Genomic DNA, 115,343 nt, shown 5'->3' with positions numbered 1-115,343 from the left:
ACCGAAATCGAAGTGTTGAACGCAGCCAAAACACCTCCATTCTTCATCGAAGATGGCGTTGAGGTAGATGAATCCCTGCGTTTGAAATATCGTTACCTGGACCTGCGTCGTCCGGAAATGTTCGAAACATTAAAACTGCGTTCCAAAGCGTCTAAAGTGTTCCGTGATTATCTGGACGGAGAAGAGTTCGTTGAGGTAGAAACACCAATCTTGACCAAGAGCTCGCCGGAAGGTGCGCGTGACTATCTCGTACCAAGCCGTGTGCATGAAGGTGAATTTTTCGCTCTTCCACAATCCCCACAAATCTACAAACAATTGTTGATGGTTGGTGGACTTGAGCGTTACTACCAAATCGCACGTTGTTTCCGTGATGAGGACTTGCGTGCAGACCGTCAACCGGAATTCACTCAAGTCGACATCGAGACGTCCTTCTTGCAACAAGATGACCTGTTGCCGATGATGGAAAAATTGATGGCGAAATTGCTGCGTGAAACGAAAGGCATTGAGCTGGAGCTGCCTTTCCAACGGATTACGTATGCTGATGCGATGGGTAAATACGGTTCCGACAAACCGGATCTGCGTTTTGGCATGGAACTGGTGGAAATGAACGATATCGTAGCAAACAGCGGTGTGAAAGTATTTGCTTCAGTCATTGAAAAAGGCGGAGAAGTGAAAGTACTGAACGCCAAAGGCTGTGGTACATGGAGCCGTAAAGAGATCGATGACCTCGGACCATTCGCTGCCCGTTACGGTGCCAAAGGTCTCGCCTGGATTCAAGTGAAAGACGGCGAGTTCAAAGGGCCAATCGTGAAGTTCTTTACGCCGGAAGAGATTGAAGCTGTTAAAGAACGTACAGGCGCTGAAGAAGGCGACTTGTTGCTCTTCTCCGCTGACACGAAAAAAGTGGTTGCTGATGTTCTCGGTGCTCTGCGTCTGAAAATCGGACGTCAACTCGGTCTGATCGATGACAGCAAATTCAAGTTTGCTTGGGTTGTGGACTTCCCGCTGCTCGGCTATGATGAAGAAGCGAAACGTTATGTGGCGGAACACCATCCGTTCACACGTCCAAAAGACGAAGATGTACATCTATTCGACACAGATCCGGGTGCAATCCGCGCTCAAGCCTATGACCTTGTACTGAACGGTTATGAAGTTGGTGGCGGTTCGATGCGTATCTACAAGCGTGATGTACAAGAAAAAATGTTTGCTGCGCTCGGACTTACGCCAGAAGTGGCTAATGATAAATTCGGTTATTTGCTCGAAGCATTCGAATATGGTACACCACCACATGGCGGTATCGCCTTTGGTCTGGACCGTCTCGTGATGTTGCTGGCAGGACGCACAAATCTGCGTGAAACCATTGCTTTCCCGAAAACGGCAAGTGCAACTGATCTGTTGATGAATGCACCATCCGAAGTAGATGGATCTCAACTCGAACAACTTCACATCCGTGTAGCCCGTAAACCTGTCGCGGAAAAGAAATAAAGGAGGCATCGATTTTCAATGCTCCATCAATTTTCAAGAACAGAGCTTGCGATTGGACCAGAAGGTCTGAATACGCTCAGAAATAGCACGGTAGCCGTACTTGGCATCGGCGGTGTGGGCGGGATTGCTGTAGAAGCACTTGCCCGCAGCGGCGTTGGCCGGATCATCCTGATTGACAAAGATGTAGTGGATATCACGAACATCAACCGGCAAATTCATGCACTTACCACGACAGTAGGTCAGAAAAAAGCCGACTTGATGGTAGAACGTGTGAAATTGATCAATCCGGAATGTGACGCCATTGCGCTGAACATGTTTTATACCGAGGAAACGTATGAGGAATTGTTCAAGTACGATCTGGATTATGTACTGGATGCTTCCGATACGATTATCTACAAAATACATCTCATTAAAGAGTGTCTTAAACGCAAAATTCCGATCATCTCCAGCATGGGCGCTGCGAACAAAATGGACCCGACGAAATTCCAGGTTGCGGATATTTCGAAAACGTCCATGGACCCGATTGCCCGTGTAGTGCGCACCAAGTTGCGCAAAGACGGCATCAAAAAGGGCGTGAAGGTAGTATTCTCCACCGAGGAGCCATTGAAGCCACGTGCAGACGTGACGCAAAAGATCGTTCCAGAGAATGCGCCGGAGATTCGCAAAGCGAAACAGCCGCCGGCAAGTAACGCTTTTGTCCCGCCTGTAGCTGGTCTGATTATGGTCAGTGTTGCAGTGAAAGATCTGCTTGAAAATGCGGAGAAGTCAGAGGCTTAAGCAAACAATAGATCATATCAATTGACATTGTATAAGATCAACCGATGAAGCGCGGGTGCGATGAGCACCTGCGTTTTTTGGTGCCGATATGTCAGGATTACGTCATGTACTTCACTTTGAAAACGGTGTATGATATGTTTTGCTGCGCGAAATGATGATACATATATAATGGTTTGCAGCATATAGGCTCAACTTAACTTTTTATACTAGAACGGAGAGGACAGAAAAAAGCTGGAGAAGCGAAGTGTTCGCCTATAAGCTTTCTGAAAGAAAGCTACATCGGAAGCATACGCTATCACCGGATTTTCCCTTTAGATAAGGGAATGCAAAAAATCTGGGGATAACAGCGATCGGAAGGTTGTTCTGTCATCGGAGTGGCAAGTGTAAACATTCTTTAGTTGAATTTATAAAAAGTGAGAGGGGAACAGAACAAATGAAACACGGGTGGTTGTCCAGACAACTGGGCATGGAACCAGAAGATCAGTGGAAGAAGGAAATTGTGGCTGGCGCCATATCCTATTTTGCGGTCGTTTATATTGTGATGGTGAATGCCAAGATTCTTTCCGATGCGGGGATGCCGTTGCAGGCGGCCATGGTAGGTACATTGCTCACATCCATTGTAGGATGTTTACTGATGGCTTTTGGGGGTAAATCACCGATTGTTGTAGTGCCCGGCATGGGAATTAACGCATTTTTCACATACACGCTTGTGCACTCGATGAAACTGACTTGGCAGGAAGCACTGGCTGTAGTGGCTGTAACTGGTGCTTTGTTTGCTGTCGTTGCCTTTACGTCGTTATATAAAATGATCAGCGAAGCGATTCCAAAAAATCTGCAGCATGGCATCACGGTTGGAATTGGATTGTTTCTAACCTTTATCGGATTGCAAAAGAGCAGCATTGTGATTGCTCATCAGACAACCTTTGTTGCCATCGGGCACTTCAATGATCCCAATGTCATTACGGCATGTGTAACACTTGTGCTCGCCGTTATTTTATTTATTCGAAATGTGCAAGGCGGTTTGCTCATCAGCATTTTAATTGGGACAGGACTTGCTTATGTGCTCGGAGCGGTACATCCCGGTGAAGCGGTATCTGCCATAGAAGCACTGCGGCAATATGGCGGTCTGTTTGGTGAATTATCTCTGATGAAACTGGCGGATATTGCATTCTGGATTGCTGTTTTTCTGCTGTTATTAATAGTTGTGTTTGAAAATATCGGGCTCATCACCGCGCAAACGAATATGATTGGTCGTCCGGAACGTTTCAAGGGCAGTCTGCGTGCACTGTCGGTTAGCACGGTGCTGGCTGGTATCTTGGGTAGCAGTCCGCCGGTAGCGGCAGCGGAGACTACAGCGGGCATCGCGGCAGGTGGCCGTACGGGTTTGACTCCGCTGGTAACAGCTGTACTGTTCGGCGCGACCTTTTTCTTCATTCCGCTGCTCGGGTATATTCCCGACAGTGCGATTGCCCCTATTTTGATCATCATCGGTGGTTTGATGGTACAGGGTGTCAGAGATATGGATTTCAGCGATTTTACCGAAGCATTTCCGGCGTTTCTGATCATGGTCATGATTCCTTTTACATATAGCATTGTGGATGGAATGGCCTTTGGCTTTATCGCGTACCCGCTGGCCAAACTGGCCGCTGGAAAAGGAAAAGAAGTGCCTGTCGTTATGTATGGCATTTCGATTCTGTTCCTGGCGAACTTTGTATTGCATGGTATTTTGTAAAACAAAAAGTGATGAGATAGAGAACGGGAGGAAGATGGATGGAAGAACAGGGAATGCAAGAACAGCAACAGCAACACTCGGAGTCGAATAAACCGAAAGTCGGAACAAAAGGATTCAAGGATTTTGTTAGACTGATTGCTTCCACAAATCCGCCAAAATTGATCCTGACCGTCGCCCTCATCTTGACATTGATTCAAACGACGGCTGGACTTATCGTTCCTTTGATGACCAAAGGTCTCATTGACGGACTGACGACATCAGCTCTAAATAAATCGGTGATTTTTCTGCTACTTGGGGCGTTTGTGATCCAAGCCATTGCTTCAGGAATTAGCATCTATATGTTGAATTATGCCGGGCAACGTGTCGTGGCGACGCTCCGCACCAAGCTGTGGAACAAGGTACTTTCCCTCCGTATGCCATACTTCGACCGCAATCGTACGGGGGATACAATGAGCCGCATCACCAATGACACCAGTCAGATTATGACATTAATTGCGGATTATCTCGTATCATTTGTTTCTAACATCGTTGCGGTAATCGGTGGGGTTGCACTGCTCTTTTATCTGGATTGGGTGATGTCACTCATCATTCTAAGCCTGGTGCCGCTGACCATGCTGATCTTGTTGCCTGTGGGCAGAAAAATGTACAAAATCTCCAAAAAACAGCAGGATGAGATGGCTGGACTGACGTCGGTGCTCAGTCAGGTGATTAGTGAAATTCGTTTGGTCAAAGCATATGGAACCGAGAAGCAGGAATCGGAGGCGGGAGATTCCCGCATTCGTAAAATGTTTGCTTTTGGATTACAGGAAGCACGCATTCTGGCGTTGATTGGCCCCTTGTTTACTTTTGTTATGACGGCTGTGCTCGTCGTTATTCTCGGTGTCGGAGGGATGCGGGTTGCTTCGGGGATATTGTCGCCGGGGGAACTGGTTGCGTTCATTCTGCTACTTTTCCAAGTTATAATGCCTATGGGACAGTTCACAACGCTGTATTCACGTTTGCAAAAAGTCGTAGGTGCTACCGAACGCATCCAGGCGATTCTTGCGGACGAGGAAGAACCGGATCATAACACAAAGCTGGCTCCCCAGGGCAATGAAACGATTGCGTTTCACGATGTGCATTTCTCTTATGTTACAGGCGAAGAAGTGTTGCATGGCATTAATCTAACGGTGCCTACTCGCAAAGTAACAGCCATTGTGGGTCCGAGCGGAAGTGGTAAGTCTACGCTGTTCTCCTTGCTGGAGCAGTTTTACTTGCCTGATTCGGGTCACATTTCGTATGGGGGAGAAGAGATAACAACGTATTCGCTCGCTTCCTGGCGTAGCAAAATTGGGTATGTATCACAAGAAAGTCCGCTGATGGCAGGTACGATTAAGGATAATATCACGTATGGTCTCAATCGTGAAGTAACGATGCATGAGATCAGAAGAGCCGCGGAGATGGCTTATTCGGCTGACTTTATCGACAAACTGCCACAAGGCTTTGACACTGAAGTGGGTGAACGCGGAATGAAGTTATCGGGGGGCCAGCGTCAACGGATCGCCATAGCCCGTGCGTTGCTGCGTAGCCCGGATATTCTGATGCTGGATGAAGCCACCTCCAGTCTGGACAGTACATCCGAGTACGAAGTTCAACAGGCGTTATCCAATCTGATGGAGGGCAGAACTACCATTGTCATTGCACATCGATTGTCCACTGTAGTGGATTCAGATCAGATTGTAGTATTAGAACATGGTCATGTGACTGGAACGGGAACTCACGCAGAATTAATCAACACACATCCCGTATATCGGGAGCTTGCACAAAAGCAATTTGTGGCACAGGATGGAGAAGGTAGTACAAGCAGCAATGGGGAAATACAAAACAAAGAGTAGCGCTCGACAAATAAAGGGATGAGGAATGAAGGATTTCTGCGATACCTGTGAAGGTACCATTCAGCAGAGTCCTTCTTTTTTTGGCAAGGACTTCATGGTTTGATTTGTTCATATGGAAAATGGATATGGCTTTCAGTTGCCCTTTGTGATATATTGGGTATCCTTTTGTATTGCGCGATCTACAGCGATGCAGAGCAAACATATATTCTTAGGAGGTAACTGAAACATGTCAGACAGCTTTCAAAGTGCCTATCAAGAAGAAGAGTACAGGTTAGCGCGAACGATGGAAGAAGTGGATCGTCAGCTTACACGGCTGCGGAACTTTCCGGTGTATACCGGTCACGATTTCACGGAACAAGTGCTGGAATCCGGACGTGAAGAACGCCGGAATGCCTTGTCCAAGAGCGCGCAACAACCCTATTTCGGACGCTTGGATTTCGAAGAGCAGGGCAGTGGTGAACGGAAACCGCTGTATATTGGCAAAATCGGCGTAGACCGCGAAGAGATCGGTGAGCACCCGCTTGTCATCGATTGGCGCGCTCCTGTCGCGAGCCTGTTTTACTCTTTTACCGGAGGAGAAGCCTCCGCAACGTATGAAGCCCCTGAAGGACTGATTGAAGGTCTGGTGTATCTGAAACGAAATGTGGTGATCCGTCAGCGCATACTGGAACGTGTGGCAGATACGTATAACCGGGATAGCGACCAACCTGCCGTATCCGATGAATTCCTTGTGTACCGTCTTGGTGAAAACAAGGACAATAAACTACGGGACATCGTATCCACGATCCAGGCCGAGCAGGATCAGATCATTCGGGCGGCGAGAAACACCGCATTGATTATTCAGGGGGTCGCCGGATCAGGGAAAACCACAGTGGCCCTGCATCGCCTTGCTTTTTTGCTGTATCAGTACAAGGAGCAGGTATCGGCGGAGAAAATGGTTATTTTTGCACCCAACCATATGTTCCTCGATTATATCTCGGATGTGTTGCCAGAGCTCGGTGTAGGAGACATTCAGCAGCAAACCTTTCCCGATTGGGCGATGAATCTGCTAGGGCTGGAAATGCCACTTGCAGATGCGTCAGAGACGTTGCAGACGTGGTTCGAAACCCCTGCTACTCGGCCTGAACTGAACGATGATGTCCCTGGACGTTACAAAGGCTCGATTCGTTTCATGGAACTGATCCGGGAGTGGTTGTCTGGGATGGAAGAAGCATCTGTGCCGGATGGTGATTTCAGTCCATGGGACGGTGCGGTGCTCAGTAAACAGGAGATCGATAACTGGTTTGGAACGGAGTACAAACATTATCCGTTGGCTAAACGTAAAGAGCGGGTCATGGCACGGGTTCACCGCTGGATCGAGATGGAATTGAAAAAGCCTATGCCAGAAACGGTGCGTAAAGAACATAAGAAAAAGGCAGCAACGCGGGAGAAATCCTATGCCAAAAAGTGGCCTGAATACAATCCGCTGACGTTGTACAAACAGCTGTTCAAGGCAGTGAAAGGCGGGGCTGTACCTGCTGAGCTAAGCAACTTGATACCCAAAGCAATCATGAAACAAACCGGTGCAGATTTGAAGAAAGATGTCATTCGAGAAGAGGACCTGCCGGCACTGGTCTATATCCATACGCTGGTGCATGATATTGAAGGAGCGGAGCGTTTTGACCACGTTGTCATTGACGAAGCCCAGGACTTCTCTCCGTTTCATGTTGCGCTGCTGGATCAGTTTGTGAAAGGACATTCCTTCACTATTTTGGGGGACTTGTCCCAAGGTATTCATGAGTACCGTGGTGTTCATGCGTGGGAAGAGATGAGTTCGTTGTTCCCGGAAGAACAAAATGCATATTTTGCCTTGACCCGAAGCTATCGTTCCACGATGGAGATTATTGATTATGCCAATACCATCCTGGAGCAGGGTGTGAAGAGTGGGATTACGGCGATTCCCGTGTTCCGGAGTGGGGATCCGGTGCGTACGCTTGCATACGGGAGTGAAGGACGGACGGGGAGTTTAGAGCGGGCACTGAAGATGCTTACCTCGAAAGATTATCGGACGGTGTCCATCCTGACGCGAACATTGCATGAAGCCGAAGAACTCCATCGTGAGCTTCAGGCGACGGGCTGGGATTTGAACCTGATTGACGGTGGTAAAAAGCAGTACAGCGGTGGACATTCGATTTTGCCTGTGTATCTGTCCAAAGGGCTTGAATTCGATGCAGTTATCGTCGCTGATGTTGATCAGGAGCACTATTATCCTGGCGCGGGTGATGCGAAGTTGCTCTATGTCGGCTGTACACGGGCTCTGCATGAATTGTGGTTATTCCACGACGGAAACATGCCGGCGTATGCCGCGGCAACGCATAATCCTGAAGGTGAACAGGTTACGATTCAAGGCTGGCCTGATGAGACTGTTTCATAGATAAATAGATCACACAGTACTAAGCTCTATAGATATAGAGGCATGACGCAGGTTGTTCTGCGTCATGCCTTTTTTGCTTAGGAAGATGAAGGCAGTATTCTTATCCTGAGGTTACAGAGGGAGATACGTCTTGTTTTTTCTTAGCTGAACGGCGGTTCACCAGATAGATGCCCACCCCGATTAGTACTCCTCCAGCCCCGACAAACCATTGAACCTCTTCATTCAACAAAATCCAGCTTGAAAGAACGCCGAAGAACGGTGCGAGAAACAGGTAGCTGCTGGTCTGGGCGGGATCACTGTTCTGTAACAGATAAAACCAGAGGGAAAACTGCATGATGGAACAAATCAGCGTTAGATATAACAACGATAGGAGGGAGACTGGAGTTATTGTAAAATGAGGCTGCTCCGTCCATACACTTAGCAGAAGCAATGCTACACCTCCGGCGAGCATTTGATAAGCGGTAAGCACGAAAGTGTCATAATCAACGCCCCAGCGCTTAATCAGGAGTGTGGATACGGCAAATGAAATTGCTCCGCCAAAACCGATCCAGGTCCCCGGGGTGAAGCTCATATGCCATCCAAAGGTAAACAAAATGCCGACAAACCCAACAATTACGCCAATCCACTGGCTTAATCGATATCTCAGGTTATATAGTAGCGCACTGAGAACAATGACGATCAATGGATTCGTAAATGTAATAATGGCCGATTCACCGGATGAAATCCAGTTCATGCTGTAATAGGCGCAACCCATCACCCCGGCGGATTGAAACAAACCGATGAGCATGATTTTATCCCAGGCTCGCCATCCCCTCGGTAAGGGGTGCTTACGCAGGGCTAGGGCCATCAAACCACCAGCAAGGATGTACCGCAAGCCCATCAATAGAAAAGGTGGTGCGTAACTGAGTCCTATTTTACCTACAGGAAAAGAAGTTCCCATAATGAGCGTTGTCACGATAATCAATACGACGTATTTGACTGGTTTTAAGGAAGCTGGTACGCGTTTCGCTCTAGCCGGATTATGAATTGTTGCGCTCATAATGTCTGTCCTCCATCGACAGTAATAAGTTGTCCTGTCATGGATCGCTGTTCAAGAGCAGCGCAGACCATGTGGGCGATGTCCTTTGGCTGAGCGATTTGCTGTAGTAACAATTGTCCACCGAGTTGGTGCATTCGTTCCTCATTGCCAGCCCACCAACGTGTGGAGACAGCTCCAGGAATGATGGCATTTACACGTATGAGCGGGGAGAGGGCATGGGCTAGAGATAAAGTCAGACCATGTACTGCTGCTTTGGATACGGCGTATGGAAGAGATGAACCCGAACCGGTGCTGCCGGCAATACTGCCCATATTTACAATGGCACCTCCACCGGCCTGCTTCATTCCTTGGGTTACGGCACGAGCACAATGAAACATACCTTTCACATTCACATCCATCAGTTCGTTCCAGATATCATCTGTGACAGCTTCCAGATCGCTGAGGGGGATATGATGGGTCATGCCCGCATTATTTACAAGGTCGGTGATGGGGCCATGGATTTCGGTTACTTTTGCGACCATTTGGCGAACCTCTTTATCATTTGCAATATTCCCCTGAATGGAAAATGCTTGCCCGCCTTGATTTAGGATATGCTGAACGGTTTCTTCTGCGGCCTGCTGTGATCGAGAATAGTTCAATACGACCCGTGCACCGCGTTCAGCCAGCAAGGTACTGACCGCGCGGCCTATACCTGTTCCTCCGCCTGTAATTAAAACCACTCTATTGGTCCAGTATGTCATTTCGAACACTCCTTCTTTTGTTTTCAACCATTGAATTTCGAACAACAGATGAATATGTCATCATTGTAGTACGCTCTGGCAAGAGAGTATAATGATTACAAATGAACTGGATATCATTTTGAATGATGTCAGAGCGGAGGCATGATGGAGAGCGGGGATCTTCGAATATTTCAATGTGTTGCACAGGAAGGAAATCTGACCAGAGCTGCAGCCAAGCTGGGGTACGTTCAATCCAACGTTACGGCACGCATCAGGCATCTGGAAGCTGAAGTAGGCACACCTTTATTTATCCGTCACAATCGGGGAATGACGTTGTCTCCAGCGGGAGAGACGTTATTAACTTACGCTGATAAAATCATTGGTCTGTTGAATGATGCATCCAAAGCGCTCCAGGCTACCAATACACCGTCTGGCCCTTTGCAAATTGGTTCCATACAGACAGCCGCGGCGGTAAGGTTGCCACGTCTTCTTGCAACATATTACAGCCAGTACCCGGAAGTTTCACTAGCGCTGGCTACAGGTCATTCACAAATGCTTATTGACCAGGTTATCGGGTATGAATTGGAAGGCGCATTTATTGGTTGTTCTTGCGACCATCCTGATATTAAATCTGTGGATGTATTTGATGAAGAACTTTTTGTTATATCGTCTCCAAGTCTGCCAGAGGAGGAACTGATCCGAAAGCCGATATTGGTTTACAGTATGGGGTGCTCTTACCGTAAAATTTTGGAGGACTGGATGCTTCTGAGTGGTGTTCACAGGCCTGTTATTATGGAATTTGGGACGCTCGAGGCGATTATCAGTGGCGTTGCCTCTGGAATGGGCATCTCTCTATTACCTGAAATCGTCATTCACCAGCAGATCAAAAGTGGTTTGCTGCGTAAATATGCTCTTCCGGTTGGCATGAACCGTATGATGACAAGATTTATTACTCGTAAGGATGCGTTTGTCAGCAGTGCGCTTGGGGCATTTATGGCGATGCTTCCGCAGGAATGATATGATAGCGAGTGGAGATTCATTTTAACATTTTGATCACGTTAATAACTGAATATCAGATTGGCAATCCGTTAAGGAAGTGATAAAACCATGGATTTATTTTCGTTTCAACAGGATACACAACCACAGGCCAGATTGCTTGCAGACCGCATGCGGCCCCAGCATCTGGATGAATATATTGGACAGGAACAGATCATCGGCCCTGGAAAACTTCTACGCCGGGCTATTGAGGCGGATCAGATCTCATCCATTCTACTATACGGCCCGCCAGGATGTGGTAAGACCACGCTTGCTCACATCATCTCGCAGCACACTCAAGGACAATTCGTGCGACTGAATGCTGTGGATGCCTCTGTGAAGGATGTACGAGAAGTCATTGAGCAGGCACAGACGAACAAACAGCTCTACGGAACCAAAACGATTCTCTTCCTCGATGAGGTACATCGTTTTAACAGTTCGCGTCAAGATGCACTGCTACCAGCGGTGGAGAAGGGCACGATCATTTTTATCGGGGCAACGACGGAAAACCCCTTCCATTATGTAAACGGAGCCTTGATGAGTCGATCCACCCTTTTTCAACTGGAATCCTTAAATAAGGAGCATTCCCTGATTGCGATGCGCAGAGCGCTAAGCGATGCGGATAAAGGCCTTGGGTTTATGGAACTGAAAGCCGATGATGAAGCGCTGGCACACATTGCTACGATGGCGAATGGTGATATTCGCCGTGCCCTGAATGCTCTGGAGCTTGCCGCTCTAACGACACCGCCTGAGCAGGATGGAACGGTTCACATCACGCTGGCTGTCGCGGAAGAGTCGATCCGTCGTCCCATTGTCAAGGCAGACGAGTCCACGCAGTATGACGTATTATCCGCTTTTCACAAAAGCATTCGTGGTTCGAGTGATGCGGCACTGTTCTGGTTTCTATATGCGGTGGAGAAACTGGGCATGGACCCCATGACGTTCATCCGGCGCCTGATTGCAGCAAGTAGTGAGGACATTGGGCTGGCGAATCCACAGGCGATGACCCAAGCCATTGGGGCGCTTGATGCGTACCGAAATAACGGCTGGCCGGAGGCCAAGCTAAATATTGCGCAAGCCATATTGTTTGCGGTGGAAAGTCCGAAGTCCAATGCGGTATATACTGCGATATCCAAAGCGATGAGCGCCATTGATGAGGTGAAGTCGGCCGAAGTACCGCTGCATTTGAGGGATACGCATTACTCAGGTGCTGCCAAGCTGGGACATGAAGGATACCAGTATCCTCATAACTACCCGGGACATTATGTGAAACAGGAGTATCTGCCAAAACAACTATCTCGAAGAGTTTTTTATGAGGCGACAGAGCAGGGGAATGAGTCGAAGATCAGGCTGAACCAACAGCGGCGCAGGGAGCTGTAGAGATGAAAGAGTTAGCATATATCGGAGCTGGCGGGTTTCTGGGCACATTAACCAGATACACCATTCAACTGATGCTCCCCTCGGCCAATACAGGTTTTCCATGGGCAGTGCTGTTGATCAATGCGATCGGCAGCCTGTTTTTGGGCTTTTTTTTTACTATCGCTATTCCTGAGAAAATAACACCACAGCTTCGCCTCGCCATTGGCACAGGATTTACTGGAGCCTTCACGACTTTTTCCACATTCACACTGGACTTCGTTCGTTTAACGGAGGGTGGAGAATGGTTGAAAGCAGCGGCTTATCTCCTTTTGAGTGTAGTGGCAGGACTGGTGCTCTGCGCCCTTGGTATCAAGATGGGCAAGCGAATGCTAAGTGTCCCCTCCAGAGAGGGTGATGCCTGATGATGATCTGGATTGGACTAGCAGGTGTGTTTGGCGCGTTGCTCCGTTACAGCCTGGGAAAATTCATCTCAGGTAGAGTGGGAACCGCCTTTCCCTGGGGAACGTGGGTAATTAATATCAGCGGTTCTATTATTTTGGGAATGTTGTACGGCGGGCATCAAGCAGGAAGTTTGCCAGACGTAATGTGGGTAGTATGGGGAACTGGCTTCTGCGGAGCGTACACCACGTTCTCTACCTTTGGGTATGAAACATTAACGTTAATGGGGCAACAGCGACAAGCCAGAGCCGTTATTTACGTGGTAAGTTCAGTGGTGGTGGGGATATTAGGTTGTCTGGCAGGAGTTTGGCTCACTGCATAAGTTAAATATTTAAATTTTTTTGCAAAAAAAGCAGGAAAAAAGCCATCCTTCATGGTATTACATGAAAGACGGCTTTTTTTGTAGGAATACAGGGAATTGACTTCACCACTCTCAAGTGATGAGTAAGTCCTGTTATTGCATCGCCGGTACAGGGACCTTCTGTACCTGATCAATCGTACCACCGCCAAGGCAAACCTCTCCGTCGTAGAAAACAACGGCTTGTCCTGGCGTAATCGCTTTTTGCTGTTGATCAAACTGTACATCCACACTGCCGTCCTTCTGCCAGGTCAATGTAACGCCTTGGTCCGGTTGACGATAACGGAACTTGGCTGTGCAGCGGAAAGGCACATTCGGTGTGCGCTCTGCACCTGCAATCCAGTTTACGCCTGTAGCCGTCAGACCTGTAGAGTACAAGCTGGCATGAGCGTCGCCCTGCACCACAAGCAATTGATTTTTCTCCAGGTTTTTATCGGCGACAAACCAAGGCTCGCCGTTGCCGGAACCGCCAATACCAAGTCCTTGACGTTGACCCAGCGTGTAATACATCAGACCGTCGTGACGGCCTTTGACTTCACCCGTTACGATATCAACCATGTCTCCGCCTTTGGCTGGAAGATAGTTGCTCAGGAACTCCTTGAAATTGCGTTCGCCGATAAAGCATACACCTGTGCTATCTTTTTTCTTGGCTGTGTACAGACCGGCAGCTTCAGCAATTTTGCGCACTTCCGGTTTAGGCAGGTGACCAATCGGGAACATGGCTTTGGAGAGCTGCTTTTGATTAAGAGCATTCAGGAAGTAAGTCTGATCTTTGTTGTTGTCCACACCGCGCAACAATTTGAACGTGCCGTCCTCTTCAATGAGGCGCGCATAATGGCCAGTAGCTACATAATCTGCGCCGAGATCCAGCGCTTTGTTCAGGAACTCACCGAATTTGATCTCACGATTACACATGACATCCGGGTTCGGCGTACGACCCGACTTATATTCATCAAGGAAATAGGTAAATACTTTATCAAAGTATTCTTTCTCGAAGTTGACAGTGTAGTACGGAATGCCGATCTGTTCGCACACCCGGCGCACATCCTCTGAATCTTCTTCAGCGGTGCAATGGCCGAACTCGTCCGTATCATCCCAGTTTTTCATGAAAATGCCGATGACATCGTAACCTTGCTCTTTCAGAAGCAATGCGGTAACCGATGAATCCACACCTCCGGACATGCCAACGACGACCCGTGTATTTTCATTTGCTTTGGACATCGTTATCACCATTTCTATATATAAATGTGTTTCGTTACTATTCTAGCATAACCCGACCGAACTTACGATACACCCGGCCAACTTTGGATAGTGTCCACTCCAGACGCACATTTTGCAATATCGTCAATCTTTCTTTTCCATAACGCATGCAGATATGTTAACATTACTTGAGGGTTATGATCGGAATACGGAGGATTAGATGTATTTTTTTGAAAATTGAAAGAGGTGACTCCTTTGAAAATATCGACAAAAGGCCGTTACGGCCTCACAATCATGATGGAGCTGGCCGCAAGAACCGGCGAAGGTCCAACATCTTTGAAAAGCATTGCTGAGCGCAACCAGCTCTCTGAACATTATCTGGAGCAACTGATTGCGCCACTGCGTAATGCTGGCCTTGTTAAGAGTATCCGCGGTGCATATGGCGGTTACATTCTGGCAGGTGATCCTGCAACGGTGACCGCAGGGGATGTCATTCGTGTACTGGAGGGACCGATCTCGCCAGTAGACTTTACGGAAGAAGATGACCCGGCTAAGCGTGATTTGTGGCTACGCATCCGTGATGGCATTGCAGAAGTGCTGGATTCAACAACGTTGAAAGACTTGATTACTTTTGAGGATCAGGAAAAGAAAGATTCGTACATGTTTTATATTTAGTTTCCTTATAGTGTTTCAATCAACGCCAGCAAAAAAACAACTTTACTGTTGATAGCAGTGAGGTTGTTTTTTTGTTCCGACTCCCGATTTTGATCAACATCTGATTGGGTTGCACCAATGTAGGCTGTTCCCTATATATTGTTGTAAAAAGGAGTTGACGGTGATGTTTAATTATGTTCCGACCTATTATTATCCAACTTTTCGGAAAACGGATTCCTTGCAGTGCACAACAGCTAGCGTAGATTTGAACAGGAAACTCAGATCACTATGGGAACAGCATGTGTTCTGGACGAGATTAACCGTGAATAGTATCGTTGATGGACTTGGTGACGTCCAACCTACAACCGCAAGACTGTTAAGAAATCCAAGTGATTTTGCTCAGGTACTTGCACCGATCTATGGGACTGCTATTGCCGGTCAATTTGAAAAACTGCTTAGAGAACATTTAACGATTGCCGCAGAACTTGTTACTGACTTGAAGTCAGGCAATAGTACAGCAGCAGCAGATGCCCAGAAACGTTGGTATGCCAATGCTGATGAAATTGCTACTTTTTTGGCGCAAATTAATCCATATTGGTCAAAAGTGGAATGGCAAAGGATGATGTATGAGCATTTACGTCTTCTTACGGAAGAGGTCGGCAGTCGCATTGCGAAAGATTACGTAAGGAATGTTGAATTAAGTGATTCTATTGAGCCACAGGCTTTGGGGATGGCTGATATGATGACAAGTGGAATTGTCCAACAATTTCCTTCCGTATTTCAATATTAACAAGACATATAGAACGTATAGGATCATCACCAATTCTGCGTGTGACTCATAACATTCATGAATGAAAATAGGTTACTTTAGTTGAAAAAAAGTGGTAGAATATAATATGCGCTCACGAAAGAATAGCGGCAATTAAATCTAAAGATGCGCTACATTTAGGAAGAAATTAAGGAATGAAGTTGATCATCTAGAAGATAACATAGAAGCCCCCGTAATGGGGGCTTTAGCCATGCCAACAGAGATCAAAGCCTGCCTTTAACAGTGTTAAGATCATAAAAACGAAATCCAATAACTAACGGGGTGATATCGATGAATCGTATATATTTAGATCACGCCGCATCGACACCTATGCATCCACGCGTCGCAGAAGCGATGATGAATGTGATGACAGGTCAATATGGTAATCCATCCAGCATTCATGCCTTTGGACGTGAAGCCAAACGCACGGTCAGTGGAGCAAGAGACAGTATCGCGGCATCTTTGGGATGTAAACCGGACGAGCTTGTATTTACAGGTGGCGGGACAGAGAGCGACAATCTGGCGATTTTTGGGGCGGTTGCTGCCAGAGCAGATCAAGGCAAACATGTGATTACGACGGAGATTGAACATCATGCTGTACTGCACTCATGTCAAGAACTTGAGCGGCAGGGATACGATGTGACCTATCTGTCTGTGGACGAGTCTGGGCGCATCAAGCTGGAGGAACTGCGTGAAGCCATCAGACCTGACACCGTGCTGATCACAATGATGTATGCCAACAACGAAGTAGGCACGATTCAGCCGATTCGTGAGGTTGGTGAACTCGCGCGTCAGCATGATATTTTATTTCATACAGATGCGGTTCAAGCACTGGGCAGCCAGCCGATTTCCTGTAGAGACTTGCCTGTAGATCTGATTAGCTTCTCTGCGCACAAGATTAACGGACCGCAGGGTGTGGGTGCACTGTATGTTAGACGTGGTGTAACATTGGAAGCCAGATCACATGGTGGCTTACAGGAACGACAACGTCGTGCAGGTACAGAGAACATTGCGGGGATTGCAGGTTTTGCAGAGGCGTTAAAGATCATTACCGAGAATGCAGAGGAGCACCTGCAGCATGCACTGGAATTAAAAAAAACATTGCTTGATCAGCTTGCCATTCATGTAGGGACAGAACATTTTCATGTCAACGGACATCATGATTATACGCTTCCCAATATTCTCAATATCAGCTTCCCCGAGGTATCTACTGAAACGATGCTGATGAATCTGGATATGGAGGGCATCGCTGTAGCAAGTGGTTCAGCTTGTACTTCTGGTTCCCTGGAAGTATCCCACGTACTCAAAGCGATGAACTTGCCAGAAGCATTTTTACAGTCTGCGATTCGATTTAGCTGGGGTTTGGGTAATACTACAAAAGAAATCATCACAACCGCCGAAAAAATTGGAACCATTCTTCAACGGCTACGTAATAAACCTTAAGGGGTTCTTTACACATGGAACAGAAGGAGGGAAGGAGTTCCATTTTCATCGGTTGAATAGTAGCGGTTTGATGATCGGCGTCTGATTGCCACTCATCAACTTTGGGCATACCTAGCAATAGCGCCGCGCCTATACAATGTGAAGAAGATGAGGGGGACCCAGCGATGAAGCTTCAGGAAATGATCGGACTTGCCGTTTTTGATGTTGAGGACGGGAAGCAGGTCGGTAAAATCCAGGATTTCATTGTGAATGATGATTGGGAGATTGAAGGCATTGAACTTGAGAATAAGGGCCTGTTTACCAATCATGTCAAAATGGTGCAATGGGAAGATATTGTTGCCTATGGCGAAGATGCCGTCATGATCCGTAATCAACAGGCTGTCCGCAAGACGGGGGCCGACGACATAAAATACACATACCTCCTTGGTCGTTCTAAATTGAAGGAGATGTCCGTGCTCACCGAAGAAGGTTTGCTGCTTGGACGTGTCTCTGATGTTTATTTTGACCAAGAGTTGGGAAATACAATAATAGGGATTGAAATTACGGACGGTTTTGTGTCCGATCTGATCGAGGGCCGTAAATGGCTGCCATGTACAAGTGATATGTCAATCGGAGAAAGTGCCATTATGGTACCGCCACTGAGTGAACAGCGCTTGGAAAATGCCATTCATTCTGTTAATGGATAGGTGAATGAATATGAAATGTCCAAATTGTAGTTCGAAAGATATCGGAAAAATTGGCTCCCATCAGTTTTATTGCTGGGGATGCTTTATTGAGTTAACGGTAAACGGTGAGAAAATGTCTGTGTATCAGGTGGAAGAGGACGGCACTTTAAGCTCTCTGGATGATTTGTTCTTCGGAGAAGAGTTGCCACAAGACTTCCCACATATTCACGCTTCTTCTTAATACGCGGTTTAACTTCCTCTATATGCGGTTTCATGACAATACATGTCATTTAATGATGTCGCAATCTGGCGGCAGATGGATATAGATGTAGTTACATAGTGGTCAGGAAGCATATGGTTGATTATATGAGGCACTGATTCATAAAATTCGCTTTCCTCTTTTTTAGAGGAGAGCGTTTTTTTGTTATGCAATGATGAACACAGAACATATTCTTATTCCCTTCCTCTTCTCATTTACCACATCTGCACGGAGTTAATAAAAATTCCCTCTCCTACATATACTGACTTTCAGAGCCAGTCCATATACTGAACTGTAGAGGCAGTCCAAAGGGGAGAATCGAAGTGGAGCAACTAACCAAAAATAAAATGTTTCGTTACGCGATCTGGCTCTTGCTCGGATTAATCATTCTATATTTTATCTGGCTGTTACGGCCGTTATTATTACATATCTATGGATTTTTGAAAACGGTACTGGCCCCATTCATCGTTGCACTGATCATATCTTATGTGCTTAATCCGATTGTGAGCATGCTTGGTGGACGCAAAGTTCCACGTTCCATTGCGGTTCTGTTAATCTATGCTTTTTTTCTGACCTGCATTGGAGTCATCTTAATGAATGTCATCCCTGTGCTGATTGAACAGCTGGAAGAGTTAAATGAACATATGCCGGAATTGTCCATGCGGGCGCAAAACCTGATGAACAATATGGATCACAAATTAATGCCGCCAAGCATACGCACAGGCATGAACAGCTGGTTTTTTCAGATGGAAGACCGACTTACGCAAGGAATCACCGTGCTAATGGACAATATCGGAGCGACGATTAATGTGCTGTTTAACGTATTTATTGTGCCGTTTCTGATTTTTTATATGTTAAAAGATTTTGATGTATTTGAACGCACAGTAGTGGCTTATCTGCCTCGTTCTCGCCGTAAAGCCATTGTTTCCGTGATGAAAGAGATCGACACCGCACTCGGCAATTATATCCGGGGACAATTTATCGTCTGTGTGATTGTGGGGATCTTTGCCTATATCGGATATATCGTGATCGATATGCCTTATGCTCTGCTTCTGGCAAGTATTGTGGCGGTATTCAACATCGTGCCGTATCTGGGTCCTTTTCTGGGGGCGGCACCTGCAGTGGTGATGGCTTCAACGGTTTCTTTCAAAATGGTACTACTGGTCATCGCGGTGAACACACTCTGCCAAGTGCTAGAGAGCAATGTAGTTTCCCCGCAGGTGGTTGGACGAACGCTACACTTGCATCCATTATCCATTATTTTTGCGCTTCTGGTCGGTGGAGAACTGGCGGGGATCGTCGGTCTGATTTTGGCAGTACCGGTCTTTGCCGTGTTGAAGGTCATCGTGCAACACTTCTTCGCCTATTACATCAAGCGGAGAACCGAGTGATCAAATGGCCGAGTGAGACAGGAAATCATCTGGAATCGCCTCAGAAGGCGCGTTGACACTGGGTAACTCTATCGATATAATGAGGGTGTATGTTTACTAAATTAAAATCGATGATGAAATGAAGTATGCCGAGGGTTCCTTTCCTCAGAGAAAAGACTTCTTCGAATTCAGACATGTTCTGAGTTCGCTGGCTGGGAGAGTCTTGAAAGTTGAAGCGGCAGAAAGCTGATTTCGGAGTGCAGGACAACCCTGCCGGGCGCGACCGTTACTCGCATGAACGAGGCGATTGTTCGTTTTATCCTTCCAATGACGGGAGATGAACCCTTTTTAATGACGGGAGTTGAATCCTTTCAATAAGGGAAGAAGAACAATAACCAGGGTGGTACCGCGATAACATCGTCCCTGATCATTCAGGGGCGTTTTTTGTGTTTATTTTATGGAAAACGTACAAACAATCTGTTAACCAACCGGGGCGATCTCGCTGCGGAACTTATAATTTGATGGGGGCAACCAGTATGAAAGCTAGTGAAATCCGATCCAAATGGATCCAGTTTTTTGCAAGTAAAGGTCACAAAATTGAACCAAGCGCGTCGCTTGTACCACACAACGATCCTTCCCTGTTGTGGATTAATGCAGGTATGGCACCGCTGAAACCTTACTTTGACGGACGGGAGAAGCCGGAGAACCCACGTCTTGCAAACTCACAAAAATGTATCCGTACCAACGATATCGAGAATGTCGGCAAAACGCGTCGTCACCATACGTTCTTTGAAATGCTCGGTAACTTCTCCATCGGTGATTACTTCAAGGAAGAAACAGTGACTTGGGCTTGGGAGTTCTTAACGAGCAAAGAGTGGATCGGATTCGATCCGGAACGTTTGTCTGTTACCGTATACCCGGAAGATGAAGAAGCCTTCAAGCTGTGGAATGAAAAAATCGGATTGCCAGCTGAACGCATCATCAAGTTAGACGAAAACTTCTGGGATATCGGCGAAGGCCCATGTGGACCTTGTACTGAAATCTTCTATGACCGTGGGGAAGCTTACGGCAACGATATGAACGATCCTGAAATGTACCCAGGTGGAGAGAACGAGCGTTATCTGGAAGTGTGGAACCTTGTATTCTCGCAATTTAACCATAACAAAGACGGTAGCTATACACCGCTACCGAACAAAAATATTGATACAGGTGCGGGTCTGGAGCGTTTTGCTTCCATTCTGCAAAATGTAGATTCCAACTTTGACACCGATCTGTTCCAACCGATGATTCAGAAAACGGCTGCACTGGCAGGCGTTAAATATAATGATAGCGTTGAGATTGATGTTGCGCTCAAAGTCATTGCCGATCATATCCGTACCGTGGCATTTGCTGTAGGTGATGGCGTATTGCCAAGCAATGAAGGCCGCGGATATGTCATTCGCCGTTTGCTGCGTCGTGCTGTTCGTTACGGTAAAGTATTGGGCCTGGATCGTCCGTTCCTGTATGAGCTAACAACGACTGTTGGTGAAGTGATGGGCATGTACTATCCTGAAGTGGTAGAGAAGCAAGAATTTATTGCCAAAGTGATCAAAACCGAGGAAGAACGTTTCCACGAAACGTTGTCAGACGGACTTTCCATTCTGGCAGATATCAGTGCTGCAGCCAAAGCCGAAGGACGTACAGTGATTAGCGGACCAGAAGCATTCAAACTATACGATACGTACGGATTCCCGTTTGACCTGACTGAGGATTATGCGTCTGAACATGGTCTGACCGTAGATCGTGAGGGCTTCGATGCATCCATGCAGGAGCAACGTGATCGTGCGCGTGCAGGGCGTCAAGAGAACGAAAGCATGAAGATTCAAGGTGGACCGCTGGCTGACCTGGAGGTTAAAAGCGAGTTTGTTGGATATACTGACCTTTTGACGGAAGCAAAAGTGGTAGCTATTGTTACCGGAGATGTTCTTGCAGACTCTGTAGGAGAAGGACAGACTGCTCAGGTTATTCTGGATCAAACTCCATTTTATGCAGAAAGTGGCGGTCAAGTCAGTGACCAAGGCCTGCTTCGCGGTGCAAGTGCTGTAGCAAAGGTTCAAGGTCTGTTCAAAGCTCCGCAAGGGCAGCATGTGCATGTGGTGACGATTGAGTCCGGTGAGCTTCGTGTGGGTGATGTTATTCAAGCAGAAGTGGATGCAACCAAACGCGGCGATATCATTAAAAACCATACGGCAACACACTTGCTGCACAAAGCATTAAAAGATGTGCTGGGTACGCATGTTAATCAGGCTGGTTCCTTGGTGGAACCGCAGCGTCTGCGTTTTGACTTCTCTCACTTCGGCAGCATTACGCCAGAAGAGTTGACAGAGATTGAACGTCAAGTGAATGAGCAGATCTGGAATCGTCTGAATGTAAACATTGAGTTGAAAGGAATCGATGAAGCGAAGGAAATGGGAGCTATGGCTCTTTTCGGCGAAAAATACGGAGATATCGTGCGCGTCGTGCAAATTGGAGATTACAGTTTGGAACTTTGTGGCGGCTGTCACGTAAATAATACTTCAGAGATTGGAATTTTCAAACTGGTCAGCGAAAGTGGAATCGGCTCCGGTGTACGCCGGATTGAAGCTGTGACAGGCCGTGGTGCATATTTGTATGTGGAAAGCCAGCTGGAACTGCTCAAACAGTCCGCAAACCTTCTTAAGGCGAATGTAGCGGATGTGCCGAAGCGGATTGAAGGTCTGAATCAACAACTGAAAGAAGCTGCGAGAGAGACTGAATCGCTGCAAAGCAAACTCAGCGCGATGGAAGCAGGACAGTTGACGGATCAAGTGGTACAAGCAGGTAATACCCAATTGCTGGCCGCTCGTGTAGATGCACCGAATATGGATGCACTTCGTACCGTCGCGGATGAGCTGAAAGTAAAACTGCCAGATGCCGTTCTTGTACTCGGTGCGCCGGCGGATGGCAAAGTGAATTTTGTAGTCGCAGTACCTGCTGAGCAGGTGAAACAAGGTCTGCATGCCGGTAAGATTGTGAAGGAAGTTGCTGCAGTATGCGGCGGCGGCGGCGGCGGACGTCCGGATATGGCTCAGGCCGGAGGCAAGGACGCAAGTAAGCTGGATGAAGCACTGAAACTGGCGATTTCCATCGTCAGCCAGTAAAGGACAAGCAAAAAACACAATTGCCTTATCCTTTGTGTACTTGTGGCAGTCAGAATATGTTATTATATAAACAGAAATCAATTCGGCAGGACATGGTCCCCATGTTCATGCAGGAGCGAGGTGTCATCAATGGACTCCATGGATAAGACGGTTAAATTTAATGTGAAAGGTGACGAACAGGAGGCATCTTCACAAGAGATTCTTCTCACGGTATATGACGCGCTGGTCGATAAAGAGTATAATCCCATTAACCAGATCGTTGGATATCTGATATCCGGCGACCCCGCGTATATTCCGCGTCACAACAACGCACGCAGTCTGGTCCGGAAAAAGGAGCGCGACGAGCTGATTGAAGAGCTTGTTCGTTCCTATCTGGCCAATCACCGGTAATATACGCCACTTCCGTTTGTCTGCAGCCGTGTAGGCAAACGGATAATGAACCGACAGAAGACAGACTGAAGTCTGCACAGACGAATGCATATCGTTCTGAACAGGCTCAGGATGGGAGAGCATGATGAAAAAATTAGGTTTGGACTATGGGGACCGCAGAATCGGAGTTGCTGTCAGTGACGCCTTCGGTTGGACTGCCCAGGGATTGGAAGTGCTTGAACGCCGCCGGGATGAAGGTGAGTTCACACGGATTGCTGAGTTGGTGCGTGAGCACGAGATCAGTGAAATCGTGGTTGGACTTCCCAAAAACATGAACGGCACCGTAGGACCGCGCGGTGAAATATGTATTGCTTTTGCCGAACGTCTGCGTGGCGAACTGAATTTACCTGTTCACCTTTGGGATGAACGGCTGACAACGATGGCAGCAGAACGTACGCTGATTGAAGCGGATGTCAGTCGCAAAAAACGCAAACAGGTCGTGGACAAAATGGCCGCTAGCCTGATTTTGCAAAATTATTTGGATGCCAATAGTACAAGGTGAGGGGGATCAACAATGGCTGAAGATCAACTGGGTATGGAAGAAGAAGCTGAGATCATTTACATTGCAGATGATGAGGGTAACGAAGAGGAATTCGAAGTCATCATGAAATTCGAAGTGGACGGTTCGGAGGCCAAGTATATGATGGTTGCTCCGGTTGAACCTGAAGATGGCGAGACGGATGTTTATGCATTCCGTTATGAAGAAGACGGCGATGATATCAAACTTTTTGTGATCCAAGATGATGCCGAGTGGGATATCGTCGAGGAGACCTTTAATACATTTCTTGCTGAAGATGAAGAGGAAGCGAACTAAATGACGGAATATAATCGCAAGGACCTGAAATGGACAGATTCGCTGCGTCTGGCATTCGGTGCTCATGTGGAGCTCGAGGAAGAGAACGGTAAATCACATCCGTATGAACTGCTCGCTGAGTTTGAGGTACATGGGCAGCAATACGCGGTGCTCCGCAGTTCATTGCGTCCGTATGACGAGGTTGAACTGCTACGAGTTGTTCCGGGCAGCGAAGACCAGATCATGCCGGAGTTAGTTACGATTGATGATGACGATGAGTGGGAGAGCATTTCAGAGCTATATGATGAATGTACACTCCCGATTGACGAAGATTAATCAGCTTCAAATTGAAAAAACCGGAAGGGCGGAGAAGTCCGCTCTTTTTGGTTGTGTAAAGGAGTTGTGTCTCTGTTGAAAGGCAAAGTCATAGGTATTCTGCTTCTAATACTATTAATTCTGGCCGGAGGGGCTGGCGGGTATGTATGGAGCATGATGCGTCCGGTACAAGCTTCTTCCGAGCCTGTTGTATTTGAAATCAAGAGCGGATCGGGCATTTCCAAAATTGCGGACCAACTGCAGCAAGAAGGATTGATTCGAAACAGTCTCGTTTTCAAAGGTTATTTAAAGTGGAATAAGCTGGGTAGTAATTTTATGGCTGGAAAATACGCCATGAATCCAGGTGTAACATACGATGAGATTATTCATAAACTGAGTAGCGGCGAGGTTGTACCCGAAGAAATGGTGAAGTTTACGATCCCGGAAGGGTATACCGTCTTGCAGACGGCAGGTAAGCTCGCTTACGAACATGTTGTTGATCGGGATGAATTCATCAAGCTGGCCAACGATCCCTCGGCCTTTGATGTGGATATCATCAAGGGAATTCCTGTGGATGAAGAACTTCGCTACGCATTGGAGGGGTATCTGTTCCCGGAAACGTACGAGTTGAAAAAGGGAAGTTCCACCCATGATGTTATGCAGAGAATGCTGGAAGAATTCGAGACCAAAATCAATTCTATACCGGATCTGGAAGCGAAGCTTCAGGAAAAGAAACTCTCCTTGCATGAATTGCTGACGATTGCGTCACTTGTGGAGAAGGAAGTTGTGGTGGATAAGGAACGTGCTCTGGTTGCAGGTGTAATCTACAATCGGATTAATAAGGATATGAAGTTGGAAATTGATGCAACTGTGCAGTATTTGCTCGATAGACCGAAGGAGCGACTGTTTTTCAAAGACCTGAAGGTACAGAGTCCGTACAATACTTACTTAAACAAGGGTCTACCACCTGGCCCGATTGCCAGTCCGAGTCTTGCTTCCATCAAGGCAGCGTTGAATCCGGAAGCTTCGGAATATCTGTTTTATGTGACGAAAAAGGATGGAACTTCAGGGCATCTGTTTGCCAAGACATACAAGGAACATCAGCAAAATATAGCCAAAAGTAAGGCTGCGCAATAAGCGGAGGGGATTAGATGAGTACTAAACATGAACTGCTCGTGACAGCAGCAAATGTATCAGAAGCAGAAGCATTGCTTCAAGCCGGAGCTGACGCTTTATTAATTGGAGATGATCGCTTTGGCATGCGTCTGCCAGGTAACTTTAGCCTGGAAGAAACTGCAGAAGTGGTGGCTATGGCTACCAAACACGAAGCTCGGGTTATTGTTTCTATGAACAACCTGATGTCGAATGAATTATTAAAAGAATTGCCTGACTATGTGCAAGCGTTAGGCCGAATTGGCGTGCACGCGGTCGAGTTCAATGATCCATCTGTACTGGCTGCGATCAAGGAACATGCACCGCATATTCATTTGCATTGGAACGCAGAGATGACGTCTACAAACTATGCAACGGCCAACTACTGGGGAACCAAGGGGGCCAGCCGCGTTGTTCTTGCCCGTGAGTTGAACATGGACGAAATCACGGAGATGGTTCCATTTTTAAAAGTGGAGGCGCAGGTGCAGGTTCATGGCATGACCAATATTTATCACTCCAAGCGCAGCCTGGTTCAGAGTTACATGGCTCATCAAGGACGTCCAGTGGAAGGGCATCTCGGCAAGGAACGCGGATTGTTCCTGATTGAAGCCGAGCGACGGGATGAGAAGTTTCCGATCTATGAGGACATCAATGGAACGCATATTATGAGTTCAGAGGACATCTGCATTCTTGAAGATCTTCATCTGATGATGGAAGCAGGTGTGCACAGTTTCAAGGTAGAGGGGATTTTGAAATCTCTTGCTTACAATGAAGCGGTTGTTCGTGCTTACCGTAAAGCAATAGATCTGTATGAAGCAGATGCAGATGCCTATGCATACGACGAAGAATGGTTACGTGAGGTTCGTGAGCTTCAGGACCCTGAACGGGAATTGTCATTTGGATTTTTCTATAAAGAACAAGTGTATTAATAGACGAGGTGAACAAGATGGAAACAGTGGCGGTCAAACGGAAGTTTTCCGGTAAACGTAACCGTCTGGATAAACCGGAGCTCTTGGCTCCGGCGGGAAATCTGGAAAAATTAAAATTTGCGATTCACTATGGGGCTGACGCCGTATATATCGGTGGACAGGCTTATGGACTTCGTTCGAATGCGGATAACTTCAGTTTTGAAGAAATGCGTGAAGGTGTGGAGTTTGCGAAAAAATATGGAGCCAAAGTATTCGTAGCAACGAATATCTATGCCCATAACGAAGATGTGGCAGGCATTGAAGCATACTTGCAGAACCTGTATGATGCAGGCATTTCTGCAGTTATTGTTGCCGATCCTGCCATCATTGAAGTCGCTTTGCGTGCAGTACCGGGCCTGGAAGTGCATCTTAGCACACAACAGTCCACATTGAACTGGCAAGCCGTGAAGTTCTGGAAGGACGAAGGACTGCCGCGGGTTGTGCTTGGCCGTGAGACAAGCTTTGAAGAGATTGAAGAGATCAAGGCGAATGTGGATATCGAGATTGAGGCCTTCATTCACGGAGCGATGTGTTCTTCCTATTCGGGCCGTTGTGTATTGTCCAATCACTTTACAGACCGTGACTCCAACCGTGGAGGCTGCTGTCAGTCTTGCCGCTGGAAGTATGATCTGTTCGAGGATGCGAGAGAAGATACGGTCTGGGTAAGCGAAGAGGAAATGCAGATGCAGGCTCCTGCTCCGTTTAAACTGGGAGATAATCAGTTACCTCTGTTCCAGGAACAGGATAATTCCTTTTCCATGGGCTCGAAGGATTTGTGCATGATCGGTCATATCCCGGAATTGATTGATGTGGGTGTGGACAGCTTCAAAATCGAAGGACGGATGAAGTCGATTCACTACGTTGCGACTGTTGTGAACGTATATCGTCAGGCCATTGACGCTTACATGGCTGATCCTGAAAATTATGTATTGAAACCGGAGTGGGTGGAAGAAATGAATAAGGCGGCGAATCGTCCGCTGAATACCGGTTTCTTCTACGACACCCCTGATCATGAAGATCATATCTATGAGCCGGAAGAGAAGGCAGTGCCTTACGACTTTGCTGGTCTGGTTATGGGTTATGATGAAGAAACAGGCATGGCGACCATTCAGCAGCGGAATCACTTTAAGCCGGGAAATGAAATCGAGTTCTTCGGCCCCAATGGTACTTTTTTCAAACAAGTGGTAGGAGAAATTCAGGATGAACAAGGCAATGTTCTGGATGCTGCCAGACATCCGTTGCAACTGGTGAAAATGAAAGTAGATCAGCCAGTTTCTTATTTTGATATGATGCGGAAAAAGAAGTAGGCTTATATTCCTAGTTTGGAACAAAATAATGTTAACGAATCGCAAATTTGTGTTATAAATTACAGAAATAGACCTCCGTATATCGGTAAATGGGGGTCTTTTTTTTATAGAAAAATAGGAAAAAAGTTGTAATATATTTCTGAGGGATTGGAGGGAAAGCAGGAAAGCTGTCGAATACTACATATTTATAGGGGAGAGATTGAAAAATCTAACAAGAAAATTACTGGCAGGTGATTGGGATGGTACAAAAGAAGGATAAAGACAGTGGGGAACACAGCACACAACCCGAGCAGGCTAAGCCTGATAAGACACAGAATGTAAAGAAAGTTAAACCGGTCAATATTAAAAAAGAAGGGATACATAAAAAGCCTTTCAAATTTGATCGAAGTAAGATCCGGTTTGATTGGATCAAAGTGGATTGGTTGAAGAAACAACTGAAGAATCGTGATTGGAAAGGGCTTGGAGGCAATTCATTCAAACAGATTAGAAAAGTGAATCCGGTCAAATCTGTAGGGGTTAAACTATTTTTAATCTTTTTTGCAGCCATTATGATTGTTGTTATTAGTTTGGGTCTATTATCCTATTCCAAGGCTAAAAATACGATCGAGGCTAATGCATCCAGAGCAAATCAGGAGACGATTGATCAAACCAAGCAGAAGCTGGATATCATTTTGGAGCGTTTTGTGGATACATCTACACAGATCTTCTTTGATCCAGAGATGCAGTCTTTGCTTCAGAAAATGTCGGACCCAAATCTGACGGCATATGATACGTTCGTCAATTCGAGTTCAATTAATAAACAGTTATCGAATGTAGCTTTTACAAACAAATCCATGGAAGCGATTTATTTGGTACCGACAGATGAATCTAAATCGGTTATGGGGACAGGGAACAGCAGTTCAACGATGGGAGGCGTGCGTCAGGAATCATGGTATGCGGACCTCATAGCACAGGGTGGATACCGCTGGCTCCCGACACAAGAGAAGACCGATGGCACAACACAGACTTTCCGAATTGCACGTTCGATGAAGAATCTGCAAGGTACAACACAGTCTTATGTACTGATTATTGAGTTGAAACTGGAAGTGCTGGAGGAGCAACTGAAATCACTGGATCTGGGTGCAGGATCGGTCATTCAATTGATTGCTCCGGATAACAAAGTCGTTGCTTCGTCTATGGCGGGGCGTGCAGGAAAAGAAACGGAACTAGCCTTTGTGAAAGATTTGAAAGAGCCCGCAGGAAGCACAAATACCGAATATGATATCGATGGCAAATCGACGAATATGCTGGCTGTATACAGTACGCTGGATTCATCTGCGTGGAAGATGGTCGGTATGGTTCCCACTTCAATGCTGGTTAAGGATGCCAAAGGCATCTTGACAATGACCTTGTGGATGGCACTTGCATTTGCAGCTCTGGCAGTGGTCATCGGTGTCTGGATGGTCCGTATGATTGCTCGTCCGCTCAGCGGATTGAAAGATCTGATGCAAGAGGGTGCAAAAGGAAATCTGAAAGTGCGCACTCCGTATAGTTCCCAAGATGAGATTGGACAGCTCTCCGCTGCATTTAATACGATGATGGAACAAATTACGAAGCTGGTCGAGCAGACCAATCGTTCCGCACAGGAAGTATTGGATACAGCTACAGAACTGAGCAATGCTTCAAAGAAAACAGCTGTATCTGCTTCTGAAATTGCTGTAGCTACTGAAGAAATTGCTGGTGGTGCAGGTAGTCTGGCAACGGAAGCGGAACGAGGCAATGAGTTGACAGATAATATCTCTCGTCAGATGGAAAGTGTGATTGCAGCCAATGAAGAGATGGGCAGTTCTGCCCGTCATGTGGAGAAATCCAGTCAAACAGGAACACAGCATCTGAATCAGTTGATGACCAAAACGCAGAAGACCGAAGAAATGATTGGAGCGTTGGTTAACAAAGTTGATTCGTTAAAAGAGAGCACATCTTCTGTATTAAAGGTGCTCGATGTTATGCAAAATATTACGAAGCAGACCAACATTTTGTCTCTGAATGCAACGATTGAAGCAGCGCGGGCTGGTGCTGCTGGCCGTGGTTTTATGGTCGTAGCGGATGAAGTGCGTCAACTCGCTGCACAGTCCAGACAGTCCATTGATATGGTTGGGGAGATTACCGACAAAATCATGTCAGAGATGAACGAAACGGTAAAAGCTCTGTCCGATGCATATCCTTTGTTTAAGGAACAGATGGATGCTGTAAAAGATACGAATGTGATCTTTGCTTCTGTACAGGAGCAGATGGGGGCTTTCGTGCAACGTCTGGGTATGGTTACAGGCTCCATTGGAGAGTTGAGCAAATCTCAAGCAACGTTGTCTGAAGCGATGAGCAATGTCAGCGCTGTTGCTGAAGAGTCCTCGGCAACTTCAGAGGAAGTAGCTTCCTTGAGCAGTGAACAGCAGAACATCAGTAATCAACTCGTCAGCCTCTCTGGCAAGCTGGAGAATGTATCAACTGAACTGAAAGAAACACTCTCACGTTTTACGGTGTAATCAGCAGACACAACAAGTTACAAATCACAAAAGAAACCTGCCTTTTCGAGGCAGGTTTCTTTTGTTTTCCGGATGATTCCAGACAGGACAGCGCATAATACACGAAAAAGGTGAGGGTGGAACAGGTGTGCAGTTGCAACTGGTGTGGAAACGTCGTATAGCCATAATAAGCGCCGGACTTACTATTCTCTTCGCAGTGTTGGTGCTGAGACTTGGATGGATTCAAATGGTTCAAGTGAACCGAATCATGCCAGGGTTTCAGCGAACCGTGCGGGAGATGTCGGTGCTACAACGTGAACAGGGTGTGATGCTGGATTCTGGCCGTGGGCAGTTTACGGATGTCCACGGGCGTCCATTAACAGGGAAGCTGCAATGGGGGCTTGTGCTTTATCCATCCAGTGGGGAAGGTAAGCATGATCCTAAGCTCAAACAACTTGCCTCTTTCCTTCATACAGATGTGAATCAGCTAAATAGGGAATGGCATAAAGAGAGAACGCCACATCTTTGGACTGGAGGCGGAGGCGGCTCAGAGCCTATTTTATTAACGGATGCTCAAGTTGTAAATGTACGGGACCTGCACCTCAAAGGGGCTGATGTGTATCCTGTTATGACGAGGTATTTCCCGAAGGCCAGTGGAAGCCAGTGGCTGGGTTATTTAAACGAACAGCCCAAAGATCATGGGAGATTTCACAGACATCAAGATGAAGTAAAACAGCCTTTTGCCATGAAATCTGGAGCAGCTGGACTGGAAAGGACGCTGGAACCGTTGCTAAGAGGTGTGGGACCTACGTTAATAACTCGTATGGTAACAGGGAGTGGGCAGGTCATTCCTGAGATGGGACCGCGCGTGATCGCACCTACGAATTCGCACTATCCATTAGTGGTGGAGACCACTGTTGATGCACGTATACAGCAAGGCATCGAAGAATTAACAGAAGCCTCCGGGTTACAGGAAGGCGCCATAGTGGTTCTTGATACTGCAAATGCAGATGTACGCGCAATGGTATCACGTCCCTTTTATCAACCGCAGCATGTCAATCCACAGCACTCCTCCTGGGGGAATCGAGCGATACAAGCGGCTGTACCAGGCTCTATTTTCAAAATCGTAACGGCTGCAGCAGCTCTGGAAAATCAGGTTGTTTCTCGTGGTGAGAAGTTCCACTGCGAAGGAGCTTATGGAAAATATGGACTAGCCTGTTGGAAAGAGCATGGACATGGTGAGTTGAATTTGGAAAAGGGATTCGCGGAGTCATGTAACATTGTGTTCGCTGAGACTGCACGTAGACTGCACATGGAGCAATTGGAACAAACCGCTGATCGTCTGGGGCTTGCACGTTCTGTCGGCTGGCAGGCACAACATATCGCGGGGATGCCGGTATTAAAACATTTTGATCATGAAGAACCGGGGCGTATTCGGACAGAAGCCGTGAAGTCTGCAGACGAAGGAGCCAAAATTCAGACAGCCATTGGACAGCGGGATGTTCTGGTGACTCCGCTACAAGCAGCAAACCTGATCGTGACATTGTTGCATGATGGAAAGGTAAATGCCCCCCGGCTTGTGCAACGAATCCGTTACGCGGATGGAGGTACGATGCTGGACATGCCTTTACATGCATCTCCTTCAGCAGAAGGACAGGTTTCTCCGACCACAGCTCATCTGCTGTTAAGCTGGATGAATACCGTAGTACGAGAGGGAACAGGAAAATCCCTGCAACACGCGAGATGGCATGTTGCAGGGAAGTCAGGGACAGCTCAGGTACAACAAAATGGGAAAGCCAAAAACAATCAATGGTTTATAGGATATGGGCCCGTAGAGAAGCCGAGATACGCGGTTGCTGTGTTGGTACAGAATGTCTCTCCAGTAGCTTCCCATCAGGCTACAGCTCTGTTTCGCAAAGTTATGGACTATCTGGCAGAGTGCTCGTGATTGGTTCACAGGAAAAGATCACGAGCATGTTATCTACTGATGTTCTGTTCTCTCTGAAATATCAGGGGCAGGAGAATCAACTACTAATGGTGACGATTCGAATTCGTCAGTGGGCAGATGAATCCATTTTTGCAGATAACCTTGCTGTAGTAGTTCTTTTAACAAGATCAGAAGCACAGGAGATAACACGACACCTGCGAGTCCGAAGACCGACAGGGAAATTAACATAAACGAAAGCATCAAATAAGCAGAGGAAACACCGATGGAATTCCCTGAAATTTTCGGTTCAAGCAGTTGTCTCGTCAGCATGGTCACAGCCAAAACCACAATCAAGCCAATGGCAAGCGTACTATTGCCCACTATAAACAAATAAACAATCCACGGAATAAATATCACTGGAACACCAAGCAGTGGCACCAGATCAAAGATGGCACAGACTGCTGCGATTGTAAAGGCATTGGAGGTTCCCAGAATCAGCAACCCCGCATATATCAATACAAAAGTAATAAGCATCATGATCAATTGTGCCTTCATATAGGAACGGATCGTTTTGAACACGTGAGTGCGCATAAATTCATTCGCTGTTTTTAATGTTTTGGGCGTTTTGGCACGAGCAAACTTACGCCAGGATTCAATCTCGATACTGAGGAAAAATGCGAGAATGATCGCGATCCCAAAGTTTGTAATGAAGGTAGAGAATGAGCTGAGAAAGCCGATGATGAACTGTGCTCCACTAGTGACCCACCGGGATAGTATCCCGGACAGTGTAGCGAAATATTCGTTTAATTTATCCAATATTCCGTCAGGAAGGGCATTGGACTTGTCCTGAATGAGCAAGACCAGATTCGTGAACTCACGTTGGATCATCTCAACATACACCGGGAAATTGAGCTGAAGATCGGAAATTTGTGAAATGATAAAAAAGCCTAGACCGAAAAAGGCAGCTACAATGAGCCCGAGAAACAATAACACTGATATGGCAGTTCCGGCTGTTTTGGGCAATCCTTTTCGGTGGAGGAATTTGGCTAATGGCTCAATCATCCAAAAGACAATAAATGAAAGAAAAACGGGTGCAGCGATATGATACAATTTACTAAAAGCAAACATGATCACATACACGGTTAACACGAGCAGAGCGATATCAAACACGGTGCGCCCGTACTTTTTATAAAGCGGCAACATGGGCATAGACTCCTTTACAGGCAGAAATTAGATTGTATTCATTGTACATGATAGTGGGGATTTGAGGAAACAGCATTTAATAAAAGAACTAACTATGATAAAATTAAAGGTGGTTTATTTTAGAAAGTGCCGTATGGCCGTAAATTAGCAGGAGAAGTGGGGAATCGACATCATGACAACGATGCTTCAGAGTATTTTACTGTGGTTATTGTATCTGTCCTCTTTTTATGCTTTTATTCCAAGTTTGATCAGCAGACTCTTCGGATTTCGTGTGTTCAGAAGGGGGAAAAGTGAGACACACTATGCCCTGACATTTGACGATGGGCCTGACCCTTTGTATACACCCCGGTTGCTTGAACTGTTACGCAAGTACAATGTAAAGGCAACTTTTTTTGTCGTGGGAGAACATGCGGCAAGTCATCCGGAGTTAATCAGACGTATGCATGAGGAAGGACACTTAATCGGAATTCATAATTATATTCACAAAACAAACTGGCTGATGCGTCCACGAACGGTTCGGGATCAGATCGATCGAACAGGTCAGATTATTCAAGAGATTACGGGTGAGAAAACCTGTTATTATCGTCCGCCATGGGGCATTATGAACCTGTTTGATTTTTTTAGTAAAAAAGATCGCAAGATCATTTTGTGGTCCGCCATGTTTGAGGACTGGAAATGTAGCGTAGGTACGGAGCAATTGAAAAAACGTATGCTGAACAAATTAAAGGGCGGGGAGGTTATGTTGCTCCATGATCGCGGCACAACCTTAGGAGCAGATGCACACGCGCCAGAGCAGATGCTTGAGGCGCTGGAGGCCTTATTGCAGGAGGCCGAGAGACGTGGTTTGGAAAGTGTTCGTGTGGACACGTTGATGAATGGTAGCTCAATAACCGAATTGTCGTCAGTGGTTGCACGGCAAGAAGTGGAACCCCGCTTGAAGCTGAAGCTGTGGAAACGTACCGTGGTTGCTTTGTGGTTAGGATGGGAAAAGCTGTTTCATTGGGCATACCATCTGCGAGCCGCGTCATCTAAAGATCCGATGCTCCATTTTCGTTCCCGTGTGTACCACGGTGCACGAGTTGAGATGGAACATGGTTATGTGATGCAGAATGGAGATCCGATTATAGAGCTACATTTTGACAATCAAACTTTATTCGAACTTGGTGTTACATCCCGTTCAACAATGCATCTAGCGATTCGTATGATCCGTACGATGGAACAACAACTGCCAGAACTGGCACAGATTGTTGCAGCCGATCCTGAATTACGTTCGGCAAAGGCACTTTATGGCGTGAGCATGATTAACCGTGGTCCTGAGAAATTTGGATTCACTGTGCAAGAGCTGGCACCAGGCCCGTTCAGCTTGGCCTCCAAGTTATATCTGAGGATGTTGCTTAGCGTTATTCATCCGGCAGGGCAAAAGCGCTTGAAACAGCGGACAGATCAATTGGTGCCTAAAATGATTGTGATGCCTGTTGAAGAACTGTTGAAACGTTATGGACAGCAACATCATACGGTCGCTTCAGGTGTAACTGAACAAGCAGAAGACGATTCCTTTGTTATAGAAAATGAGGTTTTAACGGAACAGAATTGATTTAATGGATGAGAACTGAATCTGCTGGTGATGTTTGTTGTAAACGGCTCTTTCTCAAATTTAATTATTCATTTGTTGAAAATAGAACTTTTTCTGAGGATATCGTTTGTACGTACTTCCAATCAAAAAAAAGGATGGGCTATGCCAGTGTGGCAGAGCTCATCCTTTTTGGTTTTATAAACTTGGTTCAGTACGTATGACTTCATCAAGCAAACTAGATTTTCAGTACGCCACCGTTGCTTGCATTGGTTACAAGCTTGGAGTAGCGAGCCAGCAAGCCGGTTTTGACTTTTGGTTCAAAACCTTTCCAGTTCGCACGACGAGCCTCGAATTCCTCATCGCTAATTTGCAACTCAATCGTCCGGTTGTTCAGGTCGAGTTCGATGATATCTCCTTCTTCAACAAAGGCAATTGGGCCGCCTTCCGCTGCTTCTGGAGAGATATGGCCGATACTGATTCCGCGGGATGCGCCGGAGAATCGTCCATCCGTGATCAGACCGACTTTGGCACCTAGTCCCATACCTACGATCTGGGAAGTTGGCGCAAGCATTTCAGGCATACCTGGTCCGCCTTTTGGTCCTTCATAACGAATAACCACGACATGTCCTTCTTTAACTTTCCCGTTAGCGATTCCTTCAAGTGCTTCTTCCTGAGAGTCGAAACAGATCGCAGGGCCTTTGTGGTATCCACCAACCGAAGCATCAACCGCACCAACTTTGATGATTGCACCCTGTGGTGCAAGGTTTCCGAACAATACAGCCAGTCCGCCTTTTTCGGAGTGCGGGTTATCAAGCTTGTGGATTACGTTTGTATCTTTGATTTCCTGGCCTTCCACGTTTTCACGGATGGTTTTACCTGTAACCGTAATACAGTCCGCGTGGATTGCGCCCGGTTTCTTGAGCAATTCATTCAGAACCGCACTTACGCCGCCTGCATTGTGAACATCTTCGATATGCAGGTCAGAAGCTGGTGCAAGTTTCGCCAGATGCGGAACGCGGTTAGCAACTTCATTAATACGTTCGATCGGATATTCAATGCCAGCTTCGTGAGCCAGAGCCAGTGTATGCAGTACAGTATTGGTAGAACCGCCCATCGCCATATCCAGAGCAAACGCATTGTCGATGGCTTCTACAGTTACGATATCGCGTGGTTTCAGATCCAGTTTGATCAGTTCCATCAACTGTTTCGCCGATTGTTTAACAAACTCACGACGTTCTGGAGCAACAGCCAGAATGGTTCCGTTACCCGGCATAGCCAGTCCCATCGCTTCTGCAAGACAGTTCATGGAGTTCGCGGTGAACATACCGGAGCATGATCCGCAAGTTGGACAACCGAACTGCTCAAGCTCAAGCAAGCTCTTGTCGTCGATTTTACCCGCCTGGAAAGCACCTACGCCTTCGAATACGGAAGTGAGGGAAAGAGCTTTACCGTTGCTGTCACGGCCTGCTTTCATCGGTCCACCGCTTACGAATACGGTAGGGATGTTGCAGCGGAGTGCGCCCATCATCATACCTGGTGTAATTTTGTCACAGTTCGGGATACAAACCATGCCGTCGAACCAGTGAGCAGATACAACCGTTTCTACGGAATCCGCAATGATGTCACGGCTTGGCAAGGAGTAACGCATACCGATGTGTCCCATCGCAATCCCGTCATCAACCCCGATGGTGTTGAATTCGAACGGAACGCCGCCGGCTTCACGAATGGCATCTTTAACAATTTTACCAAACTCCTGCAAGTGAACATGACCAGGTACGATATCGATGTACGAGTTACATACCGCGATAAACGGCTTGCCGAAATCCTCTTCTTTTACGCCCGCTGCACGGAGCAAACTCCGGTGTGGTGCGCGGTCAAACCCCTTTTTGATCATATCGGAACGCATTTTATTGGCTGACATGGTGTATTCCCCCCAAATATATAATATTGAGCAACATGAATGGAAAAATAAATGGCAGTACATCTGTCGTTTAATTTCATCCGTACTCTAAAAATTAAACCCGTGGGCTGGTGTCTGGCTCCCCGTAGTTTGTGAATTTCTTTGCTGCTTTAAACCCGTGAACACCCGGTTTTTCTATAGAGTCTATCACAACCATCGTCATATTTCTACAATCAATAGACATATAGAAAAGAAGCCACATTCCATTAACATGGAGTTTGGCTTCTGAATTAAGTTAAAGCGAGGTTCGCTTTGAATGGTATACTTCTTTTATAAGCTCAGTTAACTACTTCCGCCTTTGCGACCGATTTCGCGATAAAATTCCTTGCTATGGTTTTCGGAAGTAGCTTCGCCGCCCTTACGTCCGATTTCCTTGTAGAAATCTGCATCATGAGCGTCGGAAGTAGCTTCGCCACCTTTTTTACCAATCGTCTGGTAGAAGCTCCGGTCATGGTTTCTTGAAGTAGCTTTCCCGCCTAACCGTCCGGCTTCTTCTCTGCTCATCTTGCGTTCAGATGTCTGCCCTTGTGCCATTACAAATCACTCCTTACCATGATAAGTTGTTTTTTGCATCGTGTATGCTGAATTACCACAGTTTTTCCAGCATGAAACAACTTAAATGGAAACGGTTGGATAATAGGAGTGAGTTAAATCTCAAGCAGAACGTTTGAAAACACCATGTCGATGAATTGAAATCCGGGAGATGTCCGGCTCAATGAGTACTTTAAAGGTATGCCGTACAAGCGGGTGAGCCAGAGTAACCGAGAAGAGCACAGCAATACCAAGGATAACCGGGATGAAGAGTGCGCTACCCATATAACTGTAGATCCCTGACCAGATCGCAAGCCGTACAAGAAATCCGTGTAAAAGGAAGACGTACAATGTACGACGCCCCAGGTCTGTCAGTTTGGAGGTCAAGTTCGGAACCCAGGCAAGGAAAAGCGTAGCGGAGATGATCTCCAGCAGATACACGCCAAGCCGGAAAATCCCGGCATACCACTCCTGATGCCCCAATTCAGCATAAGTCTTGCTTCCAAACAGCCATCCTTGCGGAATGTTTAAATCGCCATATGCAATATAGACCAGCAGAGCAACAGATAGGATTCCGGCTACTCTACGGCCCCAGCCTGGGAGCAGGCGCGCACGGATGGCTGCACCATAGTCATATCCAATTACGAAGAATGGAAGAAATACAAAGGTGCGGCTGCAACTGAGCCAAAAACCGTCGACAGGCAAGTAACCGGCAATGACTCCCAGTGCGATTGAAGCAATCAACCGATATACAGGTTTCCAAGAGATGGTGAGACGGACAAGTAACCTCCAGCAGAAATGGCTGGCAAGGAACCATAGCAACAGGTACGGTGCAAAGAAGGATAAGCGCATATGTGGTGTATGAAACACGGTCGCATCCATCAATGCATATAACGTTTGGAACAGAAGATATTGTAGTGCAATCTGTTTCAGCACGTTGCGCCCCGAGGCACCCTGGATAGAAGGTTTGGCAAAATATCCGGTCACCCAAACGAACAGTGGCATATGAAACGTATAAATCCACAGAAACAATGCCTCTGCTCCGGCAAAGCGAGTAATGAGTGGTTCCAGTGCATTTCCCGCAAGTACGCACACAATTAACATAAAGCGAAGATTGTAAAAGAAAGATTCCTGATCATGTTGAATCAGTATCTGTTTTCTCATGATGTAGCCCCCTCGAAAACTTCATTAAAAGTTTATCTGCATTCGTTATATACATCTGTACTAAGGTTAATATGGATTCACTTTAATGATTGTGATTTAATTCACATTAGTAAACGTTATCTTTTCTCAAAGATGTGACAACAAAAAGAATGCTTCGGGATTGACAACGGTTGCATACGGGATGACAATGGTAGAAGAAGATGAGGTAGTCAATATTAAGGAGGAAGGCAATATGTCAACGAGTCCCTTTCAAAGCCCTGATATTATTACATTCGGGGAGAGCATGGGGTTGCTGACGGCCAGAGATACGAGAGGGCTTGAATATGCAGCTACACTGGACAAGACGTTCGGAGGTGCCGAAAGCAATCTGGCCATTGGCGTAGCACGCCTTGGACATACCAGCGGCTGGTTTGGACGGCTTGGCAACGATCCGATCGGTAACATGATTCTAAAAGCTATTCGCGGCGAAGGTGTAGATGTATCCCGGGCCAAATTAAGTGATCATGAACCTACAGGTCTGATGATTCGTGAGAACGCTTCCGGGAAAGCCTCGGTGCATTATTATAGGAAGTTATCCGCGGCGAGTGCGATGACACCGGATGATCTTGATCCGGAATATATTGCCGGGGCCAAGATTTTGCATGTCACAGGTATTACTGCAGCCATCAGCGATTCAGGACTTTCCACGGTTGAAGCCGCCATACATATTGCCAAGCAGGCGGGGGTGAAAGTGAGCTTCGATCCAAATCTGCGCCTCAAGCTATGGTCAGCAGAGAAGGCTCGCCCTGTGTTGCTGCGTTTGGCAGAACAGGCTGACTACTTTTTACCAGGTTTGGATGAGATGAAACTGTTATATAACGAAGAAAGCGATGAGAAGGTGCTTGAACGCTTAGCTGCCATGGATGCCGTGTGCATTGTTAAGGGTGGGCCTGATTTGACCTACGTACTTGCGGATGGTACCCTAACGGAAGTTCCGTACTTTAAAGCAGATCAGGTTCTTGATACTGTCGGAGCTGGAGACGGATTCTGTGCAGGTTTTTTAGCTGGTCTGTTAAAGGGATACACTCCGCAGGAAGCGACCCGACTTGGTAATTTGAACGGATCAATGGTTATTCAGGCCGTCGGGGATTGGGAAGCACTCCCGACATGGGCACAGGTCGAGGCCAAGTTGAATAATGTTGCTCACGTCGAGCGTTAAGTCGCGTTAAAATCAGGATGACTCATCTTCGTTCTTTAAAAATGTAAAGTTTGTATATACAACCACCACATGAACAAGGGAGAGAATGAAATGAAGAAGCTTCAACTGTTGCAAAAGATGACGGACAATGGTGTGGTGGCGGTTCTGCGCGCAGATTCAGCTGACCAGGTCATTGCTATGGCCGAGCAGGCAATCGCGGGTGGGATCAAGGTTATCGAAATTACGATGACCGTTCCGGGTGCGCTCAAAGCGATCGAAAAATTAAGCCGTGTGTATCATTGGAATACGCAAGATCCGGAGAAATTCGCGATTATTGGCGCAGGAACTGTGCTTGAGGCGCAAACGGCGAGAGCTGCGATTATGTCAGGTGCCGAGTTTGTCGTAGGACCATCTCTTAACCCTGAGACCGTTCAGATGTGTAATTTGTATCGTGTGCCGATCTTGCCGGGTGTCATGACCATTGCTGACGTGCAGCGTGCACTGGAGCTTGGCGTGGATATTATCAAGCTGTTCCCTGGCAACCTGTATGATCCATCCATTATCAAAACGATGAAAGGCCCTATGCCACAGGCGAACTTCATGCCAACAGGCGGTGTATCTTTGTCCAATCTTGGTGAGTGGATCAAAGGTGGAGCAGTAGCTGTCGGGATCGGCTCTGACCTGACGTCGGAAGCTGTAAAGACGGGAGATTTGAGTCATGTCCGCCGCAAAGCGGAACAATATATGGAAGCTTATCGCAAAGCCAAGGCTGAATAATGTTTCAAGATGGAAGGGAGCCTGCGACAAGCGGGCTCCCGCTTCCATAAGCCGCGGTAATTTGCGGAAGTGTAGAAAGGTGAATGATGTTGAGAAATCGTTATAATACGGGGCGCAAGAAGAGGGGCATTGGCAAGTTTCTGCTCGTACTTTTGGCGCTCATTGTTATTGGTTGCGGATATGTTGCATGGAAGTTGCTCACGCCTTACGGCCCACAGGAATCGGCGCAGGCTGCGATGGAAACAGCCGGCGGGGTTACCGTCAGTGAGCAGGAGAATTGGATCGATTTTAAGCCGGATAAACCTAAAGCAAATGGAAAAAGTGTGCTTTTCTATCCTGGCGGATTAGTTAAACCAGAAAGTTATGCTCCTCTTGCTCATGAGCTCGCTGCAGCTGGCCATCATACCATTATTGCTAAGATGCCGGTAAATTTGGCTGTAATCAAACCCGATCTGGCCGATGATATTTTGGCAGCATACCCTGAAGAGCAGTTCGTCATGGGTGGTCACTCGTTAGGTGGCTCCATGGCTGCACGATATGTAGTGGCACATCCAGATGCCCTTCACGGCATTTTTTTCCTGGCGTCCTATCCGGATGAAAAGGGAAGTGTGCAGAAGCTGGATATTCCGGCCTTATCCATTCTCGGCACGAATGATGGAGTTGTGAATATGACCAAGTATCAGGCTGGACGCATGTATTTGCCACCAGATACCGTGTATTACACCGTTGAAGGAGGGAACCACGCTCAGTTTGGTGACTATGGTCATCAGAAGGGTGACGGTGAGCCATCAATTAGTGAAGAGGATCAGTTGAAGCAGACGGTCAAAACGTTGTTATCTTGGTTAGATACCATCAAGTAGTCTAATTTTCAGCGGAGGTGAAGGTGAGTGGCTTTGCTACAGGTGCAGGGAGAGAAGATCCCCTGCAGGGCAATTCTGTTTGACAAAGATGGCACCTTGCTGGATTTTCTTCAATTATGGGGTCCTTGGGCCGAGAGTATGCTCGTGCAAATGCAAGCATGGATGCGAGAACGTGATGCCTCTTTTACCGTGGAACTCGAACATGTGCTGGGTACGGTTCACGATTCGGAAGGTCATCTCAGCGGCTACGATGTGCAAGGGCCGCTTGCCATTGCAACTGTAGATGAATGTAACGGCTGGCTGGCAGGTCAGCTCTATGCTACGGGTACGCCATGGAACGAAGCTATTACAACGATACGCCAGTTTTCAAGTATAGCGATGAAGTCTGTAAGAGAGCGGAAATCCGCTGAACCCATGCCTGGATTACTGGATTTACTACAACGTTGTAAGGAAGCAGGCATTCAGCTTGCAGTGGTGACTTCCGACAGTACATTAGCGGCTGAGACACATCTGGACTGGATGGGCATCCGTTCCTTTTTCAGTTCGATTGTAGGCTGTGACCGGGTAACGCGCGGCAAACCCGATGGTGAATCATTCCTGCTGGCTTGCCGGGAATTAGCGGTTGAGCCTCATGAGGCTGTAGTCATTGGAGACAGCAACGGTGATATGCAAATGGGCCGCCATGCAGGAGCAACATATACTTTGGGGTACTGTCTTCCATCGGACCAGAGTGCGCATTTGCATGATGCGGACGCCGTCATTCGTCATTATGATGAGTTAGGTATTGTGTTATAGATCCTGCGCTATGTTCGTATGTATAAGGAAATCAAAGGAGGAGAGAGGATGAACGCAACAGAGCAACTGGCTGCCTGGATTCAGGAAAGCTCACGCATTGTTTTTTTCGGAGGAGCCGGAACTTCAACGGAAAGCGGGATTCCCGACTTTCGCTCGGCTGCGGGACTGTACCAGACGGAGCAGCACTCCCCTTATCCTCCAGAGGAACTGTTAAGCCGACATTTTTTTGATCAGCACGCTGATATTTTTTATGACTTTTACCGGGGGAAAATGCTTCATCCCGATGCGGAACCGAATGGTTGTCATCGTTTACTTGCCAGGCTGGAGCAGAAAGGTAAACTTCACGCTGTCATTACGCAAAACATCGATGGTTTGCATCAAAAGGCAGGCAGCAGTCATGTGCTGGAGCTTCATGGTTCGGTTCATCGCAATGCTTGCATGGATTGCAAGCAGTTCTATTCGCTGCATGACATTATGCAATCGAAAGAGGTTGTACCTCGTTGCTCGTCATGCGGAGGTGTGGTCAAGCCAGATGTAGTTTTGTACGAAGAAGAACTGGATCAGGCAACGTTGTATCATGCCATCGACGCCCTGTCTTCAGCAGATTTATTGCTTGTAGGTGGGACTTCGTTGACGGTATATCCAGCAGCGCAATTAATTACGTATTTTCAGGGAAAACACACCGTTCTGCTCAATGCCACACCAACCGCTTACGATCATCGGGCAGACTTGTTGATTACAGAGCCGATTGGCGAGGTAATGAAGGGTGTAGAACAGCTTATTGGTTGATACAAAGTTGTGAACCAGCTTTTATTAAACGCATTGAACGGAATTATGGCATCCTCTGGCTAAGGCTTGGATACAGGATGCGCGAACCTGTGGAAAGAAGGGATTCATGATGGTCTATGTAGCTGCTGAAACACGCTATGAAACGATGAAATATAACCGCGTGGGACGTTCCGGCCTCAAGCTGCCAGCGATTTCACTTGGACTTTGGCATAATTTTGGTGGAATTAACAGTGTAGAGAATGGACGCAACATGATTACACGTGCATTTGATCTCGGCATTACACATTTTGATTTGGCTAACAATTATGGCCCACCTGCAGGTTCAGCAGAGCAACTGTTTGGGCAGGTGCTGGCTCAGGATCTGAAACCATACCGGGATGAACTGATTATCTCCACCAAAGCCGGATATTATATGTGGCCAGGACCTTATGGTGAGTGGGGTTCTCGCAAATACTTGATATCCAGTCTGAATCAGAGCCTTACACGAATGGGACTGGATTATGTGGATATATTTTATTCACACCGTTATGATCCAGATACGCCGCTGGAAGAAACAATGATGGCACTTGATCATATGGTTCGTTCCGGCAAGGCACTTTATGTTGGTATCTCCAATTATCCTGCAGAGCAAACGAGACAGGCGGCAGAGATCTTGAAAAGCTTAGGTACGCCATTGCTGATTCATCAACCAAGGTATTCCATGCTGGATCGCTGGATTGAAGATGGACTTCAGGATGTGCTGGACGAATACGGAGCAGGCAGTATTGCGTTCTGTCCATTGGAGCAAGGTGTACTTACGAACAAATATTTGAATGGCATTCCAGAAGATTCCCGTGCCAAAGGCCCTTCTGTATTTCTCAATGAAAATAATATCTCTCCCGAGACACTTCGTAAGGTACGTGCTCTGAATCAGATTGCGGCATCCCGTGGTCAGAGTCTTGCCCAGTTTGCACTGGCATGGGTACTGCGCAATGGAAGAGTCACGTCTGCGCTAATTGGCGCAAGCCGTCCGTCTCAGATTGAAGAGAACGTAGCTGCGCTTAGTCAGCTGGAGTTTTCCACGGAGGAACTGGAGCGGATTGAATCCATTTTGCGACCAGAGTCTACGAATAAAAACAAAGATTAGAACCTGTCCCATATTAGGGTAATGTTCAGAAATAAATCACACACAAAAAGTGCATCTTAGCCATAAAGGCAAGATGCACTTTTTTTATTTTGAGCGTAGCGGACGCGCAAGCAGTTTCTCCCGATAGAGAGTGGGGGCTTCGCCGTGGAAACGTTTGAATTGACGGGAAAAATACAGAGCATCAGGCATACCAACAGATGCAGATACCTGTTCAATGGACAAGTCTGGACGTTCCCGAAGCAATTGACGTGACTTGTCGATCCGCAGTTTCAACAAATAGGTCACAGGGGTGAGTCCGGTTTCCTGCTTGAAAATACGTGAAAGATATGCACGGTTATATCCCAGACTCTCCGACATTTGTTCAATGGATACGGGGTAAGCGTATTGAGTGGACATATATTGAATCATCTGTTTTACCGTCCGCCGAATGGAGGATTCTCCTGATGTTAATGTTTGCCCCTCGGAGAGATGGGTCTGGGCCTCGGCTAAAATCATGTACAGTGTACCGAGTGATGTATAATGGGCGCTTTCTTTTCGCTCGGCAAAAGCGTCCTGCATGACCGACAACCAGTTGGATATGTCACAGGCTGTACCGGCATGAAAAACCGATTTCTCGGGCCTAAACCCGGCCTGTTCGACGTGCCCGGCAGCTTCACTGCCTGTAAAGGCAATCCAGCGGTATTGCCACGGCTTCCGGTTATGGGACTGGTAGCTTACCAGTTGTCCCGGATGGATCAAAAAACAATCACCTGCGGCGAGATCGTAGGTGTGCAGCTCCGTACGGAACGTGCCGGCTCCTTTTTCTACATAATGCAAAAGATAATAATCATATAGCTTCGGTCCAAGTGCATGTCCAGGGAGAGTCTGGCTTGCACCAGCAAACAGGACATGAAGTGCCCCTCGGTTATCATAGGTGGGATTGGAGGCAACCGAATAACTAAGTGCTCCGCTTTTGCTTACGGCTGTTTCCTGTGAGGGTCTGGAGCTGGACGAACTGGATGAACCTGTTGTGTTATGGGATGTTTCTGCCGGATTTGTTTTGGAATCTTTCATGTGGAATCCTTCTTTCCGTTGATTAGAGCTTCAGTCGTTAGATTCATTATATGATTAAAGGTCACATTTATCCATATGAATCACACATGGTTTCATTTTAAGAGAGATCACTTCCTTGTATAATAACATTAAGAAAACCACAACAAAGAGGCGAGGTGCATCAGCTTTGAATGTAACTGATTTGCAACAAAAGTTTATTGAGAGGTACGGAGAAAGTGGAGCGGACATCCGTGTATTCCATGCCCCTGGGCGTGTGAATCTGATTGGTGAACATATCGACTACAACGGTGGTTATGTGCTCCCGGCCGCGCTTGAGTTTGGCACAACCTTGCTCATTCGTGAACGTACGGATAACGCATTACAGCTGGCTTCTACCAATATGGCTTACGAGGGGACTCTGGACAGAGCCTCCATTGGTCAGGAGAAAACGGGGGAGTGGACGGACTACCCGGTAGGCGTCATGGTACAGCTGCAAGGCAAAGGTGTGCAAGTGACGAGAGGGTATGATTTCCTCTACCACGGTGAAATACCAAATGGCGCAGGACTTTCCTCATCAGCATCTCTGGAGGTTCTCACCGGGTATGCGATTCAATCCATGGAAGGGGTACTCGACATTGACACCGTGGAACTTGCGCTTTTGTCCCAGAAAGCAGAGAATGAGTTTGTTGGTGTCAACTGCGGCATCATGGATCAGTTTGCTGTAGCCAACGGGGCGAAGGATCATGCGATTCTGCTGATGTGTGATACGCTGGAGTACGAGAAGGTGCCTTTCCGTACAGGTGCATACAAACTGATTATCGGTAACACAAACAAACGCCGTGGTTTGGTTGATTCGGCTTACAATGAGCGGCGCTCTCAATGCGAGCAGGCACTTGCCATTTTGAAGGAACAGCTGCCTGCACTGAATTACCTGGCTCAATTAAAGCCAGAGCAGTTTGACACCTTACAGGATCAGCTCAAGGATGAGAAAGTCAGACAGCGTGCCCAGCACGTTGTAGAAGAAAATGCACGAGTACTTGCATCCGTAGAAGCGCTGCAGAACAATGACTTGCAGACGTTTGGACAGTTGATGAATGCTTCACATGAATCGTTGCGTGATTTGTATGAAGTGAGCTGCAACGAGCTGGATGTCATGGTTGAGGAAGCGCAGCGAATTCCAGGAACACTGGGTGCACGTATGACGGGTGCAGGTTTTGGTGGATGTACGGTGTCTCTGGTACATGAGAATGATGTGGAACGTTTTGTGAGTGAAGTGGGTGCAGCATATGAAGCACGCACCGGTCTCAAAGGTGATTTCTATGTATGTGGTGTAGGCGAAGGTGTTAACGAACTCAAGGAGGCGAAGTAAAATGGCAATTTTGGTGACAGGTGGAGCAGGATATATTGGATCTCATACGGTGGCAGCATTGCTTGAACGTGGCGAAGAAGTCGTTGTACTGGATAACTTGCAAACAGGACATCGCGAGGCATTGCTTGGCGGTAAGTTGTATGAAGGTGATTTGCGTGACAAGGAAATCCTGACGAAACTGTTCGCGGAAAATTCAATTGATGCTGTCATTCACTTTGCGGCGAACTCGCTCGTCGGCGAGAGCATGAAAGAACCGGCTAAATACTACGATAATAACGTATTCGGCACACTTTGCCTGCTTGAAGCAATGAATGCAGCGAATGTACGTCGCATCGTCTTCTCATCTACAGCAGCAACTTATGGTGAGCCTGAGAAAGTGCCGATCGAAGAGAGCGACCGTACGGAGCCTACGAATGTATATGGTGAAACCAAATTGATGATGGAGCGCATGATGTCCTGGTTCGACAAAGTGCAGGACATCAAATACGTTTCCCTGCGTTACTTCAATGCAGCCGGTGCACACGAAAGTGGCAAAATCGGTGAAGATCACCAGCCGGAAAGTCACTTGATTCCGCTTGTATTGCAGACGGCACTGAAACAACGTTCACATATCGCTGTATTCGGAGATGACTATGCAACAGAGGATGGCACATGTGTCCGCGACTATATCCACGTTAGTGATCTGGCTGATGCGCATCTGCGTGCAGTGGATTATTTGCGCAAAGGGGAGAACAGCAACGTGTTCAACCTGGGTAACGGCACTGGATTCTCGGTAAAACAAGTGATCGAAACCGCTAAAAAAGTAACAGGCCTGGATATTCCGGTTGTTCAGGAACCACGTCGTGCAGGTGACCCGGCTGTGCTGGTGGCATCTTCTGCGAAAGCAAGATCCGTTCTGGGTTGGAACCCAAAATGGACAAATCTCGAAGATGTCATTCAAAGCGCATGGAACTGGCATCAATCACGCCCTGAAGGCTACGGAAAAAACTAGGAGGCGAACATCTTATGTCACAGACTCAACCTGGAGCAGAGGCCACAGAGCGTACACCCGAGCAGCAGGAAGCACTGCATGCCATTGAGCGTCTGGTCGAATTTGCCTTACAGAAAAAATTGATCGAGGAAGCGGACTATGATTACAGTCGCAACCTGCTGATGGAACAGTTCGGATTCTCGGAGCCTTATGCCGGTGAATTGCATGCTACAGTTCCTGATAGTCCACAGACCATGTTGGACACTCTCATTGACTATGGATATACGATTGGACTCATTCCTGAAAATAGCGATACCTTCCGTGACCTGCTGGATGCGAAAATTATGGGTCATCTGATGGCGCGCCCTTCAGAAGTTGTGCGTGCTTTCCGTGATAAGGAGAAAACGGAAGGTATCGAGGCGGCAACATCGCAATTTTATGACTTATCCATTAACTCGAACTACATCCGAATGGATCGCGTATCCAAGAACGTCTATTGGACGCAGGATACCGCTTATGGCGAGATGGAGATCACGATCAACCTTTCGAAGCCGGAGAAGAGTCCAAAGGAAATCGCTATGGCGAAATTGCTTCCACCTCCGGTATATCCGAAATGTCAGCTGTGTCGTGAAAATGTAGGTTATGCTGGTCGGGTGAATCACCCGGCCCGCCAGAATCTGCGTGTCATTCCGCTACAGCTTAACAATGAGCCGTGGTTGTTCCAATACTCGCCGTACGTGTACTACAATGAGCACTGCATTATTTTCCATCATGATCATGTGCCGATGAAACTGACGAAGGATACCTTGCGCAGACTGCTTGCCTTTGTTCAGGAATATCCGCATTACTTTATCGGCTCTAACGCCGATCTTCCAATCGTGGGCGGTTCCATTCTGACCCATGACCACTTCCAAGGTGGACGTCATACGTTTGCCATTCAAAACGCACAGCCAGAGGCGTTCTTCCGTCATGCGGATGCACCAGGGTTGACACTTAGCCTTGTCAAATGGCCGATGTCCGTGATGCGTCTGCATTCACATGATCCTGCGGAATTGCTAGAAGCGGGTAACGCGGTCTACGAAGCGTGGAAGGTGTATAGTGATTCGGCAGTGGAGATCGAAGCGTTCAGCGAATTAGACGGAGAGAAGGTACCTCACAATACGGTAACTCCGATTGTTCGCCGTAGTGCGGATGGCGGTTTTGAGATGGATCTCGTGTTGCGTAACAACCGTACAAATGACGAGCATCCGGAAGGGATTTTCCATCCACACCGTGAAATGCACCATTTGAAAAAAGAGAATATCGGCTTGATCGAAGTCATGGGACTGGCTATTTTGCCGGGACGCCTGAAGCAAGAGCTGGATGGCATTGCCGACATCTTGGCGGGTAATACACAGCTTGCAGAAGCTGCCCAGGCAGCGGATCACGAGCTGAACAAACATTTACCGTGGACAAAAGAGTTGAAGCAGGGGCATGGCTCCAGCTTGACGAAGGAAGAAGCGGTTACACTTGTACAACAGCAGGTAGGTTTGAAATTCTCCGAAATTCTGGAGCATGCAGGTGTGTACAAACATGATGAAGCTGGACGTCAAGCATTCCGTCGCTTCGTAAGTAGCATGGGCTATACCGAGTAGGAAGACCATTTGGCATCCGTTCAATTGTGAACGGGTGCTTTTTGGCATGGTTCGAGATGTATAATAGAGTAAGGAACGAAAGAAGAACAGTTAGAATGACCCACACTACATAAGGAAAAGGGGACGATTTATTTGGAAAAGCAGCCGCTTAATCTTCCATTTATCTCAGATGCCAAGGAACTTAAAAGCATGGTTGGAGAATCCAGCGAACGTGTGCGCAATAAAGTAATCCCGTTTGTGGATTCGCATGTTCAAAATTTTATCACGAAGTCACCCTTGTTCTTCTTGTCCACTTCGGATCAGGATGGAAAATGTGATGTATCACCGCGTGGGGATGAACCCGGCTTTGTTCGTGTATTTGATTCTTATAGACTGGTGTACCCGGAACGCCCAGGAAATCGTCGAATCGATTCCTTGTTGAACATTCTGTCAGATCCAGGAGTAGGAATGTTGTTTGTGATTCCGGGTTTGAATGAAGTGCTGCGTATCAATGGAACAGCTCGGATTACAAAGGATGAAGAATTCATCAAAAGAATGAACTGGGAAGGTAAAACGATTGGAGCAGCCGTCATTGTTGAAGTCGAGGAATGTTTCATTCATTGTCCGCGTGCTTTTCATCAGGCAGGATTATGGGACGCTGCAACATGGGCGAAATCCGAAGAGTTGCCATCCGTGAATGAACTTCTTCAAGCACATTTGAAGATCAACGGATTGAACTAAAGTGAGCAGCTATCGATTTGTTTTTCTATAAAAGGGGTACTATAATTGAGGTTGCACTAAAAACTAAACTCCATTGGAGGCGATTATAGATCATGAGATCTTTTCAATTTTATAACCCGACTCGTCTAATCTTCGGGAAAGGTCAGCTCGAAGCGTTGAAAACTGAGGTGCCGAAATACGGCAAACGGGTTCTGCTTGTATATGGCGGTGGAAGCATCAAACGTAGCGGACTGTATGATCAAGTGCTTGGTTTGCTTAAGGAAATCGGAGCAGAAGTAACGGAGCTCGCAGGTGTGGAGCCGAATCCGCGTCTATCCACTGTACATAAAGGCGTGGACTTGTGTAAAACGAACGGTATTGAGCTCATTCTGGCTGTTGGTGGCGGTAGTGTGCTTGATTGCGCCAAAGCGATTGCCGTTGGAGCCAAATATGATGGAGACATGTGGGACTTTGCACAGCGTAAAGCTGTTGCACAAGACGCGCTTCCACTCGGCACAGTGCTGACCATGGCGGCTACTGGTTCAGAGATGAACTCCGGTTCCGTAATCACAAACCAGGAAACACAAGAGAAACTGGGCTGGGGCAGTGCGCATTCTTTCCCTGCATTCTCCATTCTTGATCCCGTAAACACATACACGGTACCTAAGGACCAAACGGTATACGGTATGGTGGACATGATGTCTCACGTATTAGAGCATTATTTCCATCTGGATCCGAACACACCTGTTCAACTCGGCTTCTGTGAGACGATTCTGCGTACAGTTATGGATGCAGCACCTCGTTTGGTGGATGACCTGGAGAACTACGAACTTCGTGAGACGATTCTGTATTGCGGAACAATGGCACTTAATGGCGTGTTGAACATGGGACTTGCAGGAGACTGGGCAACGCACAATATTGAACATGCGGTATCAGCGGTCTACGACATCCCGCATGGTGGTGGACTTGCAATTCTGTTCCCGCACTGGATGAGACATAACCTTGATGTGAAGGTAGATCGTTTCAAACGTCTTGCGATCAACGTGTTTGACGTGAACCCTGAAGGTAAATCCGACAGACAGATTGCCGATGAAGGCATTGATGCACTCAGCAAGTTCTGGACATCCATTGGTGCACCAAACCGTTTGGCTGACTATGATATTGATGACAGTCAGATTGAGGTTATGGCGGATAAAGCGATGCTGTTCGGACCGTTCGGTAACTTTAAAAAGCTGCAACGTGAAGATGTGGTATCCATCTACAAAGCTTCGCTGTAAGTGAATTAAGAAGCTTGGCATGTAAGCTTAATATCCATTGGAATACTGATAATAAACGCAAGTCTCCTGTTGGAGGCTTGCGTTTTTTCATGTCTGGACTACTGTGAATCACTTCTGTGATTCCACACCGTGAATTGGCATGGGAGAGAGAAATGGAGCATTCCTGAATATTATGATGCTAATACCCATTAGCGGCTTCTCAATACAACTCAGGAAAGATTTTGAAACATTTTGCCTGGATGTACGTATTTATTTACATGTGGAATGCACAGTTGGGAGAAATTGCAGCGGAGAGGAGGAAGAGGGGATGGAAGCAATCTATTGGGGGTGTCTCATCGGAGGTGCCGTTTTTGCCATCGTGAGTCTGGTGCTAGGTGACTTGATTGACGGTTTGCTGGATGGTGCTTTCGAAATGCCTGGTGTTGATTTTTTTAAACCTGTTGTACTGGCGGGGTCCATCACTGCTTTTGGTGGAGCAGGCATACTACTGACGCGGTACAGCTCTCTTAGTGTGATGTCGAATCTGATCTTATCCCTGCTGATCGGTATTGCTGCAGCCATGCTGGTATTTTTCGCATATATCAAGCCGATGCGTAACAGTGACGTTTCAATTGGTTTCTCCATGAAGGAGTTAGCGGGCAAAATTGGTGAAATCACGATTCCGATACCGGCAAACGGATTTGGTGAAGTCATGATTCGTTTTGCATCTGGTAACACCATTCAGACAGCGACCAGCTTCGAACAGCTACCCATTGCGGCGGGGGCACGAGTGGTTGTCATCGATGTGGTGGACGGAGTATTGCGCGTATCCGAGTGGGAAGAAGATGTACTTAAGGATGTCTAGGTCAGTGAAATTTCCTAATAATGCGGGGAACTGACGGTAGCGGAATGATTTTTAATACTTACGATACAAGGGGAGAGATGTGAATGGGTAATCTGGATTGGGATGTATTGTTAATTCCTGTTGTGGTTGTTGGTGTAATTTTGATTCTGGGTTTAGCTTTCTGGGCGAGATACAAAACGGTCGGTCCCGACGAAGCGATGATTGTAACCGGTTCATTCCTGGGTAGCAAAAATATTTCGGAAGATGAGTCAGGACGTAAAATCAAAATCGTGCGCGGCGGCGGTGCGTTCATCCTGCCTGTGTTCCAGCAGTCTGAATTTATTTCGTTACTGTCACACAAGCTCGATGTCTCCACGCCTGAGGTCTACACAGAGCAGGGGGTTCCTGTTATTGCTGACGGGGTGGCGATCATCAAGGTCGGAAGCGCTGTAGAAGACGTTGCAACGGCTGCGGAGCAATTTATCGGCAAACCGGTTGACGCGCTGAGGGGAGAAGCCCAGGAAGTGCTGGAGGGGCATTTACGGGCCATTCTCGGTACGATGACGGTGGAAGAGGTATATCGGAACAGAGATCGTTTTGCTCAAGAGGTTCAAGGAGTGGCCGCACGGGATCTGAAAAAGATGGGTCTGCAGATCGTTTCCTTTACCATTAAGGATGTCCGTGATAAACAAGGGTACTTGGATGCACTCGGTAAACCAAGAATCGCAGCCGTGAAACGTGATGCTGAAATTGCCGAAGCGGAAGCGATGCGGGATGCACGGATTCAGAAGGCAAATGCCGAAGAACAAGGGCAGAAGGCCGAGTTGCTGCGTGATACCAACATTGCTGAGGCAGCCAAAGAGAAAGAATTGAAGGTCGCGGCCTTTAAACGTGATCAGGATACAGCCAAGGCGGAAGCGGATCAGGCGTATCATATCCATGAAGCACGCGCAAGACAAACGGTTGTAGAAGAGCAGATGAAAGTAGAACTCGTACGTAAAGAACGTGAGATTGACCTGCAGGAAAAAGAAATTACGGTGCGTGAGAAACAATACGATGCGGAAGTGAAGAAAAAAGCGGAAGCAGATCGTTATGCCGTTGAACAGGCTGCGGAAGCGGATAAAGCAAAACGGATGCGTGAAGCTGATGCAGTGCAGTACTCCATCGAAACTCAAGCCAAAGCAACAGCTGAGCAGAAACGACTTGAAGGTCAGGCCATTGCGGATGCAGAGCGTGCAAAAGGTACAGCCGATGCAGAAGTTATTCGTCTGCGTGGTCTTGCCGAAGCGGAAGCCAAAGAAAAATTGGCTGAGGCGTTCCAGAAGTTTGGCGAAGCTGCGGTACTCGATATCATTGTCAAAATGTTGCCTGAACTGGCTGGTAAAATCGCTGAGCCAATCTCCTCGATTGACAAGTTGACGGTAGTAGATACAGGTAAGGGCGAGGGTGCTGCACGTGTCAGCAACTACGTCACGGAACTGATGGCTACTGCACCTGAGATGTTGAAAAGTGTGTCAGGCATTGACGTGGAACAACTGATCAAAGGATTGACCAAATCGAAAACAGCTACACCAGTGGCTGTGCAATCGAGTGAATCAGTAAAACAGACGTCACCTATTATCGAGAGCATTGTAGAGCGTAGCAATAGTAAAGAGTAAGAAATGGCAGCTTAATTACATGGCTGGTCTATTGACCTTATGGCGAATTTTTGTTACTTTTTAAGCGAGACGTCCGGCGCGGTTTGCCCGCTCCGGATGTTTTTTTGATTTGGTTTGAAGATGTGTCAGACACATCCAAGATGGTGTGAAAAAAAGAGGTGCAAAAATGAGCAGCCTGCATGTAGATAAAGCACTAAATAATAATGTAATTATTGCACAGCATCCTGAACACGGCGAAGTTGTGGTCATCGGCAAGGGCATCGGCTTTAACCGGAAGCCGAGTGATGACATCCCACTGACGGCTGTGGAGAAGATGTTTATTTTGAAAAACCAGCAGGAGCAGGAGCAGTACAAGCAACTTCTTCCGCAGGTGGATGAGGCTTTAATTGAGATTATTAACGAAGTCATCACGTATATCGCAGAGCGTACGGACGTTCCGCTTAATGAACATATTCATATTGCGTTAACAGATCATATTTCTTTTGCCCTTAAACGCAAGGAGCAGGGAATAATCATCCAAAATCCTTTTTTATATGAGACAAGAGAGATCTATCCAGATGAGTATCGGATGGGGGAATATGCCGTTCGTTTAATTAAGGAAAAGATGGGCGTGGATCTCGGCCAAGATGAGATTGGTTTTGTGGCTCTGCATATCTATAGCGCGATGACGAACCAGAACATATCCCAAGTACGAGAGCATTCTCAATTAATTACGGATCTGGTAAACCTGGTTGCAGACCAACTCGACTATTCATTTGAAACGCAGTCTTTGGATTATTCCCGTCTGTTAACTCACCTTCGGTTTGCCCTGGAACGTGTACGCCGTGGAGATAAGGTGGAGGAACTGCATAAGCTGGATTCCTTGCTTAAATTAGAATACCCCGAAATGTACTCGCTTGCATGGAAACTCACGAAGGTGATGGAGAAACGACTAAAATTGCCTGTGTATCCGGCAGAAGTTGGGTATCTAACGATACATTTACAGCGACTGAATCAACGGAAAGAAGAAGAGAATAAGTGAAATCATGTCAGAAATTTTAGCAAAATTACGTTTTTTTCTGTAAAGGCTTGCAATGCGTTCGAAGTGGTGCTACAATGGTGACCGTAATCAAGCAACTGAATAAACATAAGCGACGTGTTACTGACTCGATCAGGCATGAGTTAATTAGAGTGTGATTGTTCTACCTTTTTAAGGGTATGCTATACCCCAAGGTAGGCGCAGTTCACTTTTATTAGTTCATGCCTTTTTTGTGTTCCATTGCTTGCATCACGACATACAGACTTAGACGAAAGGAAGAATACGACGCGATGTTTAAAAAGCTTTTTGGTGTATTGCAAAGAGTAGGTAAAGCTCTCATGTTGCCTGTAGCGATCTTGCCAGCCGCAGGTTTGCTGCTCGGAATTGGTAACATGCTGGTGAATCCGGATTTCCTGCAATATGTGACTGCGCTCGATACCCCGTGGGTTAACTCGATTGCAACTATAATGATGAACGCAGGTCAGATCGTATTTGATAATCTGGCATTGCTGTTTGCTGTCGGGGTAGCTGTTGGACTCGCTGGCGGTGAAGGTGTAGCAGGACTTGCAGCCATCATCGGTTACCTGGTGATGAATGTAACTCTGGGTTCTGCAGTAGGTGTTACGCCTGCCATGATTGGCAAAGTACCTGGTTATGCAAGTATCTTGGGTATTCCTACACTAAGCACAGGGGTGTTTGGAGGTATCATTATTGGTATCGCTGCAGCGCTGTGTTACAATCGGTTCTTCAAAATTGAACTGCCGTCTTACCTTGGATTCTTTGCGGGTAAACGATTTGTTCCTATTGTCACTTCAGTAGTTTCCCTGTTGTTAGGGTTACTGCTCGTGGTCATCTGGCCACCAATCCAGAACGGATTAAATGCCATTTCTCACTTCATGGTAGATACAAGCCCGACTTTGTCGGCCTTTATCTTCGGTGTTGTAGAACGGTCACTGATTCCGTTTGGTCTGCATCACATTTTCTACTCCCCATTCTGGTTTGAGTTCGGTGAATATGTGAACAAAGCCGGCGATGTTATTCGCGGGGACCAAAAGATTTTCTTCAGCCAGTTGCGCGATGGCGTTGAATTGACTGCGGGAACGTTCCAAGTTGGTAAATTCCCGTTCATGATGTTCGGTTTGCCAGCAGCGGCACTTGCGATGTACCATGAAGCAAGACCTGAGCATAAAAAATATGTTGCAGGGATCATGGGTTCAGCTGCGCTGACATCATTCCTGACAGGGATCACAGAACCACTCGAGTTCTCATTCCTGTTCGTAGCACCGATTTTGTTTGCAGTACACTGTATCTTTGCAGGTTTGTCTTTCATGACGATGCAATTGCTCGATGTCAAGATCGGGATGACCTTCTCAGGCGGTTTCATTGACTTCCTGATCTTTGGTATCATTCCAAACCGCACACCATGGTGGGATGTTATTATCGTCGGTTTGATCCTTGCCGTGATCTATTACTTCGGATTCCGATTGATCATTCGCAAGTTCAATCTCAAAACACCTGGACGTGAAGAGGCATCTGCGGAAACTGCATCCGGCGGTTCTTCAGGCTCCACGGACGATCTGCCTCACAATATCCTCGAAGCCTTTGGCGGGAAGGAAAACATTAAACATCTGGATGCATGTATTACTCGTTTGCGGATTGAAGTGAATGAGAAATCCAATGTACAAAAAGATCGTTTGAAACAATTGGGTGCATCTGGTGTGCTTGAAGTGGGTAATAATGTTCAAGCCATCTTCGGAACACGTTCCGATACGATCAAGTCCCAAATGCAAGATATCATTGCAGGGCGTACACCTGCACCAACTCCAGTTGCTGAAGTTAAACCAACTCCTGAAGAGGAGAAAGCACAAGGAGAACAAGGTGAACGCATTGTCACAGAGGATATCGTGATGCCAGTCAATGGTGAGCTGATGGATATTACCAATGTACCTGATCCAGTCTTTGCTGAGAAAATGACAGGTGACGGGTTCGCCATTTTGCCACATGACGGAACGATTACATCCCCTGTGTATGGTAAAGTATTTAATGTATTTCCAAGCAAACATGCCGTGGGCATCATGTCCGACGGCGGTAAGGAAGTGCTTGTACACATAGGTGTTAATACGGTGAAACTGAAAGGCCAAGGTTTCAACGTACTGGTTCAGGAAGGTGACCTGGTATCCGCAGGACAACCGATTATGGAAGTGGATCTGGAGTATGTCAAAGCGAACGCTCCTTCGATCATTTCTCCGGTGATATTCACCAACCTGCCAGAAGGTTCTACCGTCACTTTGAAGAAGAGTGGCGTGCTCAAAGTTGGCGATCAGCCGATCATTGAGATAAAATAAGAACTGTTCCAACGATGGCAAGCAAGTGTAAATATATGCAATGCCTAAACTAAACTACTGAAAGCGAGATGATTGTAATGCAACAAACATTCAGAATTACAGACGAAGATGGTATCCACGCACGTCCGGCAACTGCCCTGGTTAATACAGCAAACAAATTCAAAGGTGCTGAATCCTTTGCAGAAGCTAACGGCAAAAAAGTAACATTGAAATCCATTCTGGGCGTTCTTTCCCTCGGTCTGGAGCAAGGTGACACCATCAGCATCATCGTTGAAGGTGAAGGCGAAGCTGAAGCTCTTCAAGCTCTGACAGACGTTATGGTTAACGAAGGGTTGGGCGAAATTAATGCTTAATGTTTCCGGGATCGCGGCTTCGGCGGGTATTGCTATCGCCAAGGCGTTTATCTTGGAGCATCCTGACTACTCTGTAGAAAAACGCCAGATTAACGACGTTGACGCAGAGATTGCTAAACTTGACTCGGCGCTGGGTAAATCCCGCGCTGAGCTTGAGGCAATCAAAGAGCGTACTTTACAAGAGCTTGGCGAGAAAAAAGCGGAGATTTTTGCATCGCATTTGCTCATCCTGGATGACCCGGAACTGATTGATCCGGTGAAAGCGAAGATCGCTGATGACATGATCAATGCAGAATTCGCATTGAATGAAACAGCTTCCCAGTTCATCTCGATGTTCGAAAACATGAAGAGTGCATACTTGCAAGAGCGTGCTGCGGATATGCGTGACGTTACGAAGCGTGTGCTAAATCACTTGCTTGGTATCGACTTCATGAGCCCGGCTGAAATCAGTGAAGAAGTGATTGTGCTTGCAGAGGATTTAACACCTTCTGATACAGCTCAATTGAACCGCCAATACGTAAAAGGTTTTGCAACCAACATCGGTGGACGTACTTCTCACTCCGCTATCATGGCTCGTTCGCTTGAGATTCCGGCTGTGGTTGGAACGAAAGACATCTTGGCTCAAGCGAAACAAGGAGACTTGATCATTGTTGACGGTCTGGACGGTCAAGTTCTGGTTAACCCTACAGATGACGTCGTTGCTGAATACCGTGCCAAACAGGAACAGTATGATGCACAGCGTGCGGAGTGGAGAAAACTGCGTGACGAACCAACGGTTACGGTGGACAACGTTCATGTGGAACTGGCTGCAAACATCGGTACGCCGAACGATGTAACAGGTGTATTGGATAACGGCGGCGAGGCGGTAGGCTTGTATCGTACCGAGTTCTTGTACATGGGCAGAGACAAGCTTCCTTCCGAAGACATTCAGTACAATGCTTACAAAGCTGTACTTGAAAAAATGGAAGGCAAACCTGTTGTAGTTCGTACACTTGACATCGGTGGAGACAAAGAGCTTCCTTATCTGGATCTGCCAAAAGAAATGAATCCATTCCTCGGCTTCCGCGCAGTTCGTCTGTGTCTGGACCGTCTGGATATCTTCCGTACTCAATTGCGTGCATTACTGCGTGCAAGTGTACACGGAAACCTGCGTGTCATGTTCCCTATGATTGCAACACTGGGTGAATTCCGTGAAGCCAAAGCTGTCCTGCTCGAAGAGAAGGAAAAGCTGGTTGCTGAAGGGATCGCTGTTTCTGATAGCATTCAACTCGGGATCATGGTCGAAATTCCATCAACAGCTGTAATGGCGGACCAATTCGCCAAAGAAGTGGACTTCTTCAGTATCGGTACCAACGATCTGATTCAGTACACGATGGCTGCTGACCGGATGAACGAGCGTGTATCTTATCTTTACCAACCATACAACCCGGCTATTTTGCGTTTGGTCAAAATGGTTATCGATGCAGCGCATCGTGAAGGTAAATGGGCTGGCATGTGCGGTGAGATGGCAGGAGACGAAACAGCAATTCCATTGCTGCTTGGTCTTGGACTGGATGAGTTCAGCATGAGCGCAACTTCCATTCTGCCAGCGCGTAGCCAAATCACCAAATTGTCCCGTGCGGACATGCAGGAACTCGCTGCCAAAGCGTTGGAAATGCAAACTGCTGAACAAGTGGTTGAACTGGTTCAAAGCATTCAAGCGTAATTTTGCCGGAGTTTCCTCCGGATTTGAGGTTTCTTTTTCCGAATAAAGGGCTGCATTCATGTAGCGATATTGTCGGTGTCCACGATTTAGTGGGGGCCGGCTTTTTTTGCTTTTTTATCGTAGTGACAGGATAGCTGTTCTTACAAGTGGATAAAATAAAATCCCCTTATGGGAGTGAGAGAATATCTCATCACGCACAGGGGGACTCTGTCATTAAAGTAGACTGTGTAAAAAGTTTAACTTATTTAGCTACAAGCACAGTTTAATACAGGTTTGCGTGCTGCGGTCGTTTCATCCAGACGAGTTACCGGCGTGCCGTACGGAGCGTTGAGCACCAATTCCGGTGTTTCTTCGGCTTCCTTCGCAATACGGATCATTGTATCGATAAATCCGTCCAGCGTCTCTTTGCTCTCGGTTTCCGTTGGCTCAATCATAATGCACTCCTCGACATTAAGCGGGAAGTAGATGGTTGGCGGGTGATACCCAAAGTCCAGCAGGCGTTTGGCTACATCCAGTGTGCGTACACCATACTGCTTCAGGCCACGGCCTGACATGACAAATTCATGTTTGCACACGCCAGGATAAGGAATCTCGTAATGAGGTGCCAGGCGAGCCATCATATAATTGGCGTTCAGCACAGCACATTCGGACACACGGCGAAGCCCTTCTGGTCCATAAGTGCGAATATAAGCATAAGCACGAACAAGAATACCGAAGTTACCATAATAGGCTTTGACCCGACCGATCGATTGATCTCCTTCGTAATCCAGAGCGTACATGCCTTGATCATTTTGAACAACCATCGGTTTAGGTAAGAACGGGATCAGGCGGCTCTTCACACCGACAGGTCCGGCACCAGGTCCACCACCACCGTGAGGTGTACTCATCGTTTTATGCAAATTCAGATGCACCACATCAAAGCCCATATCTCCCGGACGTGTAATGCCCATGATGGCATTGGAGTTAGCTCCGTCATAATACAATAATCCGCCAGCTTCGTGTACGATGGACGCAATATCTTGAATATCCTTTTCAAACAAACCGAGCGTATTCGGATTCGTCAGCATGAGTGCTGCGGTATCTGAACCGACTGCTGCACGGAGAGCATCAAGATCGACCAAACCGTCCGTACGCGACGGGATTGTCACCGTTTCGAATCCAGCTACGGTTGCGCTGGCCGGGTTCGTGCCATGAGATGAATCGGGTACGATAACCTTGGTACGCAGTTCACCACGGCTTTCGTGATAAGCTCGAATCATCATAAGCCCGGTCCATTCCCCGTGTGCTCCGGCAGCAGGTTGCAGAGTTACGGCATCCATACCGGTCAGACCTGCAAGATCATTTTGTAAAGTATGGAGCAGTTCGAGAGCACCTTGAAGACTGGATTCATGCTGATACGGATGGATTTTGGCAAAGCCGTTGTAACGTGCTACATCTTCGTTGATCTTTGGATTGTATTTCATTGTACAGGAACCAAGTGGATAAAAGCCGTTATCTACCCCGAAGTTGCGGCGGGACAATGCCGTATAATGACGAATAACATCAACCTCGAATACTTCCGGCAACGCGGCCGCTTCCGAGCGCAGCATTTCCCGGGGAATCAACGTATCAGCATCCTGACGGGGAACATCACATTCCGGCAAGGAATAGGCCACACGTCCGGGACTGCTCAGTTCAAAAATCAGAGTTTGTTCGGGAGCAACGGATGGTGCGACTTGCGGACTGGTTGGGGTTCCTAATGCTTGCGAGTCCACTCCAGTCTGCTGATTGACTGACTGATGTAGGTTAGATGTTTCCGATGAAGCTCCCGCAATGGTTACTTTTGTGGTCGTTTCCTGAGTCACAGCGATCCCTCCAATACACGTGCGAATTCATCGATCTCTTCTTTGCTGCGTCGTTCGGTGACCGCAATGAGCATATGTCCTGCCAGTTCCGAATATTCACGTCCGAGTTCATAACCGCCGATGAAGCCTGCATCCAGCAGTTTCAGCTGAAGAGCATCCACATCGGTTTCTTCAGGGAGCTGGATGACGAACTCGTTAAACGTAGGAGCAGTAAAAGTAAGTCTCACTCCGGGAATAGCTGTTAACGTATTTCGTGCATAGTGACTCTTCTGCAAATTCAGATCAGCAACATCAATCATGCCTTGTCTTCCCATGGTAGACATATAGACAGAAGCACTAAGCGCTAATAACGCCTGATTTGAGCAGATGTTAGATGTCGCTTTTTCGCGGCGAATGTGTTGCTCGCGGGCTTGCAGCGTCAGCACGAAGCCTCGTTTGCCGTTGCGATCGGTCGTCTGGCCGACGATTCGACCAGGAATCCGGCGCATGTGAGCCTGGGACACGGCGAAGTATCCGCAAGTGGGTCCGCCGAGCGAAGCGGCGATTCCGAGGGGCTGCGCATCGCCTACGACGATGTCGGCCCTCAGCTTGCCTGGGGCTTCCAGCAAACCGAGCGACAGCGGGTTGGCGCTCACCACGAGCAGTCCTTTGTGCGTGTGCACAAGGTCGGCAGCCTGTTTTATATTTTCCACGGCACCAAAGAAGTTGGGGCTCTGAATCATAACCGCTGCGGTATCTTCCGAAATTGCCGTTTGCAGGGCATCCCAATCTGTAACCCCATCTTTATAACCAATCTCTACAATCTCCAGACTCAGGCCATGTGCGTACGCCTGCAATACTTGACGGGCTTCAGGGTGAACGGTGCGAGATACGATAAGCTGTTTACGACGGGTAGCTGCGGCGGCAAGATTGCCAGCTTCTGCAAAAGCCGTTGCACCATCATACATACTCGCGTTGGCTACCGCCATACCTGTCAGTTCACAAATATACGACTGAAATTCAAAGATAGCCTGCAATTCTCCTTGGCTGATCTCCGGCTGATAAGGGGTGTAGGCTGTATAGAACTCCGAACGGGAAATGACATGGTTGATGACCGAAGGGATGTGGTGGTCATAGATGCCTGCGCCGAGGAAGCTGGCGTGTGTTTCAAAGTTGGCATTGGAGCCAGCTTGTTTCGACATATGGCGAGTTAAGGCATATTCATCCAGTTTGGAGGACACAGGCAACTCGCCTTGGTAACGAATTTCCTGCGGGATATCTTTGAACAAATCTTCAAGAGTATCCACGCCGATCGTGGCCAGCATAGCGCTCTGGTCTTGTTCTGTCATGGGGATGTAGCGGTGCTTGCTCATGCTTGCTCAGCTCCTTGGGTAGGTGTCTTTGACGTACGTGTCCGTTTATGAAAAGGGGTCTTGACGACCTCGGCTTTTAGCTTTTTGCCACGAATCTCAATCTCCAGTGGTGTACCCAGTGCAGTATATTTGCTGTCAATCAGGGCAAGCCCCAGATTACGTTTCAAGGTCGGCGACTGTGTACCGGTTGTCACTTCACCAATCTGAACGCCATCCGCATAGATCGGGTAATGGGGCCGCGGTATGCCACGCTCCAGCACTTCGATACCGATCAGCTTGCGGGCAGGGCCGTCATTTTTTTGTTGCAACAAAGCTTCGTGTCCGATAAAAGACCCGGCGTTCAGTTTCACAAACATGCCCAGCCCTGCCTCCAGTGGAGAGATGGTTGGTGATAATTCCTGCCCGTATAAAGGCAACTTCGCTTCGAATCGCAGTGTATCACGTGCACCAAGTCCTGCTGGAACGAGGCCTACATCAGCACCGGCTTCCATCAGTCCGTTCCATACGAGGGCTGCCTGATCAGCTGCAACATACAGTTCAAAGCCATCTTCTCCGGTGTAACCGGTTCGTGATAGCAGCAGCTTTACTCCGCATACCTCGGCATGCTGCACGAAGCGGAACGGTTCGATGGAGCTTGCATCTATCTCTGAACCTGTAACCTTCGAGAGAATATCGACCGCTAAAGGGCCTTGTAGCGCAAGCAACGCCGTTTGCTCGGAATCATTGGTGATGTTCACCCCAGGTATAATGTGCTCCTGCAACCATGCCCAGTCTTTGTCGATATTGGAGGCATTGACGACCAGCATGTAGTGTTGCTCCGCGAGTTTATAGATGAGCAGATCATCCACTACACCGCCATCGGGATAACACATCAGTGTGTATTGTGCCTGACCTGGTACAGTTGCGGTCACGTCGTTGGTTGTCATGTTTTGCAAAAAGGCTTCTGCCTGTTCACCCGTTACGGTGAATTCGCCCATATGGGATACATCAAACAGCCCGGCGCGCTCGCGCACGGCTTCATGCTCTTTTTGAATACCGCTAAACTGCACGGGCAACTCCCAACCGCCAAAATCAATGCAACGTACACCTTCATATTGCGCGTATAGGGGGAAGAGTGGTGTTCTTAATAAATCAGACATCCAATCACCTCGTCATGGGCCGTAGTAGGCCAAGTATGAAAACACGTTCTGTGAGCCAGATCAATAATGCTTAAGTAATTTTGGTAATCGAGAGTTAACAGCCGACTGTTCTACATTTTTTCATTGGTTATGTTCAGTACGATTCTAGAACCTGCAATTCATTTTTTGGGAAAAAGGAAAAGGACAGGCCAAAGAACCGGCATGCCAAGTAGCACGCTGTATTCTTAGGCTCTGTCCCTTGTACCTGAGAGTTACCCCGCCGTTTATTCAGACAGGTTTCCCCTTGGGTGATCATAACGTCCGTATAGGACGATTAGATGCTCTCCAGAGTTGCGTCCTGTAAAAGTCCTTTTGCCTGAGAGATTCACCCCCGCTTGTCGGTGGTTTACTCCTTCGGCGCCGCCTCATGCACATCCCCAAACCGGGTGTACGGGCAATCTCTCCCTTTACATTCATCCGCGGTTCATACGTAGTCCAATTAACTTCAGTTGCTCTTCTCATTAAAACGTGAATACAGTCCTGATGTCAAGAACGATATCATTGAAATTGTGTAAAATACGAATATTTAATGTTTATACTATATTAATGTTCGGTTATTTTAAAAGAGTGCGCTTACTATTGTAATATTCACCATTATATGCAGAAAGAGTAGTGTAAGGTTACACACGAAGAGGTATCCAAATCTAAATAAATTGTGAGCTAACTTGACATTTGAATCTGAAATATCATACGCTATTGTCTGGGAAAAAGGTGAAGGTCAAAGAACGCATGCACTCATTAATGAAAAGCGAGGCGGATATCGATGAGCGAATTGAGAAATGATTTCCTGTACAGTAAAGAGCACGAATGGGTGCAAACCGTAGGGGAGGATACCGTACGTATTGGCATTACCGAGTTCGCGCAGCATCAGCTGGGTGACATTGTGTTTGTAGAATTGCCTGATCTTGAAGCCGGTGTAAAAGCAGAAGACAGTATCGGTACGATTGAATCCGTCAAAACGGTATCTGATCTGTTCTCACCTGTCAGCGGCACCATTGTTGCAGTGAATGAAGCTTTGCAGGATTCGCCAGAACTGGTCAATAGTTCTCCTTATGAAGAAGGCTGGATGATCGAAATCCGTGTCGATGGAGATGTAGCAGCTGCATTATCCACATTGCTGAAGGCGGATGCTTATCTTAAACATACTGAGGAATAGAATTCGACTGGATTGTCGAGTTGATTTGTACTTATTGACATATATATAATCTCGTTTGAATATAAAAAATCTTGTTCTTTAAACCTGTGTGAGCTATGGAGCTTACGCAGGTTTTTTGCTGTTTTTTTACGTATTTTGGAGTGACATAGCATCATGAATAAAAAAAATGCAAACGGACCAAGCTATTTTATTGCTTTGTATGTTGTATATGAATAAAGTCATAGGCAAGAAAAGCCTTGCGTATCAAAGGGTTGAGCATATATTCCTAATTAAGAGCGACTACATAATCCAATGTTGTCATCATTGTTCATGACGAAAGTACGCTTTCATTTGATTGAACAGGAAGGTTTTCTCGCTTAGGATTACAGCAGGGGATCAATGATACCCCTTTCATACGAAATAATGACTTGATTCAAGGAGGATAAACCAATGAGTAATTTGGATCAAACATCCAATTCCAAAGGTGGGTTACGTGTTGGTGTGCAACGCTTCGGACGATTTCTGAGCGGTATGGTCATGCCCAATATGGGAGCATTTATTGCTTGGGGATTAATTACAGCGATGTTTATTAAAACAGGATGGTTTCCGAATGCGACAATAGAGCAGCTTGTAGGGCCGATGATTACTTATTTGCTGCCGCTACTGATCGGTTACACCGGGGGTACGATGGTGCATGGCACACGTGGTGGTGTCGTCGGGGCGATTATGACCATCGGTGTCATTGTCGGAACGGATATTCCAATGTTCCTCGGGGCCATGATTGCGGGGCCTTTCGGTGCATGGGTGATCAAGAAGTTTGATAAATCCATTGAGGGCAAGATCAGAGCCGGTTTTGAGATGCTGGTCAACAATTTCTCGGCAGGAATTATCGGCGGTATTTTGGCGATCTTTGCTTTGCTCGGTATCGGGCCGGCAGTAGAGGCCATTAGCAAAGTGTTGTCTGCTGGCGTACAAGGTTTGATGAATCTGGGCTTATTGCCACTCGTCAATCTGATTATTGAACCGGGTAAAGTATTGTTCCTGAACAATGCCATTAACCACGGGATCTTAACGCCAATTGCAACAGATCAGGCAAGAGAATTAGGTAAATCCGTTCTTTACATGCTTGAGTCTAACCCGGGACCAGGACTAGGTATTTTGCTCGCTTACTGTTTCTTCGGTCGTGGAATGGCGAGATCTTCTGCACCTGGTGCGGTGGTCATTCATTTCTTCGGCGGGATTCATGAGATTTACTTCCCGTACATCCTGATGAGACCTATTTTGATTCTGGCAGCCATCGCCGGCGGTGTAGCGGGTACGTTAACGTTCATGCTAACTGGCGCGGGATTGGTTTCGGCACCATCACCAGGCAGTATCATTGCCTATTTCCTGTTGACGCCAAAAGGTGGATATATCCCAATGCTTGCCGGGGTTATCGTGGCAGCGGTGGTTTCCTTCCTGATTGCCTCTCTGTTACTCAAAACGGGTAAACAGAAGGAAGAGGATCTGGAAGAAGCCTCCAGTCGAATGAAAGATATGAAGAGCCAAGGCAATACAGCAAACGTAACCATCACAGCGGATAACCATGAAGCGAAAAGAGCAGCGGATATCGCAACTTCCGTTGCATCCAAGGCAAAAGCAGATGTGAAAAAGATTGTTTTCTCCTGCGATGCAGGTATGGGGTCGAGTGCAATGGGTGCTTCGATTCTGCGCAAAAAAATGAAAACCGAAGGAATTGACGTTGCTGTAACTAACACGGCGATCAGTGAAATTCCGCAAGACGCAGACGTTGTTATTACGCAAAAAACACTAACGGATCGTGCACGTTCGGTAGCACCTAATGCAGAGCATATATCCATTGACAACTTCCTAAAAAGCCCGGAATACGATGCGCTTGTTGAACGTTTGAAGTAAAAGGGAGCAGACTGCGAACCAGCTTCAAACAAGGGCAGCCGTTTTCCCAGAGCCGGAGGCTGAGATATGAGTATTACCAAAAGACAACGTGAAATCGTGGAATTCCTGTTGGAACATCCCCATGAAGTCACCGCGGGTGAAATTGCCGTTGAAGTAAAAGTGAGTACACGTACCGTGCATCGTGAGCTGCTGATGATTGAACAGTGGCTTGAACCACTCGGTATGCGCCTCGAAAAAAAGTCGGGAACCGGAATACGCATTGATTCCGGTTCAGATGACCTCAGTGCATTACGCCAGAAACTGGAGGGTAATGAATATGTAGAGTTTACGCCGGAAGAGCGTAAGCTCTTCATGCTTTGCATCCTGCTGGATGAAGCTGAGCCGGTCAAACTGCTTGCTCTCGCTTCCGATCTGAAAGTGACCGTTTCGACGGTCACCACCGATCTGGATGATCTGGAGTCACGCATTCGGCAGGCGGGTCTGAAGCTTGTTCGAAGGCGAGGCTACGGTGTCAAAATTACCGGAAGTGAAGCGATTCATCGCAGAGCCATTGCAGCGCTTGCTTTGGAAGTACTGGATGAGTCGGATCTCTTTGGTAGACAGCCTGAGCAAGGAGGCTCCATCGTTAATCAAAAGTTGCTCAGTATGATTGGTCACAGCGATGTACTTACCATTGAAAATGCATTGTGGCAACCGGATATCGAATGGCTTGAAAAGATACCTGAGCGGCAATACATGAAATTGCTCATTCAGTTATCGGCTGCTGTGGTTCGGATACGTAAAGGTTTTAACATAGAACGTTCTTCCTCAGGGATAAGAACGATTGCAGGCACTGGAACCGTGGCAGAGCAACATGAAGAGAGAGTGCCAGTTTTCATGGCTTCGCGCCTTTGCAGTGTTCTATCCTCACAGCTTGGAGTCGGCTTCTCGGATGAAGAGCAAGCTTATTTTCACCAATTGCTTACGGAGACAGAGCAACAGATCCATTCTTCACGACTGCTCCCGATCGATGATCTGATTCTGATGGACAGGGTGCATTCGCTTACGGACCAGATGCAACAAAGAACAGGTTATGCGTTTCATGAAGACCGCTTGCTACGTGAAGGTTTAATTGCACATATGGTACCGGTAATGGAGCGACTTGAAGGGCATCAGATGATACGTAATCCACTGCTGCAACAAATTCGCAAGGATTATGACACTCTTTTTGAACAGGTGAAAAGGTCTGTGTTACATGCATGGCCGGGAGCAGAAGTGCCGGATGAGGAGATCGGTTTTCTAGTCATGCACTTTGGTGCATCCATTGAACGGTTGCGAGCGTTGAAGCAGGAAATTCGGGCCATCGTTGTATGCAACAGTGGCATTGGCTCCTCGCGCATGTTATCCAGCCGGTTGTCGAAGGAATTTCCGGAGATCCAGATTATAGACAGTGTCTCTTGGTACGAAGCCGCACGAATGCCAACCGATGAGTATGATCTGGTGTTGTCTACGGTCGATTTACCGATGGAGGAAGATCAGTATTACAAGGTCAGTCCGCTATTGACAGCCGAAGAAAGCGAGAGCTTGCGACATTTTATCAAAACTACAACGTTACAGCGGCAACATCGCAAATCCCGCGACATGGGCAAGGAGACACCCACTCGTAGGATCTCCGATGCGGACGGAATGGAAGCAACGCTGCTTGAAATTGTACGCATTATCGGTAAGTTTCAGGTACATGCAATGGATAATGCGCATCTTGATTTTGCTCAAAGTGTGCTTGGGATGTGTAAGGTTGCACATCGCTCAGGCATATTGAAAGACCCGGGCGAGGTCGCCAAGTTGCTTGAGGTTCGCGAGTCGATGGGAAGTCAGAAGATTCCCGGGACGCAGCTGGCCCTTTTCCATACACGGAGTGAGAGTATCTACAAGCCGTCCATCAGTCTTTTTCAACTAGAGGAACCTCTGCTTCGAACAGTGGAGGACCCGGAAGGTGTCAGTCATGTATTACTGATGCTGGGGCCAAAGGAGTTGTCCAAAGAAAGTTTGGAGGTGCTCAGCGAGATTAGTGCACTGCTTCTGCAAGAAGAGATGATTACACTGCTGGGCAAAGGAAACAGGGATGAAATCATCCATTACCTTTCCCGTGAACTGGTTGGGTTCTATCGCAGTAAAAATGAAATTGGAGGTATTTAACATGAGTATGTTAACAAAAGACAAAGTCATCATGAACGCGACGGCTCAAGATAAATATGAAGCGATTCGTATGGCAGGACAGATTTTGAAGGATGCAGGTCATATCACTGCAGATTACATTGGCAAAATGATTGAGCGTGAAGAGATTGTATCCACTTATGTCGGCAATGGACTGGCTATTCCGCATGGTACAAAAGAATCCAAAACGTTCATTCTCTCGACCGGTATCTCGGTAATTCAGTTCCCGCAGGGGGTTGATTTTGGAGAGGAAAAAGCTTATATGGTCATTGGCATCGCTGCACAAGGCGGCGAACATATGGAAATTCTGACGAGCATTGCAGTAATCTGTGCCGAAGAAGAGAATATGGAAGCACTGCGTTATGCGAAAACTGCTGAGGAAGTAATCACCATTCTAGAAAGTGAAATGGAGCTATGAAGGCCCTCCACTTTGGCGCAGGTAACATCGGACGCGGATTTATTGGTTTGATTCTGTCCCGTGCCGGATATGAAGTGACGTTCTCGGATGTAAATCAGGAACTAGTGAATGCTCTTCGGAGGCGCGGGGAGTACACCGTAGAGCTTGCCAATGAAAGCAAAGATCAGGAGACCGTAACCGGAGTAAAAGCCATTGATGGACGGGAGTTGCAGACAGTTGCTAAGGCCGTGGCAGAAGCTGACCTGGTTACAACCGCAGTTGGTGTAGGCATACTAAAGCATATTGCACCAGGAATCGCAGAAGGTCTGGAGCAAAGAAGACGTGCAGGTTCTGTACAAAAGCCTTTGCATATTATCGCTTGTGAAAATGCCATCGGTGGAAGCGCTCAGCTGAAAGAGCATGTGTATGCTTTGCTGGATGAGCAAGCTCGCGGGTTTGCTGATGAATATGTTTACTTTCCCAATTCGGCCGTAGACCGGATTGTCCCCATCCAGAATCATGAAGACATGTTGCATGTTCAGGTGGAGCCTTTTTACGAGTGGGTAGTGGATCGCTCGCAAATGGCACCTGCATTCAAACCAATGGATGGTGTTGTTTATGTGCACGATCTGGAACCGTACATTGAGCGTAAGCTGTTTACTGTGAATACGGGACATTGCGTTGCGGCATATATCGGCTATGTGCACGGATATGATACCATTCAGAAGGCTATTGCCGATGAAAAGGTGAAATCCGTGGTATATGGAGCACTGCAGGAAACGGGTCAGGTGCTGGTGAAACGCTTTGGTTTCAACCCGGAAGAACATGAGCAGTATATTGTAAAAATTTTGGGGCGGTTTGTTAATCCTTATCTGACCGACGAGGTAACCCGTGTGGGGCGCTCGCCACTACGCAAGCTTTCCCCGAATGATCGTCTCGTTCGCCCGGCACTTCTGGCGTATGAAGAAGACATGCCAGTGACACATCTCGCCATGGGCATGGCGGCGGCCTGCAAGTTTGATGTGTCTGATGATCCCGAAGCGGTGGAGCTACAAAGCATGATCCGCGAAAAAGGCGTTGAAGCCGCATTATCGCACTATACTGGTATGGATGAGAATCATCCGGTACTGGTGGAGGCAGTGAAGCAGTACAAACAGATGTAATCGGTTTGTATAACAGTAATCGAAGTCTGGCATAGTGTATTGAAAGCTCAGCGTGGATCCACTAAGGCTGGGACGTTAGCAAGTTTATCTATCTGTTTATACAGAAATATAGATGGAATAGAGATACCAAACGTAATAACGAACTTAAGTCTCGAATATAAAGAAACCATCCCTTCAAATTCATGATACAGTTCCATTTGAGAGGGAATGGTTTCTTTTATTTTTCGATCCTAGTTAACAATCGGCTCTTCATATCGCTTTTAGCGAATAAGAGCTGGTTATAGCAAAATAGTTACTCATGCTCACGTACATAGTTCTCCAAACATTGCTGACAAATGCATGACTTGCCGCGTTTCTCGGCTGGAATGCGTTCAAACACACCTTCGGGGAAGGAAACATGGCCGCACCAACATTCCGAATGTGGTTTACCTTCAGCATAGGCACAAGCATTGCTTTCTCCGCAAAGTGGACATATCAGCGCATTGAGCGTTTTGCCAGGAGTGCTGTCCTGTTGATCAGACATGGCCTATCTCCCTCCTTTTTCATTGTTTTACAATCCGGGCAATGACCTTTTGTTGATTTCAGTATAACAAATACATTAGTTTTGCTCCCACCTTTTATAATCGTGACTTAATCCATCTGCGCTGCAAGTACCCGTATGAGAGTAACATATGCACAGGTTGATTTTTTAAATGCGTGGGCGTGCCTTCATTCTTCCGGTGGTAGCTCAATTTGTAATCCCTCTACATGCTTGCGCCCCATGAGTTTGCGTTTTTTGCGGTTTTCTTTGCTTTCCAGCACAATGTCGAGATCATAATCGGCTGGATACAACTCATCAGCAGAGATGTGCAGACGCAGACGTTTCTTATGAATTTTTAGTTTGCGGCCCCGAATCATGACCCCGATCTGTCCACGGTTATCCTCTTCTTCACTTACTATACCTGCCTGATCCAGATAGGCAACGTAGACGCGGTCTCCTTTACGAAAAGCACGTATTGGTGCTGGTGCCGAATTGGAGACGGGAGGCGCACCGTTTGGAGATATAGTCTTATTTGGGACGGTCGTATGTGCATTTTGCTCTATAGAATCAGTGTGTTCCATAGAGACAGGCAAGGTAGTGTGATGTTCACTATCTGTTTGTGATTGCGATTCTTTTGCAACATCTTGCATCATGTTCTTCGTGAGAGCTTCATCCACAACAGATTTGGAACGAGCGATGATATGCTGGGGCATGCCCAGCTTCAGCGCGATCGAATATGCATAGCTTTCACCGGCTTCTCCGATCCGAAGTCGATACAGAGGTTGGAGAGATGCGGTGTCAAACTCCATGCGTGCATTTTCAAATCCAGATGTGGCTGAGGCAAAATGCTTAATTTCCCCAAAGTGTGTTGTAGCTACCACGGTTGCTCCGCGGTGATGCAATTCCTCCAGCATAGCAATGGAAAGTCCTACACCTTCTCCTGGATCTGTACCTGATGCCATCTCGTCAATCAGTACAAGCGTGGAAGGATTCGCCTGCTCCAGAATGGTAATCATATTCCGAATATGCGCTGAGAATGTGCTGAGTGCCTGCTCAAGACTCTGTCCATCGCCAATATCCACTGCGATCTGTTCATACACGGCCATTTCACCTCTTTCATCCACAGGAACAAGCAGCCCAGATTGCACCATGAGAGTGAGCAACCCCATTGTTTTGAGAGCAACGGTTTTACCGCCTGTGTTCGGGCCTGTAATGATAAGGGACGAGTAAGTGTATCCGATGGAAAAATCAAGCGGGACCATGGACGGCCCCATCAAGGGGTGTCTCGCTCGTTGCAGTTTAACTTTACCGTTGCTATTAACGCGTACGGATTGACCATCTATAGCCGCCGCATATTTTGCTTTGGCAAACAGGAAGTCAAGCACGCCAACGGTTTCTGTATTCAGTGCAATTTCCCGGCTGTACGATTCGGCCAGGGAAGTCAAGTCTCCAAGGATTTTCATCTCTTCCCTGGACTCCTCGGCTTGCAGTGAAGAGAGTTCTATCTGCAGTCCTGACAGCTCGGCTGGTTCGATATATACGGTTTGGCCGCTACCCGATTCGTCGAGTACACTGCCTTTAACCTGTTTACGGAACTCTTTTTTAATGGGCAGTACGGTTTTTCCATTTCGCTGGCTCACGACCTGCTCCTGCATGATCGAACGGTGCTTGCTAACCAGTGAATCCAGCTTGCGCTTCATGCGTTCCTCATGCACGGTCATTTTCTTTCGAATCCGTAAGAGTTCCTTGCTCGCTTGATCCTGAATTCGACCGTTGTGGATACAGCGTTCGATTTCACTTCGTAAGGGTTCTATAAGCATCATAGATGATGCATAACGACTTACGATGGGAGCGATGCCGGATTTACTCTCCATATACTTCATCAGTTGTGTGCAGCTGTGTAGAAATTGCGCGAGATGACTGAAGTCGCGTTCACTGAACAGATATCCCGTGCCAAGCAGGTTGATAATCGTTTCCATCCCCTCCAGCGAAGGGATGGGCACGCTCGCCCCAAAACGGACAAGAGCTGTGGCCTCCGCAGCTTCGTCCAGACGCATCTGAATCAGATGCACATCGGTCATCGGTTTGAGTTCACGGGCATAACGTTTCCCCAGATAGGAAAGGGCGCAGTCAGCAATATTTTTTTGAATATGATGGAAGCCAAGAATGGTTAGGGTTTGTTCGTTTGAACTCTTGATATTTGCCGTCTTGCTAGCGTCATTATTGTTGGTATTGTTGTTCATGTGTAAATCTCTCCTTCATGTAAAATGTTTTTGTTGTGCTTATATAAATTGAGCTATTCATTTACACGGAAACGAAGAGGACAGAAAAGACCTGGAGAAGCGAAGCGTTCGCCTTTATCACCAGATTTTATCCTTTCTAAAAGGGGATCAAGAAAATCTGGGGATAACAGCGATTGGAAGGTTATTCTGTCATCGGAGTGCATGTGTGAATAATCTTTAGTTCAATTTATATAGTCAAAAATATTTCTCATGGAAAACACAAAAAGGGCGGAGAATGAACAAACGTCATTCTCCGCCCTGAACGTATGGGAAAGCAGAGTCCATAAAGAGAGTCTATACAAAAAAAATCCGCGCTGAACACAGCGCGGCAATAGACCCGGACATAGGCAATCCCGGAGGCGATGTTTGATTTCCGCTGTTCTTAACTAAGTACAGGGATCTGACGCATCATGAAACACACGTATGCCTTGACGGCAAAAGTGTCATGAAAAGCCAAACTCCTGAATATGAAACTTGATTAGTTAAGAACGCTCACCGACATCAAAATCTCTCCTTCGACCTGAGGAATATACATGTAATATAAACTGGAAATCACTTCAAGTCAACAAATCTGAATAAAGATGTGGACTTGATTATGATTGGGTTTTAAAATAACAATAGTAATTTAATCCAATGTAAGCGATTTTTTATAAAAGGGAGATGCTCTTCTTGCCTAAATATCTACTGCGTCTACTCTGCTTTACGATGATTCTTGGGGCATTGCCAGTCATTGTGATTGGTTCCGTCTCGTATACGATTGCCTCGCGTGATATCGAACAGAAAGTGCGCGAGAGTAATCTTCAGATACTACATCAGACTCAGATGCGAGTAGAACAAGTATTACGAAGTTTACAACTGTCCTCAATCCAGTATGTCAATTCACCTTTGGTGCTTCGTGCAATGAAGCAACCGCTGAATAGTAGCGAATTTCAAGAAATTCGCGATTTGACATCCGGTTTTAACAATCTTCAGGCGGTCACAAGTATTGATCAGGCTTACCTTGTAAATCTGGAACAGGACTGGGTCGTATCGATGCGTTCATTTGGTAAAATCAATGATTTCAGCATTCGAGACCGAATCGGAACTTATCTTACATACACCAACAGTTTGTTCTGGGTGACTCAGAATAAAAGTTCATCCAAAGAGAGTGTGCCTGTATCTGCTGGCATGGGTGAGGCTTTAACGGAACAGGCTCCTACCTTGATCTCTTCTGATAATGTAGTCAGCATGGTTTTTAAAATTCCGATGGTGCCCACAAATGTGAAACCGAAAGGGTTCCTTGTCATTGATATTGCGGATGCAGAGCTGAGCAGCTTTTTGAGCCGGAATCCGAATTCGGGTGATTTGTATGTTCTGGATAAAGACCAGAAATACTTTCTGAATGACACGAATTATGGAAATAAATACGATCTGCTCAACCAAGACATTCAGGAGAGGGTTCAGACAACGGGGGAAGCACAAGGTTTTTACAGCGCAGAAGTGGAGGGCAAACCCGTAGCCGTCAGCTACAGGCAGTCTCCGCTAAACAGCTGGTTATACGTATCGGTTGTTTCGCTTGGACAGATTACAGCCCAGTCACAAAAAATCGCAGTGGTGACCGGTGTGGCGACGTTAATCATGTTATTGGTGACAGGGCTTGTGGCCATCTACGGTAGCCGGCGTATGTACTCACCAATCTCTAGACTGTTGCAGTTTACAAAAGGGTTAGATTCTCCGCTCCCTCCAGCTGGACGCCGTCAGGATGAGTTTATTTATATTGAGGAACGCTTGTCTACCCTGTTCAGTTCGGAGAGAACGATGCGTGAGCAGATGAAGGGGCAACATGTGCATCTTCAGGAGTTTTTCATGACCAAGCTGCTGACAGGTAAAATATCGGAAGAAGATTTCAGATATCAGGGCGAATTGTATGATTTCCCGACCGGATGGTCACATCTGGGCGTGCTGATGCTTCAGATTGATACGCTTGAAGGCACGAGATATGAGGAGCAGGATCGGGATCTATTGCTATTTGCGGTCAATAATATGGTAGGTGAGTTGATTCCTTCCGAGATTCGGTTCACACCGGTCATGCTAGATGATGCGCAGGTTACCGTGCTTGCTTCTGAACTGAGTGATGAGATACAGCTGAAGGAATGGATGCACACACAGGCCGATTGGATTCGTGAACGGGTTGTAACCTATCTGAATCTGCCAGTAAGCATAGGTATTAGCCGGGCTTATTCCAGCATTGGAGATACGCCTAGAGCCTATCAAGAGAGCAAAGAAGCGTTGCAAGGCAGAGTCAGCTTGGGTAGCCGTATTATTTTACATTATGAGGACATCCAACCAAGAGGTCAGGTGGAAGCTGCGCTGTATACGCAGTTACGAATGATCGAAGATCAGTTGGCTTCAGCGATCAAACAGGGAGACGAAGAAAAAACAGATATCTATTTTACACAATATTTAGGATTACTGGCGGATAAAAAGCTGCATTTCAGCGAGTATCCAGTCATTATGGTGCAGTTATTGTCACGGGTATATCAACTTGTGCAAGAGCAGGGCGGGGATGTGGCAGAAGTGCTTGGTGAGAAAGCTTCCATGGCATACTTGCTGAAATTATCTACACTTGATGAGATGACGGGTTGGTTCCGTAAGCGTTTATTTCTGCCTGTGATTCGTTACTGGAAGGAACAAGAGGAGTCACAATATATGAATATCGCCCGCCGGATGATTCGACTGATCGAGGAACGGTATGATCGGGATTTATCGCTGGAGGCTTGTGCCGAGGAGTTGAACTTTCATCCGGTCTATCTAAGCCGGGTCTTCAAGAAGGAAGCGGGTGTTAATTTTACCGAATATCTAGCAGAGTACCGCATGGAAAAAGCCAAAACGTGGCTACAGACGACAGATTTAAAAATATCGGAAATCGCCGAAAAATTAAATTACACGAACCCGACAGCTTTTATCCGTACATTTCGCAAAATAACAGGAACAACTCCCGGCAAGTACCGGGAGCAGCAACGCTAGAGAACATGGCCTGCTCTGCCCCCATGGCAGGCAGGCTTTTGTCGTTCAATTTAACTTTCTTTTTGAGCCCATTCGCAGCTTATAAGCCATAGTTAAACCAGGAACATGCAGGTTGAAAGCAGTTCATTTCTAGTAGCGCCAGCCATTCTTAAGTGGTTAAAACCCTTGATACACAAGGAAAAACAAGAGGCTAAAACGAGATGATAGCCAGTGATTCGATTATCCGCCACAATGGAGACATGAATTCAGGAAGTGATCTTTTGTAATCGTTTCCAACGTGGGGAGGAAGACACTATGAAAGCCGAAACGGCTGCTCGAACAAGGCCCGCTACCCGCAGTGACAAAAACCTGCTCTGGAGGGACGTCATCAAAAACCGGTGGCTGTACATTATGCTGATTCCGGGAGTGCTTTACTTTGTTATCTTTAAATACATACCGATGTATGGGATTACGATGGCTTTTCAGGATTACACACCGTACAAAGGCATCCTGGGGAGTGATTGGGTAGGATTCAAACACTTCCAGCGTTTTTTTGGAGAACCGCAGTTCTGGACCTTATTTAGAAACACGTTTTTACTTGCGATTTATAATCTGGTTTTCTTTTTTCCATTACCTATTGTGCTTGCGCTCATGATGAATGAGGTTAGGCGGGAGCGGTTTAAACGCTTCGTGCAGACACTGGTTTACGTTCCACACTTTGTTTCCTGGGTTGTTGTGGTTGGTGTGTTCTACATGCTGTTCACGACTGAAGGCGGTGCAATCAATGAACTGCTCTACAACCTGACGGGACAAAAAATTGCCTTTCTGCTTGAACCAGGATGGTTCCGTACGATGATTGTAGGACAATCCATTTGGAAAGAAGTAGGCTGGGGCACAATTATCTTCCTGGCGGCACTCTCTGGCGTAGATACGCAGCTTTATGAGGCTGCTCGGATTGACGGTGCTAACCGCTGGCGTCAGACCTGGCACATTACGTTGCCAGCGATTCGGAGTACCATCATCATTTTGCTCATTTTGCGTCTGGGTCACTTCCTGGATACAGGCTTTGAACAGATCTTCCTGATGCTGACACCTACTAACCGTGACGTGGGCGAGGTATTTGATACCTACGTATACACGAAGGGGCTTACCCAGGCACAGTACAGTTATAGTGCTGCTGTCGGATTGTTTAAGTCGGTTGTCGGACTGGCGCTAGTGCTTGGTGCCAACACGTTAGCCAAAAAATTCGGGGAGGAAGGCGTCTATTAATGCAATATTGGCAGACGCTCTTCATCAGACAGGAGTGAACATTAGATGCAACAGGACAAAACATGGAGCAACCGGATCTTTGATTTTGTGAATCATGGCTTGCTGCTTTTGATTGGTATTGTGACCGTAATCCCGTTCATTTATATTTTGGCTGTGTCGTTTACCAGCCCGCATGAAGTGGCCAAAGGAGGATTTATTCTTTTTCCGAAAGAGTTCTCCTTGGCAGCTTACCGTTACATTTTTTCTACGGATACATTGATTCGAAGTCTCGGTGTATCGATCTATATCACCGTTGTGGGTACGCTAATCAACTTGCTGTTTACATCGCTTATGGCTTACCCGCTATCCAGAAAGTATTTGCGCGGACGCCAGCCGATTCTGCTGGGTGTACTCTTCACGATGCTGTTCAGTGGCGGTATGATTCCAACGTATTTCGTCGTTAAATCCCTGCATCTTACCGATACACTCTGGTCTTTGATGTTGCCAACGGCTATCAGTGCCTTCAACCTGATCGTACTCAAAAACTTCTTCCAAGCCATCCCGGATGAGCTGGAAGATGCGGCCAAAATCGATGGCTGTAACGATGTCAGCGTTTTGTTCCGCATTGTGCTACCACTCTCGATGCCAGCCATGGCTACCTTTTCACTCTTTTATGCCGTGGCACACTGGAACAGCTTCTTCAGTGCCGTCATCTATATCAACGACAGTGAGAAGTGGCCTGTACAAGTCTGGCTACGTGAAATTGTCATTTTGGCACAGAGTCGAATCGGAGATACGAGCATTGAAGAAACCGAAATTCAGCCGCTTACGATTCGCATGGCTGTTATCGTATTCTCTACCATTCCGATTATGCTGGTCTACCCATTCCTGCAAAAGCATTTTGCCAAGGGAGTGATGCTCGGTTCGGTAAAAGGCTGATTAGTGCAGTGTGTGGTGTGAAGCGTATTACTGAATTGTGAATACCAGTCTGTGACTGTATATCAAAAAGGGAGGTTTTCATGAATGAAGGCAACAAAAAAGAAAGCCGTAGCTGTTCTGAGTACACTGGCTCTGGTGACCGGTTTGCTGGCAGGATGCGGATCAGATGAAGGTCAGGCTGCCGAAGGCGGCGTACAGAATGTATCTATCGCTATTGCACAGGTGGGTGACGTGCCGAGCAAGGGCAACGATGTACAGAAAAAAATTGAGGAATATACCAAAACCAAACTGGACATCCAGTGGATACCGGCATCTGCGTACAATGACAAAATTAATGTCATGATCGCCTCCAGCGACATGCCGAAAATCGTAAAGGTGCAATATAACCCGACGGTAACGAATGCGATGCGAAATGACGTATTTTGGGAAGTCGGACCTTTACTCAATGATTACAAAAACCTTTCTGCCCAAAACGGACGTTTCTTTGACAACATCAAGGTTGAAGGAAAAATTTATGGCGTGCCGGTATTCTCCGATATTGCACGGGCAACTGTTATTTACCGCAAGGATTGGTTTGACAAGTTGAATCTGAAAGTACCAACAACACCGGATGAGTGGTATGAAACGATCAAGACGTTGTCTACTTCCGACCCGGATGGCGATGGACAGGCGAATACGTTTGGATTGATGTTGTTCAAAAAGTATAACGAAGATCAGTATTCTTTTACGACTCGTCTTGGTGTGAGCTTTGGCGCACCGAACAAATGGAAGGTTGAGAGTGATGGGAGCTTTACACCAGAATTCATGACACCGGAATATATGCAAGTGATGGATTTGTTGAAACGTTTGTATGAAGAGAAATTGTTGAACCAGGACTTCGCTGTATTTGATTCAACGGAAGCGGAGAAAAAGTATGATTCCGGTGTTGTCGGCATGCGTGTAGGTGTGGCACAGAATGGTAAGAGCCAGCAGGAACGTCTGTCAAAAAATAATCCGGACGGTGTTGTAGATATTGCCGGTCTGTTAGGGCCAAATGGTGACCGTGTAGCTGGACAGACAGGTAACTCGGGTATTCTGGCTTTCCCGAAAGCAACGGTAAAATCGGAAGAGGAACTGAAAAACTTGCTCTCCTTCCTGGATAAATTGATGGATCCAGAGATGGCAACGCTGCTAATGCGTGGTCTGGAAGGCAAACATTACACCAAAGTCGGAGACAACGAAGTGGAAATGAGTGATTTCGATGCTTTCCAGCGTGAAGTGAAGCCATATCGGGATAATTTCCCTTATGTTGATGGTTACAATGTACCTAAACTGAAGGACACCGAGCTTGGAGAAAAAGGAACAGCTTTGGTGAAGGAACTGGCAGAACATGCAGTACCAAACCCTGCATTGACGTTGTATTCTCCAACATATGGTGACCGCGGAGCAGATCTGGATCAGATGATTGCCGATGCGCAAACCAAATACATTATGGGCAAGATCGATCAAAGCGGCTGGGAAAAGGAAATTGAGAATTGGGCTAATGCAGGCGGTACCAAAATCCGCGAGGAATATGCCGAGGATTACAAAAAACAGGCTCAATAAGGAGCGAAACCGGAGGTTTGATCATGAAGGAAACGTTACAACATACACCTATGCGCATGGCCGACCAGTTTATGGAGAGTTATCGCAGCCATGAGCTGTATGCGACTTGGCATTATGAGAACGGTTGTCTGCTCAAAGCACTGGAAGAACTCTACGCTCGTACAGGTGAACAGAGATATTTTGACTATATTCAGGAACTTATGGATCATTTCATTCAGGAAGACGGATCGATTCGGTCCTATACGATTGAGGAATATAATCTGGATCAGATCAACCAGGGAAAATCACTATTTTTCCTGCTGGAGAAAACAGGTCAGGAAAAGTATCGCAAAGCTTCTGAGTTGCTGATGGCGCAACTGAAAGGGCAACCGCGCACAAGTGGGGGCGGTTTCTGGCACAAGAAAATCTATCCGTTCCAAATGTGGCTGGATGGATTGTATATGGCGACACCTTATCTGACTCAATATGGAGCCGTGACTGGTGAAGAGAAGTGGTTTGACAAGGCTGCTTTGCAATTGCTTTTGGTGGAAGCACAAACTCGTGATCCACGCAGTGGTCTGCTCTACCACGCTTGGGACGAGAGCAAAGAGCAACGCTGGAGCTCCGGAGATACAGGGTGCTCACCACATGTCTGGAGCCGGGCAGTAGGCTGGTACGTGATGGCGGTTGTAGATACGCTGGATTATCTGCCAGTTGATCATGAGCAACGTGGACAGATTATCGGTATTTTCGAGCGACTCGCAAATGCGCTTATCCATGTACAGGATCAGGAGACAGGATTGTGGCCGCATCTGCTCGATCAGCCAGGACGCGAGCGGAATTATCTGGAGGCTTCGGGCACTTCGATGTTTGTATATGCCCTTGCCAAGGGTGTGCGCAAAGGATACTTGAGCGGGAAGTTCAAAGCGATTGCGGAAAAAGGATATCAAGGCCTGTTGCAACATCTGTTGCAAACAGACCAGGAGGGTGTGCTTTCCCTGACACAGTGCAACGGGGGAGCAGGTCTTGGAGGAACTCCGTATCGTGACGGGTCCTATGAGTACTATGTGACTGAATCGATTCGTATTAATGATCCGAAATCCGTTGCTCCATTTATTTTGGCAGGGGTAGAGATGGAACTGGCATAATGCCGGTTCTTTTCTCCAAAGCATTATGATAGCGCATACATTACGAGATTGAAGGCATCTATGATTGAGGAATGAGGGCAAGTCCACTGAACAATAGGTTTATCCAAAAGGAGAGATGGTTCATGAGTCCAAAAAGTCCAAAACGTTCAAAGAGTCCAATGTTTCGCGTAGGAAGCTTCGTTATTGTTGGCGCGATGTCTGCCGGTTTGCTGGCTGGATGTGGGGGAGAAAAAGCTCCAGCCGCCGGGGAAGGCAAAATGCCCCTTTCAATTTCATTGATGCAGGTGGGTGATGTGCCCGCTAAGGAAAATGCAATCGAGAAGAAGATTGAGGAATACACGAATACCGATGTAAACGTGCAGTGGATTCCGCAATCGGCGTTCGACGACAAAGTCAATGTCATGGTGGCATCAGGGGAGATGCCAACGATTATGCGTGTCAATTATGTACCTACAACTTTTAATGCGGCAAAGACAGGATTGTTCTGGGAACTCGGGCCTTACCTGAAAGATTACAAAAACTTGTCTGCCCAGTCGGAGGCCCATTTTAATAACATCAAGATCGAAGGTAAAATCTACGGCATCCCGAATTTCCGGGATATCGGACGAACGGCGATCGTATATCGGAAAGACTGGTTTGATAAGCTGAAACTGGATATCCCGAAAAATCTGGATGATTGGTATGAGGTTATGCGTTCTGTCCGCAAGGATGATCCAGATGGTAATGGCAAGGAAGATACGTATGGTGCGTTGTTGTTTAAAAAGTATAACGAGGGTGTATCTTCACCGCTGACCCGGATTGCTGTAAGTATTGGTGGAGTCAACAAATGGGGTGTAGACGACGCTGGTAAATTAACACCAGAATTTCTGACTCCTGAATATGTGGATACGATGAAGCTGTTCAAGCGACTTTTTAATGAAGGGCTGATCAATAGTGATTTCCCTGCACTGGACCCTTCCGATGCGGACAAAAAAATGGATTCAGGTCTCGTTGCTATGAAACTGAACGGTGTTGCTCAGAACGGGAAATCATCCCAGCAACGGCTCACACCTAATGCACCGGATGGTGTCATTGATGTAGCGCCGTTTCAAGGGCCAGATGGCATTCGCATTGCCGGTGAGCCTGGAAACTACGGTATGCTTGTCATTCCCAAAGCATCTGTAACGGATGAAGCGCAACTCAAAAAGGTACTCACCTTCCTGGATCAGCTGATGGACGAGGAACTCAGCACGCTGCAATTGCGTGGTTTACTCGATGTGCACTACAGCAAGACCGCTGACGGTAAAACGGAACTGAAAGACTTCGATGCATATCAGCGTGAGGTCAAACCATATCGTGATAATCTGCTAAGTGTGGAAGGATACAATGTGCCTGAACTGGTCGATGTTCCTATTGGTATGAAAGGCACGAAGATGGCTCGAGAAAATGAACAGTATGCAATTGCTAATCCTGCACTTACGCTGTCCTCGGTGATCTATACAGAGCGCGGTCAGGAACTGGATCAGATGATCTGGGATGCGCAGACCAAATACATTATGGGCAAGATCGATGATGCTGGCTGGGAACAGGAAGTTGCCAACTGGAGAAAAGCAGGCGGTGACCAGCTGATCACAGAACTGGAAGCTTCGTATAAAGAGCTGAACGGGAAATAAATGAGACTGCCATAAAAAAAGGTTGATTTCATGCAAGGAATAAGTTTATTCTATAAAAGAGGATAAATTCCATAATTTAATAAGTGAGACCACACCTTAAAGCATAAGGCTATGAATCTACGGATTCATGGCCTTTTTTTGTTTTTTTAGGATAAAGAGTAGGTCTCAAGGAGGGGGAGATGGTCACCTTAGAATCATGGGGAGGTATGAAAATGATACCAAAATACCAGTTATACATGGTAGAATATTGATTATAATTCCATATTTAGGATTTTGACTTATGTTTGATAAGCAAGTCATCCGTTTGAGCAAATGAAGCATCCCCATACTAAGGTACAAAGGAGCGTGAACAGATTGAAGATGAAGCGAGTGGTTCAAGTTAAGAAGAAAAGAAGATTTGTTTATATGATAGGGCTGTTAACAGCAGTCATGATGGCAGGTACATGTCTTTCTTTTGGAATGGGATCTGGGCAGTGGACGACAGAGGTTAGTGCTGCGGGAGTGAGCGACAGTGTAGGGAGTCGGTTCAGCGATATCAAAGGACACTGGGCTCAGGCAACGATTGCAAAAGCATATGAGAAAAAATTGATTTCCGGCTATCAGGATGGCACTTTCCGCCCGAATGATAAGATCACCCGCGGGGAATATGCAGCAATACTAGCTCGCGCGACCAGAATCGAGAATGCTCAGGGGCAGTCTTCTTTCTCTGATCTTCAAGGACATTGGTCTGAAACGGCTGTCCGCCAGTTGGTGGGACAAGGCTTTATTGACGCTGGTGATTATGCAGGCGGCTTTAAGCCCAATACGGAACTGACACGATATGAAATGATGAAGTGGATTGCAAACGGACTGATCAAGTCGGACAGCAGTTTTCAGAATGCTTTTAATGATACGAAAAACACCTTACTGCCTACACCCGAAGTAAACCGCGGAACGATTCGTAACGAACAGATTCCGTACCTCGCCCTAGTGCGCGGAACAGGCATTGTCGGTGGATTTCAAGACGGCACGTTAAAACCGGCAGATACGACAACTCGTGCAGAGGTTTCTGCTATTCTGCTTCGCTACATGGACGTGGAGGGAACAGATGCTTCCAAGTACAGCGACCTGAACGAGATGCGGGAAGTGGGCACGACAGGTACGAATTTAACGACGATTAGTAATTATAAGTATATCAAGGGAAGTTTCAAAGATATCGTTAACACGGAGTACACACTTAAAAATAAAGTTGGTGTCGTGAAATATCATAGGTTTATTGTCGTAGACACTCGAGGAAAACAAGCTAGAGGCTTATACGCTGGGTTGTTTGTAGATCAAGAAAACTTGACTAGAGCTCAGGTAGGTCGTTTCTCCACGTATGCTGATATTACATTTACATCTAAATTGGAGAAGTCGAATCTTTTAACTTTCGCTAGAGCAAATAATAACATAGCTATACCAGTTCAGCGATTATTTAATGAGGCGTATTTGAAACAGAAGGGATTTGTTACATTACCTGATGATACAAGCAAGGTTTTGAAGAAAGATATTCCATTTAGATTTTGGACATCACATACATTAGACGCTGTGCAAGGCGGATATATGATAAAAGATGATGCAGGTAAAGAAGTTCAGATCTATCAATAGAACTTTTGGTGGTGGTTAAATTAAATAAAAAATTTGCTTCTACAATTAATGTTCAGCGTTTAATTAGAATTTGTTTCATCGCGTGTTTTATAACTTTGCTATATTATTTCTCAAATTATATCTTTGGAGTTAATGCTGCAGCAGAACAATATGGGCCTAAATTCATGAAGGGTTCGGCAGTAATTGTAGATGCGGATGCAACAGAGGGGAGACCAGGTGTTTACTGGTATCAACTTGATTCAGGCAAGTTTAGGGCGGAATATCAAGGAACTCACAAAGATGTAGCTAACGGAGGAACAGATGAGGATGCTTACCCTGTCAAAACAGAAATACCAGACAACTTGAATATGAGAGAATGGCCTCCAGAAAGTTGGAAACCCTATAGAGGGAATATTATTGAATCCTCAATTGTAACAGATATTAAGTTAAAAGATGATCCTAATGGTGTTAGATATCAGCAAGTTAACAGCTATGAAGGAATAGGGATTCCACGGGTTACGAGTGAGAGTAATGCAGATATTCGAACATACACTGGTAAGGGATATACTTTTTTTGAAAGAGAACAGTTTGGAACTAGACCAGGAGGTAAGCCGAAGTTTAGAATGGTTTACCACACGCCCGTCAGTATCTTTTGGGAAGGGAAGATTTATGAAGAAAAAGAGATTGACGTTACACCTGATATTACCCTAACCATTGGCCAGACCAAACAGATGGTAGCCAAAGTAAAGACCAAAGGCTATGGTTCCACAACGTGGAGTGAGGGAGTCGATGTATCTGGCAGGGAGACGGAGATTAAATGGTTTTCTTCGGACGAAGCGGTGGCAAGCATTGAACTAAAGACAGGTATGTTAAAAGCAGAAAGCCCTGGAACGGTTACGGTACGTGCAATTTGGAACAATGGTACATATCTCATTTCGGATACAGCCACCGTTACCGTGACGTCCGAACCGGGACTGGTTGTGAACCTGCCTAATGCCTGTAAATCTACGACAACACCATTGCAGGCGGAAGCAGTCCTTACCAAATCGGATCGAAGTATCCATAAATTGACGGTGCATCCCAAATTGGCGTGGACCAGTTCGAATGCTTCTGTGGCGACAATCGGTGCTGATGGCAAAATTACAACAAAGGGTATTGTGGGTACTACGATCATCAAAGCTCATTTCCTGGATACCGCCCAGCGTATAGATGAACAGGCTGAACAAGAGCTTGAGGTCAAGGAATGCTCTAATGGCGGAGGTGGAGGAGACACGGGCGGTGAAGATCCAGGAAACGATCCTGCGAATGCCTGTCCGGTGAGCATCAGTCCACCAAGTCGAGGCGCAGTACTTGAAGCTAAAGTGATGGATCCTTCGGTTCAAGGGGTGCTCAGAGCAGACATTCGGGGTGCCGAGAAATTTGATGTTACACGAGGAATCCCAACGTCGGAAGATTTATATGCAAATGTTCTCGCCAAAGGATATTTGTTTCAGCACCGATGGGTGAACATGACGGGCACAGTGACCTATGATGTTAAAGTCAAGAAGACGTACCACAAAACGTGGACAATACCAGGCCGACCTTCCCGCGGTGAGGGGGATCCAGGCACACAACCAGAGCCCAAAGAACGTGATGTGCCAGGTGATCGATCGATGCGAGTAACAAGGGAATATAGTTATTGGCGGATTGATAACTTAGAGGTCTACAAATTAAATGAAGCCAAGGTGTCTAACTATGCGCTTGGTGGTTACGGAGGTGTAGTTACGCTGACACCAAATTCCTACATACCTCCAACTCTACAATCTATGACGGATACTGCTGTGCAGAGTCATGTTAAACCTTCGCCATGTCGTGAGATTGATCTGGGTACCCAGACTGTCCCTGGAGGTTCCACTGAGCCGCCTACGCCGATGGAAACTTCACTTTTTCAAGCAGAAGCAGAAGCGGTGGTTCAGGAGAATACGGTTAACAATGACAAAGTGGTCTTTAATGGTACGACTATTATGAATAATAGCCCAGCCCAGAAGGAAGCCCCCAGACCTGGAATGATTCCGCAGCCTCATATGATCGGGGATGATGTGTTATATCAGAACAGATTAACCATTCAGAACACACTGATGAACAGAGCAGATCAGCCGAGCACGGGTGACATATTCTACGGACTACTGCCTGAAAACGTAAACGCTGGACAAAATCAGCGGTTTTCAATTCCTGGAATCAATCCGGTCACGGTACATACACCAGTGGTCGACTATGCTTGGGTTTCGGATGACCAGCCGCATAACCAAAAAACGAAGCCAGATCCTATGCGGGCGGCGTTAATTCTGGAGCGTCCATTCTTGGTCCGTATCCCCACGTCAGGACAACATCTAGATGAAGTACGCTATCCAGGTTACGGAAATCGCGATTACGGGAAGTATTTTCGCAGTAAACAGGTGCGTTTCCCGTTCGATGTTTACACCGATGGCAAAAGTAGCTTTATCCCAGCCAAAACCTGGGTTGATATTCCCGTCAATCAACTGGATACTACCTTTGTGCTTCCTGTCTGGATCGATGAAGGCGCCTATCAGATTGAGTTCCGCAACATCGCAGAAAATGCACCCATGCAGTTTACAGAACAACCTGATGCTAATACGGATCTGGCACATCATGTCGCAACGGATACGATAGCTGTGGAGGTCATTGGGCGATTGTATGATTTTCGAATCACAGATATCGCGGACTATCATTGGGAGAGGGTGTTTCGTCAAAGACCAGGAAGTCCCGAGCCTACGGGTGTTAACTACTGGACAGGAACAAATGAAATTGATGGAGATCCGAGGGGCAACCTGGCTCCGTATGTTTTGCCAATCCGCCCAGGTAGCCACCCTGTGCAGGGATACCGCAATGTCGCTGTGAAGACAGGCTATCACTTTAAGTTTGATGTGAAGACCAAGGGGAATATGTTTGGCAAACAGGATGGTATCCGAATCACACCAACTTTCTTTTATATCCCCAAAGACGGAACCAAGAGGCAGGAAGTGGATTTGTACTACCATCGAGGGCAGCAGCAACTTATCCTTATTGGATCGGCACAGGATGTTGAGAAGCGTTATGTAGTGCTGAACGCAAGGCTACGAAACGTGCCTGGAATGGAACTCAGCGATACAGCACGCTATCAGTACACCCATGAATGGACATCAGAAGATCGGCAGTTGTATACGCTGGAACAGGCGATGGTTCGGTTTGTGACCCAGATGTCATATCGTCAAACTTGGACAGGCAGGTACGATTGGATGATTCTCCCGTCACAGATTCGTACACTCATAGGTCCAAAAACAGACCTTCCTTCCGGGGTGGATATAGATCGGGCGAATGCCGCCATACAGCGCTGGTACGGAGAATATAGCCTGCCAGCCGATGTATATGCTGTTCCCAAAGGCACGAATCTGGAGCGTCTGGCCCGAGAAACTTTGCTAGATGACAAGGCTCCTGTATTCCTGCAAGATGGATACATTGTAGTGAACTTTAATCTGGAAACGTTACAAAATGGCAATACACTCGCGCCTCATCTGCAATATATGCACGCCCCATTAATGAATCAATGGAAACTGGAAGGTTTTAATGGAAGTCCAGTGGATGAACAGGGGATAAGATGGCAGACGAGAGATGGAGATGTGGTGTGGTATCATGCAGATCAATCTAGCCGTGATGATTTTCAAGCGCAGGTACCTCATTAGCGAAACGACGGGTTTGAAATAAAAGTAGAAGCTTTATATACGAAGTAGCTGTGATGTGAGTCTGCGTCACGGCTACTTCTTTTTTGTATAAACAGATTATGCTTGATCCGTTGAACGGGTATAAAGGGTAAGGAGCACTTTCCTGATACTCACTCGACACTACGCTCTACATTCCGTTTTACATGAATAACATACGACGCTCACCGAGAGGGGAATTGATATGATTGACGAAGTTCAACAACAGCAACAGCAGATTGCCCGGAAAACAGATATAGCTTCGATCACGAGTACATATAAAGGGGGGGATCTGGGGGTTACCCTTCAACCGGCTGTTTGTTCTTTCAAAGTTTGGTCTCCCATTGCGATTCAAATGGAACTGCTTCTGTACCCACCCCTCACAGGTGGAAGTCCCGATGACATCCCGAACGCGTTGAAGCAGAGCAACATCCCAATGCATTCCGGTGAACAGGATGTGTGGGTTTTAGAAGTGGAAGGGGATTTACGAGGTTATCGCTATATGTTCAAGCCAACTTTTGCCGATGGAACTTCAACGATCGCGGTTGATCCTTACGCGCGGGCCGTAACCATGAACGGTGAAATGGGTGTTATTGTGGACATGCAAGAGACTCACCCTGAGGGTTGGCAACAGGATAAACGTCCCGAATTGAGTCATCCCACGGATGCTGTCCTGTATGAGCTACATGTCCGGGATTTCTCCATTCATGCTTCTTCCGGGATTGCGAACAAAGGAAAGTATCTGGCTTTCACCGAGACTGGGCTTCAAGATGCAACAGGTAATACGCTTGGAATTGATCATTTGGTTGAACTAGGCATTACACATGTACACCTGTTGCCTGTATTTGATTTTGCTACGGTAGACGAGGCGAAGGTAGATGATGATCCTAAGGATGCCTCTAACTATAATTGGGGTTACGATCCACTACATTACAATGTTCCGGAAGGATCTTATGCATCACGCGCAGATGAACCCGTAACGCGAATTCGTGAATTCAAGTCCATGGTGCTTGCACTTCATCGTAAAGGGATAGGTGTCATTATGGATGTCGTGTACAACCACACGTTTGATACAGCGGAGAGTTCATTTGAGAAGCTCGTTCCCGGATATTATTATCGTCAGCATGCCGACGGAACGTACAGTAACGGTTCAGGCACAGGCAATGAAGTGGCAACAGAACGAGCTATGGTACGTAAATTTATTATCGATTCGGTGCGTTTCTGGGCAGAGGAATATCATGTGGACGGTTTTCGTTTTGATCTGATGGGGCTGATGGATGTTACGACGATGAAACAGCTCGCATCCGAGCTTCATACTGAGGTATCTCCCTCCATTTTGTTATACGGCGAACCTTGGGGAGCAATGGAATCACCTTTGGGTGATGAGATGACCTTGAAAGGAACACAGCGCGGATCACGCTTTGCCGTGTTTAATGATAATTTCCGTGGTGTCATTAAAGGAGACAGTGATGGGGACGGCAAAGGTTTTGCGACGGGTGAAGACGGGAAAGAAGCGGAGTTATGGACAGGCGTGCAAGGGTCTATTCATGATTTTACGGAAGGTCCATCTGAGACTATTAGTTATGTAACTGTACATGACAATCTTAATCTGTGGGATAAGGTGGCCCGTACGCAAGGGTTACAAGATAAGCTAGGCTTTCTGACGTATGATGAGGATGGGAGTATCCGGGGGTTCGACAATGTGGAAGAGGCTGTGCGACAGGCTGATCCTTATCTTCAGATCGATCCAGCGCATGTGCTCGGAAACGAAACCGTGAGACGCTGCCTTCTTGCAAACGGTATTGTACTTACCTCACAAGGTGTTCCGCTGATTGCGGCAGGAGATGAGATATTACGAAGTAAATACGGGGACGCTAACAGTCATGAGAGTGGAGACGTAGTCAACGCCATACATTGGGATCAGAAGCAACGATTTAAGCCCGTATTCGACTATTACCGTGGCCTGATTCGCCTGCGGCGGGAGCATCCTTCTTTTCGCCTGCGTACACGCGAAGCGATTGAGAAGCATGTTCGACTTTTGCAAAAAGATAAAGGACTTTTAGCATTCGAGTTGCAGGGTGCAGATGTGAATGATGCATGGCAACGGATTATCGTGATCTACAATGCGACCAAAGAATCTCATCGGATCTCTATCCCTTCAGGCACATGGAGAGTGGTTGTTGAAGAAGGACAGGCTGGTGTAAATACGCTTCGTACCATCGAGGTTACGGAGGAAATGGAGGGCAACAATAACATCCACGATCAGACTCAGCATAGCAAAAAGAGCACCAAGAGCAGCTCAGACAATCAAGAGACTAACAACAATCAAGTACAGGTCAGCATGTTATCCATGACCGTATTATTTTCGCAGTCCTCTTGAAGAAAGTCAGGCTTGTACAAGGATGACAAAATGTCTGTTTTTATCTAACAACAGGGCAGTGAGTCATAACGATGTATTTCAGTTTAAAAGTCACACAGTAGAACACTCTCTTTGATATCAAAAGAGGGTGTTTTTTTGATTCCATAGGTACATACGTTGTCAACCGCTGCGCTTGTTTACATATGATAGATGAAAGCGATTGCTCATCAATTGTTTCGATCTAACCGATATGTTGAGTACAGACAACCCCGGGTTGACAAAAGGCGTCCCACTTCGTAACATCGGGACAATACGAAATTAAAGGATATAAAGGCGGTGAGAACGATGCCGGAATGGACTTCTTTTTGTTATGAAGGCAACGATCTTGGCTTAACTTATACCAGTGCTGCGAGTACGTTCAAAGTATGGGCGCCTACAGCACAGCTGGTTAATATATTAGTTTTCGAATATGAGGGAGAGTATAACGATCTTGGCGAAGTGTCCCATCATGAGGATGGTCAGGCATTTGAGATGACACGTGACCCGGACGGGATCTGGCAACGGACTCTTTCGGGCGACTGGGCAGGACACTTTTATATGTATCGCATCGTTCATCATGATCAACGGGTAGAAATAGTAGCGGACCCTTACGCCAGAGCAGTTACAGCCAATGGGCAACGGACGGCGATCATTGATCTGAATATGACTCATCCAGAGGGATGGGATCAAGATGTAAAGCCCGCCTTTGTAAGCCCGGTTGATGCGATCATCTATGAACTGCACGTAAGAGACTTCTCTTCCGATCCTCAGGCCGAACTTCCGTACAAAGGAAAGTATATGGCTTTTACGGCTACCGGGCTTACCGATGAGACAGGCAACCGAATTGGCGTCGATCATTTGGTTGAACTGGGTATTACCCATGTACATCTGCTGCCTGTGGCCGATTACCAGACGGTAAATGAACTCGCAGTAGCGAACACCGATCCAACGGCCAAAGTACCCTATAACTGGGGCTATGATCCGCAACACTATAATGTACCTGAGGGTTCCTATTCGACGAATCCCCGAGATCCTGCTGTTCGTATTCGGGAGTTCAAAGCGATGATTCAGTCCTTGCACCAGCAAGGGATCCGTGTTGTGCTTGATGTCGTGTACAACCATACGTACAGTGTGGAAAAAGGCCCTTTTGAGCGAATCGTGCCAGGTTACTTCTATCGTTATTATGAAGATGGTACACTCAGCAACGGTTCAGGTGTAGGGAATGAACTGGCAACAGAGCGTCCTATGGTACGAAAATATATTCTGGATTCCTTACGCTATTGGGCAGAAGAATATCATATTGACGGATTCCGGTTTGATCTGATGGCACTGATTGATCTGGACACGATGAGTGAGCTTACCCGTCAGTTAAAAGAAAAGATAGACCCTACCTTTCTGATCTATGGAGAGCCGTGGATGGGAGGCGACTCTCCGCTGGCTCGTCAAACCCTCAAGGGAACACAGAGAGGCAAAGGATTTGCTGTATTCAATGATCATTTTCGCGGTGCGATTAAAGGAGACAGTGACGGTAGCAGTAGAGGATTCATCACAGGTGCCGGCGGCTTGGAATATGAAATAAGCAAAGGTGTTGCGGGAGCACTGGATGACTTCACCTCATCCCCCGCCGAAACCGTTAATTATGTGACCGCCCATGATAACCTGAATCTCTGGGATAAAATGACTACCTCGCTCCATCTTAGACATGATCTGGGCTTTCCTGTATGGAAAGACGGACAGCCTGTGGAGGGAGGCAGTGCCGAGTCGGCTGTTAAGGCTGCAGATCCGTATCGATATGTCGATGAAGCAGATGTATTGCATAATGAAATGGTTCGCCGTTCCATTCTTGCATCTGGCATCCTGCTTACTTCACAGGGAATACCGTTTCTACATGCCGGTGATGAGATGTTAAGATCCAAGGCTGGAGATCATAACAGTTATCGAAGCGGTGATGCGGTAAATACGATCACTTGGGCCAATAAAGCCCGATTCAGGCCTGTATTTGACTATTATCGTGGGCTGATCCACTTGCGGCGCACCCATCCGGCGTTCCGTATGATTGAGGCAGAACAGATTCGCAGACATCTCCGCTTCATTCGGATGGATGGAAACGTTGTTGCCTATATGCTTGAACATGGAGCGAACGAAGATTCATGGCATCGGATTATGATTATCTATAACGGCTCGGAGGAATCTCAGACCTTACACCTGGATGAGGGTGAGTGGAAGGTTGTTGTGAATCATCATACCGCTGGAACCGACGTGATCGAGACGGTTACGGGGGAGGTTCAGATGGAACGTTGGTCGCTTATGGTTCTGTACGACAAGGAGCTCACGCCCCAGTCAGAACCGGCTGCACTGCAAATCGCTCTTCCGCGCAGGGTATTTGCTCCGCAGGAAACTTCTCAGCTACGAGCAACGGTGAGGGATCATATCGGCAATGTATTGGAAAATGTACCTGTGGTATGGAACTCTTCTGATCCAGACATGGTTCGTATAGAAAAAGATGGCACTATTCGTACATTGAGTCGTGGTGTAGTGTCAATTACGGCAAGCGTCGGTTCGATCACAGCGTCTTGTACCGTTCAGGTTGATATCCGCTACGCTGAGCGAATCGAGATCATAGGTGAACCAGTGCTATATACAACTCGAGTTAGTCGTTTCCGTGCGTTGGTGCTGGATCAATATGGGCAGCCACTTACAGATGCTCATATTCGCTGGAGTTCTGCTCATTCGGATGTAGCTGCTGTAAGCCAAGCGGGAATCGTGAGGGCGCTGACTTCGGGGAAATCCATGATCATCGCAGAAATAGGCTCCGTTCGTGCGGCATATGCGGTTACGGTTCACAGATACCTGTCACGAACCGTGACCATCTGTTATGAACGCGCTGATGGCTGTTATGACGGCTGGGATGTTTGGGTATGGGGAACGGGTATGGAGGATGGAGCCATTCGCTTGGAGCGGGCAGGCCATGTTGCGAAAGCACGGTTCCGCGTAGCTCCTGGTCTGCATCATCTGGGTTTTGTCATCAGGCTGAATGAGTGGGAGGCCAAGGACACTTGTGGAGATCGCTATGTGGATATCATGCCTGAGGATGGTGACCTGCAGATTATGGTACAAAGTGGGTCAGATGAAATGCAGATTGTGCGAGAAAATCCTGAAAAGGATGATCTGAATAGTGCATGATGTGTGCTTCTCTGTAATGTTTTGAACAGGTAATTCGTTTCATCACTCCAAGCACTAATCTTACAGTCGGAAGGAATTCCGGCTGTTTTCTTATGCTCCAAAACACATATAATTACAAAAAAAGGATAAAAAACTCCGGATTTATGTTTTAGATGCCGGATCATTGGGGTAAATATAGATATGGCCCAACATATGGCCCAACATATGGCCCAACATATGGCCTCAGAAAAAAGACCGTTTTGGTCTATGAGAGAAGCCGTAGAGCTTGCCAACAAAACCAAAGTAGGGATCCCTTGAAGGAGGATGTTCAACCATGAAATCCAACGGAAAAATGGCTCAACTTACAGCAACGCCAAGAACTGAAAAGAAAGGTGCAGCATTGCGCCTGTTAAGACAAGGTGGACGAGTTCCTGCCGTAGTATACGGACCGGGACAAGAAGGTGCCGCCATACATGTGGATGAAAAAGAAATGCTGAAAATGGCTCGTACAGGCCGCTCAGAGATGTTTAACCTTAGTGTAGAGGGCGGAAAAACCGTTCCTGTACTGATCAAGGATCAGCAGGAGCGTAATGGACGTCTACTACACGTTGACTTTTTACAAATTTCGAAAAATAAACCGATTAGCGTTAGTGTATCGATTGATTTCCAAGGTACTGCTGCTGGTTCCAAAGCAGGCGGTGTCTTCCAGACGCAAGAAACGCAACTGGAGGTTGAAGGTTTGCCAGCAGATCTGCCAACTTCGATCGAAGTCGACGTCAGTGGTCTGGAAATTGGTGACCGCTTGACAGCAGGCGATATTAAACTGGATAAAGGTTTGACGCTCGTGACATCACCAGATTCTATCGTGGCTTCGGTTATGCCACCGCAAGCTGTTGAAGAGGAACCAACCGCTTCTGCTGATGAAGCGGCCCCAGAAGCAGAAGAAGGTCAATCTGCAGAAGAATAGGCGAACGCTGGAATTTCAAAAATTCTGCGTAAATCAGGTCCAAGCTCAGTCCACTTCTTGTGGGCTGGGCTTTTTCATATGGATTTAAGGAGCGTATTTGTGGTACAACGTGAAGATAGATGAAATCGAAAAGAAAGCAGGTTTGCCCTATGTTTGACCCCACGATATACGATAATTTAAAAGTAGCTTTCGAGAATTACCTCTATGACCTGGACAATCTGGATGAGAGCATTCACATTACCCATCGCATGGATCAATTAGAAATGGCAAGCATGTCCCGGGAATTCACCTTGCGGTTCTGCCTAAGAAATCATACGGCTGTTACTGCCGAAGTGGTAATGAGAAGTTCGCTGCAGGCTATAGCCGCAGAGATTCTTCAGACCCCAGGCAGCCATCCCGGCTGCGAACTGGAGCTTCGCTTTGCGTGGGTAACTAAAGAACTGGAGCCACGTTGTCACAACGTCCAGTCGATCATGCAGGAAAATTGGCCCGATCAGCGGATAGTTCAGCATATCCACTACCTTTTTGGAGAAGCTCCGGTATCATTTAACGTTTCTGCCAATATATATTTCGGAAGGCATGTGAATGAGGATCAAATGCATGATATTCCAGTGTTATGTGATTGCATGGTTCACGTGCTGAACAAGTTGAGGGAAATAAACTAATAAAAATATGACAAATAGAACTTTTTGAAGCCTTGTCTCGTTTGGAGATCAGGGCTTTTTTTGTATTTTTTTTAGATATTTGTATAGGCTTTCAGGCATAGGAAAATTAGATTTTGGGTTATTAATTTACGCAAGCAAGTAAGAGAAGGTATATTTAGAGAGGGGAAAAGTGCAATTGGACTATAAATAAAAGGTGAAATTGCGAAAAATCAATTGGGACTAAAGATTTATATATGAACTAAAGGAACTAGTTTTCCTTGCCGATAAAATATCGAAGGGGAGAAACTACATGACAGAGAAATTAATTCGTCTGCTGCGTATACTTCAGGCTATACAAGCTAATCCCGGAATCTCTGCAAAGGAATTGGCGCTGAAATGTGGTACAACGGTGCGCACAATCTACCGCGATCTCCGGATTTTGGACAGGGTTGCTCCCATAATGAACGAAGGATATGGAAAGGGTTATCGATTTATCGGTGAGTTTGCCATGTATCCTTTAGATTTTACCGAACAGGAAGCCATGCTATTCTGTATGCTTCCGGCCTTAGTCGATACTACAAAATTACCTGCTGAATTTGACTCAGCATATGATAAGGTTATATCGGCACATACCAAACTAAAAACAAGGAACAGTGAAATTGTGGAAAATATTGCAGGAATTATTCGGATGGGGATACCTGCTTACCGTGAAGAAGGAAAGGATCCAAACTTGTTAATTCCCATTATCGAAGCGATTCTAGATGGACGGACGATTCAAGCGCAATATCATACGCTCACGAATAACGAGATTACGGTTAGGCAAATAGACCCTTATTATCTCGTACCGCGTGATCAACGTTTTTATCTGATTGGGTACTGTCATCTACAGCAGAAAGTTCGATTGTTTCGCATTAGCCGCTTCCTGGATGTAACAAGAACCAATGCTGCATTTGATATGGGTGATTTCAATATCACTCAGTATATGAAGAATACTTGGTCTGTTGACCGAGGGGACGAGCATATTCATTTTAAGGTAAGATTCTCCGAAAAGGTGGCCCCTTACATAAAAGAAGAAGAGATGTTTGTTCGTCCACGAATGACAGATCTTATGGATGGTGGTTTGTTATTCGAAGTAACACTGAATAGCAGTCGTGAATTTTTGCAATGGTTATATCAGTTCGGTGCTGAGGCTGAGGTACTTGAACCTCGCGAGTATCGGAGAGAGATTCGCAAACAACTTTTGGAATGGTTGGAGCACTATAAAGATGAAGAGGCTTTATAGCCATAAGCCAAGGAATATCTGTAAAAAGGAGCATTCGTATGAGTAACAAAATTTTTGCCGCTTTGATGGGCATGGAAAACTATCATGGAGCACAAGCTCTGCATGTGGGGGATACACTCTATCTTGTAAAGGACCCGGATAATCGCTTGGATCATCAAGCCATTAAAGTGGTTATCCCCCCAATAGGGGAGGTGGGGTATATCGTAAACCATGCTGCTATGGTACCTCATGGATGCTGGACTGGTGCGGGATTCTACGATGTCTTCTACCAACAAACTTGTGCAAAAGTAAGATTTATGATGAAGGATATGGTAATTATTGAACTGATCGAAATCATGCATGTACCTGTATCTCAGATGGACTCTATTATTACGGAATGGCAGTTCCGTGAGAAAGCCTGATCAAGAAAAAAGGCTCATGAACGGATGAGCCTTGTGTAAGCTGCCTCCAAGTAGAGAGCGGTTCTTGACCAACTGAAATGAGAACTTGCTGTTTCGCGGCCACTTCTTCCCATGGATTGCACAAGATCAGGTCGTGTGGCCAATTGACGCAAGGATGAAGCAAACTGCTGAGGGTGCTTATACTCTGATATCAAGTATCCGTTCATTCCCGAATGGATAATCTCCCTTATACCCCCATTATCCGAAGCGATGACAGGAATGCCGGAGGCCATAGCTTCTACATTCACCAAGCCAAAGGCCTCGTGGTTCTGTGAAGGACAGACCAGGCAGTCTACACTTCGATAGAGCTGATCAATCTGTTCATGATTCATCTGCCCTAAAAAGGCGGCATGAACGTTATGTTTTTGTGTCAGTTTACGTAATGAGCGTACATACTTTGGAGGGCCCTTACCTGCAATGACCAGCTGGACAGGTACTTGCTTTTGTGCTAAAGCAATAGCACGAATTAGAATATCGACCCCTTTGCCAGGGATGACTCTGCCTGCATACAGGACTGTAAAACGATCAGTAATTCCAAACTTCTCTCGCAAGTGAAGCCGTTCTTCTTTGCTGGCAACGGGTCGGAAACGGTCAAGATCAGTACCTAGCGGAACGACATTTAACCGTTTCGTTACAGGAGGGAAACGGCGGCTGAGTCTACGCTTCAATGATTGGCTGTTCACGGCAATACAATCCGCTTTTTTCAGACTAGACAGTTTCCGAGGTCCGGGTTGAACAAATGTAAGTGAGTGGAGATAGAGGATAACAGGTGTTTGCGGAAAGGCTTGTTTAATGGTAGCCATGCTGTGAGGTCTGTTATCCACTTGAATAACATCAACATCGAGTGTACGAAGCAAACGAATAACTGACCGGGTATAATCTACAATACTGGATGCAAAGATTCGCTGAATCGTTATCTGTCCGATCTGTTGAAGTGCCGGCAGCCCTTTAATTTGACGACTTACAACGGTTACCTGATGACGGCGGGCAAGTTCGTGTGCGATACCTAATATACAGATTTCCACGGAACCATTGCCAGGCAGTGGTAACTTCTCTGGTGCAACCAGAACGATCTTCATGAATCCACTCCTCCTTGTCCGACATGTTCATGACACATTTCATGCATTGTATGTTAGAGGTGGATATTTGGCTCCTGTGAGACGTATATTGGATCATGCAAATGACATGGAATATAATACAGCCTGGCTGGATGCAAATCGACACTGCTTTTGTGATATACTGTACAGGGTTCAACTAGCGTGTATTGCATAGAAGCAGGAGGAAGATGATGTTACGTTCAATGCTGGGTCGTTTCCGGCTAATGTTATGGTTACAGGGGATTTCATATATTTTACTGTTGTTCGTTGCGTTTCCCCTTCGGGATGCAGGAGTTATGCCTCAAGCGGTGACTTGGTTCGGAAACTTGTATGGTTTTTTGTTTCTGATGCATCTCTTGTTTATGGTATCTTTATACACAACTCAGAAGTGGCGTTTGCGCCGTCCCATTGCGCTATTCTTCATTTCGTTTATACCGCTGGGCAATATGATTTATGATTTTTTTGTTTTTCGAAAATTGGCCCTTAACACTGAAAATAAAGCTTGACTTTATTTTATGTTATGAAATATGATGTATACAGGTTATTCACCGGTTTCAACTAAAACTACATATTCCTGTTAAAGGGGAGTAGCTTTTACAGTAAAGTCGTCAATTCGGGATCACATCCCCGGCTTTATTGGCAGCATTTTGTTGTTAGCGAGACCTTTACCAAGTTTTTATGCTCGGTAAAGGTCTCTTTTTGTGGTTATAAAAGGATCTTTACCAGCCATGGTAAAGATCCTTTTTTTTGTACATCATAAGCATATTAAGGAGGAGTCAATGTTGGATGCAGCACTGTTATTAGAATATGGGTGGGTACTTTTAGTCCTTGTTGTCCTTGAAGGATTACTGGCAGCAGATAATGCCCTGGTACTCGCAATTATGGTAAAACATTTACCTGAGGAAAAGCGTAAGAAAGCATTGTTTTATGGTTTGATGGGGGCTTTTGTTTTCCGTCTCGGGTCGTTATTCCTTATCTCATTCCTTGTGGATGTGTGGCAGGTTCAAGCGATCGGGGCATTATACCTTCTGTACATTTCGATAAACCATATCGTCAAAAAGATATTGAGTGGTCGAAATAAAACAGACGAGGCAGCTGACGATGCACCAAAAAAACCAAAGAAACAATCTGGATTCTGGATGACTGTATTTAAGGTTGAAGTCGCAGATATTGCTTTCGCAGTAGATTCAATCTTAGCAGCTGTTGCTTTGGCGGTTGCGTTGCCACCAAGCGGATTGCCGCCAATTGGCGGCTTGGATGGTGGACAGTTCATTGTCATCTTCCTCGGCGGTTTTATCGGGCTCGTTATCATGCGTTTTGCAGCATCGTTTTTCGTGAAATTGCTTCATTCGCGTCCGGGTCTAGAAGTTGCTGCTTTTGTAATCGTAGGTTGGGTAGGGGTTAAGCTGTCCGTAATTACATTGGCGCACCCTTCCTTAGGCGTACTGGATGAGCATTTCCCGGAAAATAAAATATGGAAAATCGGTTTTTATGTTGTACTGATCACGATTGCGGTATGTGGATGGTTCCTTTCATCCAAAGTACCTGAGAAGGAAGATGAGAATCCTGTGGAAGAATTGCAAGAACAGGCTAAACTCTAAGGTCATGATCATGAGAATGTTGTTTGCCTGATGAATATGACAGAAACAGCGGTGAATAACCTAATAAACTGATGAAAAAGAGGAGGATGTCCCCGGACAACCTCCTCTTTTTCATCATTCGTTAGAATATAAGAATGCATTAATTTCCAAGAAAAGGGTTGACATTTGAAAAGATGTGCTATTAATATATACATATCAATGATGAAGGGAGGCCGAGAGACATGACGTTAGGTTATGAATTGAATCTAGGACACAGAAGCATCGACACAATTGTATATCCGGCTCATCGTCTTTTTGGCCTCATACGGTCGACATAAAGAACGGGCATATTGTTTATAGAATACAGCGTGTAGCGCTATAGGCAATGTGTGTTCTTCGCGGTATCCAGCGATGGATAACAGGTGCAAACTCATTTGTGCTGTTATCCGTTATTGTCATGTAGTAGAAGCCATGGACGATCAGTCCATGGCTTTTTTATGTATTTTTTACAAAACAACACGCGGCAAACTATATTTGCTGAACGGAACAGGAAGGAATTACAATCATTTATGAATAACGAAATGAACAATGTTGGAAATTTTAGCAACATGACTGAGGGTTATCGCCATCAAGTGAAATTACCAGCGGGAGAACTTACCGTATATGCGGCACAGCAATTATTTTCTTCTCTGGACTACAAAGTATTCGAGATGGCTAACAATAATTTGCAGATTCCGGATATCTCTTATATGGGTTATACTCCGGACGTGCATGTCGGTGTAGGAACATGTATTGGAACGACGGTGGTATGGGAGGCACAGAGTGGATATGTATCACCTTCGATCGTGGGTAGTGATATCGGCTGTGGTATGCGAGTTCATCTGACCAATCTGCATAAGGATGATCTGAAAGATTTAAAGCTGCGCCGCAAATTGGTTAAAGCGATCGAAAAAGTGTTACCGATGGAAGCCAGCCAGCGAGGCCATTTTTCCGATATAAGATTAGAGCATATTGTGAAAAAAGGACTACACGGACTGCCGAAAAAATATATTCCGGATAGCTATACACCGAAGAAGTCGACTTCACTGACGCATGTGGAGAGCAGTAAGTTTACGTATGACGAGAATGTACTGAATCTTGTTCCGGATATGACCTGGCACCGTTCGCATCGTCAACTGGGGACACTGGGGGGCGGGAACCATTTTGCCGAGATTCAGGCGATTGAGATTGCTGAGGAAAATCGCGAAGTAGCTGAGGCTTGGGGGCTTTATGATGGACAGATTGCTGTTATGATTCACTCTGGTTCCCGCGCTTGGGGCGGATATGTTAGCCAGACAAGTTCGACAGCGATTGCCAAAGTCATGCAGCGGCTGGGCCTTGGAACTTCCGATCCCCGATTGGTATTTGCCCCGCTGGAGCATGCGGAAGGCCGCCATTACGTCAACATGATGTATTCCGCATTGAATTATGCCGTAGTGAATCGCCATCTCATCGCTTATGCAATCCGGGAAGCATTCCGGGATGTATTCGGGTCAAAATGCGAATTTCGTACACTGTACGACCTGATGCATAACTATGCTTGGGAGGAATCCCATGCAGAGCGTGGTTCGGTGTTTGTACACAGGAAAGGGGCAACACGGGCATTGCCTGCAGGCCACCAGGATAATCCAAAACCTTACATGGCTACAGGCCATCCGGCTCTGATTCCTGGCTCGATGGGGACGGCTTCGTTTATTATGGTCGGTCAGCCAGAAGGCTCAGACAACTATTATTCGATATGTCATGGTGCGGGCCGTGTACGGTCACGTACTGCAACGAAACGTTTGGTGACGGTTGAAGATTTTGCTACAGCTCTTGGCGTAGGAACGGCGGACGAGATCGTTGTGAACCAGCGATCCTTGGAATCCATTATTGATGAATCACCTCAGGCGTATAAAAACGTTGATGAAATTATAGATAGTGTTACCGGCGCCGGACTGGCTCAAGTGGTAGCCAAATGTAAACCGCTTGCTGCGGTAAAGGGAGCGAAATGATGAACGATAACGATAAACAGATGAATCCAATGAACGAAACAAAAGCGATCTATTCCTACGACGAACAGCATGATACACGTATCCGGGTTGAAGGATACGCGGTCTATTCGAGACTGATTCGGGGAATTGGTGAGGCACTTCTAAAGCGTTACGGCGTTGAATACAAGTTGTATTCAAGTTCTGATCCAAACAACGAATATTGGGAACTGCTAAGGGAAGACTTGCAGAACGGAAGTGACGAGGTCGAGCTTGTTGCTCGTATCTTTGAGGATCTCGAGCTTCAGACTCTTCATTATGATGATGATGGAGATGTTCCAACATATGGTGTGCATTATTCCATCCGCAACAACGTATTTGCTTATCCCAAATGGGGCGTAGCTTTGGTACGGGTACCTTTTTTCCGAGAGAACGGGATCTATAGTGAAGACTTTGTGTTCGCTGTAGGGGATGAAGAGATGAAGCATTTCCTGGGAAGTGTAAGGGAACGCGAACGTCAGCAAAATATGAAAAAAGTAACGGTTTACACGGATGCCCGCAATGGCAGTGACCGTCATGTAGAGTCTATAACTCGTTCGGTGAGCCGAGAAGATGTAGTTCTCTCCGCACAGATCAAACAGGATATTTTCCGCTCGCTGGATCAGTTCTTTGAAGCGGATCGTTCCTTTTACCGGGACTATGACATCCCTTACAAACGCGGTATTCTGCTCTATGGGCATCCAGGGAACGGAAAAACAACGCTGGTGAAATCGATAGCAGGCAGTATTCCTGGACCGGCAGCTTATTGGCAAATTACGGAGTACACCAACAGCGAGTCTGTGCGTGAAGTTTTTGATGCAGCCAAACGACTGGCACCGATGGTGCTGATCATTGAAGATATCGACTCGATGCCGGATGAAGTTCGTTCCTTTTTCCTGAATACATTGGATGGTGCGACGTCGAAAGAAGGGATTTTCTTGATCGGTACGACAAACTATCCGGAAAAAATCGATCCAGGTCTCATGAACCGTGCCGGACGATTCGACCGGGCCTATGAGATTCCACTGCCTGATGAAGCTTTACGCTTGCAATATTTGCGGCAGCGTGGGTTTAGCGTGTTTGCAGGTGAAGAAGGGACGATCGAAGCGGCCCGCTTGACAGATACGTTCTCGCTTGCCCAACTCGGCGAATTGTATGTCAGCGTTGCGCTGGAGTGGCATCAAAACGGGCGAACCGATATTGTTCAGGTCATTCAGTCCATGCGGGGAGAACTGGACAAAAGTCATAAACATAATTGGCTTGCACAACCGGGCAAGGGTAGGGCTGGATTTTATTGATCTGTTATATGAGTCTTGTTTTCTGATCTAATACGTTGACTGATACCATTCTGATGGACTATAAAGTTTGGAGTATAAATGGTTCTGAGCCATAAATATAAATTCACCTTTACTGGGTATACTAACCTTGTCTTTGGTAACATACAATGACTCTCGGGAGGTACATATCGCAGCCATGTGCTGATGAGATGCCGGAAATTGACACGGCCTGTTGTCATGCCCTCGCAGAGCACCTGTTAGCAGAGAAAGAAGCATTTTGGACAATGGTAATATGCAACAATTTTTATGCCAGTTGTTTAAATGCCTTCGGAGCGGTTAATAGTAGTCAGACGCAACAAAAATTATAAAATAGAGGTGAATGATATGGGTTGGTTATGGTCATTAATTATCGGTGGTATCATTGGTTGGCTCGCAGGTCTGATTGTTGGTCGTGACATCCCAGGCGGTATTATTGGTAATATCGTTGCTGGTTTTATCGGTGGATGGTTAGGTGGAGTCATTCTTGGAGACATGGGTCCTGAGATGGGCGGATTCCACATTGTACCGGCATTGATTGGTGCGATTGTGCTTGTAGCGATTGTCAGCTTGATCTTCCGTTCGATGGGACGCAGCCGCGGGTAAACTAGAGCGAGCGATGTTCCTGATTAAGAAGTTATGGTGCAGCTAAAAGCTGTATGAACCATATCGATATGAATGCTTCCATGCGAAGCTGAATGAAGAGGTTGATGAAGAGCCATTGCGGTGGCTTTCCATCAACCTCTTGTTGTTTTACAATGTAGGAATATGAATGCGTGTCTGAGCTAATGCTTTCATGATATTGTTTTGAATCAGAGGAGTTGAATGGGATGGAAAAAGCAACGTTTGCTGGCGGATGTTTCTGGTGTATGGTTACCCCGTTTGAGGAACAACCAGGCATCCACGGTATCGTATCAGGTTATACAGGTGGCCATGTCGAAAATCCGACCTATGAGCAGGTGAAGACTGGGGAAACAGGGCACGTGGAAGTCGTGGAGATTACATTTGATCCAGATGTATTCCCTTACGAACGCTTATTAGAATTATACTGGCCTCAGATTGACCCCACGGATGATGGAGGACAGTTTCAGGATCGAGGATCACAGTATCGTACCGCCATCTTTGTACACAATGAACGCCAGCGGCAGCTTGCCGAGCAATCCAAACAGGAACTCGCGGCCAGTGGACGGTTCAATCAGCCCATCGTGACCGAGATTCGGGATGCCGTAACTTTTTACCCGGCAGAGGATTACCACCAGGACTATCACAAGAAAAACGAGAAGCATTACAAGGAAGACCGGGCACTGTCCGGTAGGGACGAATTCATTAACGAGAATTGGAAATAAAAGAAGCCGGAGAGCACCGCGAGGAGCTGTTCCGGCTTTTTCTTGACTAAAGCTATGTCAGGTAAGAGCAACATTCATTATTTAGGCGACGACGACTTGAGTGCATACTTAGAAAGAGCTTCACCCTTCATCGAATAGATCACATCATTCATATAAGTGGAGATACTTTCTAATGAAGGAACAGCAGTGCTGACGGTGTACACATGCACGTCTTCCAATGTCTGTGGGTTCAGAATATATCCTGTTTTAGCAAAATCAAGCTGGTATTGCCCGTCTTGTGTTCGGTCCACATGCATGAGCACAGGCTGAGCATCCTTGAACATACGCTCCGTCACTTTGCCTTTCATCGTGTATAACTCAAGCTTTGAGCCGGTGAGCACGGTGTACCCATTGCCCGCTGTTTGAATATACGCATCCCCAGCGATTGCACGCCCCCATGCAAGCTTGCCATCCGAACCAAATCCCATCAACCGATTGCCGGTGGTTTCGAAGTTGGCACGCATCAGGACGGAACCATCATCCAGAATCGCCAGAGCTTCACCGCCGCCATCTCCTTGTGTATTGGCATCAGCCGGGAATTGATAGAAGGACAGACGGTTTAATGAGGTGTCATAGATTTCAACTTTCGGATTGGCAACCGGTTGCCAGAAGTTTCCCGACTTGACCTGTTTGCTCGCATCGACAACAATCCTGCCCTGAGCTGCTTTGAGTACAGTGCCTGCAATTGTTTTTTCGGTCAACAGCTTACCTTTTTGGTCATAAAGAGAAAGGGTAGAACGCACAGAGCCATTGGATTGTACGCCCTGACTTGTAGCGACCAGTAGATTATCGTTATCCATGAGCGAGATGTTTGCTGACGAATTCACGGTTTTCACCCAGTTGGTCTTGCCGGACGTATTAAACGAATATAATTTCTTACTTTTATCCGAATACTCCATATACACGTAGGCCGTACCGTTGCTTGCATATACAGAGTTGGAGTAGGTTGTATAAGGGCCACTTTTCTCATGGAAAATAGTGCTCCACTTGAGCTGTCCTGTTTTGGCATCCAGTGCTTGAAGTGAATCGAGTTGCCAGTCCAGCGTTGTTTTGCTGCTGGTTTTGGTTACGGGCTGAGAAGTGTGCACATATACCAGATTTTTAGCAGGTACAGCGTAAATGTTCTTGATCATGACGTCTTTCTCCGTATTAGCCTCATTTAACATGAGGGAGGAGGAGGTCCATGCCGGTTTAGACAAGGATTCTGTGGACGCCGCCGCGTATCCTGTAGTTGTATTCATGTTCAAGAGCAGCATGCCACTGAGCAAAAGAACGGCCCAAGTTGTGGATTTGCGTTTGCGATTCGTATAAGTAGTATGCAAGTGATAAACCACCTTTCGTCTTCGGTAAAATAACACCGATTGTAGAATTCTACCATTGATTTCTAGTGTAATTCAACCGAACACGCTGTAACCTTTTTACACCTTGAATGTGATAATGCAATGTTAAAAGAGGTGAAACAGTTACAGGGAATTCATCTTCTTTAGATGACCTTTAAAGTTTGATATATTTAGGGCTGTAACAAGAGAAATACGAAGTTACGATGACAAGGAGAAACGACATGAATTGGAGTGAAAACATCATCTTATGGGTTATCGCAGGCATTGTCCTATTGTTGCTGTTAACCTGGATGACTCGGCGGATCATTTATCGTGGGCAACGCATACGAAGTGAGGCGAATCCCCAGAAAATCACGATAAAGGATATCGATAAAATGGAGGATGGATCAGAGTTTGAATTATATCTCTACAATCTGTTCGAGCGACTCGGTTATGAAGAGGTTCACAAAACGACGAGCAGCCGGGATTTCGGTGCAGACCTCGTGTTTGTGGACAGGCTGGGCAGACGCACGGTGGTACAGGCCAAACGCTACGGTGCCAATCATCCTGTTGGTCTTAGCGCGGTGCAAGAGATTTATACCTCCATTCGTTATTATGAGGCGGATCGATCCATTGTACTGACTTCTGCCCGGTACACGGAGGCTTGCCGCACGCTGGCTGCGGTGAATGAGGTAAAACTGCTGGATCGCGAGGACTTGATCGAGCTGATTGCCCTGTTTAAGTCGCGCAGGCTGGACGAAGCGATGGAACTGATCGAAGAGCATGACCACGAACCCATTGAGACGTGGCAGTCTCGGCGCAAGCGATCTTGATGTCAGTAAGGTAAAGGAGAAATCCGGCATATATAATTGCGATTGAAAACTACCCATGACGCACATGCATCATGGGTAGTTTTCAATCATTTTCATACGTTCTTCGTATACAATTCCGAAGCGACTTACTTGACTGGTCCCATCCAGGTTGAAATCGTCTTCTGCTGGTGCGGCAACGGCGGTTTCAGCTTCCCGTTATCGATCAAATGCTTCAAAATATAAGCGACCAGCCGGCCTCCGCCGGTGTTGCCTCTCACCATGTAAGCAAGCTGCGGCTCCAAATGTTTCGGCTGATTTTGCAGGAACAGGTTGAGCATTTTGTCATAGAGCTTGCCGACAGCAGGCGCATACAGAGCGGACAAATCCGGCATTGCCTTGTTCAACCGATCCAACGTTTGCGGAGAGTCAAACCAAACCGCATTGAACTTGTACCCCTCCTTCGTCTTGCGGATGTATCCTTTCTCCAGCAGGAACGAATACTGCTCGGCGTTCTCTTCGTTGTCGGGCAGTTCCCCTTGTTGGAACGCATGACAAATCTCGACATTCCGGTATTCCAGGAAACGCCAATCCGTCTCGCGGTCGCTCCAGTAAGTATTGAATTGCCATAAGTATAAAGGAGTGTCTTCGACGTAGCGGAGCGACGGACCGAAGGTGACGTAACTACCCATATCAAAACCCGGATCGGCATAGTGGCTTCGATCTAACGCCGCATAGGCAATATATTGACCACCGTCTTTTCGAATTGGTGCGACCGCATCGAAGTTTTCGCCCGCTGGCATGCTCCGCCAGGATTGCTCCTCGATGTTTTTGGGCAGCAAGGTCCAGAGCAGGAAGTTATAGTCGCCATCCGGAACGTACACTCCGCTATCCTCGACTTGATGGCGAACTTCCATTAACGCGTCAAAATGAACATCGGCTACTTCGGCAGCGCAATCTTGCCAAAATGCATGACCAGCTACGGCCAACTCGAAGAGGTCCCAGACGATGGTATTGCTTTGGTATTTGCCGGGAGAGGTTTGGATGAGAAAATTGTAATCAGCCAGGTGCCGGACTTCGCCTTCCAACAAAGACGGCGGCATTCCCAGTTCCTCCGCGATTTGATGTACGGTACGCGCCTTGTGATAAGCCGCATAAACGATATTTTGCGCCAAGGCGCGTCCAAGAAAATCGTTGGTTTCGCCCAGTCTGCCGGCCGAACCCGAATGGCCCATTTCCCCCATGCTGACCGGATTGACACTTAAAGTTCCTGTTGTACGCATACGTTTCATCCCTTTCCGTAACTTCTTTTTAGCCTCGCTCAAATGCCACTTCACCGTGCCTTCAGGAATGTTCAGAGCAATCGCGATATCGCCGATTTTAAGCTCATCGTAGTAGTGCATGACCACGATCCGGCGATGGATGTCGGACAGAAACGCGACTTCTCGGCGCAGCTCCCGTGAAGCTTCGGTTGCCAGTAGCCGGTCAAGCGGCTCCCGGGAAGGGGCGGCAGATAATTCAGACATACCGTTGATTTCAATCACTTGGGGAGCGTGCTCGCGCTTTTTCAACCAATTCACCCAAGTGTATCGAGCAACCGTCCAGACGTAAGCGTCAAGGCTTCTAATGTCTCGCACCCCAGAGAAGGATTTCAACAACTGCAGCATAATCTCCTGAGCCAGATCCTCCGCCTCGGCCCGGTGCTTGACCCGGTTTAACGCATAACCGAAAATCGGTTTGACATAGCTCCGAATCGCTTCCGCGGCTTCTTTTCCGTTATTACTGATTGAATCCATTTTTTCCTCCATATTTGCATCTGTAATTCCTGACAATTATATAGTGTGCCAGGAGAAATAAAGGTTGGGATTATTTTTTTTATAAAATTGGACGTCCTACTGGATTACTCATACATATGTATTTACAAAGATCATAAGTAGGTCACTTCAATGGTTAAAGAGACGTTATGACTTTTTGTTAAACAAGTTTAAGATTACTTAGATGTAAAGGCCTCAATTTTAGTATATAAAGATAGTTCTTTTCCGTTCAACTATGGGAGGTTACAAACTAGGAGCAGGAGCCCAAGTTTTTCTTTGAGTACTTGGAATACTCCTTCGTTCCTTAGTTAACGAGGAGTGGTCTCGATTGTATACGGATATATATGAGTTTGGGCTGGTTGCACCTTCACTTGCAACGTTACACATGATATATTGAACGTAGTTCAACTGAAGGAGTGTGTTCATCATTATGGCACGTACACAGACACAAAAGGCACTACGCAAAGCAGAGCGGTCCGGACAATGGACCCCAGAGCAAAGCCGCAGAGTGAATGGAAATTATGGCGCATTATCGCAACATGTTCGCTTGACACCAACCAAGAACGAAAAATTGCAAAAGGTCAAACACAAGAAGCAAATCATCCAGGATGGTGGTGCTTCTTTTTATTTTATCTTCGAGCCGAGTAGGTCAGGAAAAGGTGATGAATGTGTGCGTGGATGTAAGGAGACGTACGGAGACGTACGGAAATAAAAAAAGGAGAAGCATGGAATCTCCTCCTTGGATGCAATATACATTAAACTTATGACTGAACGAGATGAAGTACTTCCACGTTTGGATCCACATCGGCCTCATAATCGACGCCATCGGTTTCGAAACCAAACAGCTGGAAGAACTCGCGGCGGTAACCTTCAAGATCGGACAGGTCGTAGATATTCTCGCTCGTAAGATCGTTCCAGATCTTCGCCACTTCTTCCTGTACGTCTGCTCTCATCTCCCAATCATCGATCCGAATGCGTCCTTGCTCATCTGTTGGCACTTCACCGCCGGCGTACAGACGATCTGCAAACAGCCGTTGCAACTGTTCGATGCATCCTTCATGCAGTCCTTTTTCCTTCATCACTTTATACAATGCGGAAATATATAGTGGCACAACTGGAATAGCCGAGCTGGACTGTGTAACCAGTGCTTTGGCTACGGTAACGTAGGCACGTCCGCCTTTTGCGCTCAGTTGCTCATGCATTTTGCGCGCCGTTGCTTCCAGATGATCTTTCGCTTGACCGATGGAGCCTTCACGATAAATGGCTTGTGTCAGCTCAGGGCCGATGTAAGAGAAGGCAATCGTTGTTGCATTGTCTGCGAGTACGCCGCCTTGCTTCAGTGCATCCATCCACAGTTTCCAGTCTTCTCCGCCCATAACGTTAACCGTCTGACGAATCTCTTCTTCTGTCGCTGTTTCGAGAGTCACTGAAGTGATCTCACCTGTATGGAAATTGACGGTTTTGTTGGTGTACGCTTGTCCAATCGGCTTCAGCACGGAGTTGGACACTTCGCCTGTATTTGGATCGGTACGGCGTGCCGAAGCAACGCTGTATACGACCAGATCCACTTGACCCAATTCGCTGCGAATCAGTTCAACAGCTTTATCACGGGTTTCATTGGCAAAAGCATCGCCGGTGATGCTGTAGGATTTAATACCTGCGGCATCCGCAGCCTTCTCAAATGCCGCAGAGTTATACCATCCAGCAGAAGCTGTTCGTTTATCCGTAGAGCTGGAGGGACGGTAAATACCAATTGTATTAGCGCCTGCTCCAAAAGCGGAGACGATGCGCGAAGCCAGTCCGTAACCTGTGGACGCGCCGATGACGAGCACATTGCGGGGGCCTTGAATCTCTGGCTTGGATTTTACATAATTAATCTGCTCCTGCACTTGTGCCGCACAGCCGACAGGATGAGAAGTTGTACAAATAAAACCACGTGTTCTTGGTTTAATAATCATTGTTGTGGCACCCTTTCGTGTTCAATTCATGTGTAACATTGGATCGATTCATCATGCTTTTTTCGTACATTGTACGTATACATCCTCCCTATTGTAAAACAATTACGTTCGAAACGGAAACCGTTTTGTCAATTTTACTGGAAGGATAGTACGGGGGTGGCAATTCGGCTTTCATTTTGGGATGATGAGATGATAGACTCGCTATAGAGAAAGAGTAGACTGTCATAATGAAAGGATAGACCTGTTATGCTGAAAGAACGGATCGAGTTTTTGAGCAAACGAAAACAAATCTCACGTAAGGACCTCGTAGAAGGTCTGGTTACGCAGGCGCATTTTGCAAACATCCTGGCAGAGCGTTATCCACTGCCCGAAGATTTGGCCGAGAGTATTGCTGAGCGCTTGGGTGTAAGCTCCTCCTATCTTTTGCGAACAGCAGTGCAGGATGAACAGACACTTGCGAGAGCAGAAGCGATCTTTGTACAAATGTCGGTTCCAGCCTCGGCGATCCCGGAGGAAACGGTACATGCTCTGGATGATCGGGATGATTCGCTTACGGTGGAACTGACGACTGCTCTAATGAAGGCAGTGTATTACCAGCAGTTAAATGACGCCGCTGCGCATGAATATATACATATATCGTATCTGAATTTTTATTTGGAGAAGTATGGCCGCCCGGATGACATACAGCTACCTAGGCCGCTTACGAAGGCTTTGTTATTTTACAAAATCCAATATTACCGATCCAAGCAGGCATATGTGGACGTGCTCACTCATGTGACAAGACTGAGCGCCCTGACGGAGCCAGGAAGCGAGCTATGGCTGTCGATCCAAAATATCCAGATAGAGGCATACATTCATACCCGGCAGTATGAGGATGCGAAGCGCACATTTGAGCAGACGATGAAACATGTGTATGACCAGCGGTTGTTTCATCGTTTGTCTGGTCTGTATGTGGCATACAGCGGGTATTGCTTTACGATGGGACTGTTGCAGGAAGCTTTGTCCGCATTGTCGATGGCTGAGGCGAATCTGGTTTACGCCGGAAATCAGGGTGACTTGGTAACGGCCATTGCGAACAATCGAATTGTCATGTTGACGATGTCAGGGGAGTTAGATCAGGCACAGGCTGAGATTGAGCGTTTCGAAAGCTTGCTTCAGGGAGAAACGAATGAGACGCAACAGGCGATGAAGCCGTTGCTTTTGGTGTATCGCTGTGAGGTTGCCTCCGCTAGGAAAAGCTGGGGCATGCTGGCGCAAAGTGTGGATCAACTGTTAAGTTGTGCTGTCACAGAGGATCAGCGAATGAATGCGGTTTTTTATCAAAGTCAGCTGGCGCTCGCACACGGAGAACAGGACACCTTTATAACTCAAGCCCTGACTTGTCTGTCGTATTTTGAGTCTGTGCAGCAACCGCTACGCCTGGAATCCCTATATGAAGGATTGGCTGTGGTGAGTGAGGATCAGCGGCGGTACAAAGAGGCGGCAGGTTATTATCGCAAGCTGGTGTATTTGCTACGGAGAACGAAGTAAAGGTTAGGCCGTGAGGCTAGCTGGGGTAGGTAGGTTAAGGCAATGAGACAGGACAAGACAAGCATAAGGTAAAGTAAGAGTAAGAGCAAGACAAGCTTAGAATAGGGCAGGACAGGGAAGTTTATTTCTAGCTATGATGAACGTAAACAAGGATAGCCCTCCATATTGCTGCACTCTTAGGTTAAAATGGAAAGTGACAAAACCACCATTTCAGAGCTATCACTATGAAGTCTACCACAAAATTCATCAGTTTAGATGTATCCAAAGAGAAAATTTCGGTGGCTATCTTGCAGTCCCTTCGTGGCATTGGCTTTCTGACGGCGGTGACGCTGGTTTCGGAAATCGGTTCATTCGCCCGGTTTGCTTCCCCGTCGAAGCTTATGGCTTACTTGGGTCTGGTTCCCTGTGAGCATTCGTCTGGAGCCAGCACTAAACGAGGCTCCATCACGAAAACAGGCAATTGGCGCCTACATCTAACCTTGATTGAATCGGCCTGGAGTTACCGTCATCGACCTGCGATTAAAGGGGATCTGGCGATCCGTTTAGAAGGTCTGTCTGAGGATGTGCAGCAGATTTCATGGAAAGCGCAGAACAGGCTACATGCAAAGTGCCGCCTAATCTTTGGAAAACACAAGCATCCCAATGTAGCGATTGCCGCTGTAGGACGTGACTGATGGGCTTTATTTGGGCGGTTGCCCGAACCATGGAGCGGAACGCAAAGTAAGTTGTTTTGCATTTGTCCGAGACGTTCGTCACAAGGGAATAGGGTAAAACTCGGAGTCTTACGCCCGGGGGTTCATGAAAAGGTTCAGGAGAGAATCTGTGTTGATCGTTTGCACTAGGCTCTACGTGGGCTGAACGTGCGTTTCTAGCTTACAACCGCTCTCCTTGACGAAGGCATACCATGTGGTAACCAACCCACGGATAGCAGCGTGCCAACCGTCGCTCGCATATGGACCCCCGCGCTTAGGACTTCGACGAAATTGCAGTATTTGTGTGCTGGGCTTGAATAAAACGTTCATAGCAACGATCACAGGCGAGCTTATTTTGCGGTTTTTGAGGGTTTGAGAACTCTAACGATCTCTACAGACGCTATTTCACCTAAAATGCGCATAATGGGGGGCGAAATCGTCACTAAATTGGAGTAAATAAGCTCTCTGGTGATGGTTAGAATTTTTGGCGGACTACGGTGTATTGAATAGCTAGAAGGTAAATACTCAGCCACTGGTAGTGGAGGCCTATCAACACTCGATATAGCTTTGTTCTGTTCTGTTCATTTACTGTTGCATCCATCGCGATAAAATTCAGAAAAAGCTGTCCCCGCCATATACAGACGAAGGGCAGCTTTTGAATTACAGGTAATCTACTATGGCACTTAGATATGAGAGAACGCACAAACCAACTTAGAAAGTCAGTGTACCAATGTACACTGTGAGAAGATTTTACGTGATTCAAATGCTAAACAGTGTGCCGCACCCATAAATTATAATGCTTAAACGTTAACACTGTACGGCGGTAACGAAATGTAGCATGACACCTAAGCTTCCGAATTCTCAGCCAGTTCGGCGATGCGCTTTGCAGGCTCTTTTGTATATTCTCCGCCATGGTAGCAGAGAACTTGATCTACCGTTAGGCCGGTCAGCTTCTTCAGACTGCGCAGTGCTTCAGGCATGTCCGGCGTTGCTGGCGGCGCTGGGCCGACCAGTTCATCCTCAACGACGCGCAGTTCATCGGCAGCAAGCAGGAACTGTTGCTCGCTAAAATAAAAACACAGGTGGCCTGGCGTATGTCCCGGTGTATGAATCACCTGTGTTCTGCCTTGGAGCGGAAGGATGTCGCCGTCCGCAAGTGTTCTGCTGATGTTGATCTCAGGCAGTTGCATCAACAATTGATCTGCCAGAGCCAGCACAGGAGCGGGCAACATGGCGCGACGTTCCGGCGTGAATTTGATCAGGGGTTTTGCACCTGTCAAATAAGGAATTTCATCCGCATGAGCCCAAACTTCTAGGCCTGGAATAGCATCCAGCAGAGCACCCAGATTACCAATATGATCGATATCCTGATGTGTTACAATCACACGTTTAATGTCGGAGAGAGGGACGTTCAACTCTTCGAGTGTAGATTGTAATTCGGCAAATTGGCCAATCATGCCCGTGTCAACCAGAGTGTACCCGTCTTCGTCTTGAAGAAGCACAGGATGAATAGGGCTGTTGCCCGAAGGTGTTGGAATGTTGAGTGTTAGCACTGTGATGGATGGTATAGGTTGGCTCATAAAATATCCGGATATGTGTCCGGAGCACCTCCTTATATGGTTGTATTTTTAAAAAGGTACAGTGAACTCAGCTTGTACCTTGTACATTTTCCCATTATGCATCAAGCAACGATTAAGTAATTAATCACTTAATCACTTACTTACTCCTTATTCTGAACGTTCGGTTCATAGCTCAGATGTTTTCTATATTTTTTTACTGCATGTAAAATGGTTTCAAAGGTGTCCTCTTCATTGCTGCCGTCTTTTACGATCGTTACGAACGAGAAGTTCTCGTGAATTAATCTGTTCCTTGTCTGGAACGCCTGATGGAGCGCTATGCTGCATGGCTCTTTGCCCGCTTTCAAAGCAATATGTTGCTTGCCCAGTTCGGACTCCAGCATCTCCATGTTGGAGCGTGCCCGGTAAGCAGGAGTTTTCATGAGCTGGGTCGAATTAAACTTTTTCTGATACGTCCGTTTGTAAAGCTGTAATAACATCTGTTCCATAATAGAGCATAACTCCACAGTTAACGATGCGTATCTCCGGTTTTTGCGTTTGCGGGTAAGCTCGCTTGACTGTTCTTCGTTCAGCCATTCGTATTCTTCATATATTGAGGAATCGTCATGGTTCAGAATATCGCGATATTCCTTTTCCAGCAGTTTAATCTCAAGCTTGGCGAGTTTCTTGACGTGTTTGAAATCCTCTTGGGTTAGCATACGACTTGTCCTCCCATAGGTACCGAGATGTGAATGGAGCACGATCTTATCATGAATGTTGCTGATCAGGTGATCGCTTCATTATCTCATATTCTGGAACATAATGCCTTAGCGTCAAAATAATTCACCGGAACCTCCGGTTCAGAAGGGAAGGGCATCTCATGTCCATTCAGACAGCCATCGTTACAGGAGCCAACTCAGGGATGGGGCTGGCCACCACCATTGAACTTGCCAAGCAAGGGTACCACGTCATTATGGCCTGCCGCAGCGAAAAGAGAGGACAAGAGGCGCTTGAACAAGCCTTGCGTCAGTCCGGATCGACCAGTATCGAGCTGATGCTGTGTGATCTCGGTTCGCTGGACAGCATCCGTCAGTTTGCACGCCAGTACCGCGAGCGCTATGATCACCTGGACGTACTGGTGAATAATGCGGGCGTGGTGATGGTGAAGCGCAAAGAAACGTCAGATGGCTTCGAGCAGAGCATTGGCATTAATCACCTGGGTCACTTCCTGCTCACGTTGCTTCTCATTGAACCACTGAAAGCGTCTAAACAGGGTCGAATTGTAAATGTGTCTTCTGGGGCGTACAAAGCCGGTAAAATTCATTTTGATGATCCACATTTGCGAAAAGGCTATAATCCGATCAAAAGTTACGCCCAATCCAAGCTGGCTAACGTATTTTTCACACGGGCGCTTGCTCGTAAGCTCGCGGGAACTTCCGTTACGGCGAACTGTTTACATC

General features: G+C 46.8%; 91 protein-coding genes, 1 pseudogene and 2 riboswitches (2 of these 94 running past the window's edge). Of the genes and pseudogenes, 73 read left to right on the top strand and 19 right to left on the bottom strand.

The window, feature by feature from the left end; translation table 11 throughout:
- The 5 genes from aspS to H7T88_RS04940 all read left to right on the top strand — a co-directional run.
- Positions 1-1,485, top strand: the 3' portion of a protein-coding gene (aspS, locus tag H7T88_RS04960; protein WP_221787392.1) for an aspartate--tRNA ligase. 294 nt of this gene lie to the left of the window's left edge; only the last 1,485 of its 1,779 coding nucleotides appear in the window; the start codon falls outside the window, past its left edge; the stop codon is at positions 1,483-1,485.
- A gap of 18 nt (positions 1,486-1,503) precedes the next feature.
- A complete protein-coding gene (locus H7T88_RS04955) occupies positions 1,504-2,262 on the top strand; it encodes a tRNA threonylcarbamoyladenosine dehydratase (RefSeq protein ID WP_221787389.1) in 759 nt (252 codons plus the stop codon).
- A 433-nt stretch (positions 2,263-2,695) separates the two neighbouring features.
- Positions 2,696-3,994, top strand: coding sequence for an NCS2 family permease (locus H7T88_RS04950; RefSeq protein ID WP_221787386.1), 1,299 nt, complete (start codon positions 2,696-2,698; stop codon positions 3,992-3,994).
- Between the two features lie 38 nt (positions 3,995-4,032).
- Positions 4,033-5,868: an ABC transporter ATP-binding protein gene (locus tag H7T88_RS04945; RefSeq protein WP_221787380.1), complete on the top strand. Its 1,836-nt coding sequence runs from the start codon at positions 4,033-4,035 to the stop codon at positions 5,866-5,868.
- Positions 5,869-6,094: 226 nt separating this feature from the next.
- On the top strand, positions 6,095-8,281 hold the full coding sequence (locus tag H7T88_RS04940) for a HelD family protein (protein ID WP_221787377.1): 2,187 nt from the start codon (positions 6,095-6,097) through the stop codon (positions 8,279-8,281).
- 100 nt (positions 8,282-8,381) lie between these two features.
- On the opposite strand, the gene H7T88_RS04935 is transcribed toward H7T88_RS04940, so the two are convergent.
- Both H7T88_RS04935 and H7T88_RS04930 read right to left on the bottom strand, forming a co-directional pair.
- On the bottom strand, positions 8,382-9,320 hold the full coding sequence (locus H7T88_RS04935) for a DMT family transporter (protein WP_221787374.1): 939 nt from the start codon (positions 9,318-9,320) through the stop codon (positions 8,382-8,384).
- Positions 9,317-10,060, bottom strand: a complete 744-nt coding sequence (locus H7T88_RS04930) for an SDR family NAD(P)-dependent oxidoreductase (RefSeq protein WP_221787373.1) — start codon at positions 10,058-10,060, stop codon at positions 9,317-9,319. Before H7T88_RS04930 ends, H7T88_RS04935 begins: the two co-directional genes overlap by 4 nt.
- A 144-nt stretch (positions 10,061-10,204) precedes the next feature.
- Between H7T88_RS04930 and H7T88_RS04925 the strand changes: the two genes are divergently transcribed.
- From H7T88_RS04925 to crcB (H7T88_RS04910), 4 genes are all read left to right on the top strand, one after another.
- Positions 10,205-11,056: a LysR family transcriptional regulator gene (locus H7T88_RS04925; RefSeq protein WP_221787459.1), complete on the top strand. Its 852-nt coding sequence runs from the start codon at positions 10,205-10,207 to the stop codon at positions 11,054-11,056.
- Between the two features lie 90 nt (positions 11,057-11,146).
- Entirely contained in the window at positions 11,147-12,454 is a 1,308-nt protein-coding gene (locus tag H7T88_RS04920; protein ID WP_221787370.1) for a replication-associated recombination protein A, read from the top strand.
- Positions 12,455-12,456: 2 nt separating this feature from the next.
- On the top strand, positions 12,457-12,855 hold the full coding sequence (gene crcB, locus H7T88_RS04915; protein ID WP_221787368.1) for a fluoride efflux transporter CrcB: 399 nt from the start codon (positions 12,457-12,459) through the stop codon (positions 12,853-12,855).
- Positions 12,855-13,214, top strand: a complete 360-nt coding sequence (gene crcB / locus H7T88_RS04910) for a fluoride efflux transporter CrcB (protein ID WP_221787365.1) — start codon at positions 12,855-12,857, stop codon at positions 13,212-13,214. Before crcB (H7T88_RS04915) ends, crcB (H7T88_RS04910) begins: the two co-directional genes overlap by 1 nt.
- Before the next feature lie 132 nt (positions 13,215-13,346).
- Here crcB (H7T88_RS04910) and mnmA read toward each other — a convergent pair whose 3' ends face one another.
- Entirely contained in the window at positions 13,347-14,471 is a 1,125-nt protein-coding gene (mnmA, locus tag H7T88_RS04905; protein ID WP_154887523.1) for a tRNA 2-thiouridine(34) synthase MnmA, read from the bottom strand.
- A 234-nt stretch (positions 14,472-14,705) separates the two neighbouring features.
- Between mnmA and cymR the strand changes: the two genes are divergently transcribed.
- The 16 genes from cymR to H7T88_RS04825 all read left to right on the top strand — a co-directional run bounded on the left by cymR (position 14,706) and on the right by H7T88_RS04825 (position 32,220).
- A complete protein-coding gene (gene cymR, locus H7T88_RS04900; protein WP_090915550.1) occupies positions 14,706-15,125 on the top strand; it encodes a cysteine metabolism transcriptional regulator CymR in 420 nt (139 codons plus the stop codon).
- Positions 15,126-15,288: 163 nt separating this feature from the next.
- Positions 15,289-15,894: an acetylglutamate kinase gene (locus H7T88_RS04895; protein ID WP_221787362.1), complete on the top strand. Its 606-nt coding sequence runs from the start codon at positions 15,289-15,291 to the stop codon at positions 15,892-15,894.
- Positions 15,895-16,203: 309 nt separating this feature from the next.
- Complete coding sequence (locus tag H7T88_RS04890; protein WP_221787359.1) at positions 16,204-17,355, top strand: cysteine desulfurase family protein; 1,152 nt, start codon at positions 16,204-16,206, stop codon at positions 17,353-17,355.
- A 164-nt stretch (positions 17,356-17,519) separates the two neighbouring features.
- Positions 17,520-18,041, top strand: coding sequence for a PRC-barrel domain-containing protein (locus H7T88_RS04885; protein WP_090915545.1), 522 nt, complete (start codon positions 17,520-17,522; stop codon positions 18,039-18,041).
- 10 nt (positions 18,042-18,051) lie between these two features.
- Positions 18,052-18,261, top strand: coding sequence for a YrzR-like zinc ribbon domain (locus tag H7T88_RS04880; RefSeq protein ID WP_090915543.1), 210 nt, complete (start codon positions 18,052-18,054; stop codon positions 18,259-18,261).
- A 341-nt stretch (positions 18,262-18,602) separates the two neighbouring features.
- Positions 18,603-19,670, top strand: coding sequence for an AI-2E family transporter (locus H7T88_RS04875; RefSeq protein ID WP_090915541.1), 1,068 nt, complete (start codon positions 18,603-18,605; stop codon positions 19,668-19,670).
- Positions 19,671-20,185: 515 nt separating this feature from the next.
- The gene (alaS, locus tag H7T88_RS04870) at positions 20,186-22,807 is read left to right on the top strand and encodes an alanine--tRNA ligase (protein WP_221787356.1); all 2,622 of its coding nucleotides are present in this window, start codon (positions 20,186-20,188) and stop codon (positions 22,805-22,807) included.
- A gap of 129 nt (positions 22,808-22,936) precedes the next feature.
- Positions 22,937-23,197 carry an IreB family regulatory phosphoprotein gene (locus tag H7T88_RS04865; RefSeq protein WP_090915537.1) on the top strand — a complete coding sequence of 87 codons (261 nt, stop codon included), beginning with the start codon at positions 22,937-22,939 and terminating at the stop codon, positions 23,195-23,197.
- A gap of 124 nt (positions 23,198-23,321) precedes the next feature.
- Positions 23,322-23,738 carry a Holliday junction resolvase RuvX gene (gene ruvX, locus H7T88_RS04860; RefSeq protein ID WP_186809628.1) on the top strand — a complete coding sequence of 139 codons (417 nt, stop codon included), beginning with the start codon at positions 23,322-23,324 and terminating at the stop codon, positions 23,736-23,738.
- Between the two features lie 12 nt (positions 23,739-23,750).
- Positions 23,751-24,050, top strand: coding sequence for a DUF1292 domain-containing protein (locus tag H7T88_RS04855; RefSeq protein ID WP_090915532.1), 300 nt, complete (start codon positions 23,751-23,753; stop codon positions 24,048-24,050).
- The gene (locus H7T88_RS04850; protein ID WP_090915530.1) at positions 24,051-24,365 is read left to right on the top strand and encodes a DUF1292 domain-containing protein; all 315 of its coding nucleotides are present in this window, start codon (positions 24,051-24,053) and stop codon (positions 24,363-24,365) included.
- Between the two features lie 75 nt (positions 24,366-24,440).
- Entirely contained in the window at positions 24,441-25,481 is a 1,041-nt protein-coding gene (gene mltG, locus H7T88_RS04845) for an endolytic transglycosylase MltG (protein WP_260510720.1), read from the top strand.
- 14 nt (positions 25,482-25,495) lie between these two features.
- Entirely contained in the window at positions 25,496-26,425 is a 930-nt protein-coding gene (locus H7T88_RS04840; protein ID WP_221787353.1) for a peptidase U32 family protein, read from the top strand.
- Positions 26,426-26,442: 17 nt separating this feature from the next.
- The gene (locus H7T88_RS04835; RefSeq protein ID WP_221787351.1) at positions 26,443-27,771 is read left to right on the top strand and encodes a peptidase U32 family protein; all 1,329 of its coding nucleotides are present in this window, start codon (positions 26,443-26,445) and stop codon (positions 27,769-27,771) included.
- 239 nt (positions 27,772-28,010) lie between these two features.
- Positions 28,011-30,293, top strand: coding sequence for a methyl-accepting chemotaxis protein (locus H7T88_RS04830; RefSeq protein ID WP_221787457.1), 2,283 nt, complete (start codon positions 28,011-28,013; stop codon positions 30,291-30,293).
- A 127-nt stretch (positions 30,294-30,420) separates the two neighbouring features.
- Entirely contained in the window at positions 30,421-32,220 is a 1,800-nt protein-coding gene (locus H7T88_RS04825; protein ID WP_312027579.1) for a peptidoglycan D,D-transpeptidase FtsI family protein, read from the top strand.
- Between the two features lie 33 nt (positions 32,221-32,253).
- On the opposite strand, the gene H7T88_RS04820 is transcribed toward H7T88_RS04825, so the two are convergent.
- The gene (locus tag H7T88_RS04820; protein WP_221787347.1) at positions 32,254-33,402 is read right to left on the bottom strand and encodes an AI-2E family transporter; all 1,149 of its coding nucleotides are present in this window, start codon (positions 33,400-33,402) and stop codon (positions 32,254-32,256) included.
- A 172-nt stretch (positions 33,403-33,574) separates the two neighbouring features.
- Here H7T88_RS04820 and H7T88_RS04815 point away from each other — a divergent pair, with 172 nt between their 5' ends.
- The gene (locus tag H7T88_RS04815; RefSeq protein ID WP_221787346.1) at positions 33,575-34,996 is read left to right on the top strand and encodes a polysaccharide deacetylase family protein; all 1,422 of its coding nucleotides are present in this window, start codon (positions 33,575-33,577) and stop codon (positions 34,994-34,996) included.
- Positions 34,997-35,210: 214 nt separating this feature from the next.
- Here H7T88_RS04815 and ilvD read toward each other — a convergent pair whose 3' ends face one another.
- The 3 genes and pseudogenes from ilvD to H7T88_RS04800 all read right to left on the bottom strand — a co-directional run bounded on the left by ilvD (position 35,211) and on the right by H7T88_RS04800 (position 38,630).
- Positions 35,211-36,896 carry a dihydroxy-acid dehydratase gene (ilvD, locus tag H7T88_RS04810; RefSeq protein ID WP_090915516.1) on the bottom strand — a complete coding sequence of 562 codons (1,686 nt, stop codon included), beginning with the start codon at positions 36,894-36,896 and terminating at the stop codon, positions 35,211-35,213.
- Positions 36,897-37,220: 324 nt separating this feature from the next.
- A pseudogene (locus H7T88_RS04805) lies at positions 37,221-37,469 on the bottom strand (KGG domain-containing protein); the annotation flags it as partial.
- Positions 37,470-37,589: 120 nt separating this feature from the next.
- Positions 37,590-38,630, bottom strand: a complete 1,041-nt coding sequence (locus tag H7T88_RS04800) for an acyltransferase family protein (RefSeq protein WP_221787343.1) — start codon at positions 38,628-38,630, stop codon at positions 37,590-37,592.
- A 232-nt stretch (positions 38,631-38,862) separates the two neighbouring features.
- On the opposite strand from H7T88_RS04800, the gene H7T88_RS04795 reads away from it, so the two are divergent.
- The 6 genes from H7T88_RS04795 (at position 38,863) to mgrA (ending at position 44,154) form a co-directional block, all read left to right on the top strand.
- On the top strand, positions 38,863-39,828 hold the full coding sequence (locus H7T88_RS04795) for a sugar kinase (RefSeq protein WP_154887546.1): 966 nt from the start codon (positions 38,863-38,865) through the stop codon (positions 39,826-39,828).
- Positions 39,829-39,918: 90 nt separating this feature from the next.
- On the top strand, positions 39,919-40,584 hold the full coding sequence (locus H7T88_RS04790) for a bifunctional 2-keto-4-hydroxyglutarate aldolase/2-keto-3-deoxy-6-phosphogluconate aldolase (RefSeq protein ID WP_090915508.1): 666 nt from the start codon (positions 39,919-39,921) through the stop codon (positions 40,582-40,584).
- Between the two features lie 83 nt (positions 40,585-40,667).
- A complete protein-coding gene (locus H7T88_RS04785) occupies positions 40,668-41,444 on the top strand; it encodes an alpha/beta fold hydrolase (protein WP_221787340.1) in 777 nt (258 codons plus the stop codon).
- Between the two features lie 27 nt (positions 41,445-41,471).
- The gene (locus H7T88_RS04780; protein WP_154887548.1) at positions 41,472-42,239 is read left to right on the top strand and encodes an HAD family hydrolase; all 768 of its coding nucleotides are present in this window, start codon (positions 41,472-41,474) and stop codon (positions 42,237-42,239) included.
- A gap of 48 nt (positions 42,240-42,287) precedes the next feature.
- On the top strand, positions 42,288-43,028 hold the full coding sequence (locus H7T88_RS04775) for an NAD-dependent protein deacylase (RefSeq protein ID WP_221787334.1): 741 nt from the start codon (positions 42,288-42,290) through the stop codon (positions 43,026-43,028).
- Positions 43,029-43,137: 109 nt separating this feature from the next.
- Positions 43,138-44,154, top strand: coding sequence for an L-glyceraldehyde 3-phosphate reductase (gene mgrA, locus H7T88_RS04770; protein ID WP_154888539.1), 1,017 nt, complete (start codon positions 43,138-43,140; stop codon positions 44,152-44,154).
- Between the two features lie 84 nt (positions 44,155-44,238).
- On the opposite strand, the gene H7T88_RS04765 is transcribed toward mgrA, so the two are convergent.
- Entirely contained in the window at positions 44,239-45,207 is a 969-nt protein-coding gene (locus H7T88_RS04765) for an AraC family transcriptional regulator (protein WP_221787331.1), read from the bottom strand.
- Positions 45,208-45,373: 166 nt separating this feature from the next.
- On the opposite strand from H7T88_RS04765, the gene H7T88_RS04760 reads away from it, so the two are divergent.
- From H7T88_RS04760 to ptsP, 11 genes are all read left to right on the top strand, one after another.
- Positions 45,374-46,555, top strand: a complete 1,182-nt coding sequence (locus H7T88_RS04760) for a galactokinase (RefSeq protein WP_221787329.1) — start codon at positions 45,374-45,376, stop codon at positions 46,553-46,555.
- Between the two features lies 1 nt (position 46,556).
- Positions 46,557-47,546 (top strand): UDP-glucose 4-epimerase GalE, encoded by a 990-nt coding sequence (gene galE, locus H7T88_RS04755; protein WP_090915498.1) that lies wholly within the window; start codon positions 46,557-46,559, stop codon positions 47,544-47,546.
- A gap of 14 nt (positions 47,547-47,560) precedes the next feature.
- Positions 47,561-49,159 carry a UDP-glucose--hexose-1-phosphate uridylyltransferase gene (locus H7T88_RS04750; RefSeq protein ID WP_221787328.1) on the top strand — a complete coding sequence of 533 codons (1,599 nt, stop codon included), beginning with the start codon at positions 47,561-47,563 and terminating at the stop codon, positions 49,157-49,159.
- A 189-nt stretch (positions 49,160-49,348) separates the two neighbouring features.
- A complete protein-coding gene (locus H7T88_RS04745; RefSeq protein WP_154983440.1) occupies positions 49,349-49,879 on the top strand; it encodes an MSMEG_1061 family FMN-dependent PPOX-type flavoprotein in 531 nt (176 codons plus the stop codon).
- Positions 49,880-49,971: 92 nt separating this feature from the next.
- Complete coding sequence (locus tag H7T88_RS04740; RefSeq protein ID WP_221787325.1) at positions 49,972-51,135, top strand: iron-containing alcohol dehydrogenase; 1,164 nt, start codon at positions 49,972-49,974, stop codon at positions 51,133-51,135.
- A 307-nt stretch (positions 51,136-51,442) separates the two neighbouring features.
- A complete protein-coding gene (locus tag H7T88_RS04735; RefSeq protein WP_221787323.1) occupies positions 51,443-51,979 on the top strand; it encodes an NfeD family membrane protein in 537 nt (178 codons plus the stop codon).
- A gap of 83 nt (positions 51,980-52,062) precedes the next feature.
- Positions 52,063-53,616: a flotillin lipid rafts scaffold protein FloT gene (gene floT / locus H7T88_RS04730; protein WP_221787320.1), complete on the top strand. Its 1,554-nt coding sequence runs from the start codon at positions 52,063-52,065 to the stop codon at positions 53,614-53,616.
- Between the two features lie 166 nt (positions 53,617-53,782).
- Positions 53,783-54,637, top strand: coding sequence for a glucose PTS transporter transcription antiterminator GlcT (gene glcT / locus H7T88_RS04725; RefSeq protein ID WP_090915486.1), 855 nt, complete (start codon positions 53,783-53,785; stop codon positions 54,635-54,637).
- A 287-nt stretch (positions 54,638-54,924) separates the two neighbouring features.
- Positions 54,925-56,979 (top strand): glucose-specific PTS transporter subunit IIBC, encoded by a 2,055-nt coding sequence (gene ptsG / locus H7T88_RS04720; protein ID WP_090915485.1) that lies wholly within the window; start codon positions 54,925-54,927, stop codon positions 56,977-56,979.
- Positions 56,980-57,056: 77 nt separating this feature from the next.
- A complete protein-coding gene (locus tag H7T88_RS04715) occupies positions 57,057-57,332 on the top strand; it encodes an HPr family phosphocarrier protein (RefSeq protein ID WP_036617010.1) in 276 nt (91 codons plus the stop codon).
- On the top strand, positions 57,325-59,037 hold the full coding sequence (gene ptsP / locus H7T88_RS04710; RefSeq protein ID WP_221787317.1) for a phosphoenolpyruvate--protein phosphotransferase: 1,713 nt from the start codon (positions 57,325-57,327) through the stop codon (positions 59,035-59,037). Before H7T88_RS04715 ends, ptsP begins: the two co-directional genes overlap by 8 nt.
- A gap of 245 nt (positions 59,038-59,282) precedes the next feature.
- Here ptsP and gcvPB read toward each other — a convergent pair whose 3' ends face one another.
- From gcvPB to gcvT, 3 genes are all read right to left on the bottom strand, one after another.
- The gene (gene gcvPB / locus H7T88_RS04705; protein ID WP_373323330.1) at positions 59,283-60,791 is read right to left on the bottom strand and encodes an aminomethyl-transferring glycine dehydrogenase subunit GcvPB; all 1,509 of its coding nucleotides are present in this window, start codon (positions 60,789-60,791) and stop codon (positions 59,283-59,285) included.
- 86 nt (positions 60,792-60,877) lie between these two features.
- On the bottom strand, positions 60,878-62,233 hold the full coding sequence (gene gcvPA, locus H7T88_RS04700) for an aminomethyl-transferring glycine dehydrogenase subunit GcvPA (RefSeq protein ID WP_221787314.1): 1,356 nt from the start codon (positions 62,231-62,233) through the stop codon (positions 60,878-60,880).
- On the bottom strand, positions 62,230-63,372 hold the full coding sequence (gcvT, locus tag H7T88_RS04695) for a glycine cleavage system aminomethyltransferase GcvT (RefSeq protein ID WP_154887568.1): 1,143 nt from the start codon (positions 63,370-63,372) through the stop codon (positions 62,230-62,232). The genes gcvPA and gcvT overlap by 4 nt, the downstream gene beginning before the upstream one ends.
- A gap of 229 nt (positions 63,373-63,601) precedes the next feature.
- A riboswitch (glycine riboswitch) is annotated at positions 63,602-63,702 on the bottom strand.
- A 3-nt stretch (positions 63,703-63,705) separates the two neighbouring features.
- Positions 63,706-63,828: riboswitch (glycine riboswitch) on the bottom strand.
- 346 nt (positions 63,829-64,174) lie between these two features.
- Here gcvT and gcvH point away from each other — a divergent pair.
- The 5 genes from gcvH to H7T88_RS04670 all read left to right on the top strand — a co-directional run bounded on the left by gcvH (position 64,175) and on the right by H7T88_RS04670 (position 70,213).
- The gene (gene gcvH, locus H7T88_RS04690; RefSeq protein ID WP_090915477.1) at positions 64,175-64,567 is read left to right on the top strand and encodes a glycine cleavage system protein GcvH; all 393 of its coding nucleotides are present in this window, start codon (positions 64,175-64,177) and stop codon (positions 64,565-64,567) included.
- A gap of 429 nt (positions 64,568-64,996) precedes the next feature.
- Positions 64,997-66,460 (top strand): PTS mannitol transporter subunit IIBC, encoded by a 1,464-nt coding sequence (locus tag H7T88_RS04685; RefSeq protein ID WP_221787312.1) that lies wholly within the window; start codon positions 64,997-64,999, stop codon positions 66,458-66,460.
- Positions 66,461-66,526: 66 nt separating this feature from the next.
- Positions 66,527-68,635: a BglG family transcription antiterminator gene (locus H7T88_RS04680; protein ID WP_154887575.1), complete on the top strand. Its 2,109-nt coding sequence runs from the start codon at positions 66,527-66,529 to the stop codon at positions 68,633-68,635.
- Position 68,636: 1 nt separating this feature from the next.
- Positions 68,637-69,071: a PTS mannitol transporter subunit IIA gene (locus H7T88_RS04675; protein ID WP_221787309.1), complete on the top strand. Its 435-nt coding sequence runs from the start codon at positions 68,637-68,639 to the stop codon at positions 69,069-69,071.
- Positions 69,068-70,213, top strand: a complete 1,146-nt coding sequence (locus H7T88_RS04670; protein WP_221787307.1) for a mannitol-1-phosphate 5-dehydrogenase — start codon at positions 69,068-69,070, stop codon at positions 70,211-70,213. Before H7T88_RS04675 ends, H7T88_RS04670 begins: the two co-directional genes overlap by 4 nt.
- Before the next feature lie 292 nt (positions 70,214-70,505).
- Here the strand turns inward: H7T88_RS04670 and H7T88_RS04665 are convergent, their stop codons facing one another.
- Positions 70,506-70,736 (bottom strand): cysteine-rich CWC family protein, encoded by a 231-nt coding sequence (locus H7T88_RS04665; protein ID WP_221787303.1) that lies wholly within the window; start codon positions 70,734-70,736, stop codon positions 70,506-70,508.
- A gap of 185 nt (positions 70,737-70,921) precedes the next feature.
- Positions 70,922-72,976: an endonuclease MutS2 gene (locus H7T88_RS04660; protein ID WP_221787301.1), complete on the bottom strand. Its 2,055-nt coding sequence runs from the start codon at positions 72,974-72,976 to the stop codon at positions 70,922-70,924.
- Between the two features lie 708 nt (positions 72,977-73,684).
- On the opposite strand from H7T88_RS04660, the gene H7T88_RS04655 reads away from it, so the two are divergent.
- From H7T88_RS04655 to H7T88_RS04590, 14 genes are all read left to right on the top strand, one after another.
- Positions 73,685-76,021, top strand: coding sequence for a helix-turn-helix domain-containing protein (locus H7T88_RS04655; protein WP_221787296.1), 2,337 nt, complete (start codon positions 73,685-73,687; stop codon positions 76,019-76,021).
- A 294-nt stretch (positions 76,022-76,315) separates the two neighbouring features.
- Positions 76,316-77,269 (top strand): ABC transporter permease, encoded by a 954-nt coding sequence (locus tag H7T88_RS04650; protein ID WP_090915459.1) that lies wholly within the window; start codon positions 76,316-76,318, stop codon positions 77,267-77,269.
- Positions 77,270-77,314: 45 nt separating this feature from the next.
- Positions 77,315-78,187, top strand: a complete 873-nt coding sequence (locus H7T88_RS04645; RefSeq protein ID WP_090915457.1) for a carbohydrate ABC transporter permease — start codon at positions 77,315-77,317, stop codon at positions 78,185-78,187.
- Between the two features lie 84 nt (positions 78,188-78,271).
- Positions 78,272-79,771 carry an extracellular solute-binding protein gene (locus tag H7T88_RS04640; protein WP_090915455.1) on the top strand — a complete coding sequence of 500 codons (1,500 nt, stop codon included), beginning with the start codon at positions 78,272-78,274 and terminating at the stop codon, positions 79,769-79,771.
- Positions 79,772-79,794: 23 nt separating this feature from the next.
- On the top strand, positions 79,795-80,898 hold the full coding sequence (locus H7T88_RS04635) for a glycoside hydrolase family 88/105 protein (protein WP_221787294.1): 1,104 nt from the start codon (positions 79,795-79,797) through the stop codon (positions 80,896-80,898).
- A 122-nt stretch (positions 80,899-81,020) separates the two neighbouring features.
- Positions 81,021-82,550: an extracellular solute-binding protein gene (locus tag H7T88_RS04630; RefSeq protein WP_260510700.1), complete on the top strand. Its 1,530-nt coding sequence runs from the start codon at positions 81,021-81,023 to the stop codon at positions 82,548-82,550.
- Between the two features lie 360 nt (positions 82,551-82,910).
- Positions 82,911-84,176, top strand: a complete 1,266-nt coding sequence (locus H7T88_RS04625) for an S-layer homology domain-containing protein (RefSeq protein ID WP_221787453.1) — start codon at positions 82,911-82,913, stop codon at positions 84,174-84,176.
- 164 nt (positions 84,177-84,340) lie between these two features.
- Positions 84,341-87,874 carry a DUF5704 domain-containing protein gene (locus H7T88_RS04620; RefSeq protein WP_260510699.1) on the top strand — a complete coding sequence of 1,178 codons (3,534 nt, stop codon included), beginning with the start codon at positions 84,341-84,343 and terminating at the stop codon, positions 87,872-87,874.
- 220 nt (positions 87,875-88,094) lie between these two features.
- On the top strand, positions 88,095-90,269 hold the full coding sequence (gene pulA / locus H7T88_RS04615) for a type I pullulanase (RefSeq protein ID WP_221787292.1): 2,175 nt from the start codon (positions 88,095-88,097) through the stop codon (positions 90,267-90,269).
- Between the two features lie 324 nt (positions 90,270-90,593).
- Entirely contained in the window at positions 90,594-93,470 is a 2,877-nt protein-coding gene (pulA, locus tag H7T88_RS04610; RefSeq protein ID WP_221787290.1) for a type I pullulanase, read from the top strand.
- Positions 93,471-93,783: 313 nt separating this feature from the next.
- Positions 93,784-94,416, top strand: a complete 633-nt coding sequence (locus H7T88_RS04605; RefSeq protein WP_154887590.1) for a 50S ribosomal protein L25 — start codon at positions 93,784-93,786, stop codon at positions 94,414-94,416.
- A gap of 149 nt (positions 94,417-94,565) precedes the next feature.
- Positions 94,566-95,081, top strand: coding sequence for a hypothetical protein (locus tag H7T88_RS04600; protein WP_221787288.1), 516 nt, complete (start codon positions 94,566-94,568; stop codon positions 95,079-95,081).
- Positions 95,082-95,370: 289 nt separating this feature from the next.
- Positions 95,371-96,342, top strand: a complete 972-nt coding sequence (locus tag H7T88_RS04595) for a helix-turn-helix transcriptional regulator (RefSeq protein WP_221787286.1) — start codon at positions 95,371-95,373, stop codon at positions 96,340-96,342.
- 38 nt (positions 96,343-96,380) lie between these two features.
- Positions 96,381-96,743 carry an HIRAN domain-containing protein gene (locus H7T88_RS04590; protein WP_090915442.1) on the top strand — a complete coding sequence of 121 codons (363 nt, stop codon included), beginning with the start codon at positions 96,381-96,383 and terminating at the stop codon, positions 96,741-96,743.
- Positions 96,744-96,757: 14 nt separating this feature from the next.
- Here H7T88_RS04590 and H7T88_RS04585 read toward each other — a convergent pair whose 3' ends face one another.
- Positions 96,758-97,861, bottom strand: a complete 1,104-nt coding sequence (locus H7T88_RS04585; RefSeq protein ID WP_221787280.1) for a glycosyltransferase family 4 protein — start codon at positions 97,859-97,861, stop codon at positions 96,758-96,760.
- 206 nt (positions 97,862-98,067) lie between these two features.
- Here H7T88_RS04585 and H7T88_RS04580 point away from each other — a divergent pair, with 206 nt between their 5' ends.
- The 6 genes from H7T88_RS04580 to msrA all read left to right on the top strand — a co-directional run bounded on the left by H7T88_RS04580 (position 98,068) and on the right by msrA (position 104,166).
- Positions 98,068-98,385, top strand: a complete 318-nt coding sequence (locus H7T88_RS04580; RefSeq protein ID WP_244159179.1) for a DUF3817 domain-containing protein — start codon at positions 98,068-98,070, stop codon at positions 98,383-98,385.
- Positions 98,386-98,658: 273 nt separating this feature from the next.
- Positions 98,659-99,480 (top strand): MeeY/MeeF family manganese export membrane protein, encoded by an 822-nt coding sequence (locus H7T88_RS04575; RefSeq protein WP_420848890.1) that lies wholly within the window; start codon positions 98,659-98,661, stop codon positions 99,478-99,480.
- 560 nt (positions 99,481-100,040) lie between these two features.
- Entirely contained in the window at positions 100,041-101,492 is a 1,452-nt protein-coding gene (locus H7T88_RS04570) for an RtcB family protein (RefSeq protein WP_221787449.1), read from the top strand.
- Positions 101,492-102,805 carry an AAA family ATPase gene (locus tag H7T88_RS04565; RefSeq protein ID WP_373323332.1) on the top strand — a complete coding sequence of 438 codons (1,314 nt, stop codon included), beginning with the start codon at positions 101,492-101,494 and terminating at the stop codon, positions 102,803-102,805. The genes H7T88_RS04570 and H7T88_RS04565 overlap by 1 nt, the downstream gene beginning before the upstream one ends.
- A 363-nt stretch (positions 102,806-103,168) precedes the next feature.
- Entirely contained in the window at positions 103,169-103,426 is a 258-nt protein-coding gene (locus tag H7T88_RS04560) for a GlsB/YeaQ/YmgE family stress response membrane protein (RefSeq protein ID WP_090915436.1), read from the top strand.
- 224 nt (positions 103,427-103,650) lie between these two features.
- Entirely contained in the window at positions 103,651-104,166 is a 516-nt protein-coding gene (msrA, locus tag H7T88_RS04555) for a peptide-methionine (S)-S-oxide reductase MsrA (RefSeq protein ID WP_154887601.1), read from the top strand.
- Positions 104,167-104,243: 77 nt separating this feature from the next.
- Here the strand turns inward: msrA and H7T88_RS04550 are convergent, their stop codons facing one another.
- On the bottom strand, positions 104,244-105,527 hold the full coding sequence (locus H7T88_RS04550; RefSeq protein WP_221787277.1) for a PQQ-binding-like beta-propeller repeat protein: 1,284 nt from the start codon (positions 105,525-105,527) through the stop codon (positions 104,244-104,246).
- A gap of 239 nt (positions 105,528-105,766) precedes the next feature.
- Between H7T88_RS04550 and H7T88_RS04545 the strand changes: the two genes are divergently transcribed.
- Positions 105,767-106,357, top strand: coding sequence for a restriction endonuclease (locus tag H7T88_RS04545; protein ID WP_090915429.1), 591 nt, complete (start codon positions 105,767-105,769; stop codon positions 106,355-106,357).
- A gap of 125 nt (positions 106,358-106,482) precedes the next feature.
- On the opposite strand, the gene H7T88_RS04540 is transcribed toward H7T88_RS04545, so the two are convergent.
- Positions 106,483-108,129 carry an RNA polymerase sigma factor gene (locus tag H7T88_RS04540; protein WP_221787269.1) on the bottom strand — a complete coding sequence of 549 codons (1,647 nt, stop codon included), beginning with the start codon at positions 108,127-108,129 and terminating at the stop codon, positions 106,483-106,485.
- Between the two features lie 448 nt (positions 108,130-108,577).
- On the opposite strand from H7T88_RS04540, the gene brfA reads away from it, so the two are divergent.
- Positions 108,578-108,859: a ribosome rescue factor BrfA gene (gene brfA / locus H7T88_RS04535; RefSeq protein WP_221787267.1), complete on the top strand. Its 282-nt coding sequence runs from the start codon at positions 108,578-108,580 to the stop codon at positions 108,857-108,859.
- Between the two features lie 49 nt (positions 108,860-108,908).
- On the opposite strand, the gene fabV is transcribed toward brfA, so the two are convergent.
- On the bottom strand, positions 108,909-110,105 hold the full coding sequence (gene fabV / locus H7T88_RS04530; RefSeq protein ID WP_221787266.1) for an enoyl-ACP reductase FabV: 1,197 nt from the start codon (positions 110,103-110,105) through the stop codon (positions 108,909-108,911).
- A 246-nt stretch (positions 110,106-110,351) separates the two neighbouring features.
- On the opposite strand from fabV, the gene H7T88_RS04525 reads away from it, so the two are divergent.
- Both H7T88_RS04525 and H7T88_RS04520 read left to right on the top strand, forming a co-directional pair.
- The gene (locus tag H7T88_RS04525; protein WP_221787265.1) at positions 110,352-111,635 is read left to right on the top strand and encodes an XRE family transcriptional regulator; all 1,284 of its coding nucleotides are present in this window, start codon (positions 110,352-110,354) and stop codon (positions 111,633-111,635) included.
- Positions 111,636-111,859: 224 nt separating this feature from the next.
- The gene (locus H7T88_RS04520) at positions 111,860-112,309 is read left to right on the top strand and encodes a transposase (RefSeq protein ID WP_221787262.1); all 450 of its coding nucleotides are present in this window, start codon (positions 111,860-111,862) and stop codon (positions 112,307-112,309) included.
- An 863-nt stretch (positions 112,310-113,172) separates the two neighbouring features.
- On the opposite strand, the gene H7T88_RS04515 is transcribed toward H7T88_RS04520, so the two are convergent.
- Positions 113,173-113,907, bottom strand: a complete 735-nt coding sequence (locus H7T88_RS04515; protein WP_221787260.1) for an MBL fold metallo-hydrolase — start codon at positions 113,905-113,907, stop codon at positions 113,173-113,175.
- A 140-nt stretch (positions 113,908-114,047) separates the two neighbouring features.
- Entirely contained in the window at positions 114,048-114,602 is a 555-nt protein-coding gene (locus H7T88_RS04510) for a hypothetical protein (RefSeq protein WP_221787257.1), read from the bottom strand.
- Between the two features lie 161 nt (positions 114,603-114,763).
- Here H7T88_RS04510 and H7T88_RS04505 point away from each other — a divergent pair, with 161 nt between their 5' ends.
- Positions 114,764-115,343 carry the 5' portion of an SDR family oxidoreductase gene (locus H7T88_RS04505; protein WP_090917990.1) on the top strand. It continues 284 nt past the right edge of the window, so 580 of the gene's 864 nt are visible here — the first part of the coding sequence; its start codon is at positions 114,764-114,766; the stop codon falls past the right edge of the window.

It is taken from the genome of Paenibacillus cucumis (ex Kampfer et al. 2016) (genome assembly GCF_019748695.1).
Taxonomy (GTDB): domain Bacteria; phylum Bacillota; class Bacilli; order Paenibacillales; family Paenibacillaceae; genus Paenibacillus; species Paenibacillus polysaccharolyticus.
Note: the sequence above shows the minus strand (reverse complement) of the source record. Positions and strands in the feature narration are given on the sequence as shown.

Coding starts and splice junctions, on each gene's coding strand:
- H7T88_RS04945 (WP_221787380.1), top strand. CDS start 4,033: ATGGAAGAACAGGGAATGCAAGAACAGCAACAGCAACACTCGGAGTCG.
- H7T88_RS04660 (WP_221787301.1), bottom strand. CDS start 72,976: ATGAACAACAATACCAACAATAATGACGCTAGCAAGACGGCAAATATC.
- mnmA (WP_154887523.1), bottom strand. CDS start 14,471: ATGTCCAAAGCAAATGAAAATACACGGGTCGTCGTTGGCATGTCCGGA.
- H7T88_RS04935 (WP_221787374.1), bottom strand. CDS start 9,320: ATGAGCGCAACAATTCATAATCCGGCTAGAGCGAAACGCGTACCAGCT.
- H7T88_RS04925 (WP_221787459.1), top strand. CDS start 10,205: ATGGAGAGCGGGGATCTTCGAATATTTCAATGTGTTGCACAGGAAGGA.
- H7T88_RS04790 (WP_090915508.1), top strand. CDS start 39,919: ATGAAGAAGCTTCAACTGTTGCAAAAGATGACGGACAATGGTGTGGTG.
- H7T88_RS04880 (WP_090915543.1), top strand. CDS start 18,052: ATGAAATGTCCAAATTGTAGTTCGAAAGATATCGGAAAAATTGGCTCC.
- H7T88_RS04625 (WP_221787453.1), top strand. CDS start 82,911: ATGAAGCGAGTGGTTCAAGTTAAGAAGAAAAGAAGATTTGTTTATATG.
- msrA (WP_154887601.1), top strand. CDS start 103,651: ATGGAAAAAGCAACGTTTGCTGGCGGATGTTTCTGGTGTATGGTTACC.
- H7T88_RS04630 (WP_260510700.1), top strand. CDS start 81,021: ATGAGTCCAAAAAGTCCAAAACGTTCAAAGAGTCCAATGTTTCGCGTA.
- H7T88_RS04650 (WP_090915459.1), top strand. CDS start 76,316: ATGAAAGCCGAAACGGCTGCTCGAACAAGGCCCGCTACCCGCAGTGAC.
- galE (WP_090915498.1), top strand. CDS start 46,557: ATGGCAATTTTGGTGACAGGTGGAGCAGGATATATTGGATCTCATACG.
- H7T88_RS04570 (WP_221787449.1), top strand. CDS start 100,041: ATGAACAATGTTGGAAATTTTAGCAACATGACTGAGGGTTATCGCCAT.
- H7T88_RS04665 (WP_221787303.1), bottom strand. CDS start 70,736: ATGTCTGATCAACAGGACAGCACTCCTGGCAAAACGCTCAATGCGCTG.
- H7T88_RS04930 (WP_221787373.1), bottom strand. CDS start 10,060: ATGACATACTGGACCAATAGAGTGGTTTTAATTACAGGCGGAGGAACA.
- H7T88_RS04540 (WP_221787269.1), bottom strand. CDS start 108,129: ATGGATTCAATCAGTAATAACGGAAAAGAAGCCGCGGAAGCGATTCGG.
- H7T88_RS04815 (WP_221787346.1), top strand. CDS start 33,575: ATGACAACGATGCTTCAGAGTATTTTACTGTGGTTATTGTATCTGTCC.
- H7T88_RS04940 (WP_221787377.1), top strand. CDS start 6,095: ATGTCAGACAGCTTTCAAAGTGCCTATCAAGAAGAAGAGTACAGGTTA.
- H7T88_RS04855 (WP_090915532.1), top strand. CDS start 23,751: ATGGCTGAAGATCAACTGGGTATGGAAGAAGAAGCTGAGATCATTTAC.
- H7T88_RS04635 (WP_221787294.1), top strand. CDS start 79,795: ATGAAGGAAACGTTACAACATACACCTATGCGCATGGCCGACCAGTTT.
- H7T88_RS04775 (WP_221787334.1), top strand. CDS start 42,288: ATGAACGCAACAGAGCAACTGGCTGCCTGGATTCAGGAAAGCTCACGC.
- fabV (WP_221787266.1), bottom strand. CDS start 110,105: ATGATTATTAAACCAAGAACACGTGGTTTTATTTGTACAACTTCTCAT.
- H7T88_RS04520 (WP_221787262.1), top strand. CDS start 111,860: ATGAAGTCTACCACAAAATTCATCAGTTTAGATGTATCCAAAGAGAAA.
- H7T88_RS04645 (WP_090915457.1), top strand. CDS start 77,315: ATGCAACAGGACAAAACATGGAGCAACCGGATCTTTGATTTTGTGAAT.
- H7T88_RS04895 (WP_221787362.1), top strand. CDS start 15,289: ATGTTTAATTATGTTCCGACCTATTATTATCCAACTTTTCGGAAAACG.
- H7T88_RS04605 (WP_154887590.1), top strand. CDS start 93,784: ATGAAATCCAACGGAAAAATGGCTCAACTTACAGCAACGCCAAGAACT.
- ptsP (WP_221787317.1), top strand. CDS start 57,325: ATGCTTAATGTTTCCGGGATCGCGGCTTCGGCGGGTATTGCTATCGCC.
- H7T88_RS04685 (WP_221787312.1), top strand. CDS start 64,997: ATGAGTAATTTGGATCAAACATCCAATTCCAAAGGTGGGTTACGTGTT.
- H7T88_RS04765 (WP_221787331.1), bottom strand. CDS start 45,207: ATGAAAGATTCCAAAACAAATCCGGCAGAAACATCCCATAACACAACA.
- H7T88_RS04510 (WP_221787257.1), bottom strand. CDS start 114,602: ATGCTAACCCAAGAGGATTTCAAACACGTCAAGAAACTCGCCAAGCTT.
- H7T88_RS04840 (WP_221787353.1), top strand. CDS start 25,496: ATGAGTACTAAACATGAACTGCTCGTGACAGCAGCAAATGTATCAGAA.
- H7T88_RS04820 (WP_221787347.1), bottom strand. CDS start 33,402: ATGTTGCCGCTTTATAAAAAGTACGGGCGCACCGTGTTTGATATCGCT.
- H7T88_RS04545 (WP_090915429.1), top strand. CDS start 105,767: ATGAATTGGAGTGAAAACATCATCTTATGGGTTATCGCAGGCATTGTC.
- ptsG (WP_090915485.1), top strand. CDS start 54,925: ATGTTTAAAAAGCTTTTTGGTGTATTGCAAAGAGTAGGTAAAGCTCTC.
- H7T88_RS04575 (WP_420848890.1), top strand. CDS start 98,659: ATGTTGGATGCAGCACTGTTATTAGAATATGGGTGGGTACTTTTAGTC.
- H7T88_RS04525 (WP_221787265.1), top strand. CDS start 110,352: ATGCTGAAAGAACGGATCGAGTTTTTGAGCAAACGAAAACAAATCTCA.
- H7T88_RS04740 (WP_221787325.1), top strand. CDS start 49,972: ATGAGATCTTTTCAATTTTATAACCCGACTCGTCTAATCTTCGGGAAA.
- H7T88_RS04800 (WP_221787343.1), bottom strand. CDS start 38,630: ATGAGAAAACAGATACTGATTCAACATGATCAGGAATCTTTCTTTTAC.
- crcB (WP_221787365.1), top strand. CDS start 12,855: ATGATGATCTGGATTGGACTAGCAGGTGTGTTTGGCGCGTTGCTCCGT.
- H7T88_RS04745 (WP_154983440.1), top strand. CDS start 49,349: ATGGTTGGAGAATCCAGCGAACGTGTGCGCAATAAAGTAATCCCGTTT.
- pulA (WP_221787292.1), top strand. CDS start 88,095: ATGATTGACGAAGTTCAACAACAGCAACAGCAGATTGCCCGGAAAACA.
- H7T88_RS04950 (WP_221787386.1), top strand. CDS start 2,696: ATGAAACACGGGTGGTTGTCCAGACAACTGGGCATGGAACCAGAAGAT.
- H7T88_RS04795 (WP_154887546.1), top strand. CDS start 38,863: ATGTCAACGAGTCCCTTTCAAAGCCCTGATATTATTACATTCGGGGAG.
- H7T88_RS04620 (WP_260510699.1), top strand. CDS start 84,341: ATGAAGGGTTCGGCAGTAATTGTAGATGCGGATGCAACAGAGGGGAGA.
- ruvX (WP_186809628.1), top strand. CDS start 23,322: ATGAAAAAATTAGGTTTGGACTATGGGGACCGCAGAATCGGAGTTGCT.
- H7T88_RS04595 (WP_221787286.1), top strand. CDS start 95,371: ATGACAGAGAAATTAATTCGTCTGCTGCGTATACTTCAGGCTATACAA.
- H7T88_RS04515 (WP_221787260.1), bottom strand. CDS start 113,907: ATGAGCCAACCTATACCATCCATCACAGTGCTAACACTCAACATTCCA.
- brfA (WP_221787267.1), top strand. CDS start 108,578: ATGGCACGTACACAGACACAAAAGGCACTACGCAAAGCAGAGCGGTCC.
- alaS (WP_221787356.1), top strand. CDS start 20,186: ATGAAAGCTAGTGAAATCCGATCCAAATGGATCCAGTTTTTTGCAAGT.
- H7T88_RS04890 (WP_221787359.1), top strand. CDS start 16,204: ATGAATCGTATATATTTAGATCACGCCGCATCGACACCTATGCATCCA.
- gcvT (WP_154887568.1), bottom strand. CDS start 63,372: ATGTCTGATTTATTAAGAACACCACTCTTCCCCCTATACGCGCAATAT.
- H7T88_RS04675 (WP_221787309.1), top strand. CDS start 68,637: ATGAGTATGTTAACAAAAGACAAAGTCATCATGAACGCGACGGCTCAA.
- H7T88_RS04750 (WP_221787328.1), top strand. CDS start 47,561: ATGTCACAGACTCAACCTGGAGCAGAGGCCACAGAGCGTACACCCGAG.
- H7T88_RS04850 (WP_090915530.1), top strand. CDS start 24,051: ATGACGGAATATAATCGCAAGGACCTGAAATGGACAGATTCGCTGCGT.
- H7T88_RS04865 (WP_090915537.1), top strand. CDS start 22,937: ATGGACTCCATGGATAAGACGGTTAAATTTAATGTGAAAGGTGACGAA.
- gcvH (WP_090915477.1), top strand. CDS start 64,175: ATGAGCGAATTGAGAAATGATTTCCTGTACAGTAAAGAGCACGAATGG.
- H7T88_RS04680 (WP_154887575.1), top strand. CDS start 66,527: ATGAGTATTACCAAAAGACAACGTGAAATCGTGGAATTCCTGTTGGAA.
- pulA (WP_221787290.1), top strand. CDS start 90,594: ATGCCGGAATGGACTTCTTTTTGTTATGAAGGCAACGATCTTGGCTTA.
- mgrA (WP_154888539.1), top strand. CDS start 43,138: ATGGTCTATGTAGCTGCTGAAACACGCTATGAAACGATGAAATATAAC.
- H7T88_RS04670 (WP_221787307.1), top strand. CDS start 69,068: ATGAAGGCCCTCCACTTTGGCGCAGGTAACATCGGACGCGGATTTATT.
- H7T88_RS04955 (WP_221787389.1), top strand. CDS start 1,504: ATGCTCCATCAATTTTCAAGAACAGAGCTTGCGATTGGACCAGAAGGT.
- H7T88_RS04885 (WP_090915545.1), top strand. CDS start 17,520: ATGAAGCTTCAGGAAATGATCGGACTTGCCGTTTTTGATGTTGAGGAC.
- H7T88_RS04600 (WP_221787288.1), top strand. CDS start 94,566: ATGTTTGACCCCACGATATACGATAATTTAAAAGTAGCTTTCGAGAAT.
- gcvPA (WP_221787314.1), bottom strand. CDS start 62,233: ATGAGCAAGCACCGCTACATCCCCATGACAGAACAAGACCAGAGCGCT.
- H7T88_RS04590 (WP_090915442.1), top strand. CDS start 96,381: ATGAGTAACAAAATTTTTGCCGCTTTGATGGGCATGGAAAACTATCAT.
- H7T88_RS04565 (WP_373323332.1), top strand. CDS start 101,492: ATGAACGATAACGATAAACAGATGAATCCAATGAACGAAACAAAAGCG.
- glcT (WP_090915486.1), top strand. CDS start 53,783: ATGAGCAGCCTGCATGTAGATAAAGCACTAAATAATAATGTAATTATT.
- H7T88_RS04920 (WP_221787370.1), top strand. CDS start 11,147: ATGGATTTATTTTCGTTTCAACAGGATACACAACCACAGGCCAGATTG.
- H7T88_RS04835 (WP_221787351.1), top strand. CDS start 26,443: ATGGAAACAGTGGCGGTCAAACGGAAGTTTTCCGGTAAACGTAACCGT.
- H7T88_RS04560 (WP_090915436.1), top strand. CDS start 103,169: ATGGGTTGGTTATGGTCATTAATTATCGGTGGTATCATTGGTTGGCTC.
- H7T88_RS04785 (WP_221787340.1), top strand. CDS start 40,668: ATGATGTTGAGAAATCGTTATAATACGGGGCGCAAGAAGAGGGGCATT.
- H7T88_RS04585 (WP_221787280.1), bottom strand. CDS start 97,861: ATGAAGATCGTTCTGGTTGCACCAGAGAAGTTACCACTGCCTGGCAAT.
- ilvD (WP_090915516.1), bottom strand. CDS start 36,896: ATGTCAGCCAATAAAATGCGTTCCGATATGATCAAAAAGGGGTTTGAC.
- H7T88_RS04640 (WP_090915455.1), top strand. CDS start 78,272: ATGAAGGCAACAAAAAAGAAAGCCGTAGCTGTTCTGAGTACACTGGCT.
- H7T88_RS04735 (WP_221787323.1), top strand. CDS start 51,443: ATGGAAGCAATCTATTGGGGGTGTCTCATCGGAGGTGCCGTTTTTGCC.
- H7T88_RS04715 (WP_036617010.1), top strand. CDS start 57,057: ATGCAACAAACATTCAGAATTACAGACGAAGATGGTATCCACGCACGT.
- crcB (WP_221787368.1), top strand. CDS start 12,457: ATGAAAGAGTTAGCATATATCGGAGCTGGCGGGTTTCTGGGCACATTA.
- floT (WP_221787320.1), top strand. CDS start 52,063: ATGGGTAATCTGGATTGGGATGTATTGTTAATTCCTGTTGTGGTTGTT.
- H7T88_RS04830 (WP_221787457.1), top strand. CDS start 28,011: ATGGTACAAAAGAAGGATAAAGACAGTGGGGAACACAGCACACAACCC.
- H7T88_RS04580 (WP_244159179.1), top strand. CDS start 98,068: ATGATGTTACGTTCAATGCTGGGTCGTTTCCGGCTAATGTTATGGTTA.